The organism is Actinomadura barringtoniae (assembly GCF_017573505.1).
GTDB lineage: Bacteria > Actinomycetota > Actinomycetes > Streptosporangiales > Streptosporangiaceae > Spirillospora > Spirillospora barringtoniae.
In genome coordinates, this window is the sequence record NZ_JAGEOJ010000003.1 from 345,458 (window position 1) to 460,800 (window position 115,343).

Genomic DNA, 115,343 nt, shown 5'->3' on the forward strand with positions numbered 1-115,343 from the left:
GGGGCTCAGCGCCTGAACGACGCGTTCCAGCCGTGCGTCCGCGGCCGCGAGCATGTCGCCGAACGTGGCCATGTGCGGCTACCTGAGAGCGTCGTGGAGCCGGGCGCAGTGCAATGCGGCGGTGAGGCACGCGAGGACGTCGTCGGGGTGCGGGGCGATCTCGGCGGCCTTGATGAGGGCTCGTTCAGCATCGGTGGCGCCGGTTCGGAACGTCGTGGCTACGGCCTCGTTTGAGGTCGTAGTGCGGTGGGGTTCGACGCGTCGCGCGGGTGAATCCGGCCGGGTGCGGTCGGGATCTAGCGAAGGGGCCCGGACGAGCGCGTCTCGTGCGAGCAGCGCCTCGCATTGGGCGGTTCCCCAGCGCAGCAGGCCGCCATCGCGTTCGGTGAGTTCGCGCAGCGTCGCCGCGATGCGGGTGATGTCGTTGAGGGCCGTGTTGAGCAGGCTCGTGAGGGCGGGGCGGGCGAGCTTCGGGTCGGTCATCGGAACCTCCGTGGTGTTGGGTGCGGTCAGAGTGCGTGGCTGGGTTCAGGGCAGGGCCGGCTGTGGGATGTCTGTTTGGGTCCTGCGCTTCGCGGTGCCGGGCCGGAGACGCCATCGGATGGGACGCCATCCGCGATGTCGTTGGGGAAGTCGAGCGAGGCGAGGTGCGCGGCCTCGGCGTGCCGAACGGGCTGTGCCTGCGCGGCCGGATTCGGTTGATCTGGTTCTTGCCGGGTGCCGGATGTTCGTCGTGCGGGGCGACCTGTGATGCGTTCTGCGAGTCCGGTGCCGAGTTCATGCAGGAGTTCGCGTTGCGAGGTGCCGCTCCAAGTGCTCAAGGCATCTACGAGTCGAGTGCAGTCGGCACGGAGCGCGGCTTCGGCGGCTGGATCGAGGCCGCGGTTGCGGGCCACGAGCTTGATCAGGGTCTTTTCGGCTTGATCTGCGCGGGTCGCTTCGCCGAGCTGGGTGGTCACCCGCGGGAAGGGTGGTGCCGGTTCCAGTCGCAGCGCCGGTTCAGCCACCAGGTACGGAACGCCGGGGATCTCGACGAGGTAGGTCGGCTCCGAGCCGGGCTCTGCCTTCAATCCGGTGATGGTTCCGCACTCGCCACCCGTGCGGCGCAGTCGCACTTGGTCGCCGACCTGATAGCGCGCCTGTTCAGCCACCTCGTCGTCGTGAGCGGCCCGTCCGGTTGCCGAAGCTGCTGCGAAGTCGATCCCGTGAAGGTCGGCGTAGTGCTCCAGGTCGCACAGGAGCGCGCCGAGTACTGCGTTGATATAGGTCGGGTCTCCCGGTAGCAGGGAGGGAGCGTCAGGAAATGCGGCGCCCTCGTAGGCAGTGATGGCTCGATTGGCGTTGGCGATGCGCCGGGTCATCGCGTTGTGGTCGGTCACCAGCCGGCCCCTGAGGCTTCGCGGGACAGGGCGTCGCGGACGTGGGCCGAGTGCGCGATGGCTTGGAGGCATGCCGCGCGGTCTTCCGGCTCGGGCGTACGGTCGGCGACGTTCTGCAGCGCGTCGACGACGACCTGCACCAGAGCCTGGAGGGATTCGGCTAGGTCGCCGGGACCGCGATCGTCGTTGGCGGGCTCGTTCGCCCAGGCGAGCGCGGGTGCTTTCGAGAGCGACCACCAGGCGTCGCTCGCCTCGCCTAGCACGACCTGGTAGAGGTCGCGGGACGAGGCCGGGGCCGTCTCGGTGAGGAGCGTGGCGGCTCGTTCGATCAGCTCGAGTCCCATGAAGGCGGCGGCCAGGAGCGCCGTGGGGCGTTCGGCTGAACGAATCTGCCTGCTCACGTACAGGATGTAGTCGTGCATGGAGACCTCCGTGTATGGACGTCCTGCGATGACATGTCTCGAAGACGATCTAAATGGAACCCATCTACTAAAGTTGATGGCGTTTCGAGTGTGCCGCGCTGCGGGACGCCGGTCAATCACCAGCGTCAGTTCGACATGTCGTTGATGAAAATCAATGACCTTTGGATGGCCGGGAAGCGTCGCCGCGCAGCGCCACCAGTGCGCCGTGCAGGTCAGCGCCGCAGAGCGCGGAGCTGCGGCAGCAGATCTCGTCGGCCGGGTTGCGTGCCTGGGCGGCGCATTCAACGAGAGCGAGCACGAGTGCGTTGGACGTCTCGATGAGGGCTTCGATCACACTGGGCACGTCCCGTTCACGCAGCTCTGCTTCCGTACGGAAATGAGCTGATGGCGGTGGTTGTCGGTACGACGGAGCCCTGGCCAGGAGCGACCGGATCTTGGCGCAGTGGTCGTGCACTGCGGGCCAGTCAGGTGGTGGATCGAGCGGATCCAGGAACTCGAGCTCCTGAACCGCGGCATCGATCACGTTCAGGCCGGCGCGGATCGCCGCGAGGAGCTGGTTTGCGGACGTGGTCTGGGTGAGGTGCTTGGTGACCAGTTCGAGGGCATCGGTAAGGATCATGTCGGCGAGCCTCCTGACGAGTGCTGCGGGTGACGGATTGCCGTGGACGTCAGCGAGCCGGACCCGGCGGTGTCGTGGGTATCCGGGTAGTGGGTCGGGAAGGTCGCAGCTGGGAAGGGAGCGGCTGGTCGAGATTGCTGGGTCCGGTACGCCGCGGATCTTCACCGGGCGCCCGTGGGAAGTCCTGTGCCGCCAGTTGGGCGGAATCGGCTCGGGGGTTGGGCGGCTCCAGAGCCGTTGGGCTGCCGGATAGAGCTTCACCTGCGGACTCGACATCGAGTTGACGGAGCTTGGCGAAGATCTTGGGTCGGAGGAGCTCGGAGAATCGCCGTTCATCGAGGCCGGTCCAGGACGACAGTGAGGTGAGCAGCGTCCGGTGATCGCGAAGGTCCTCCATGCGAGGAGCCGAGCCCGGAGCGTCGGACTTCTCGATGCGCAGGATGGCTGCCACCAGCGCGGCTTCGGCGGCGAGCGGCGTCCCGACCACGCCGGTGGAGGTCACGGTCGGCGGAAATCTCGGCGCGGGGAGGAGGGTGGGCTCGGGGAACGGGTGACCGCTTGCCTCGCCGGGGAATTGGACGTAGAAGGTCGCCGATCCGCCCTGCGGTGAGAGGACGCCGGTGACCTGTCCTCGGGTCGTCAGGCCGGCGTGTTCGCGTCGACCGGCCTCAGGCCCGGTGAGTTGGACGGTCGCGCCGATCTCGTACGTGCCGGATTCTGCGCGTTCGACCGTGTGGTCCGTGCGGGCCTGAGCCAGCGCGTGGTCGAAGTCAACGCCGCGTTCATCGGCGTAGTGCATCAGGTCCGCCAGCAGGTCGCTCAGCAGCGAGAGACCTTCGCTGATGTTCGTACGGTGATCAAGGCCCTTGGGGTTTTCGAAGAGCTCCTGGTAGCCGTCCAGGGCGATGGCCCCGAACTCGGCGAAGTCTGTGTTGGTGATCTCGGACATGCATCCTCCGGCGGGCAGGCACAGGCGGGTGAGTGAGCCGCTGGCGTGCCGGCGAACGGCGGCGAACGGCAGGGGAGGGCGTGACTGTTCGCTAAGTGATGCCAAGGTCAGGGGCGGCCTTGGCATTCGGGTCGGCCTGGCATAGACCGCTGGTGACCGTACGAGCTCGTTCAAGAGCTGAGGCGACCGCAGCGAGCGCGATCTCGGCCTGGTGGAGCGCCATCGCGGCTGCCGTTACGGCCGGCATCGGTTCACCGCGGTCGCAGCCGACCCGGCCCTCGCGGAGGGTGTGAGCCAGGTAGCCGCGGATCTGTTTGATCGATCGCTGCAGCGCGAGTGAACCGGCGCCCAGCGGATGAAGAACCTCGCTCACCTGCTGAGGGCTCTGCAGGCCAGGCCATGCGTTCCACGGCGCGGTTGCATGGTTCAGGTCCCCCACGGCCCTTGCCATGCGGCGGGCATGCCTGCCCGCGTCGGGTACCGGGACGGAGTCGGCCACGCTCATCGCTTCACCTCGCCGGGCTCTGCGGTCTCGCCGGAGGCTGCGGAGAGACGGCTGACATCCGGTTCATCGACCTGCTGCCCACCTGCCGGTTCGAGGTCGGTGAACTCGGCGAGCTCGGTGGGCTGGTCGATGGCCGGCGAACTGCTAGCCCACCAATCCGGTGGAACGGGCTGGGTGATCGCTTGGTGAGGTTCGAGGTGCTGCTGCTCTGTGCATTGGTAGAACGGGCCGCGTGCGCCGAGCAGGACGGGCAGCTGGTGGTCAAGGTGGTCGCGGTACCACAGGCCGATTCCGGAGGCGCCCTGAAGGCGCATGGACTCCCACGCGTACCAGAGCGCTGTTAGCCGGGAGATTGCCTCGGCGTGCAGCCACCATTGGGCGCACCAGCGGTATTCGCCGCCGAGCGTACGGCGGTACATGGGGAGGAAGTGCTCGGTGACCCATGCTTCGACGGTCGGGTAGCACGGCTTGGGCTGCTGCTCGTCCACCTTTTCAGGGGTCGGAGCGGTGTCGACGGCAGAGGTCTCAGGGTGGGCCGGGCCGCTCGCCGCGTCGTCGCAGGTGAGGGTGGTGGGGTGGTCGTCGCGAGACTGAACGGTGTGAGTTTCGTTCGACATGGGACTGGGCCTCCGGAGGCATGGCGTTCATGGGCGGGTCTCCCTCTCTTCTCGGGCGTTCAGGCTGGTTGGTTGGCTGCATGTTGAGCTGCTGGTACGCGGCAGATGATCAGGTCACGGGTACTGCTTCCAGAACCCGTCTGGTGTCCCGCCATCCGGGGCATCGTCGTGCTGCCGACGGCGGTAGTGGCGGCGGGCGGCGTTTGCGATGGCGGTCTCGGCTGCCTTGGTGGCGGTGTTGATCTGGTCGGCGTATGGGCCCTGGTACCAGGGCTTGAGGCGGATGAGGGCGGGCTTGGTGCCGGTGGCGAGCAGGAGGGCGGTGCCGGTTGGTAGGGCGCGGATATCGGCGGCTTCGAGGATTTCTTGGCGGCGCAGGGAGATCTGTTCGCTCGTTCGGCCGTCGCCGTAGGTGAGGCTGCGGACGGGGACGTCGTGCTGGCCGATGAGCGTGGACAGGTCGCGGACAAGGCGGGGCGAGTCGATACCGGCCCCGATGATTTTGCGGGTGGCGGCGCCCCAGAGGGCGGCCATTCCGGGTTCGCCCCAGACGGTGACGCCTTGTTCGTAGGACTGCAGGATCGTCACCGGGACGATGCCGCGGGAGCCGAGGTGGGAGTAGAGCTGGGGAAGGTCGGCGATGCGGCAGATGTTGGCGGCCTCGTCGAGGGCGACGACCAGCGGTGGATCGAGGCGCCCGCCGGCTTGCTCGGCCCTGCGTTCGGCGGCGCGCATGGTGGTGTCGGTGAGTGCGGCGATGAGCGGCGCTGCCGCCGACAGGGACTTGGACAGCAGGTAGAGGGTGTCGCAGGAGGCGGCGAACGTGTCCGGGTCGAAGGTCGGCTGGTCGCGCTGCGGGGTGACCCAGGCGAGGATCTCCTCGTCACGTAGGCATTTGGCCGCCGTGCGAGCCGTTTGGTAGATCCCGTCGCGGGTCTCGACGGCGCCGTTCTGGGTGCCCTTGAGAGAGGAGGCCATGAGCCGGAAACCGGCCTCGGCTAGCAGCTCGATGGGGGTTGGGACGGCGGGTTCGTCCAGCCAGTGCGCGACGTGATGGAGAGTGCGGCCGGAGCCGGCAGCCGCCAAGAACAGCGCACACAGCAGGTCTTGGGCGGCCGGGCCCCACAAGTCCTTCTTCTGCCCGTCGTCGACGGTGAGGACGAAGTGCCCGGCGAGGCGGTGTGCGTCCTCGACTGTGGTCAGGTCGGCCAGCGGGTCCCACCACCATTCCTGGAGCTGGTAGGTGATGTGCTGCGGGTCGAACAGCCAGACCTTGCCGCCGGTGCGCTCCGCTCGGAGGGTGGCGATGGCAGCCCACAGGTCGGCCTTGTTGCTGGTGGCGATGACCGGCCCCGGCGCCGACAGGACGTGCGGGATGGATTGGGTGGTGGTCTTGCCTGAGCGGGGCGCCATGAAGGCGACCACGGTGTCCTCCCACGAGGTGAAGAGCGTCGGCCCGCTGGCGCCACCGCGCTCCAGGACGTCGCCGAGTACCAGGCCCACGTCCGCCTGCTCCATCTTCTGTGGGGTCGCACCGGCGAGCGAGCGGCGCAGTGCCACGGCCCTGGTTGCGGCGGGGCCGTGCCCGAGCGCCACGAGGGCCGGGTTGTCAGCGAGAGCCGCGATGGGATCCCCTGGCTGTGGACGAAGGGTTGCGACTCGCTGCCAGATCTTCCAGACGGACGCCACTACAACGCTGACCAGCGTGAAGAGCACGAGCAGTACAAGCAGCGTCGGCGTGCCCGGCCACAGCCGCTGGGGCTGGTGTCGTGCCGCTGCCACGGCGAAGCTGCCGCCGAATGCCATGACGTGACCGCCGGTGAACAGGGCTGCAAGGCGAGCAGCGGCCCAGAGCAGCCAGAGACATCCGATCGGCGCCCAGCACCCGACCAGCACCATCCATCCGGCGGCGGCGCCGGTGTGCCAGATCGATGCGCGCGGCCCTAGCGCGCGCGTCATCGATGCCCTCCCTTGGGTCCGGGGCGGTTCCCTTTGGAAGGTGCGGGTTGCGGCGAGTCGGCCTGCCAGGCGTCGCCGCGTTTGGCTGCCGTGATGGCGTCGCTAACGTCGTGGGGAAAGTCCTCGGCAGCCAGACTGTCGGTGTCCTTCGATGAGGTCCGAGAGGGCGAAGGGCTGGCGTCCATCCTGCTTGCGGCTCGCCCGATTCGGGTGCCGAGCGCGAACAGGACACGTTCGCCTGTACTCCCGGCCCATGCGCCGAGCGCTCCGGCAAGGTGGTCACGGTCGGCGATCGCCTCCGAGTCGGGGGGCTTGCCGAGCTGCCGATCGCGCAGGACTCGTGCCGCGGTCGTGACGAGAGTGGCCTCGGCGTCGGCCGCGTTGACCGCCGTCACGGTTTTCAGCCGAGTGGACGGGAACGGCTTGGCGGGCTCAAGGCTGCGAGCGGCGAAGGTGTAGTCACCGATACCTGGGAACCGCACGGTACACGTCGCATCGGGTTGCGCCCCTTCCGTACCTGGAGGTTGGCCACGCGCCGCAGACCTCTGCGGCAGGGACTCCCCAGAGGCAAGCGAATTGACCGCCGTGATGAAGCCTTGGGCACGCCAGCTTCGGGGGCTCGTCTCTCCTACGACGGCGGACGGCCGTACCCGTACCTCCGAGCCGACACGAAGCCAGTTTGGAGACGTGTGCGACGTGGCTTCGCCCGTAACGGCGCGTCCGACGGACGCGGCGGGCTGGCGTTCAAGCGCTTCGGCAAGCGCGGAACGGAGATCGACGCCATGCGCGGCGGCATATGACGTGAGGTCCTTGAGGAGGGATCGGATGAGGGTGTCGGCCAGCAGCGGACTATCGCGATGAGAGACCGTACTGGCAGCCAGGACCTGATCCGCGTAGACGTCCAAGGCGCGGGCGGCGTTTTCTCCGGCCGGGCGGGGACCTTCAGATGGCGCCTGTGGTGTCGGGGGCACCGTCACTGCCCCTTCGCGCGAGAGCCATGGCAGTTGACCCAGGAGACGCCGCGGCTGACCCAGGAGACGCCGCGACGCAGGTGCGTCTGAGTGCGTGCGGAGAGGCGTCCTCTACGTCGGCGTCCGCTGCATTGGCAGTGAACGCGATCGAGAGTGATCGAGAGGTCGTGGGTGTGCGAGCTGCCGAGTTCGGTGGGAGTCGATTCCGGGATCGCAGTGCTCGTCGTACAGGTAAGCATCGGTTCTCCTGATGAGCGTGTGGTGGTCCATTCGGTCGTCCTCTCTGTTGGTGGAACTGGTTAGTTGGGCTTGCTACAGGGGGTGAGCGTGGGTGCAGGGCGGTCGCCAGGAGGCGAGCGCGATGTACATGGCGTCGAGGTCATGGCGCTGGCCGAATGGCCTGGTCGGTGTCGTAGAGATCGGTTTCGGCTCCGACGAGGGAGAGCTCGACAGGGATGCCGAGGCGTTCACCGGTCTTGATCAGGTACTTGCCGCGTCCGGGATGGCGTGCGCCGGGTTGCCAGGAATCGGGCGCGGACCAGGAGGTGACGAGCCGTTGTTCGGGGCCGGTGAGCGGAGCGATCTCGCCGACACGTGCGAGTTCTCGTGGTGGCAAGCCAGCGAGCACGGTGATGGCGGAACGTTCGGCGAAGCCCCGGGCTTTGGCGCGGTCTTCCTCGGTGGCCAGGGCGTCCAGGTCGGCGAGTGAGTGGGTGATCATGATGGAGGCCATACCCTTGGCCCGGTTCAGCCGGGTGAGGGCGTCGGCGTGCTCGACCAGGCCGGGGGCGCCTCGCAGTGCGCGCCAGAGTTCGTCCATGACTCCCAGGTATGAGCGACGTGGTCCGTGCTCCAGGTCGGCGAGAGCGGTGGAGGCGTCGACTATGCCGAATGCGTAGGCCCAGGTGCAGAGCATCGCTGCGGTGAGGAGCTTGTCTCCGGCCGCGCGTACACGGGAGATGTCGACGCTGATGGCAGGCGCGCCGAGGTCGAGCGGTCGGGTGGTGGATGCGTCGAAGACACCGGCCAGCGAGCCGGAAAGCAGAAGGTCAAGGGTGAAGACCAGATCGCGGGTCTGTTGGCGGTAGGCGGCATCGGTGTCGGCGCGGGCTGCGGCACGGAGTTGATCCGGTCCGGTCTCCAGGACGTGGAGGACGTCGGGGATGGTCGGCTCTCCGGCGAGACGGTCATCGAGCAGATCGATGGCACGGCCGAGAACGACCTCCTCCGCATTGGTGATGCGCGCTTCTCGGATCAGAGTGGCCAGTGCCATCAGGAGTGAGAGCCTGCGCGACCGGGCTTCCCATCGCAGCGTGACAGCGTCGGCTCCGGTGAGATGTTGCAGTGCAGTGGCGAGAGGGCCGGCGTCGAGCGGGTTGATCCGATCCAAGCCCCGGCCGATGCGGATGACTTGGCCGCCCAGGTGCTCGACCAGCATCGTGTAGTCCGGTTTGGTGTCGCCGAGGATGATGGGCGTCGTGCCGGTGGCGACCGCGCCCGTCACGAGTCGTTTGACGAGCGTGGATTTGCCGGTGCCGGGTTGGCCAAGGACGAACATGCCGGGGTTGGTGACCAGCCCCGCCCGAAGCCAGGCCAGCGGGTCGAGGCAGACCACCTCGCCCCATAGCTGGTGGCGTCCGACCGGTGTCCCAATGGTCGGGGTGCCGGAGCCAGCGGTGAAGGGGTAGAGGCCGCAGACCTGGCTGGTGGTTGCCTGGAACTCGGGTGCCGGCTCTACGTGCGCCGCGCGTCCGGCGTCTCGAAGCCGCCATCCCCATGCAGGTGCCAGCGCTCTGCCCATGGCCTCCCTTTCTGCACGTTGGGGAGGGCTGGGGCGATGGTTCAGCTTTGTTGACGGGGTGGGCATCAGGGTCTCCTCAACGGAGGCTGCGACGAGAGAGGTCGGCCGGACAGATTCCGCACGGCAAGGTGGTGGCGAATCCGGCGGCTTGGCTTCCCCACAGGCGCCGTAGCCGGATCCGTGCGGCGTCGGCGGCGGCCTCGACATGGGCGAGCGCGCGTTTGAGCTGTTGCTCGTCAGTGACGGTGATCGTGGCGTACATCGACACGAGGCAGACGCCTGCGCCCATTGCCTCCTCAGCTGCGGCCTGGCGGGCGCGGGCGCTGTCCCAGGTGTCGCGTGCGGTCTCGTCCCGGCCCGTGCGGCGTCGGAACTGGGCCCGGAAGGCCGCCGCGTTCACCTCTTGCTGGAGCACTCGGCTTGCCGCGGCGGCGGGAAGCGCGCGGTATTGCAGGGTGATCCGCTTCGGGAACGGGCCTGGCGCGACCAGCCGGGACAGCACGTCGGCGTGGACGTTCTGGCGCGGCGGTTCGTGCCACGCCCACGAGACGCTGACACCACCGTCGTGCTCGTAGTGGTCGGTGTGCTCGATGGCATGGACGGGTCCGGCGTCGCTCCAGGCGAGCAGCTCGTCGGTGTCGGGCCTGGTGAGCAGCCGGTTGACCTCGCCCCGGGCATGGGGGTCGAAGGCTGTTCGTACGGCCCCGGCCACTTCGGACGCGGTGGCTCTGCCGAGCACGCTCACCCCGCAGCCACCTAGGGCCGACTCCAGACCGTTTAGCACTCGCCCGATGTCGGCGACCGCCTCGGTGAGATCGCGCGGCGCAGCCGGTGAGGCCTTGGGGTCGAAGGTGATCGACACGCGGGTGTCCACGTCGGCAGCTGCGGCCGGTGCGCGCTGCACGAGTTCGTTCAAGATGTCCTTGGCGGTGTCGGGCGCGTCGGGGGTGACCACGCGAGCCACCGAATCGGCCAGCGTGGAGCCCGGCTCGGGCGCGGTATCCACAGTCACCGTCACCCAGCGGACGGCCGGTAGGTGCCCGAGACCGGCCAGCCACTGGCCCCAGGATGCGACCCAGTTGTCGGCGTCGGAGCGGTCAGCGAGCCAGGTCGAGGCCGGCACGACCCGCAAGGTCGCGGTCAGCCGCCCGGTACGGCGATCCCACACGAGCCCGTACCGTCCACCCGCGCCATCTTCCGCGCTGATCAGCGTCAGCGGCGCGAGCACTCCCGGGAGCTGGAACGCCCGTGGGTGGTCGACGACGACCCCGGCGGAGTACCGGTTTCGGGCACGGAGGGTTCCCCACCACCAGCGCCAGCGCGCGAGGACGATGCGTCCTATTGGGACGCCGCCTATCCGTACCAGGCAAAGCAAGCCCGCAGCCAATATCGGTGGTGCGAGGTAGAGCAACGCGACCGGGACGAACGAGCCGAGCAGGAGCAGGGCAACTGCTCCGCCGAGTGCGGCGAAGGTCGCCGTGGTGTCCAAGCCGAGCAGACCGATGCCGTGCCGACGGCGCCATCCTCCGTAGGTGCGGATCTCATGCGCCACCGCCACCACCTCCTCCCGCTCCCGCGCCGGTGGGGCCGCCGGTATCGCCCGAGCCGGACGGCTCGCCCATCCAGCGGATTCGTTCTGTCGTCTGCCGACGCTCGTCGTCCCAGGCGCGGGCTGAGGTCGGGCCTATCGGCTCGTCGGCCGGAGAATCCGCCGCACCACCGCCATACGAGGTTCTGTCCTCTCCGGCATGCCCCGTGCCGTGAGCCGAGTGTCCGCTGCCGGTGGGGGAGGCTGGGTCGTGCGGCTGTGCGCCGGGGGCAGAGTTGTCTCTGGCCGGGGTGGATGCTTCTCCACCAGCGAACGCGTTTCCGGTTGGAGTCGCATCACCGGGCCGGGCGTTGCTGTCATCGTCCGTTTGATGGCGCTGACCAGGTTCCTGGTCGCCGAGCTGCTGACGCAGATAGCCAGCGTGCTCGTTGGCCGAGGAGTCACGGCTGTGCCGAGCGCCGCTGTTGGCGGTGTAGGACTGGAGCGCCCCGAGTGTCATCGCGCCGTTCAGGACGGTGCCGAGGATGCCGCCGCTGTTGCCAGCCTGCGTATCTCCGGTGGTCCAGCTGAAGAACTTCAGCAGCACAGGGAAGGCGATGAGGCTGACGGCCATCATCGTGAAGCCCATCAAGACCGCGTGGAGGCTGTGTCCGTTGCCGATCAGGATGAACGCCGTCATGTACGCGGCGCCTGCAGCGGGTTCGTAGAAGATCAGTGCCAGGCCCCAGCCTGCGACCTTCTTGAACCACGGCTGGGTGGCGGGGGTGATCATGCCTGCGGCGGCGAGCGGGAGGAGCCCGGCGAGGATGATGAGCGCCGCTCCGCGAAACAGCATCAGGAACGCCTGAATGATCCCGATGAACAGGGCAACGATGCTCAAGATGACGACGACGGCCGCGGGCGTACCGCTGGGGAAGGTCACGATCTTTGTCATCCGGGCAGCGAAGTCGCCGTGCGATGCATTGCTCAGAGCCCAGCCGGTCCATTCGTGCCCGTACTGCAGAAGCTTGTTGGGCAGCGTGGCGCCGATCGCGGTCACCGCCGTCAGGACGACCAGGCCGCGTCCCATGTCGACCAGCGGGTTGGCCTTGTGGGTCAGCATCATCTTTGCGGCGGCGATGAGCAGCGCCATCATCGCGACGGAGATCGTGATCGGCTGGGTCAGGTGCTGGAGAAGCCCGATCACGGGCTCCTTCTCCAGGTCAGGCGGGTCCGTCTGCACCCACCAGGAGGACGTCGAGGAGATGAACCAGCCGACGGCATCGCTGAAGGATCGAGCGAGGCTGTCCATCACGTTTCCGCCGACCTCGGTGAGGTCCGGCATCGGCGGCCCCCAGGGATGGCCGCCACCGCCATGGTCGTTGTCGACGGTCTGGACACAGCTGGGGTCAAGCACGGCCGAGCACGGCGGCGGACGCAGGAGAGCCAGACTCACGGAGAACGTCGTCATGGGCGCTCACCCGCCCTGCGGAAATCGGGTGTAACCGTCGGCGGACTCGATCGGGGCTGCCGACGCGGCCCAGTTCCCGTTCGGCGGCCCCACCACCCGCCAATCGCCGTCGCGCCATTCGAGCAGGACTCGCGTAACGGCTCGTACCGTGGCGTCGCTGTCACCAGGCCCGGCGGTGACCAGGTCCAGGTCGGCGAGGTCGGATGTGTAGCCGAGCCAGCGGAAGCCTTCGATGGTCACGTATGCGCGTCCCAATGGCCGCCCATCCGGCGTATGAGTGCTGCGTCGCTGCTGCTCGTACGCCTGCCGGGTCTCGTCGGCAAGCGCCGCCGCGTCTGGACCGGTCACCTGTTGAGCGATGGTGGGCTCGAAGATGCGGGGGCCCCACACGGCGTTCGCCCTAGCCGTGATGTGGATCGCTGCGAGCATTGCTCCACGCGGAGTCCGGGAGAATCCAGAGGCCAGGCTGTCCTTCGATGTCAGAGGTCCGTCTTTGGCCGACCAAGGAAGTCTGATCCCCTGGTAGTCCTGCCAGGTCAGGTCCGTGAGCGAGATAGGAGGAGCGGCCTGCACCGCCGGCACGCTTGTGCTCGGTAGTGAGAGGCGGGCCGCCCCTGTCTGCTGGGTCTGGGCCCTCTGTCCGGGAACCCGGGCATGCTCATCAGCCGGGAAGGCCAGGTACCCGAGCGTGCCGGTGAGGAGGAGGGCGATTGTCACGTTGCGGATATCGCGTTTGCGGCGGCCGAGGCGACTACGAAGGTCTGCCGCCCGCTGAGGATGCCGGCTCATTTGCTGAAGAACACCCCCACGACTGATGCCGCGGTGACGGCCAGGCTGAGGCCGCCCAGCACCCACGGCACACCCGTGGCGCCGTCGGCGGCGAAGGTCGAGCGGTTCTTGCGACCGATCGCCATCTGCCCGGCGCAGAGGAACAGACCGGCGAGCCCGCAGATCATCACTGCGTATTTGCCCCAGCTGAGAAGGAGCTCCATCTTCTTGTCCAGCCCGGGTGGAGCAGCCGGTGGTGGGTCAGGGACCTGGACTCCAGGGCTAGGCGTTTCGGTTGCGCGGACCTGCACGTCGCCTGGGCCAAGCCACACCGTTCGTCCCTCGTACAGGGGCAGAAGTCGGCCGGAGATATAGATGTGGGTCAGGATGATGGGATGGATCATGTCGCCTCCGGGGGCACGTGACGGACTGGATTGATCAGCGAACGGGCTGATTAGCGGGCCAGGTCTCGGATCGTGGCTAGGGCGGCTCGCGCCCGTGCCGAGAGTCGGACCGTGCCGGGGTCGTCGACCAGGCGCAGGGCCGCGACGAACGGCATGCGCACCACGCCGCCGACCCGGTCCTGCAACATCGCGAGCCGGGCGGCGGCATCCTTGGGCTCGGGCCCGCCGTCGCTGACGACGACCAGTGCCCTCACAGGCTGACCACGGTCGCGGAGCGCTGTGACCGCCAGCGTCGCCGCCCTGGTGGCCGCCGCGGTGTTCCTGCAGGTCACCACCAACGGACGTCCGCTCGCCAGGAGTTGCGCCCGCCTGGCATCCAGAGCATTGATCGAACCGAGATCCCAGCTAGCGCCCATTAGAGCCGCGAGCGTGGAGGTCCCGGCTCCACCGTGCGCGCCGGCAACAAGAAGCTCCCCTACAGTTCGCCCGGCACGCCCGGCGCCCGGCTCTGAAGTCCAATGACCGGGTGCGAGCAGGGCTTGTTCGAGATGCCGGTTTCGTCGTCGACTCACCCGATACCCCCAATTCACTTCGCTGGGTGGTGGTGCAGTCACCGTACGTGCCATACTTACAGAGCGCAAGCAGTGTCAAACAACTTCATCGAAGCTCATCAAGTGAAGAACGTGCTTCCGCAGCACACATCCACGAGACTGGAGAGGCGACATGACCCAGACCCCAGGAGCCACCGCCATGACCGACGAGCAGGCACCCGAGCAGCCCGGCCGCGACCCCGACGTGCTCACCACCGCCGAACTCGCCGCCAAGCTCGGACTGTCCGCTCAAACGGTCCGCCGGATGGCCAACGCGGGCCAGATCCCCGCGCTCAAGACCGGCAAAGACTTCCGGTACTCCTGGGAAGCGGTCCGCCAGGTGCTGCGGCAGCCCCACCGCGAACCAGGGGTAACCGCCGATGACCCACCCGTCTCCACCGACACCGACGAGCCCAAGAAGGGCGCCGGCTACCGCGCCCAACGCCGCGCCCGCACCGGCGCACAAGAAACCGACCAGCCCTAACTCCCGCGCGCCGTCCCGCCCGCGCACCCGGTGAAGCTCCTCATCGGGGCCTGCGGCGCCCTCGCGGCCCTCGTCCTGCTGCTACCCCTACTCGCCGTCACCGGTCGCCCCTCCGCCAGCGCCGACTCCACGCTTGCGGGCGCACCCACCGCCTACGCCCGAAACGACATCCCACCCGAGTACCTGCGCTGGTACATGGACGCCGCGCAGACCTGCCCCGGCCTGTCCTGGCCTGTGCTCGCCGCGATCGGCAAAGTCGAATCCGACCACGGACGCTCCACCGGCTCCGGCGTGCACTCGGGTGAGAACTCCGCCGGAGCAGGCGGCCCGATGCAGTTCATCGCCGCGACCTGGGCCGCCTACGGCGTCGACGGCGACCACGACGGCCGCAAGGACCGCTACAACCCAGCCGACGCGATCTACGGTGCCGCCAACTACCTCTGCGCCAACCATGCAGGCCAAGGCGGCAAACACCTCTACCGCGCGATCTGGCAGTACAACCACGCCGACTGGTACGTCCACAAGGTCCTCGCCCTCGCCGCCAAGTACGCCGCCCCTGCCCCCAGCAGCCGCGGCGTCATCGCTGTCCGAGCCGCCCTCCGCTGGCTCGGCACCCCCTACTCCTGGGGAGGCGGCGGCCCCTCAGGCCCCAGTTACGGCATCGCCCAGGGCTCTGGCATTAAAGGCTTCGACTGCTCCAGCCTCGCCCAATACGCCTGGGCCAAGGCCGGCGTCACCATCGACCGGGTCGCCGCAGACCAATACAACGACGGCCCTCATGTCCCCCGCGACGCCCTACAGCCCGGCGACCTGCTCTTCTTCGCCACCAACACCAGCGACCTGCGGACCATCCACCACGTCGGCATCTACCTGGGCCGCGGGCGCATGGTCCACGCACCTCAAACCGGCGACGTCGTCCGCATCTCCGACTTCGCCCACAACGCCTACCGCCAAAGCCAATACGTCGGAGCCACCCGCCCATCCCCAACCAACCACCACAACAGCCAGGTCTAGCCGTCCGGAGGCGTTCACATGCCCTCTAGCCGACTCTCAGGAGACACACCACCTCAAGCCCGCCATCAGAGCCATCGCGAGCACTCACCGCTGCCGAGACGCCATCCGGCACCTCGCAAGCTCGCCAAGACAAAGCCCCGCTGCGGCCCGATCCGAGCCTTCAGCTTCGGCGGCGGCTGGCAATCAACAGCTGCCCTAGTCCTGGCTGCCCAGGGGAAGCTCGACTTCGAGGTGTTCCTGTTCGCCAACGTCGGCGACGACTCCGAGAACCCCGGAACGCTCCGCTACATCCACGAGCACGCGGGCCCCTTCGCCCGAACGCACGGCATCGAGCTCCGCCACCTATCACGCATCCGCCGCGACGGCACAACCGAAACCCTCTACGGCCGCCTCATGCGCGAAGGCTCCCGATCCATCCCCATCCCCATCCGCATGAGCAACGGCGCCCCAGGCACCCGATCCTGCACATCCGACTTCAAGATCAAGGTGATCGGCCGCTGGCTCAAAGCCCACGGCGCCAGCCCGACCAACCCCGCCACCGTCGGAATCGGCATCAGCGTCGACGAGATCCACCGCGCCAACAACCGCCGCACCGAACCCTACGAACGAATCGTCTACCCACTCCTCGACCTCGGCATCCGCCGCACCGACTGTGCACGGATCATCCAATCGGCCGGCCTTCCCGTGCCGCCCAAGAGCGCGTGCTGGTTCTGCCCGTTCAAACGCCTGGAGGCCTGGAAGGCACTCCGCCGCGACGACCCCGACATGTTCACGCGGGCCTGCCACCTCGAGAACACCATCAATCAACGGCGCCGCACGCTCAACCGCGACCCGGTGTGGCTGACCAGATACGACGCCCCACTCTCCGAGGTGGTCCCCCTCGAAGACCAACTCCCGTTCGACGACTCCGACGCCACCTGCGACGGCGGCTGGTGCTTCACCTGACCTGAGCCGCCTGCTCCGACGCAACCGAACCAGCTCGGCCACCAGGGAGACCACCGATGGAGCCCATCAAGCACGCAGACCTCGCCGAACTTCCGACCGTCGTAGACATCGTCACCGCAGCCCGCGCACTCGGCCTGTCCCGTACATACGCCTACGACCTCGCCAAACGCGGCGAGTTCCCCTGCCGAATCATCCGCATCGGCACGTGTTACCGAGTCCCAACCGCTGCACTGCTCGCCCTCCTCGAAGCTAATACGCCAGGAGGCACAAACTAAGTCGACTCACGTGCAGTTGACCGATAGCGCGGCCATGCCGAGGTCACCGCACGCGAGGCGATCGTCGATCTCACCATCCCCCAACGCCGACCAAAGCCGCTACCCACGGCCCTCCTAGCACCAGCACTCCATGGTCACAGCGGCCAGCAGAATCTCAGCTGGCCGCTGTCACCAGTGTAAATGGCAGCCTTGTGCTTACTCAGGAAGTGCGAATTCAGCTTCTCGTCCCGGGTCCAAGAAGCACAGTTCATCTCACAGAGAGCTAAGCCACGCCCTCACCAGCGACGCGCCAGCGTTCAGAGTCGGCGTTGCGGACGAGCAGATAGCTCCAGGGTGTGTTCCCGTTGCGCATGCTGACTTCGTCCTTCTGGTGGAGGTCGAAGTTGACCCAAACACGCACGGCTTGCGAGTAACCGCCTCGCTCGTAATGGTCCGCTACTGGAGCGTCCACCTTCAGATTGGTCAGGCTCTTCCAGTTGCAGAAGGGACTGTCGGCCGCAGATTCTTGGGTCTCGTAGTACTTTGGCAGGGACAAGTCGCGCACTGTCCGGCGGTCGTGTGCCACTACCGCGTCTAGATAGCTCCGGACCACTTGGTCTGCGGAAGCGGACGGCGGGGGCGATGGCACGTCCCTGACCTTCTTGCCGCACGTGGCGGTGCCCGAAGTTGCTGCGTAGACCGCAACTGCACCCAGCAGGGTCGCCGCGCCTGCCGCGGCCCCTGTCCTCTTCGTCAGCCGCACGCTCGTCTCCTAATGTCGGCCGGGTCTGAAGCACCGCATACGGGGGCGCGCTGGTCACGCGCCCCCGTGCTCATCATTGTCTACTTGACGACTTGGAAGACATAGAGGCGGGCGTTGGGGTACTTCTTCCTGACCGATGGCCAGGACTCCGACAGGTAGCGGTACCTGTAGTCGTCGCTGTGCTGGGCGTACCAGACGTGGGTCCCTGACGAGGGATACCTTGCGATGGAACTGACGACCGCCACATGCCCAATGTCAGGTGATCCACCACTGAAGTCCCAGAGCATGATGTCGCCCTTCTGGACCTCGCCCCACCGCATCCGCCAGCGCACGCGGCGCTGGCTGTCAAAGTGGCGGTAGAAGTGATTGGAGGCGGACCAGGAGTAGGACCGCGAGACTAGCGAGCCTTTGTACTGGTACCAGAACTTCCTGTTGTTGGTGTAGTAGGGCCAGTAACCCCTGTAGCTGGCATGTCCACCCTTACGGAGAGCCTTGGACACGAAGTTTGTGCAGTCGTCGCCATAGCGCGCTGCCTTCTTGTAGACGTTGTTGATCGCCCAGCTCGCAGTGCCCGAATTGCTGACACTTTGAGTGGTGGCCTGTGGTTCGTCGTAGACCGGCCAACCTTGCTGATCCACCGGCAGCGCTGGTGGCGTGTCGACCTCAGCCGCCGCCATCTCGCTTCTCTGAGCGGCCGAGAAGGCGTTGATCTGCCCAGCTTGGTTGACGGTGTCATCCGCTCCACCTGCCGCGATGTCAACCAGTTGAGGCTGGCCGGCCACCGTCTGGAACTGAAAATCGGCGGTCTTGACTGAAGCGTCTTGGACTGTGTCGCTATCAGCGGCGGGTTTGAATTGGGTCGTGCCGCCGATTTCAGCGAACACCTTCACAGACCCGTCAGGCTGCGCCGATACAAGAGACTGGTTCAGTACAGCCTCACCACTGGATCGGGAGATCTTACGCCCAAGCGCTTGACTAGCCCAGTCGATGAGTTCGTTCGCGCGCGAATAGAGGATTGTTCGGATGAGATCCCGCTGCGCAGCCGAGGAAAGCGCTGCCTCTACGGCACTGGCAGAACCGTTGAGCAGAACTTCCTTAGCGTTGCTGTACTGCTTGATCGCGTCGGTGTACTTCTGCGTGCCGTTGGGCACCGCCTGCGGCGTCACGCTCCCGGTCGCGGTCCAGGGACCGGTGCCGAAGGCGGACTTGGCGCGGACCTGGAACCGGTATGCCGCACCGTTGGTCAGCCCCGTGATGATCTGGCTGAGACCTTCGGTCTCCACAGTGCGAATCTCAGCGCCACTGCTATCCAGTACCTGAACCTGGTAAGTGGGTTCCACAGCGGCCCCGAAGTCGTCAGGCATCCCCCAGGTGACGAGGGCTCCCTGATCCCCTTGCCGCGCCTTGACCTCGACCGAGCCCGGCGCTGTCGGCGGCACGTAGGTGATCGTAAGGGTGGGCTTGGGTGCTACCGAAGTACCGAAGGTGATCGGTTCGGTCGCTCCCTTGGCCTTGAGAACCAGCCCGTGATCATCGGTTTGGTCTTCGCGCCAAGCCGCGACCATTCCGCTGATGTCCAGTGACGTCTCCGGCACGGGCGCGCTGGATTCTCCCTCATCGGCCAAGCCGCTGTTGAGATCCGCACCAGTGGTCTCCGTGGTGGGATCCTTATCGTGCTGGTGGGCCTGGATCTGCATCCCGCCGGGGCAGGCAGCCTGCCCGCAGGTTGCCTGCCCGAGATCCAACGTCGCCGACTGGACCTGTGCACCAGCGGGCAATGTGCCGAGATCGAGCTTCAGCCACGCCAGGTCTTCCTGATCACCCGCCCCTCCGACGGTGACCTGCGCCGCGTCCTTCAACGGGCACGGTGCACCGCTGCAGGCTCCAGCGCCGATCCTGGCGGACTTGACGGTGACCTTGTCGCCCGAGATGGTCAGTGTCTGGGTCGGCGGGGCCGGCTTGGGCGCCGGAACCGTGAAGGAGACCGGAGCCGATTTCACAGTGCAGCCGTCGTTCACACAGGCCTCGAGCCTCCAGTTGTAGCTGGAGCCGGGATTCACCAGACCTTCGGGGAGTTGGAAGGCAACTTGCTGACCATCGCTGACGGAGCCCTCTCCGAGCGGACCCGATCCGACTGGAGCGCCCGCGGCGTCATAGAGATAGAAACGACCAGTGGTCGCTCCCCCCGAGGGACGGCTGACCGTTCCAGCCAGTACCGGCTGGGCGGGATCGTCAAGGTTGGTCGTCAGGCCGGTCGGTGTACGTGGGGCGTCAACAAGCAAGAACCGCCACGGCGTCTGAATGGCGTCCTGTCCATCGGCAGACGCCTTCACCCGGAACCGGTAAGCGCCAGGGTTAGTGAGAAAGCCGGATCCGATCTGCCATGAGGCGGTCTGGCCGGAGGGCTTCGACGAAACCGTTCCACTAGCGATCGGGGTGTCGGAGACCAGTGGCGCTACCTCGAACGCGTAGGAGACCGGGCCATTCTCAGGTGAGGTGGCAAGCGCTGTGAGGGTCGGACTGAGGCTGTTGGCTCGGACGCCCTCGGTCCATTCGTCGTCAACTGGCCCAACGGTGGCTTTGGTGAAGTCAAGGCCCTTGCGGAAGTAGCCGAACACATCGGCAGAAACGGTCACTGCCGCTGTGCCGGTATTGCGGATGACTAGCTTGCCGTCAGTTCCAAGCTTGGCGATCGTCGCGCCAGCGGCGGCGATATTGGAGTCGAAACCGACCGTCTGGGTGCTGGGGTTGATCGCACCGGAAGGGTAGGTGCTAAGAGCTCCGGCAACAGTGCTCTTTGCTGTGAGAGACAGAGACACCGCCTCGACACTCGAACTCGCAGGCAGACCGCCCTGACCGAGGGGGGCCAGCGTGTACTCAGCGCCAGGAGCGATGCTTACGTTGTTAGCCAGGCGCGCAGGCTGCAGCGTGCGCAGAGTGGGGCCTGCCGGCTGCCGTTTGGTGTAGTAGCCCGCCACATCGACCCAGATGGTCACTGCGCTGCCACCAAGATTGTGAATGTTGATCTTTCCGTCTGCGCCAACCTTGGTAATGGCAAAGTTCTGTGCTGCGTTCCCGCTGGCATAGTCGATCGTGGCGTCAGCGGGCAACGCGTCACCAGCTGCATAGGCGCGCAGCGTTCCCGTCGATGTCGCCTTGGCGCGCAGCGTGAACGCCACTGCCTCGACATCGGACGCCGGAACTCCGCCCTTGCCGAGCGGCGTCAGCTCGTAGTTGCCAAAGGCCGGCACGCTCAGACCGTTGACGATTCGCGCGGGAGTAAGTGGCGAGTAGGTGCTGCCGGCCGACGCCCCCGCGGCGTTGAGCGTGTAGCCGTGGATATCAAGGTAGACGCGGACCGGCCCGGCTCCCTTGTTGGCGATCTTCACGTTCCCGTCGGTGCCGACCTTGGCCGTCACCGTGTTCGCAGCGTAGAACTCCGTCCGGTAACTCAGCGCAGCGGCCGTCGGCTCGGTGGCGCCGGAGGGGTAGAGCACCAGGGCGCCCGAGCCTGAGGCGCCCTTCGCCGAAATGCTGACTGCTACCGAACCGACGTCGGACAAGGGCACTGCCCCCACTCCGACGACACGAACCGTCGTCGTCGCGTTTGCAGCAATCTCGACATTGTCGAGCGCCCGCCCCCGAGTGGGGAAGAACTGGCCGGAGGTAAGTGATGACGCCTCGGCCATCGCCAGGCCTCGGCCGAGGGAGCCAGACACCTCCAGTGAAGTAACAGCGAGGATTATAGTCATTACTATCAGTAGTGACCGATGGCGGCGACCAGGGAGTCGAAGAATGCTCATCGAATAAAGTTTCTCCACGCAGGGGTCAACCCGAAGGGGTTGACAGAACGATGTAGCCAGGGGATGGCACTCAACTGCAGATACACGATCAATGCCAGCCGGGGAAGAATACGGTCAGCATTTTCGTACAGTCAATATTGCTGCCGCAACAACTTGACCACGTGGAGTTAGTGAGCTTAGCTAATAGCCGCATGGAAGCCCTGCCAGCTTGCGGTTTCCTGGCTTACCACAAGCCCAGGGTCCACCCTCGAAGATTCTGAGTCCAGGCAGCCGGCCCGACAAGGGTTTCAAACCAGGTCGCCAAAAGAAGTCAACGGTTCCAGACGGACTGTAAACCTACCGGCTGCTTCGGGCGTCGCGCCTTGGCAGTAGCCACCCGATCCACGGCGCCCTGACAGGGGGGACATCACAGCAGTAAACGGCTTTGGGGTCGTGTGGCCATCTCGGCGCGCGATAAATCAGTTGCTGCGCGGCGAAGAGATCCACACGCGACGCGCTGGGCCGAGGTCACCATGACCCGCGGCACCTCCGGCCAGCCCCTGCCCACCGATCCTGAGTTCAGCCTCCGGACTGTCAACGAGGTCCACTTGAACCTGGCAAGCCGCCAGATCCAGTTGGACGACGTACAACGCCACGTCCTCTGAGACAGCGCCCGCCTCGCCGATACCAACTACGCATCTGCCCAGCCGGGCGACACTGTCCACCTGGTGCCAGGAGCATTCGCCGAGGCGACTATCGCCGGGGTGCCCACGGCTGGTCTCGACAGCTGAACGACTGAACTGGAGGGCTGCGCCGGCGAGCGTGGTTGCCACTTCGGGCCACTAAGCGATGGTCTTGTTTGCATGACCCCAGCTCCCCGCCAATTTCACATGGGGGCACCGCTTCCGCTGGGCCCCGAACCGCGAAGGGAGGAGCGCTGGAGGCGCTCCGGCCGAGTATGGCCACTCTCAGAAAGAGCACACGGGATACGTCAAGATACCAAGAGGAGGTAACTGACGTCAGCGAAGATTTGAGCCCTAATGGCACTAGACATATCAACGAGAGTTATTCGACCGATTAGAAACTACCACAGAGGCTCTATTCCAGAAGATGTAAAGTCCTTGATTCACGATACCGCAATGAATCAAGAAGTATCAGGGCCACTTATTGATAGCCTCACCTCTTCGATCAGAAAGACGCGCGTAGAATTCTCAAGGATGATGGCGATTGGAATTCTTGGCCCTCTAGTGCTGATCCAGGTACTGCGCCTTGCCGGAGCGGACAGCTTTCTTGCTTCAGACTCCCTCGCGGGGAGCGGATCCAAGAATTCCATTGCCATCTGGACATTTGGACTTACCTATATCCTGGCAAGTTATCCTTACTGGAGAATGAGGAACGGGAACGCCTACGTAGCGCACTATCTTATACGGGCAATCAGAAGAGGGCTCGACTATCAGGCGCAGTCAATTTCACAAGAACGCAGAGACGATTTTGCAGACGCCATCCAGATGGCAGCCACACGATACCGCGTGATCTACAGAAGAGTGAACAGCGTTCGCATATTCTCCAAGCAAGTCAAAGCTACGGCTCGACGCTGCCGGGACAACATCATGAGCATGATTCCTTGCATTGTCACGGCAGATGCCGACCAAGTAGCGGAAATCGTTACCGACCTCGCTCGCCTGCTCATCCGCTCCCAGACTGGGTATTGGCACCAGACAAACGATATTGCCAGATCTCCTGTGACTAGGCACTGGACGGATAGGGCCCGACAGCAGGTCACCGACTTCCTCTTGGACCGTTCAGTTCAGATAGCCATACTGGCTGCTATAGCATCTCTTATCGCTGCCTTGGTTGCACTATTGGGTAAGGGATATATTAAATAAAAAGGAGGAGCATAAGGGCGATTAAGACCCTCTCGAAGAGCGCCCTTATCTTGACGGCCATAAAGGGTGACTGGCGCCCCTCGAATTGCCTCGTCAAGGAGATGCTTTTCGAGTGGCTCATCGCACCCCTCTCTCGAGCCATCGATCTGACCATGAACCTCAGTTCTGGCCAAGCGTCCAGTGTGCCTTGGCCTCCTGCAGCACATCGTCCCGGGACAGACCCTGCGCGAGGACTTCGACGGCCGCTGCGGTCGCCTGAGCAACCCAGGCGTCGCCGGCCCGGGGGCCGGGCCGGGCATCACCAATAGGCACCAGCCGCAGGATGGCTTCGCCGAGCAACAGAATCGTTTTCTCACTCGGCGAGCCGAACCCAATCAAGACCGCGGCAGCGAGGTTACGGGGCCCACCTTCTGGCCACATTTTGGCGGCGTCGCCGACGAACCACCGCATGTTCGTCACCTCCCCGTAGTTGCCGCAGTCATCCGTGATGCTCTTCCAGAGCGGGTGATTGTGCTTAGGAAGAAGGATCATCAGCCGGACCAGTCGTTCAACCGCGGGGGTCATCTCGCGCACGGGGCATACCGCCTTTCGCGGGGGATGTGAGAGCGTCCACAGTAGGCGGCGCCTCTGACATTCCTCTCACGGTGGTGGCCCCACGGGAGGCGTGATTCATCCGGCGCGGATGACTCGGTAGATCTTGAGAGCGCGTTCGTGCTCCGAGATGCGGAAGTGGGTCATGCCGCAGCCCCAGAAGGCCGCATAGCGCATCTCCGGATCACCTGCCGGTTCATCAGGCCGGCTGTTCGCCCAGGGTCGCGGGAGACCGTACCCAGGCGGTCGATGAGGGCTTGAACGCGACGGCTGGCAACCCGAGCGTCTCGGCGTGCCACTCGACGCGGTAGGCGGTCACGAGGCTTACCGAGCGGCTATCACTTCATCCAAAGTCGTGCGCTCCCCTCGCCACGCTGCGCCTCTTCGCGGCGCTCGTAGAAGTCCGGGCGCTGTAGGAGACGGTCAGCAGGCTCCAGGTGTGGAGCAGCTCCCGGAATTGCCGGTAAGCGCCAGATCTCGTGAGCAGCGGCCTCAGCAGCCCCTGGTACTCCCTCACGAACCGGGGCACTCCCGCTCGGGCAGTCGGGCAGGGAGCCGCTCATCGAAACGCTGGATCGAATGGGGTGTTCGGGTCAGGTTCCTAACGGGAGTGCGGCTTACGGTGAGTCAGGCATGTCCGAAGAGTTGCCTACGGCGTCCAGGTCGGCGCGCAGCAGGTTTTCCTCATCGAACTTGTAGAGGGCGTCGGCCACCGCTCGTTCGCCGACGACACCGATACCCAGGATCTTGCCTGGGTCGGTGTTGCGTAGCTCGCCGATTGTGTCGATGCCCGCGCTGCTGAGTTTGCGTCGCAGGACCGTGCTCAAGTCGAGCTCAGAGATGTGGAGTAGGTCGGCAGGTGATTCCACTACCTCGTCTGGGTTGGCCATAGCGTGGTCGACCCGTCGTCGCCAGTTCTCCGACAGCGCCCAGTGGTGCTTCTCAGTGAAGTTTCGGATGCCGGCTGCGGCGCGGACTGAGGATGGGAGGTGCCGGGCGGCGTAGCGCAGACGGGCTTGCTCGCGTGTGAGGCTGTCGATGACGCGCTCGGCCTTCTCGATCTCCCCGCGATACTTCGCGGGTGCATCGGCGAGCTCGGCTTGGAGGCGCGTGTTCTCTGTGCGCGCTACCGCCGCGGGGCCGGAGTCGGTGGAGTCGAAGAGGATCTGGGCGCGTTCCTCGATGTGGCGATCAAGGTCGGCCATCGTGGCCCGGAGTGCTTCGGCAAGTGCATTGATGTCGATACCGTCTGCCATGTCGCCATCCTGGCCGGATGGCATGATCGACCTCAGAGGGTTTGAGGAGAACGGGTCTATCGTGCTTCGCCGCCGTGCCAGGAGCAGGTACCGCGGCCTGACGATCTCGACCAAGTCCCGTCCGCGCATGACGTCCCACCGGCGGGCGGCGTCATGGGTGGCAGGGCAGGGACGGGCGGGCTGCTGGCCATCTGCTTGCGGAACTGTCGAAGCAGTCGGTCGAGTGCCTCATCCTCGGGATCCGGGGACATGCACGTCTGGTTGCGGAGCATCAACATGGTGGGGTCGTCGCCCGGACCGCAGTTGATCACAGTAGGTGTCGGCTGCTCCCACCGAGTGGCTGAAGGCTTGGGCGACGCTGACGGTGACGGCTGAACCGGGCCGGTGGCGTGCCGTGACCTGGCCATGTTGAAGCCGACGAGCACCAGGACGACCAGCGTGGTCGCGATGAAGATGATCCCTGCCCGGGGCTTGAGGGGTTCCTCCACGTCCTGAGCGTAGGAGCGCGAAGGTCTCGGGGTTCTTCATCTCGTGGAGGTGGCCGACCACGGTCAGCACGTGTCGCCCGCCATATTGGAGCTCATGCGGCCGGACCTCCTAGAGAGGATTCGCCGCACTGCTAATGCGCTTACATGGCGCTTCTTGATCCGCGGAACCGATGCCGTCGCAACGGAGGTAGGCATCCCTGAGCGGGCCGCTCCCCCGCCGGGGCCACGGAGTCTTCTGGGCTGCTGCCGTCGCCCGCGCAGGGCGCCGAGTGCAGCTCTAGGTGCCGGACGGTGTCATCTGATGCCCGAGAACCCTGATGACAACCTGATGACAAACGATCAAGGCCTGATCGGGATGATCTCCGATCAGGCCTCTGACCTGCGATCCTGGGTGGAGCTGAGGGGATTTGAACCCCTGACCCCCTCGATGCGAACGAGGTGCGCTACCGGACTGCGCTACAGCCCCAAGGACTCCGCAAGGTTAGCAAACATCCGGGGTGGTTCGCGCATCGGGCGCGGTGGGTCAGAGGTCCGATGCGGGGCACCCGTTCCTCCGGCAAGGCCGGGCCGACCGCCCGAGGCGAGGCGCGGGATCTCCAAGGCGAGGCGGCCGCGGTGAGGTGGGCCAGGACGCCGCGGCGAGGTGGGCTGCTGCGGCTGCGGCGGGACGGGGTTAGACGGGACCGGGGCAGCCAAGCTCGCGTCGGCGGAACGGCCGCGAAGCGGGGGTCAGCCGCCTACGACCCGGCGGTCGTCGGCGTACTGGTCGAAGACCTCTTCTTCGGCGGGCTGGACGAGCTCGATGACCTCGGCGGTCTCCTGGGTCTCGGCGAGGCGGCGGGCCTCGGCGCGGGCCTGGGCTCGTTCCTCGGCCTCGGCGCGGTGGCGGGTGGCGTCCATCTCCACGGCGACGCGGAGGAGGGCCAGGTGGCCGACCAGGAGGAGGGTAGGCGGGATCGTCACCCACCACGGGGCCAGGCCCGTGGAGATCACGGCGATCGAGGTGGCCACGAGGAGGCCGAGCCCCGTCGTACGGCGGCGGCGGCGGGCGATCACGGCGGCGCGGCCCGGACGGCGGCGGGGCGCCGGGGTCGTGTCCTCGTCGAGGGTCTCTTCGGCCTCGCCGGTCTCCTCCTCGAGCGTGGGCTCGTCAAGGGACTCGTCGGGCTTCTTGTGGAGGAGGCGGGAGAAGGCGGTCGCCTCGGTGTCGCGGCGGAGCCACATGGGTACGAGAACGACGGCCCAGACCGCGACGATCGCCAGATACAGAACGGTGCTGCTCACAGGCCCACCGCCAGGGCACGCCGAAGAGGCGGGCCGACTTTCGGCGCGCGCACGTGCATTGGGAGCAGGGCCACGACCCGCACGGTACGAGCCGGTGTCAGAGGTTGACGAGCATTAGGGGCGGTGTGTCGCGAGATCGATCTTGCGGTTACTCTCTGTTTGCCAAGTCTTCTCGATCGCAGGATTCTTACGGCCGGTGCCGACACGAAAGTCAGCGCGGGCCCAAGTGTCACGGTGACGACGACGATCGAGGAAATGCCTGTTTGGTACTCGCGAGCCACCGGGAGCGAAGACCTCCCGGAACATCCTCGACCGTGAGCGCGTAGCAGATGTGATCTCTCCAGGCGCCGTCGATGTGAAGATGGCGCCGCCGAATGCCCTCTTCCCGGAATCCCAGTTTTTCGACCACTCGGCGGCTGGCGCTGTTCTCCGGCCGAATATTTGCCTCGACGCGGTGGAGTCCGACCGTGAAGAAGCAGTGATCTACCGCCAGCGCGACGGCGGTCGGGATGACCCCGCGGCCGGCGACCTGGCGGTCCACCCAGTACCCGATCTGGGCCGAACGCGCGGAACCCCACACGATGGCGCCGATCGTCAGCTGACCGGCGAAACGGCCCTCGTGAGTGACCACCCAGGGCAGCGCCAGCCCCTGCCGCGCCTCCCGGCGCATCGTGTGGACCATGCTGACGTACGGACCCAGACCGCTGCGGAACAACGGCGTCTCAGGGTTGGTCGGCTCCCAGGGCCGCAGCCACTCGGCGTTGCGGACCCGCAACTCCCGCCAGATGGCAGCGTCACGATGCCGCAGCGGGCGCAGCCCGACCGGGCCCTCGGTCAAGGTGACCGGCCATCCGCGCAGTCTCTCCACGGCTCCATGATTCCCTGGTGAAGTATCCGGACGCTATCAATTGTCGCCGACAACTGCTCCAGCCCGCAGACCCAGCCCGCCTTCAACCTGCTCAAAAGCCGTCCAGAACCCGCCTGACAGCTTCCCTCCCACCGGTCCAAGCCCTCCCCTCCACACCCGCTCGGGCCCCAGTCCCCTTGCCCGTACGCGCTTAGCCGCCCGCACCCGCCCGGTGCCCGCCAGCCAGACTCGTTCGGCGTCCGTCAGCCAGACCCGTTCGGCCTCCGCCGCCCGAATCCGCATGGGACAGACCGCCCTCGCCCGCACGGCCTTCGCCACCTGCGCTCCATGCGGCCGTCCGCCAACCGAAGCCGTACGAGACCCGCCGTACCGTTTTCCGGTCACCGCCCACACTCTTCAGGGTTCTCCAACACTGTGACTGCAGGGGCTGGCGTTCCTCCTGCGTCCGTAGAGATGCCCCTAGCGGGGCCCAGCCGCTCGTACGGCCCCACGCAACAGTTATCGGTCAAGGCGGGGAGCCCTGCCCGTCCAGGGCGTGTGGGGCCGTTCAGGGGGTTGCTTGCAGGACGGCCAGCAATCGGGTTACTTCAGTGGCCACCGCAGATCGGCCAGGGCCTACGTACTTTCGGGGGTCGACCAGGTCGGGATTGGCAGCGAGGGCCTCGCGCAGGGCGGCGGTGAAGACCTTGTTGAGCTGCGTGGCGATATTGATCTTCGTCATGCCGCGTTCCACCGCGGCGGTCAGCAGAGAATCGGGCACGCCGGACGAGCCGTGCAGGACGAGCGGCACGGGGACGGCGGCGTGGAGGTCGGCGATCAGCTCCAGATCCAGGACGGCGTCGCGCGTGAGCATCGCGTGCGAGCTGCCGACGGCGACGGCCAACGCGTCCACGCCGGTCGCGTTCACGTAGGCGGCCGCCTCATCGGGTTTCGTACGAGCGCCGGGCGCGTGCACGCCGTCCTTGCCGCCGACTTCGCCCAGCTCAGCCTCCACCCAGACGCCGCGCTCGTGGCACCAGCCGACAATGTCAGAGGTCGCGGTTACGTTGTCCGCGTACGCCAGCGTGGACGCGTCGAACATCACCGACCCCACGCCGATCTCGACCGCCCCACGCACGAGATCGGCCGAGGTCGCATGATCCAGATGAACGGCCACAGGGACGGTCGCAGCACGGGCGACGGCCAGCGAACCGCTGATGATCGGTGCGGCCGCGCCGTGGTAGCGCACGCAGTTCTCGCTGATCTGCAGTACGACCGGGGCACCGGCGGCCTCGGCTCCCGCCACGATCCCCGTGGCGTGTTCCAGCTGGATGACGTTGAACGCGCCGACCCCGCGGCGTCCAGTGGCGGCAGGGCCGACGATCTCGCCGGCGGCTACGAGGGGCATGGATCTCCTAAAGGGGGTGAACGACGATCTCAGACAGCAGCCGGGCGTAGGCAGGCCCGTCGAAATCACCGGCGACCGGGGCTCGTACAGCCGCGGCCGACAGGGCCACCGCGTGCCTCAGCAGCTCCGGCCATGAGGCGCGGTCGGCCAACCCGCTCGCGACGGCGGCCACGGCGGCGTCCCCCGCCCCCGTGGGGTTGCCCGTCTCAAGGCCAGGCGGTACGGCACGCCAGTTGCCGTCAGGGGTGATCGCGAGCATGCCCTCGTGCCCGAGCGAGACCAGCACGGCTCCGGCGCCCTGCGCTCGCAAAGCCAGCGCGCCCTCCACCGGCGAGGGCTCGCCCGTCGCACGAGCCAGTTCCTCCGCGTTGGGCTTGACCAGCGTCGGCCGTCCCGCCACGCCCAGCCCCAGCGCTGCCCCGTCCGCATCAAGGATCACCGGCATGTCCGACGCCTCAGCCAGCACGGCATAGGCATCAGGCGGCACGCCCGGCGGCATGCTGCCCGACAACACCACGACCGACGTTGCAGGAAGGAGCGATCGAAAATGAGCCAGGAAGCCTGCCCATTCCCCCGCGGCGACCTCGGGCCCGCCCTCGTTGAAGACCGTGGCCGCCCCGTGCTCCTCAACGACCGTGACCGTACGCCGCGACTCCGCCCGTACCCCATGGAACGAATGCCGCAGGCCTGCAGCGTCCAGGTCCGCGCGGATCAACTCCCCGGTGTCCCCACCGATGAGCCCGGTCGCCACGACCTCCCGCCCAAGCGCGGCCGCGACCCGGGCCACGTTCACGCCCTTCCCGCCCGCGCGCCGCCGCACAGCCCCGACCCGGTTGGACCCGCCCCACTCCACAACCGGCGTCTCGTACGTCACGTCCAACGCCACATTGAGCGTCACCGTAAGAATCATGCCCCACCCCGCACGGGCGGATACGCGCGAGCAGGACGACGCACCTGAACGTGCAGGCTGGACAGCGCGGTCTCGCCGCACAGCGTGCGTGAGCCGAGCTGCATGGGCGAGTTTCCGCACACGAACGAGATGGGCAGCCCGGACGGGCCGACCTGCAGATCGGAGCCGATCAGCACGAGCGGGTGATCAGCGTGAATGCGTGAGTGGTCCTGGACGGGCTGGCTGACCTGTACCCACGCGCTGCCTCGCAGGCGTGGGCCACTGCACTGGAGCGAACCAGCAGCCAGGCGGGACTTGCCCGGCATGCCTAGACCGAACTTCGGGCCTGAGCTGACCCGTGCCCCTGATCCGTTCCGCGTAGACGCGACGCTGGCCTGAGTGCACGAGGGGTCCGGAACGGGCTGGCGAGCCCGCAACCACGAGCTGTCTCGCGAACGTGAGTCCATCTGTGGCGGCGGAGCGGTCTGGGTCCCTGTGCTGGTCTGTGCGCCTGGTCCAAGCGGCAGGCCTGACCTGTCTTGTTCGGACGGGCCGGCGTGCGTACGTGAGTTGGCTCGCGTGCGTGAGGCGCCGTCCAGAGACAGGTCGACGTGCACGAACGGACCAGCGTGCATGGGCGAGCCCGGCTGCTTGGGCAAGTCGGCGTGCATGAGCGGGCCGGGGAACTGCACGGGCAGACCGGCGTGCACGGACGGACCGGGCTGCACGGACGGACCGGGCTGCATGCGCGAGCCGGGCTGCGTAGGCAGGCCGAGCCGCTTAAGCGAGCAGAGCTGCGTAGATGGGCCAGGGCGCGTAGGCGGGCCGAGCCGCGTAGGCGAGCCAGGCTGCATAGGCGGGCCGTGCTGCGTAGGCGGGCCGTGCTGCGTAGGCGAGCCGTGCCGCATAGGCGAGCCGTGCCGCATAGGCGAGCCGTGCCGCATAGGCGAGCCGTGCCGCATAGGCGAGCCGTGCCGCATAGGCGAGCCGTGCCGCATAGGCGAGCCAGGCTGCGTAGGCGAGCCGGGCTGCGCCAGCCGGCCAGCGTGCTTGGCTGGGCCGCGCTGCGCGGGTGGGCTGGCGTGCAAACGCGTGCTAGCGCGCATCGGTGGGCTGGGGCGTGAGCTGGGAGGCGTTGGCGGCGGGGTGGGCCGAGCGGAACGGGTGAGGTGGGCGGGTAGTGGGGGTTGCGGACGTAGGTGGTGAGGGTGGGCGGTCAGAGCCATTGGCCGGTCTTCATTACTTGGTGGACCGTCAGGTCGTCGTTCAGGACGACCAGGTCGGCGTCCTTGCCGGGGGCCAGGGAGCCGATGCGGTGGTCTAGGCCTAGAGCGCGTGCAGGCGTCAGGGATGCGGCGCGGGCGGCCTCTTCGATGGGGCGGCCTACTTCGGTGACGGCGCGGCGGAAGGCTTCGGCCATCGTGATCGTGCTGCCGGCGATGGACGAGCCGTCGGCGAGCATGGCTCGGCCGTCCTGGACGCGGACGTCCATCGTTCCCAGGCGGTAGTCGCCGTCGCCCATGCCTGTGGCGGCCATCGCGTCCGTAATCAGTGCGACGCGGTCGGGGCCTGCGGTGGTGAACGTGAGCCGGGCGACCTCGGTGTCGATGTGGACGCCGTCGTTGATCAGCTCGACGGTGATCCGGGGGTCGTTGAGGGCGGCTACGACCGGGCCGCCCTCGCGGTGGTGCACCGGCCGCATCGCGTTGAACAGGTGGGTGGCCACGCGTGCGCCTGCCTCAAAGGCGGCACGGACGTGTGCGGCTGTTCCGTCGGTGTGGCCGACTGCGGCGATCACGCCTTGGTCGACGGCTGAACGGATCAGGTCGAGTGCGCCGGGGAGTTCTGGTGCGAGCGTGATCATGCGGAGGTGTCCGCGGGAGGAGGAGGTGAGCCGCTCGAATTCAGCCAGGTCTGGGGCTTTGAGGAGGGAGGGTTCGTGGGCACCGCAGCGGTTCGTGGCCAGGTAGGGGCCTTCTAGGTGGATCCCAGCTACCAGGCCTTCGTCGGCGAGATCGGCTAGGCGGGCGACAGCTGCGAGGAGGGCGTCCGGGGCGTCGGTTACGAGGCTGGCCATCGCGGTCGTGGTGCCGTGCGCTCGATGGAACGCCACCACCCGGCGAACATCGTCGTGCAGGCCGTTCTGGTACGAAGCACCCGCGCCACCGTGCATATGCATGTCGACGAACCCGGGAACGACGTATCGGCCCTCTAGGTCGATCAGCTCACTGTGGGCCTGGGTGTGCAGAGTGCTGTCACCCCGGTCGGCCGATGCGGTGTGGCCCGGGGTGGGCGGGATGCTCTGGTCCCGGGGGGTCGAGGGGCTGTGGGGCGGGGTGCTGTGGGGCGGGGCGGTGGGGGGTGGGGAGGGCGAGAGGGTGGTGAGGGAGGTGATTTGGCCGTTTGCTACTTGGAGGGTGCCTTGGTGGACGCCTTCGGGGAGGACCAGGCGGGCGTTGGTGAGGGTGATCACGTGTCGGCGTCCAGGATGACCGAGCGGGTGAGGTTGCGGGGGGTGTCGGGGTCGAGGCCGCGGGCTCGGGCGTACTCGACGGCGAGGCGCTGGACGCGGATCAGGTCGGCGAGCGGGTCGAGGGTGGTGGTGACCATCGTTCCGCCGACGGCCGCGACCTGGTCGGGTAGGCCGGCCGGGGGTTCGCCGAACATCCAGGCGACGCGGCCCGGGCCGGTGATGCTGATGGGGCCGTGGCGGTACTCCATGGCGGGGTACGACTCGGTCCAGGCGCCGGAGGCCTCGCGCATCTTCAAGGCGGCCTCGTGCGCGAGCCCGACGGTCCAGTGGCGGCCGAGGAACGTGATCTGCTCGGCGTCTCGTACGGGCAGCGGTTCGGTCAGGGCGGTGCGGGCGTCCTCGATCGCGGGGGTGAGGTCCTCGCCGAGGCTCGCGCGCAGCAGGACGAGCTGGGTGGTCGCGAAGCGGGTCTGCACGACCGAGCTCTCGTCGGCGTAGTCGAGGACGGCGACCTCGTCCGCGAGGTCCATGACCGGGGTGGAGGGGTCGGCGGTGATCGCGACGGTGGGGATCGTTCCGCGGACGTGGTCGAGGACCTCCAGGACCTCGGTGGTCGTGCCGGAGCGGGTGAGCGCGAGCAACCGGTCGTACGGGCGGGTCGGCGTCTCGGAGGCGGCGAACGCGTCGGTCTCGCCCTGGCCGGCGACCTCGCGGAGTGCGGCGTACGACTGCGCCATGAACCACGACGTGCCGCAGCCGATGACCGCCACGCGTTCCCCGGGCCTGGGCAGGATCCCGGCGAATCCGGGGGCCGCCGTCGCGGCGCGGTGCCAGCAGTCGGGCTGGCTGGCGATCTCGGTCGCGGTGTGCACGTCCGCCACGTTCGGCCTCCTCGCGCAGTGAGCGCACAGATGCTTGTTGTTGATTGATTTATAGCAATATCATGCAGAAAAGAACAGATTCGTGCGCCGTTAGACTCTGCTCTGCGCGCGCACGCGCAGACGCTGGATGAGCGGCTCTGCGCGTACGCCGCGAAAGCTGCGCGGACGCTGGACCAGCGGCGGCGCGGGGATGGGGGAACGCTGCACGAGCGGGCCCCGTGCTCGTGCTGAGCAGGCCCTGTGTGCGTTGAGCGAGCCGTGTGCGCGTTGTGCACGCGGGTGCGCGGAGGCTGGCGGAGACTGCATGAGACGTTGCACGAAGGGAGACCGGAGTGGCCCGGCATGAGCGCTGGAACTCGCTGCTCGAGCTGCTCGCGGACGCGGGCCAGCTGAGCGTCGAGGAGGCCGCCGTCCGGATGGACGTCTCCGCGGCGACCATCCGCCGCGACTTCGACCAGCTGGCACAGCAGCAGATGCTCACCCGTACGCGCGGGGGCGCCGTCGCGCAGAGCGTGAGCTACGACCTGCCGCTGCGCTACAAGAGCGCCCGGCACGCGTCCGAGAAGCAGCGCATCGCGGCCGCCACCGCGGAGCTGGCCCGGCCCGGTTCGATCATCGGGCTGAACGGGGGGACCACCACCTCGGAGGTCGCCCGCGTCCTCGCCACCCGCGCCGATCTGCAGGCCGACGGGGCCGCGCCCGGCATCACGATCGTGACGAACGCGCTGAACATCGGCAACGAGCTCGCCGTACGCCCGCACGTCAAGATCGTGCTCACCGGCGGGGTGCCACGGCCGCAGTCCTACGAGCTCACCGGGCCGCTGGCCACGGGGATCTTCGACCACGTCACGCTCGACGTGGCGATCCTCGGCGTTAACGGCGTCGCCGTCGAGCACGGCGCCACCTGCCACAACGAGGGCGAGGCCGACGTGAACCGGCTGATGGCCGACTGCGCCGACCAGGTGGTCGTGGTCGCCGACGGCTCCAAGGTCGGCCGCCGCGCGTTCGCCAAGATCTGCGACACGTCCAAGATCGACATCCTGGTCACCGACAGCACCGTTCCGCAGTCCGCCGTCGACGACTTCACCGAGGCCGGCATCCAGGTCATCCGCACCTAGTGCACCGCGCTTAGGCAGACCCGCGCTTAGCCGGACCGGGCTCAGGCGGACCCGCGGCTTAAGCGGACTCTTCGGGGCGGGGGTGGTCGCCGCCGCCTATCTGGTCTACGGCGTGGAAGAGGACCGGGCCGAGGACCGCAATGCCGTCGCGGACGCCGCCCGTTGAGCCGGGGAGGTTGACGATGAGGGTGCGGCGGGCCACGCCCGCCAGGCCCCGGGACAGGATGGCGGTCGGGACGGCGTCGCGGTTCTGGCCACGGATGGCCTCGGCGATGCCGGGGACCTCGCGTTCGATGATGAGGCGCGTCATCTCCGGCGTCTGGTCCATGGGGGTCAGGCCTGTTCCGCCGGTGGTCACGACCAGGTCGTACTCGGCCTCCACGGCGTCGCGCAGCACCTCGGCGACGGGCTCGCCGTCGGGGATCACGACGGGGCCGTCCACCTGGCAGCCGAGGTCCTGGAGGAGCTCGACCAGCACGGGCCCGGACTTGTCGGCGTACACGCCCGCCGCTGCCCGGTTGGAGACCGTGACGGCCATCGCGCGGATCATGAACGCCGCCAGACGCCGGTCTTGCCGCCGGTCTTCTCCTCGACGCGGACGTCGGTGACGGTCGCGGCCGGGTCGATCGCCTTGACCATGTCGATCAGCGCCAGCGCGGCGACCGTGACGGAGGTGAGCGCCTCCATCTCCACGCCCGTACGGTCGGCCGTACGGACCCGGGCCTCGATCGCCACCCCGGTGTCCTGAACGGCGAGCTCGACGGCCACGCCGTGCAGCGCGATGGGGTGGCAGAGCGGGACCAGGTCGGGGGTGCGCTTGGCGCCCATGATCCCGGCGATCCGCGCCACCGACAGCGCGTCGCCCTTGGGCACGTCGCCCGCGCGCAGGGCCGCGACGCACTCCTCCGACAGCCGGACGAACCCGGTCGCCGTGGCGGTACGGGCCGACACGTTCTTGGCCGACACGTCCACCATCCGCGCCGCACCCGACTCGTCCAGGTGCGTGAAACCGGTGAACTCCGAACCCATGGCACTCATGACGCCAACCTCGCCTTTCCCCACACGATCCGCCCAGCGCTCAGCACGAGCGTTCAGCTTGAACGGTCTAGCTGAGCGTGCTCAGCGCGAGCGCTGGCGCTCAACGTTCAGGGGTCATGATGGCAGGCTCAGGACCTCGACCTGTGAACCGGCGGGCAGGGTTTCGACATCCTCGGGCACGATGATCAGCCCGTTGGCGGAGGCGAGCGCGGCCAATTGGTGGGAGCCCTGGCCCTCGGCGGGCGCGACGGTGTAGGTGCCCTGGGAGAACGACAGCTTCCCGCGCACGAACTGCCGTACGCCCGCTCCGGAGGTGACGTCGGCGGCCAGGACGGCCGTCACCACGGGCAGCGCCGCGGGCGGCAGGCCCTGCATGGCGAGCAGCGCGGGCCTCACGAACACCTGGAACGACACGTACGCGCTCACCGGGTTGCCCGGCAGCGTGAAGATCGGCGTGCCCTCCAGCAGGCCGAAACCCTGCGGCTTGCCGGGCCGCATCGCGACCTTGCTGAACTGAACGGTCCCGACGCCGGTGAGGACCTCCTTGACGACGTCGCGCGCGCCCATCGAGACGCCGCCCGACGTGATCAGCGCGTCGGCGCGCATGAGCTGGTCTTCCAGGGTCTCCAGGACCTTACGCGGATCGTCCTCGACCATGGTCTGCCGGTAGCCGACCCCACCCGCCTCGATCACGGCGGCGGTGAGCATGAAGCTGTTGGAGTCCCAGATCTGGCCGGGCGCGAGCGCCGTTCCCGGCTCGCGCAGCTCGCTGCCCGTGGACAGCACCACGACGCGCGGCTTCGGCCGTACGAGCACACGGGCCCGGCCGACCGCGGCGAGCATGCCGATCTGGGCGGCGCGCAGGCGGGTGCCCGGACCGGCGACGATCTGCCCGCCGACCACGTCCTCGCCCGCGCGGCGGATGTAATGCCCGGATGGCGCGGAACGGCTGATCCGTACGGACGCCGTTCCCCCGTCGGTCCACTCGACCGGGATGACCGCGTCGGACCCGGCGGGCATCGGCGCGCCCGTCATGATGCGGGCGGCCAGGCCCGGCCGGATCGCCGATACGCCCGAGTCGCCCGCCGCGATGTCGCCGATGACCGGCAGAACGGCCGGCTCCGCCTCCGACGCCGTCGCGACGTCGGAGGCCACGACCGCGTAGCCGTCCATGGCCGAGTTGTCGAAGGGCGGCAGCGGTACGGGGGCGGCGACCTGCTCGGCGAGCACCGCCCCTTCGGCCTCCATCAGCGCCAGGTCCAGCGGCGGCAGTACCGGGACGTTGCCCAGGATGTCCGCCAGATGCTCGTCGACCGTTCTCATCCCCGGGACCCCTCAGTCGTTCGCGTCATCACGGGACGGGCAGTCCCTATGTCGTACGGCAGGACGGCAATCCCCTGCGGGCTGCGCGAAACCGCATGCGCGCACTTATGCCGAGGCGCACGGATGCCGGAACGCGTAGCTCGCAGCCATCACGAGCCGGTGTACCTGCAGCCCGCGCAGGACGTGTCCCTGCGTACTGCGGCAGAGACCTGCGTACTGCAAGCAGAGACCTGCGTACTGCGGCAGAGAACGGCAGGACAGCAGTCCCGCGTTCTCTGCACTAACACCGTCCCTGCGCACCCACCTGGGCGGCAAGCCTCCGCGCCGCGTACGACGAGATGACGTCCATACGCCCCTCGCGCCGCTTCAGGCCCCTCGCGCTGCTTCAGCGCTGCTTCAGCGCTGCTTCAGGCCCCTCGCGCTGCTTCGCGTTGCGCTTCGGGACCCCGGCTCGCGCCGGTCGTCGTCAGGAGCTGGCGGAGGTGCCCTTGTCGTGCTGGGCCACGAAGTCGCGCAACCAGGTCATGAACTCGTCGCCGAGGTCCTGGCGTTCGGAGGCGAACTGCACCACCGTGCGCAGGTACTCCAGCTTGTTGCCCGTGTCGTAGCGCCGCCCGCGGAACTTCACGCCGTACACGCCGCCGCCCTCCGAGGCAGGGGTGTCGGCCAGCGTACGAAGGGCGTCGGTCAGCTGGATCTCGCCGCCGCGGCCGGGCGCGGTCTTCTCCAGGACGTCGAAGACCGCGGGGTCGCAGACGTACCGGCCGATGATGATCCAGTTGCTCGGCGCCTCGTCCACCGGGGGCTTCTCGACGAGGTCGGTGATCCGCACGACGTCCGCGTCGCCGGTGTCCTCGATCGCGACGCAGCCGTACGCGGAGACCTGGTCGGGCTCGACCTCCATCAGCGCCACGACGCTGCCGCCGTGCTGCTGCCGGACCTCGATCATCCGGGTGAGCAGGTTGTCGCGGGCGTCGATCATGTCGTCGCCGAGAAGCACGGCGAACGGCTCGTGGCCGACGTGCTGGCGGGCGCAGTGCACCGCGTGGCCGAGGCCGCGCGGCTCGCCCTGCCGGACGTAGTGCATGATCGCCAGGTCGCTGGACTCGCGGACGGCCGCCAGCCGTCCCTCGTCGCCCTTGGCGCGGAGCGCCTCCTCCAGCTCGTAGGCCCGGTCGAAGTGGTCCTCGATGGACCGCTTGCTCCGCCCGGTGATCATGAGTACGTCGGAGAGCCCGGCCGCGACCGCCTCCTCGACGACGTACTGGATCGCCGGCTTGTCGACGATGGGCAGCATTTCCTTGGGGGTCGCCTTGGTGGCGGGCAAGAATCGTGTACCGAGACCGGCCGCCGGGACGACCGCCTTGAGTACTGGTTCGATGTCGGCCATGCAGAGACCCTAGCCACAGAGAGCGAGCAAAACGTGCACCAGCCTAAGAGGGAGGCTGAAATCTCACTAAGAAACTCGACAAAGAGCGAGCAGCGGCGTTCCTTGATTGCGGCCCGTAATGGAATGAGCACTGAGGAGCGGTCCGCGGCAGCGCGCGCGCTACGCGACGCGGTGCTCGACGCCCCCGAGGTTCAGATGGGCGGCACGATCGCCGCGTACGCCTCGTTCGGCACCGAGCCCGACACCGCCGGCCTGCTGTTCGCGCTGTGGAAGCGCGGCACCTACGTCCTGCTGCCGCGGCTGCTGCCGGACGGAGATCTGGACTGGGCGTCGTACGAGGGTCCCGACTCGCTCGCGCCGGGCCCGCACGGCTTCCTGGAGCCGACCGAGACGCCGCGCGGCGCGGGGGCCGTGGCCAGCGCGGACGTGGTGCTGGTCCCGGCGCTGGCGGTCGACCGGAGCGGCATGCGCCTCGGTCGCGGCGGCGGATCGTACGACCGGGCGCTCGCCCGCGTCGGCCCGGCCATCCTCACGATCGGCCTGGTGTACGACGCCGAGCTCGTCGAGACCCTGCCCGCCGAGCCTCACGACCACCGCGTGCGCGCCGTGGCCACCCCCTCCGGAGGCCTGCACCGCTTCCCCTAGGCTGATGAATCCTTGATCGCGCCGCTTCGACCGAAGCGCCGGGCTCTGGAGGTACGACATGACGGCGCAGTGGCGGATCCTTTCCCTGCCTCCGCTGGACGAGGGCCTGGTCAGGGCCCTGTTCGCGCAGCTCGGCGACGCCGCGGAGATCACCTTCCCGGCGACCCGTGACCGCGCCGGGCTGCACGCCGCGCTGGCCGACGCCGACATCGTGATCGGGGACTTCACCGGCGAGCTGGCGCTCGACGCCGAGGCCGTGGCGGCCGCGCCCCGCCTGGCCTTCGTTCAGCAGCCGAGCGTCGGCACCGACAGCCTCGACCTGGACGCGCTCGCCGCCGCCGGGGTGCCGGTCGCCAACACCGCGGGCTTCAACTTCCGGGCGGTCGCCGAATGGGCGGTCGCCGGGGCGTTCGCGCTGTGCCGTCACCTCGCCTGGGGCGACCGGAAGGTACGCGAGGGCAAGTGGCCGCAGATGGAGCTGATCGCCGGCCGCGGCCCCCGGGAGATCCACACGCAGCGGATCGGCATCGTCGGGTACGGGGCGATCGGCGCCGAGACCGCGCGGATCTTCCAGGCGCTCGGATGCGACGTCTCGTACTGGTCGCGCAGCCGCCGTCCGGAGGCGTCCGCGACCTACTGCGAGCTCGACGATCTGCTCGCCCACTCGGACATCCTCGTGGTCGCGGTGCCGCTGACGCCCGAAACCCAGGGGCTGCTGGGCACCGAGAAGCTGGCGCTGCTGCCGGAGGGCGCGTTCCTGGTGAACGTGGCGCGCGGCGGAATCGCCCCTGATGACGCCGTCCTGGCCGCTCTGGAGTCGGGTCGTCTCGCCGGGGCCGCCCTGGACGTCTTCGACCAGGAACCGCCGCCCGTCGACAGCCCGCTCCGCACGCACGAGAACGTTCTGGCCTCCCCGCACACCGCCGGCGGCACGCGTACGTCGCAGATCGCCCTGGTGACCAAGGTCCAGGCCAACGTGACCGCCGCCGTCGAGGGCCGCCCGGTGATCGACGTGGTGAACGGCCTACCCCCCGAAATCAAGCGCCGCTAAACCCGCTAACCCCGCTTCCCGCTTCCCGCTTCCCGCTTCCCTCCTCTCTTCCTCCCCGCCCCCACCCAAACGGCCCGGCGTACGGCTCGACTCGGCTCGGGCGGCGGTTGTCATGGGTATTCAGGTGTGACCGGCGGGTCAGTGCTGCCTCGGCGCCGACCTCCGGGTTCGGTCACGAAAGCCGTGATCGGACAGTCACAAATATGTGATCTGTACGTGAATCTGTACGATCTCTTAACGATCAGTCCGTTACGACCCTGCGAAGGGTGGGATGTGCAGCTCGATCTCTGGCTACTCTTCGGGGCCTCGCTGGTACTCTGCGCCATCGTCGCGGTCCGGCTCTCTCATTGGGCGGGACTGCCGACGCTGCTCGCCTACATGGGGCTCGGCCTGCTCATCGGCGAGTCCGGCCCGTTCCACATCAACTTCGACAACGCCGAGCTCGCCGAGACGCTCGGGCTCGCGGCCCTGGTCCTGATCCTCGCCGAGGGCGGCATCACGACCAACTGGCGTTCCGTACGCCCATCGGCGCCCGCGGCGCTCGCCGTCTCGACGGTCGGAACGCTGATCAGCATCGTGGTGGTGGCCGTCGCCGCCAACTGGCTGATCGGGCTGAACTGGCAGCTGGCGTTCCTGCTGGCCGCCGTGCTCGCGCCGACCGACGCCGCCGCGGTGTTCTCGGTGCTGCGCCGATTGCCGCTGCCCTCCCGCCTCACCGGCCTCCTCGAAGCCGAATCGGGCTTCAACGACGCGCCTGTCGTGATCGTCGTCGTCACGCTGAGCACCGCCCACGCGACCATGCCGAACCTGGCCGAGCTGGCCGGGGTGATGGTGTACGAGCTGATCGCGGGCGGTCTGGTCGGCTTGGCGATCGGCTGGCTCGGCGCGTACGCCCTGCGCAGCGTGGCCCTGCCCGCCTCCGGCCTCTACCCGATCGCGGTGCTGTCGCTCGCGGTCGGCTCGTACGGCGCCGCCACGTTGCTGCACGCCAGCGGGTTCCTCGCGGTGTACGTGAGCGCGCTCGTTCTGGGGAACGCCAGGCTGCCGCACCGCCCCGCCACCCGCGGATTCGCCGAGGGCATCGCGTGGCTGGCCCAGATCGGGCTGTTCGTGATGCTGGGCTTGCTGGCCTCCCCCGCCGATCTGCCCGCCCAGGTGTGGCCCGCGCTGGTGATCGGCTTCATCCTGCTGCTGGTCGCGCGGCCTTTGTCGGTGATGCTGTCCACGATCGGCTTCAAGCTGTCGTTCGGCGAGAAGATCTTCGCCTCGTGGGCCGGGCTGCGGGGCGCGGTGCCGATCGTTCTCGCCACGATCCCGATGGTGAAGGAGGTCGAGGGCGCGGACCGGCTGTTCGCGATCGTCTTCAACATCGTCGTGGTCTTCACCCTGCTCCAGGGGCCGACGCTGCCGCTGGTGGCCCGCTGGTGCCGCCTCGAGAGCGACGAGCAGGCACGCGAGCTGGACGTCGAAGCCGCACCCCTCGAGGAGCTGCACGCCGATCTGCTGGAGGTCCGGGTACCGCCCGGCTCGCGGCTGAGCGGCGTGGAGATCTTCGAGCTGCGCCTCCCCCAGGGCGCGTCGATCACCCTGGTCGTACGGGATGGTGAGAGCTTCGTTCCGGAGTCGACCACCGCCCTGGAGGCCGGTGACACCCTGCTGGTCGTGACCACCGCCGCCGTACGCGAGGCCGCCGAACGGCGCCTCCGCGCGGTGAGCCGGCGAGGCAAGCTGGCAGGCTGGTTCGGCGAGAAGGGGATCTGAGAAAGATCCAAGGAAATACGCCCTGGGCGAATCGCGTTCCAGGTATCGGTACCATTAGCAGTCGTTCGAAGTGAGTGCCAGCCCCCGAGGCTGAGTCAGCGAGGAGGAACCGTGCCGACGTATCAGTACGTTTGCACCGAGTGCGGCGAGCCTCTGGAGGTCGTGCAGAAGTTCAGCGACGACGCGCTGACCGAGTGCCCGAACTGCAGCGGAAAGCTGCGCAAGGTCTTTTCGGCCGCGGGCATCATCTTCAAGGGCAGCGGCTTCTACCGGACCGACAGCCGGGGCTCCGGCAAGTCGTCGTCCACGGTGGGCGCCTCGTCCTCGTCGAACGGCAAGTCCGAGTCCTCGAGCGGCGGCTCCTCGGACTCCAGCTCCAGCTCGAGTTCGAGTTCGAGCTCCAGGAGCGACTCGTCCTCGTCGTCCTCCAGCTCGGGCGGTACGAGCAGCTCCGGCGGCTCAAGCGAAAAGGTCGCCTGACCCACACGTTCTTCAGGACCGTGGACGGCCCTCTGTGGTGCCGTCCATGGTCCCTTTGCCGCTCCAAGCCCGTTCGGCAAGGTCGTGAGGACCGCCTCAACAAGCACCGCGTAAGGCGCCCCGCGCCCCCGAAGAGCTGACCGGATCCGGCCGAGCGCCGCCCGATGCTCAATCAGCAACCAATCGTCCGCGCACAGCGCCGCGTACTCCAAAACCATCGGCAGATAGTCGGCCGGCTCATCCTCATCCACAGTCAGGCCCACCCCCCGATAAAGCTCCCCCAACCGAGCCAACATCGCCCGCCGCGCGCCCCACGCCGTTTCCCGCAGCGCCTCTCGCCCCGCGTCCTGCCACACGCTCGGCTCCGGCTCGCGCCGTGCGGGCCGTCCTGCCTCGCTCCCCGCGCCCCACGCCGTTCCCTCGGCCAACTCGCTGTAGTGCGTGAGATGGAGGGCCTCACCGCCGCATGCGTCCAGGTATTGGACGGCGAGACCTACAGGCGGCGTACGGTCGACGTGGTCGAGGAAGGCGTGCAGCAGGCCACGCGCATGCCCCTCGGGCAGCTCTGAAACCGCCGCACGCAGCATCGGCCGGCGATCGTAGAACCGCTGGTCAGGGTAGGTAAGTAGCAGCGAGGCAGCTCGCCACACCACGACGTCCACTTCTCCCCCCGTTCATGCCGAAGTGCCCGCGCCAGCGATCATTCCCGTCACGAAGCGCACCTAAGCGGACACGTATCGAACAGGTCCCGAACGGGGTTAGCGCCCGCCCGCAATCCGGCAGAACCCACCCGCACCCCGGGCCGCCTCCGCCCGCAGACCTGGCCACGTCACCGCCCGTACACCCATTGATGTATGGACACCCCGCTCTGCCCATCAAGAGATGTAGCCGCGTTGACTTCTCACGCCCGATGACTGGCCGCAAGGACACAAGTCACGATCAAGCCAGGTCGAATGAGGAGGCCGGGATGACGCAGGGGCAGGGCACAGAGGGCACGCGGGGCGGCAGGCCCCGGCGGCCGGTGGCAGTCCAGGGCGGCAGGCTCCGGCGGCCGGTGGTAGTCCAGGGCGCCCTGCGTGCAGTCCGGGGCACCCTCCGGCGGTCCACCGCAACCGGCGCCGGCGCACGACAACGAGCCCGCAACAGATCCACAGCAACCGGTGGCCCCGCCGAGGCCAGCAGTTGGTCAGCGCCGACCGGAGGCAGGCCCATCGACAAGCCGGCTGCAGCTGAGCGTGGGCTGTGGCGGGTGTGTCGGGGGGTCCTTGGGGGTTCCTCGGGGGGTAGGTCAGGGGTCTCTCAGGGGGGTTCCCGATACAAAAGCGCCCTTGCAGCAAGGATTCTCGACTGGAAGCTCGTTTTTAGAGAGAGTTCGCGATACTACTTGACAACTCTCTAGAAGCGAGACAATCTGGCCACATGTCGGGCTCACGACATATCTCGAAGTCCACTGTTGCAGGAGGGGAACGATGAGCGCACCCAGGCAGGCCGCCCCGGGGGGCTGGGCGCACCGCTTGGCCGGGCTGGTCTCGGGCAGGCGTACGAAATGGGCCGTGCTGGCCGTATGGGTCGTCCTGCTGGCGGCCCTCGGGCCGCTGGCGGGCAAGCTGAACGACGTCGAGAAGAACGACGCGGTCAACTGGCTGCCGAAGAGCGCGGAGTCCACCCAGGTCGTCAAGCTCCAGGACCAGTTCCGCAAGGACGAGACGATGCTCGCGGTGATCGTCTACGAGCGTTCCGGCGGCGTGACGGCGCAGGACCAGGCCAAGGCCAAGGCGGACGCCGTCGCGTTCGGCAAGGTGCAGGGCGCCGAGAAGGTCCAGGGGCCGTTCCCGTCCAAGGACGGCAAGGCGCTCCAGACCCTCGTACCGATCGGGCACGAGGAGGTGACCGACGCCGTCGACAGCGTGCGCGACATCGTTAAGCGCGGGCCTCCCGGGCTGAACGCGCACGTCACCGGCCCGGCCGGCAGCGGCGCGGACATGTTCAAGATCTTCCAGTCGCTGGACGGCTTCCTGCTGATCGCCGCCGGGCTCGTCGTGATCGTCCTCCTTCTGATCATCTACCGCAGCCCGCTGCTGTGGATCGTCCCCGTGCTGAGCGCCGTGTTCGCCCTCGGCCTCTCCCAATCGGTCGTCTACCTGCTGGCCAAGAGCGCCGGGCTCACCGTGAACGGCCAGAGCGCCGGAATCCTGACCGTCCTGGTCTTCGGCGTCGCCACCGACTACGCGCTGCTCCTCGTCGCCCGCTACCGCGAGGAACTGCACCGCCACCAGGACCGCCACGAGGCCATGGCGTACGCCCTGCACCGCGCGGGCCCCGCGATCATCGCCTCCGCCGCCACCGTCGCGATCGGCCTGCTCTGCCTGCTCGTCGCCGACATGAACTCCACCAAGGGCCTCGGCCCGGTCGCCGCCGTGGGCGTCATCACCGCCCTCGCCGCCATGACGACCCTGCTGCCCGCCCTCCTGGTCATCTTCGGCCGGTGGATGTTCTGGCCGCTGATCCCCCGGTACGACGCCAAGTACCTCGACGCCGAGGCGTACGAGGCCGAGCACGGAATCTGGAACCGCGTCGCCCGCCTCATCAGCGCCCACCCGCGCGTCATCTGGGCCGTGACCTCGATCGGCCTGATCGCCATGACGCTCGGCCTCGGCGCCCTGAAGACCGACGGGCTGTCGAACGCCGGTCAGTTCACCAACAAGCCCGACTCGGTCTCCGGTTCGGAGATGGTCGCGCGGCACTTCCCGGCCGGGTCCGGCAACCCCGCCGTCGTCATCGCCGACGCCCCCGCGTCCGCCCAGGTCGCCCGCGCCGTCACCGCCACCCGGGGCGTGGCCGAACTGAGCCGCCCGGTCGCCGCCAACGGCCGGGTCATGTACGAGGCGACCCTACGCGACCCCGCCGACAGTGCCGCCGCGATGAAGACCATCGACCGCCTCCGCGACGCCGTCCACGCCGTACCGTCCGCGAACGCCAAGGTCGGCGGCAACACCGCCATCGGCCTGGACACCAAGCGGGCCGCGGCGAGCGACAACAAGCTGATCATCCCGATCGTGCTGGGCGTCGTCCTGCTGATCCTCGTCCTGCTGCTCCGCGCCCTCGTCGCACCGCTGCTGATGATCGCGACCGTGGTCCTGTCGTTCCTCGCCTCGCTCGGCGCCAGCGCGCTGATCTTCAAGCACGGCTTCGGGTTCGAGGGCAGCGACGCGGGCTTCCCGCTGCTGGCGTTCATCTTCCTGGTGGCGCTCGGGGTCGACTACAACATCTTCCTCATGCACCGTGTCCGCGAAGAGTCGCAGGCCATCGGCACCCGCCGCGGCATCCTGCGCGGCGTGACCGTCACCGGCGGCGTCATCACCTCCGCCGGCCTGGTCCTCGCCGCGACGTTCGCCGCCCTGGCCACCCTGCCGCTGGTGAGCATGGCCGAACTCGGCTTCGTCGTCGCCTTCGGCGTCCTGGTCGACACGATCATCGTCCGTTCCCTGCTGCTGCCCGCCCTGTCGTACGACCTGGGCCGCCGCATCTGGGCCCCCAGCCGCCTGGCCAAGCCCCACGCGGCCGAGTCCACGGAGCCGAAGGTCCTCGACCCGGTCTCCTAAAAGCTCCCCGGGCCCACCACCCCACCCGCCGGGGGCCCGGAGAGAGAGGTCGGCCGGGTCCCATCCCAGGGGACCCGGCCACCTCGTCCACCCAGCCCCCTCCCCCCTCACGTCACCGAGCCTCCCCACCTACCTAACCTGACCGGGCCCGACCACCTCACGCGGCCGGGCTCTCTCACCTCCCGCGACCGCCTCTCGCCTCCCGCAGCCGACCGCCCCTCGCCTCCCGCGGCCGGCCCCCTCGCTTCCCGCGACCGGCTCGTCCGCCCCTGCCCTGCGACCGGCTCCCTCGTCTCCTCCCACCCGAGCCGTTCCGCCTGCCGCGACCAGCCCCTCCCGCTCCCTCCAGCCGTCCCAAGCTCACCGCCGACGGCCGCACCCTCTCGTTGCCTCCGGCCGTGTCCTTCCACCTCCTGCAACCGGACCCTTCCACCTCCTGCAACCGGACCCTTCCGCCTCCTCCGGCCAGCCCTTCCGTCGCCTCCGGCCGGGCACTTCTCTCCTCGCATGACCGGGGTCTTTCGGAGTTATCCACAATCCGAGCCGCCTCTCCCGTCCGTCCCGTTCGGGTGGCTAGTGTCGGCGCCATGACCACGCAGACAGCGGAGTTCGGAGTCATCGGTGGCTCCGGCTTCTACTCCTTCCTCGACGACATCGACGAGGTCCACGTCGACACCCCGTACGGCGCACCCAGCGACCGCATCGCGATCGGCACGCTGGGCGACCGCAGGGTGGCGTTCGTCCCCCGCCACGGCCGCGACCACCGGTATCCGCCGCACAAGATCCCCTACCGCGCCAACCTCTGGGCGCTGCGTTCCCTGGGCGTACGGCAGGTCCTGGCCCCGAGCGCGGTCGGCGCGCTGACCCCGACGTACGGCCCCGGCACGCTCGCGATCCCCGACCAGTTCGTCGACCGAACGAGCGGCCGGGCGCAGACCTACTACGACGAGGGCGCCGCGATCCACGTCTCGTTCGCCGACCCGTACTGCCCCACAGGCCGCGCCGCCGCCGTGAAGACCGCCGCCACCGCGGGCTGGGAGCCCGTCGACGGCGGCACCCTTGTCGTCATCGAGGGCCCGCGCTTCTCCACCCGCGCCGAGTCGCAGTGGTTCGCGGCGCAGGGCTGGACGCTGGTCGGCATGACCGGCCACCCGGAGGCCGTCCTCGCCCGCGAGCTCGCCCTCTGCTACACCCCCGTCTGCCTGGTCACCGACCTCGACGCCGGCATCGAGGAGGGCGAGGGCGTCACGATGGACGAGGTCTTCCGCGTCTTCGGCGAGAACATCGGCCGCCTCCGCACTCTGGTCACCGATCTGGTCCAGGCCCTCCCCGCCGAACGCACCTGCCCGTGCGGCCACGCCCTCGACGGCATGAAGCTCCCCCTGGAGCTCCCATGAACGCCCGCTTAGCCCGCTGGCGCCGGCCGCTGGCGGCCCTGTCCGCCGCGGCCGCCACCGGCTTCGCCCTCCTGGCCCTCCGCCCCGGCCCGCCCCCGACCGTCCAAGTCCTGGCCGCCGCCCACGACCTCCGCGCCGGCGCCACCCTCCGCCCCAGCGACCTCACCACCGTCGCGCTCCCATCCCCAGCAGTCCCCACCGGCGCCTACCGCCCGACCCCCACCCATGCAGCCGCGCCCCAGCACCCCCCGAACACAATCACCACCTCCAACCTGAACACCCCGGCCACCACCACCCTGAGCACGCCCGCCACCACCACCCTGACCACACCGGCCGTCGCCACCCCGAGAACCCCGACCATCGCCAGCGTGGACGCCCATGCAGCATGTGCGGACGCCCATGCAGCATGTGCGGAAGCCGACAGAACATGCGCCGCCGCCGAGACGCCACACACGGACGCCACACCATCTGGCACAGACGCCACGGCAACTGGCACGGAAGCTGCGTCAGCTGACATGGCCACGAAGGCAAACACGGATGCCGGCCTCGGCGCCAGCGCCTTGGACTGGGATGGCAGAAGCCCACTCAACCGCACCCAGAACACCCCCACCGCACGCATCAGCAAGGGGCGTCCGGGCGCCAAGAGCACCGGCAGCGCTGGTGGAGCCATCAACGTGCCGACCGCAGAGTCCCCACTTGCGGGAGCAGATTCAGCGCGCGCGGGCTTCGCGACTGGGGCCACAACCGTCGGCAGCCGGGTGTGGTTGGCGGAGAGCGAGGCGCCCGGTGCGGGCGGCGTCGTGGGGAGGGTGCTGGCGGGAGCCATGCGGCGTGGGGAGGTACTCACGGATGCGCGGCTCGTTGGCGCTGGACTGTTGCAGGGGTACGGCGCGGGCGTCACGGCGGTGCCCGTGCGGATGGCCGACGCAGGGGCCGTACGGCTGCTGCACCCCGGAGATCGGATCAACATCCTGGCCGCTGCGGACGCGGCTGATGACGCGACGGACGGGCTGCTCGGTGGCCTGCCTCCAAATGGAGACACACCTGGAGATGAGGGCACGCCTAGCGGTGGAGCTGCGCCTCGGAGCGGGCAGGCACCTCACGACGAGGACGCCCCTCAGAACGGGCATGGGCCTCAGGTCGGGGACGCGCCCCTGAGCGGGAGCGCACCCCAGGCTGGCAGCACCCCTTCGAGCTGGCACGCACCTCAAAGTGGGGGCGCACCCCTCCCGTACGGTCGCGCTCCTGCACGACACCGGCCAGCAGCACGACCTGCTCGCCGATCCGGCCCTCATAGAGAACGCGGTCCGGGAGGGCCTGCGCGTCTCGACGGGCGCGCGCTCCAAGATGGAGGCACGCTTTCGAGCGGGCACACATCTCGGGGCAGGCACGCCCCTCGGGGCGGGAGCGCAGCGCCGGACGGGAGCGCACCGCCGGACGGGAGCGCACCGCCGGACGGGAGCGCACCGCCGGACGGGAGCGCACGCCAGGTTGGCAGCGCGGCTTCGGGCTGGCCCGCGCCTCAGAGCAAGCACCCGCCTCGGGCCGGGGGCGCACCCTGGGACGGAAGCGCACCCTCGGGCAGGGACGCGTCTCAGAGCGAAGGCGTGCCTCCAGGCAGGAATGCACCTTGGGGTGGTGGCACCGCTCAGAGTCAGGACGCGGCTTCGGCTGGGAGCGTGTCTCAGGGCAGGGACGCGGCTTGGGGCGGGAGCGTTCCTCGGGGTACGGACGTCTCGGGGGTGGTGATGGTGGCTCGGGAGGTGCCGGTCATCGTGGTGCCGCGAGGAGCGAGTGGAGAGGACGGGGCGCTGGTGGTCGTGGCGGCGTCTGCGAGACAGGCGGCGGCTATCTCGGCAACCTCGGGCCGATCAAGATTGTCGTTTACTATCGTGGGTAGCTAACGGTAAGTAGCCGATCGGTCACGATTTAGGGGTCTGATGGAAGGCTTCAAGAAGTTCCTCCTGCGGGGAAACCTCATCGACCTGGCGGTCGCGGTCGTCATCGGCGCCGCGTTCAGTTCGCTGGTCAACGCGCTGGTGTCCTCGTTCATCACGCCGCTCATCGCGGCGATCGGCGGGAAGCCCGACTTCGCCCACATGTACTTCACGATCAACGGGGCGAAGTTCACCTACGGGGTGTTCATCAACGCGCTGATCTCGTTCATCATCATCGCGGCGGTCATCTACTTCCTCGTGGTGAAGCCGGCGAGCATGTTCGTCGAGCGGTTCACCAAGGCCGTCGAGGCCAGCGAACGCGACTGCCCCGAGTGCCTCAGCGAGATCCCGGACAAGGCCACCCGCTGCAAGTTCTGCGCCTCGGAGGTCACCCCGACCGCAGCCTGAATCGCCCCTAATTACCCCTTGTTGGGATTTCGGGCAGTAACCTTCCAGCTTTGTCGTGTCACAGAGCGGAAGGGCATCACCACGTGTCGGGCTTCAAGAAGTTTCTGATCAGGGGCAACCTCGTCGATCTGGCGGTCGCCGTGGTCGTCGGCGCCGCGTTCAACGGCCTGGTCAACGACTTCGTCAAATCGTTCATCGGGCCGCTGCTGGCGCTGGTCGGCGGCAAGCCCGACTTCACGAACCTGGCCGTGAAGATCAACGGGACGCCGTTCCCGTACGGCGTCTTCCTGACCTCGGCGATCTCGTTCCTCATCACCGCCGCGATCATCTACTTCCTGGTCGTGCTCCCGATCGCGAAGCTGCTCGAACGGATGGCCCGCAAGGAGGAGGCCACCGAACGCGAGTGCCCGCAGTGCCTCAGCGAGATCCCCATCAAGGCCTCCCGCTGCCGCTTCTGTACCTCGGTGCTGGACGACGCCGCCGTCCCCGCCGTCTGAACGTTCATGAGCCGCCGAACCGGGTAAGAGGCCGACCGGTAACCGACCCCTCACCCCCCGCAAGGAGCTTCTCTATGGGCGGCTTCAAGTCATTCCTGATCCGCGGCAATCTCGTCGACCTCGCAGTCGCGTTCGTGGTCGGAGCGGCATTCGCGACGCTGGTGAAGGACTTCTCGACGTCCTTCATCGCGCCGCTGATCGCCCTGCTGGGCGGCAAGCATGACTACACAAGCCTCGCGTTCACGATCCACGGCACGAAGTTCCCGTACGGCGTCTTCGTCACCTCGGCGATCTCGTTCTTCATCACCGCACTGATCGTCTACTTCCTGCTGGTGTCGCCAACGGCCAGGCTGCTCAAGCGCCTGGACCGCAACAAGGTGGCGGCCGAACGAGAGTGCCCGCAGTGCCTCGCCGACATCCCCGTCCGCGCCCGCCGCTGCCAGTTCTGCACCTCCGAAGTGGTCCCCGCCACCCACGCCCCATAGCCACTGCAATCCAAGCCTCAGACCCCGCATCCAGGCTCCTGCCCTACAGTCCCGTGGCCTCGACCGCCCAGTCGCCCGTGACCCGGCCGTCCCGCCCCCGAGGCCCCGGCCACCCAGTTCTGGGACAAAGCTCTGTGGTCCCGGTCGCACAGGCTCGGTTGCGGCCAGGGGTCCTTGCCTGCCGCACGTGGCCGCGTCCGCCGGGGCTACGGAGGAGACCTGCTGAAGCGCGCGGATCGCACCAAGAACTAGCGACAGCGCGGGCGCCCCGCCACCCGGGTTCCAGACACCTGGGCGCCATGGTCTCTTTGAGCAAGCCCACCAAAGAACGCCCTGCCGACCCACCGTCAGCCGGGACCTCGGGCCAATCGGTCGCAGGCCCCGAACCAGCCAGCCAAAGGCCCCAGGCCCACCCGTCATAGACGCCGGGCCGACCGGTCGTCGGATCCGGGCCAGCGAGTCGCAGGTCCCGGACCAGCCAGCCGTGGTCCGGAGAACGAGTCTCGGGCTAGGCAGCCGTGGGCCCAGGACAGCCGGCCGGAAGCACGGCGGGTCGGCCAGCCGTGGGTCCGGGGGCGAGCCGGGGGTTAGGTTGTCGGACCTGCCGGTCGTGGGCCAGATTGCCGTTGGGTTCAGGGCAGCCGGTCGGGGGCGTGGTGGGGCGACTGGTTGGGGGGCTTGGGTTAGCGGTTGGGGGGTTAGTCGCTGTTGGTGTCTTCGGTGCCGAATTCCCAGTGCCAGGGCTCGAAGGGGTTGCTGTAGGCCCAGGCGGGGTGACGCCAGCCGTAGGTCTTGGCGTGGGAGACCATCCAGTTGAACTGGACGGAGCCGGAGCTCTGGACGCCGCCGCAGAAGTCGACGGCTTGGCCCTTGCCGTGGTTGCTGGTGCCTGGGACCGCGGCGAAGCCTGGGCGCTGGACGTACACCCGCTGCTGGTCGGCCAGGCTGCGGTAGGAGGAGGTGACGCACATGTCGTGCCCGAAATGCTTCTTCCACGCGGAGTTCAGCTTGTAGAAGGCCAGCGCGGCGTCGGCTCGGAGTTCGTGGCCCTTCTGGGGCAAGGGGCACAGGTACTTGCTCGGGATCAGACCGTTCGGGTACTTCTTGGCGTCCGACGCGAGGTCCTTGTCGCAGCCCAGTTCGAGCCTTTTGTCGCGGTCCACGCCCATCTTGTTGAGCATCGCCGTCAGCTGCTTGGTCAGCTGGGCCGACTTGTTCTTGAGCCCGTCGATCTCCTGCTGCAGTTTGGTCTGCGCCACCGCGTTCTGCGACTGCAGGTCCTGCGCCGCCGACGACAGTTGCTGCTTGCGCCGCTGCAGGTCGTCGGCCTGCCGTACGAGCGCGTCCTGGCCGTTCGCCATGGCCGTCACGTCGGCCGTCGATCGGAGGGCGGCGTCCGGCGAACCGCCGCCGAAGATCGCCATGGACCCGGCCGAGCCCGGCTGCTGATACGAGGCGTTCGCCAGCGCTGCGAGCGGTCCGCGGATCTTGTTGAGGGCCGCCTCCGCCTTGCCGAGGTCCTGCAGGGTGGCGCGCAGCTTTCCCTGCGACTCGTTCAGCGCCTTCTTGCGGCCCTCCATGGACTTGGTGACCTTCTCCAGGTCCTTGCGGGCCTGGGAGGCCTGCCGCCGCAGAGCGTCGAGGGGGTTGCCCTCACGCGCCGCGGCTCTTCCCTGCGCCACGGGCGCACCGATCATCGTCATCACCAGGAAGACCGCGGCCAGCGAAGCCGACCGAGGGGTTGGCACGTGGGTTCCTCCCGATGCCTCAAAGCGTTTCAGCCGCAGGAACGCTACTACAGGTTCCTGAGTGACCTGTGTGTAACGGTCTCAGCGGAGTGAGTAACCGTGGTGCTGGCACCATCGGCGCAGCATAGGGATGTCCTCCCACCCTTGCGGGCACGGCTGCTTTGCTTTCGGCGGCGGCGACGGCCTGCGGGTGGGACTGGTCCGGGGTTTGGGCGTGGGTGGAGGCGGCGACGGCTTGGCGGCCGGCTTCGGCGGAACGTACTCACCGAACGTCGGATGGTTCTTCGGCACGACCGGTGAGGGCGCCACCAGAACGGCCGCACCCGCCGCATCGGGACGGTCCCCCGAGGAACCGGAGCCGCGAAGCCCCACGAAGAGCCCCACCGCCAGCACCGGAACGGCCACCCCGGCACCGACGAGGATCCGCCGGCGCACAGAAGTGCCGCCCGCTTCATCCTCCCGATGCCGACCCGTCACGGCACCGAAGCGTACCGATTGGAACCCCATCAGGCCTATAGCCCCCACCCAACACCCGGGCCACTCCCTAACTGAGGAGCGATCGGTCCACCCGTTCCCCTACTCTGTATGTGCCGTCCGCTACGCTCGTCCGGCGAGCGAACGACAGGCCTCCGTAGCTCAGGGGATAGAGCACCGCTCTCCTAAAGCGGGTGTCGCAGGTTCGAATCCTGCCGGGGGCGCTTCCTGACATCCCAGTCTTGATCATGACCCGTCTCAAAGGTTACGTCCCCTCTCCATCCGGAGATTCCTGGTTCGTCCCTGCGCTCATGCAGCGTTCCTGACCTCCAGCCAACGACCTGGAAGGCCTCCACGCCTGCCTTCCATATTGATCGGCTCGCCGAGGTGGCCGGCAGGGACCAGGCTGATTCGATGTCGTGGCCAGCAGGCTTCCCCGACCGTGGCGCCGCCAAGCTGCCTGCTCGCACACAAGCAGGCCAGCGTCCCGGTCGTCGGTGTTCTTGAGAGCCGTACGCGCCGTGCCCCACCGAAACCCGCACGAAGGCCGTCAAGATCGACCGAGATCCCACCGGAGCAGGCGACGGCCAGAGAGCTCTCGCGACCTGACCACGGAAACCACGGCAGGGTCCAACGCCGGGAGCAGCGCCGCCCGTCCTGGTGAGGACCTAGGGCCCGTATAAACCGCTACTTCAGCGGTGGATGTGGCGAGTACGGTGTGGCTATCGCCGGTGATCGCGTGCAGCGGCGGCTCACGGAGACAGACGCGGACGCGAAGGAGCGAATGGTGCCAGGCGCTGTGCTGCGAGGGGTGACGCTGGACTGTGCCGACCCGCAGACGCTGGCGGACTTCTACGGTGCACTGACCGGGATGCGCGAACTCTTCAGCGCGGACGAGTTCGTCGCTCTGACCGACGACTCCGGCTGTGATCTGGGATTCCAGAGGGTTGACGGATAACGGGCTCCGCAGTGGCCGGGTCAGGACGTGCCACAACAGCTCCACCTGGATTTCCGCGCTGACGACCTCGATGCGATGGAAGAGCTGGCCCTGGGACTCGGCGCGGCCAAACCGGACCATCAGCCCGGCGACGGACGCTGGCGGGTACTCCTGGATCCGGCCGGCCACCCCTTCTGCCTGACGTCTTCCTGACATCACCGGCAGTGCCAGGTATCCCCCGTCAGACGCCGTAGCGCCCAGGCTTGGGCGAGCGGTTCATCAGCTGCTGGCCGCCTCGGAGAGGCATAGCGTCAGATGTGCTGGTCACAGCCACTCGTTGATGGCCGCGGTCGAACTTCGGCGGAAGGCCGCTCCGGGAGCCGCGTTTCCTTCGGTTCCGGGCCTGGTCGGCCTTGACCGGGATGGCGCACACGGCGCTGGTGACACGCAGGTTGCTGCGGGTCACCCGGCCTTCCTTCCTCAGATCATCATTCCGGTAATGGCGCCTAGCGCCTTCGGGAGCGTGCTCCGCATTCGGGGTTTCTCGCGGACGACTGCTTTTAGCAGGGGAAATATGCCCTGCATTGCTAAGAGGGCCGGAACGGTCACAGATCCCGACTTCATGCATGAAGTGCTGGAGCCCTTGGGGTTTTGTGATCAGGGCTGGGCCAAAGGGCTGTCATTGAGCTAGCGGTGGGAGAGGGGTTTCGGTCCTGCCTTTGGGGCACGGAAAAGGGTTCGCGCGGGGTGGGCGGGGCGGGGCAGCATGGGGGCGGCGGCGATGTGGCGGGAGGGCGGTTGTCTGTGTTCGGGGTACGAGGTGGCGTCAAGGAGGATCCGTCGCCCCGGAGGCGGGCAGTCGTGCTGGCGCTGCGCTACTACTGTGGCATGCTGCGCCGCCTGTGGCGGATATCGGTTCTCGCGACGACGCTTCCGGCGCTCGGGAACACCTGCATTTACTACCTGTCGCCGCTTGTGGTGGCCGCGCTGGTGGGGCACCTGGCCGGTGGCGGGGAAAGCGATTTCGGGGCGCTTCTTCCGTATGTCGCGGCTTTCGGCGGGCTGATGCTGGCGGGCGAGACGTTGTGGCGGTTGGGGATTCATTTTCTCAACCGGACTGACGCCCGGGGCATCGAGTTGCTCGGCAACCTTGGTATGGACGAGTTGCTGGCCAAGGACGCCGCGTTCTTTCACGACAACTTCGCCGGGTCGCTGACCAAACGGATTCTGAACTTCTCCGGCGGGTTCGAGCAGTTCACCGACACCCTGACGTTCTCGATCATGGCGAACGTGATCCCGCTGGGGTTCGCTTCAGTGATCTTGTGGCGCTACCACCCGGTCCTGGTTCTGGTGCTGGTGGTGTTGATCTTCGTGACGGGTCTCCTCGTCGCGCCGTTCATCCGCCGGAGGCAGGCGCTCGTGGACGAACGGGAGGCGGCCAAGGTGCGGGTGTCGGGCCATGTCGCCGACGTGCTGACCAACATGGAGACGGTGCGGGCGTTCGCTGCGGAGGACCGGGAGGCCACCGAGTTCCGGCAGCGGGCCGCCGAGCAGGCTCGCCTGTCGCTGCGTTCCTGGGACTACGGCAACCTTCGCGTCGACACGATCGTCGCGCCGATGTCGATCCTGACCAGTGTCCTGGGGCTGCTCGCCGCGGCGGCGCTGCGCGGCGGCCTCGGGGTGGAGGTCATCGTGGTGACGTTCACCTACTACTCAGGCGCGACCCGGATCATGTTCGAGTTCAACCAGGTCTACCGGCGGATGGAGAGCACGCTGACGGAGGCCGCGCAGTTCACCGAGCTGATGCTGAGCCCGCCCGCCGTCGTGGATCCGCCGGACCCGCAGCCGCTCAGCCCGGCAGGCGCGGCCGTCCGTTTCGAACGGGTGCATTTCGCGCACGGGAGCGGTCCGCCGTTGTTCGAGGCACTGGACCTGGAGATTCCGAGCGGTGCCAAGATCGGCCTGGTGGGGCGGTCCGGCGGCGGCAAGACCACCCTCACCCGGCTGCTGCTGCGGCTCATGGACGTCAACGGCGGCCGGATCGTCATCGGCGGCCAGGACATCTCCCAGCTGAGCCAGGCCGACCTGCGCAGCCTGATCGCCTACGTGCCGCAGGAGCCCGCGATGTTCCACCGATCGGTGCACGACAACATCGCCTTCGCACGGCCGGGGGCGACGGAGGCCGAGGTCCTCGAAGCGGCGCGGGCGGCCCACGTCACCGAGTTCGCCGAGTCCCTTCCGGACGGCTTCGACACGCTGGTCGGCGAACGGGGCGTCAAGCTCTCCGGCGGCCAGCGGCAGCGGCTAGCGCTCGCCCGGGCTATCCTGCGCGACGCCCCGATCCTGCTGTTGGATGAGGCGACCAGCGCGCTGGACTCCGAGAGCGAGATCCTCGTTCAGGAGGCGTTGTGGCGCCTGATGAGCGACCGTACGGCCATCGTCGTCGCGCACCGTTTGAGCACGGTGGTACGCATGGACCGCCTGATCGTCCTCGACCGTGGCCGCGTCCTTGAGCAGGGCACCCATCAGGACCTCCTCCGCGCCGACGGCCCTTACGCCCGTCTCTGGCGCCACCAGTCCGGCGGATTCCTCACCGAGGAAGACACGGAGGAAGCCGCCCTGGACCACCTTGACCCCCGCCCGGCCTGACGCTGCGTTCGGGTCAGCGCACGGTGATGTAGACATACCGGCTGGTGACCGGAAGGTCATTCCCGTCGCCGGCGAAGTGGGCTTTCCACGTGCCGCTCCTCGCGGCCTTCGCACTGACCTTGAACGAGCCCGATCCACGCAGGACGACGGTCTTGACCTTTCTCCAGGACCGCGAGCCCCTAGGTCTGAAATAGACGGTGACAGGCCCGATGGCGCGCCCCTTTCCGATGCGTCCGAGCCCCTGCACCGTTCCGGTGATCGTGAGGGTTCGGCCCTTCCGGACCGAGGTGGGCGTTGCCTTGAACGCGATGAACCGGCTGGCCGTGGGCTTGCGGATCCCGACGAAGATGGAGGAGGTCCTTGCGGGGGTGTATCTGGCATCACCGTCGAAGCTCATACGCCAGTGGCCGGCGGCCCGGGTCTGCACCGCGATGTCGGCCATGCCCTCGCGATCGGTGGCACGGGAGAACCGGGTACGTGCCCAGGTCGTACCGTCAGCGGAGAACTCCAGCCATGCCCGGCGACCGGTCAGCGTCTGCTGGCTCCCAGGGTTCCAGCCCCACAGATCCGCCCCGAGATGGAACGTGTCGCCCGGCAGTACGTCATAGCCTCTGCCGTTCCAGTGAGCGTTCAGGCCGAAGTTGTTGAAGCCGCTCCTGTAGAGCAGATGGGCGGGATCCCGCACCGAGACGGTCACCTGCGCCGGAGCGAAGGCCAGCGCACCGGGAACGAACCCGAGCTTCCACGACGTGGCAGCACCGGCCCGGAACGTGGCGATGAAGCTACCGTCGGCTTTGGTACGCCAGGGAACCTGCGCCGGCTGACCGTCCGGTCGAAAGAAGCTGATCGGACGGTCACCCATGGGAACCCAGTCGCCACCCGTGGTCTGGCGCTCCAGCCGACCGGTGATCTGGGCGATGTCACCACCGGCGGGTTGGGCCGGCGAGAGCGTCCCGCTGAGCCGTGTGCGCGCGGTCGTCACGGTCACCGGAACGGCTGCGCTCTTGACTCCGGCAGCCGACTGGGCGAGCACCGTGCCGTCCTGGTCGACCGTCAGGTCACCGGCGAACCGCCCGGAGGAATCCGTGATCGCGTCTGCGTAACCGACCAACGTCGTGCCCGCGCGCTCCTGGACGTCGATGAACTCGTCCGGCAATGACCGCGGCGTTCCATCGTCGTCCACAGTCACCAGCCGGCCGCTGAAATGAACCCTGTGATCGGCATCGGCGTGGGAGGGCCAGACGGTGAAGTCATCGATGCGGGCCGCACCCGCGCTTCGCACCGCGACCGCTGTTGCCGCCACGGCCGAACTCGCCGCGAACGGCGGTACGACCGCGACGGCAACGACAATGACCGGACAGGCCAGAACCCGCATGACGACCTCCACCGGCCCGCCAAAGTGATGAGCCCGAATCGGGTGATGATCACTTATAGCAGCCCATACGTCACATGCGACTGTTACACCCGGTCGAGGCCACATCAGGACAATGCGGGGTCAATGTCAGATCCCGAGGCCATCATGCTACCGGCGTTCCGCGCTGAAGTCGGCGGCGCGGGCGTTGACGTCGCGAATGGACTCCGATCCCGCTTCTCCGGGTTATCCCAGTCGGCAATAACAATTCTCCCACTGCCGAGCCATGCTGCAGTTCGTCCGATACCGTGGCCATCATGTCAATGATCCGGCTTCGCCGTCACCAATTCTTCACTCGCGTGGACTCGGCTGGCGACCATTGGGTCGATCCAGCCATGAAAAGCGATCCAACAGTCGAAGTGGACGTAGACCTGCCTGCTCTCCTCAATGTTAACGCGCTTGTGGCATCAGCTAAGGGAGCTACAGGATTCTGGGCCCGGCACCACGAGTTGCGACTCATTCTTTGCTTGACAACCGACAGCGGCCCCCGCCAGGAACTGCGCCTACTTCAACCACAGTTCCAGTCCAGCTCTGGCCATGTTCGCAGGTTGATCTCGGAGAGCGTGGGGCTCGGGCTCCTCGCTGGGAGCGCATCCGAGCTCTATGGATGGCGACCACGGCAGACCATCGTCGCCAACTTCGATGTGTTGCCGACTCGCCTCAAGGGATACAAGACCAACGGCGTGCGCCCCGATCTCTTGTACTCCCTCCCTGGAGGATACATAGCAGGAGAGGCACGCGGACGTTCCTCAAAGGCTCCCGCCGCACCGCCTTCCCAACCTCAAATGAACCGCTTGAACGACCTGCTCGTTTGGTCTGATACCTTCGACAAGCACCCGTTCTTTATGAGCTGGTCATGCCTCACCGGAGACCAGACCATTGTTGATTTCTTCGACTACCGGCTGGAGGAGGGGCCGCGCGATGATCCGCGCCATCAACACTTGGTCGTCGTTCCTGAAGAAGGAGCGCTGGAGCACTACGCCGGATCCCTGGATGCGCTCGCAGATGAATCTGACGAAGACGAACTCTTGGTCGGACAAGGCCGATCTTCCTCCGGCCGGCATGAGCGGCCCGCACAGACGCGGTCCGCCAGACCTTCGGCAGACCCGCAACCTCCTGGCGGTCTCGCGCGGCACATGCGCACGCGCCTTTCCGATGATGAGCAACTGCTCTACGACACAGCGCCACCCCTGACCAACGGGCGTGACAGGCTGCTCGAGCGACAGGTCCGCGGCGCGTGGGCGCCTCTGGACCTGTTCGGACCAACCGGCTACCACTTCTTCCTTGGTGTCCTGGATCGTGGATTCACAGAAGCGGAGGCCGCGGAATGGTCTCGCCCCCGGGATCTGGACGTGTCCATCGAAGCCGGGGTGACAGGCCGTCTTGTATCAGCCGTGACCCGCATCGGCTCAACGGTGCCGCCGCCCTTCAGCGACCTGGTGGATGCAATCGCCCCTTACTCATGACTTTGGGCAGGTCGTGTCCGCCACAGTTCCAAGTGGCTCAATAGCCGGAGACCTTGTGCTTTCCCGTGGTGGCGCGCTCTGGGGTTAGAGGGGTTGGCCGGGGGTGTGGGTGGGGGTGCGCTCGGAGGCGGGGACCAGGGACTGCCAGTCCTTGAGGGTGGTGCCTTGCTTGCGTTCGCCGGGGTACATGTTCGGGAGCAGGTGGTATTGCTCTGTGTACGCCAGTTCGAGCATGCGGAGGCGTTTTCGTAGGCGCTTCTTAATGAAGGCGTCTGTGGTGCCGGTGTAGCGGCTCTCGGCTGCCTGGCGGAACTTCTGCTCTGTGCGCTCCCTGTCACGGAGGGGGAAGTGGTGCATGAGCAGGGACGCGGAGCTTTCGACGATGGGGCGGGCGGGGGACGCCTGGATTGTGTGGCGGCCGGGGGTGAAGGCCAGGTCGCCGGGGTTTCGCAGGAGGACCATCTGGTGCTTCCAGTGGGCCTCGGGGCAGAACGCGATGGTGTGGGGGCGGGCCATGCGGAGTTCGTCCAGCGGGTGGTGGCGGGGCAGGGGGGCTGAGGTGCGGCTCGGGTAGTGCTCCAGGACGCGGCTGCCGATGGTGTCCACCGAGGGTGGGAGGGTGCTGACGAGGTCGCGGATGGTGGTGCCGTCCGGGCCTCGGGGGAACTCGTCCGCGTCCACGACGATCCACCAGACCGGGCGGCCGGCCGTTGCCGTTTGGTCGTTCATGAACTCGGTGATGCGGCGGGTGCGGCGCTGTTCTTCGAACGTGCCCTCGCTGGCGTCCTGGATGAGGGTCGCCCCTGCGATTTTGGCTTCGGTGACGGTGTCGTCGTCGGACTCGTCGTCTACGACGAAGACCTCGTCCACGCCCTGGAGGAACAGGTTGCGGACGGTCGCGTAGATGACGTCGTCCTCGTTCCAGACCGTGGTCAGGCCGTAGATGAGGGGTTCGGTGGGGGTTTCCAGGCGGTCTGCTTCGAAGCGCTGCCAGGTGTTGATCTGGCGGCGGCGCCAGGCGGGGGGTGGCGGGTTTCTCTTGGTGGCGTGCGCGCGGAGCATCTTGAGCAGGTGGAACGGCACTTCGCGAGGGTTGACGGCGAAGGGCGGTTCGGGGTTCGTCATGCCGGTCCTCCCGTCGGCGGCTTGAACGATGGTGCGAGACCGGGGCCGGGAGGGGAATGGTCTTGTGGGCGGACGTTTGGGCGGGGCGCCCGAACGTGCGCCTGAACGTGGCTGGGGCGGGAAAGACGGCGGAGTTAGCGTCCGGCCATGAACATCACGCATCCCGACATCCGGGACTATCTGCTGGCGCACTGCGCGGAGCCCGATGAAGTGCTCGCCGAGCTCGCGGCCGAGACCCGGGCCAGCGCGCCCAACATGGACACCTCGCACTACGAGGCCGCCCTTCTGACGATGCTCGTCCGCATGATCGGGGCGCGGCGGGTCGTCGGGGTGGGGGTTTTCACGGGGTACACGTCGGTGTGCATCGCGCGGGGGCTGCCGGCGGACGGGCTGCTGGTGGCGTGCGAGATCAACGCCGATTGGGCCGCTGTGGCGCAGAAGCACTTCGCCAAGGCGGGGGTGGCCGACCGGATCGATCTTCGGGTGGCGCCGGCGCTGGAGACGCTCCAGAGCCTGCCGAAAGAGCCTGTGCTGGACCTCGGGTACATCGGGGCCGACAAGGTCAACCACCTTCGGTATTACGAGGAGGTTCTCGCCCGGCTGCGGCCTGGCGGCGTGATCCTGCTCGGGGACGCGCTGCGCGGCGGGCACGTGGTCGATCCGGAGTGCCAGACGGCCGACGTGGTGGCGTTGCGGGAGCTGAACGACGCCGTCGCGCGGGACGAGCGGGTCGAGTCGGTCATCGTCGCGACGGGTGACGGGGCCACGATCGTCCGGAAGCGGTGACCATCCGGGCAGGGGCGTTCGGGCGGTGATCGGGGGCTTATGAGGCCCGCGCCGGGCTCCTGATGATGAGGGTTCCGTACCCGCTCGAACAGGAGAACACGTGACAGGCACAGTGGAGACCCCTCAGGCAGGTCCGGGAACCGCTCAGGCAGGTCCGGGAACCGCTCAGGCAGGCTCGGGGGCCGCGACGGGCACCGTGCAGGACGGTCCGGAGACCACGGCACTGCCGGCCTACGCGGACATTCCGAAGATCAAGGTGACCCTGGCGCGGGACGGCGTCGCGCCCGGGTACCTGTTCCTTACGCCGCAGTCCATCTTCGAGCCCGAGGTGCCGCACGGGCCGCAGATCGTGGACGACCGGGGGCGGCTGGTGTGGTTCCGGCCCGTTCCCGAGGGCCAGTACGCCACCAACATCCGGGTGCAGGAGTACCAGGGCCAGCCCGTACTGACGTGGTGGCAGGGCACGGCGACCAGCACCGGCGTCGGGATCGGCAAGGCCTACATCGCCGACCGCAACTACAACGTCATCGCGACCATCGAGGCGGGCGGCGGCGAGCCGGTCGACCTGCACGACCTGGTGCTGACCGACCGCGGCACCGCGGTGCTGGTCAGCTACCAGCTCAAGCAGCACGACCTGTCCCCCATCGGCGGGGCCGCCGACGCCGTCGCGATCGACAGCGTGGTCGAGGAGATCGACATCGCGACGGGCGAGGTGCTGCTGCACTGGAGCGGGCTGGAGCGGGTGCCGCTGGAGGAGAGCGACATGCCCGCGATCATCGCGGGCGACGACCCGTACGACCACCTGCACGTGAACGCGCTCGGCATCGATACCGACGGCCACCTGATCATCACGGCGCGGAGCAACTCGGCGCTGTACAAGGTCGACCGGGACAGCGGAGAGATCCTCTGGAAGCTCGGCAGCGGGTACAGCACGTTCGTGCTGGACGTCGGGGTCCGCTGCAACTGGCAGCACGACGGGCAGCCGGTCGGCGACGGCGTCTACCGGATCTTCGACAACGGGGCGAACGACTACTTCATCGGCTACGAGTCGCGGATCACGTGGATCCACGCCGACGAGAAGACCGGCGTGGCGACGCACGTGAAGACGATCACGCACCCCGAGCACCTGTCGTCGATCGCCGAGGGCAACGCGCAGGAGCTGCCGAACGGGAACGTCGTCGTCGGGTGGGGCCGAGCCGGACGGATCTCGGAATTCGCTTCCGACGGTGAGCTGTTGTTCGATGCGAAGACCCCGGCCGGGAAGGGCTGGACCACCTACCGGGCGTACCGGTTCGAGTGGGACGGGCGGCCTGGCACCCCGCCCGAGGCGGTCGTCGAGGGCGGCCAGGTGCACGCCGTCTGGAACGGCGCGACCGGCGTCGCCCAGTGGCGTCTCCTCGCGGGCTCAGACCAGAGTGACCTGCGTCCCGTCGAGACCGTCGACTGGAACGGCCTGGACACCTCGATCGCGCGCCCGGACGGGGCGGCGGTGGTCCAGGTGGAGGCGCTCGACGCCGGTGGCCACGTTCTGGGGACCTCCCCCGTGACGCCCGTCACGCCTACGGAACGGTGAGCGTTCACGAGGTCCCGTTCGCCGGCTCACGGTCGGGCACGTTCCCCTGTACGTGGGGGCAGCTCGACATGTGGCGCGAGATACAGCGGGAGGGAGACCCGGCGCACGGCAACGTGGTCGGCGGCGGCTACCTCCCTCCCGGGCACTCGCCGGAACGCGTGATGGACGTGCTCCGCGCGCTGGTCGAACGGCACGACACGTTGCGCACGCGGTTCCGTCCGAGCGACGACGGGCGGCTCGTCCAGCATGTCGCCGGAACGGGCGTGCTGCCGATCGAGGTGCACGATCTCGGCGACGATCCCGAGGCGCTCGTGGGCCGCTGGGCCGCCGACTTCCAGAGCACGCCGTACGACCTGGCCGCCGACCTGCCGTTCCAGGTGCGCATCGGGACGGCGGGGCCGGACGCCCGGCTGCTGATGTTCGGGACGCCGCATCTGACGGTGGACATGCTCGGCAGCCGGGTCCTGTTCGACGAACTGCTGCACGGGCTGGACGGCATGCCGCCGCCCGGCCCGCCCGGCCTGCAGCCCGCCGAGGTGGCCGAGCTCGAACGGTCCACGACGGGCCGGCGGACGCTGCGGCGGGCCCTCGACCACTGGCGCGCCGTTCTCGATGACGCGCCGCCCGCGGGGTTCACGGGCCCCGAGCACGCGCCGGAGAGCACGCGCTACTGGCAGGGCGGCATCGTCTCGCGGGCGGTGCCGAGGGCGGTCGAGACCCTGGCCGCCCGGTACGGCGTGAGCACCTCGCACGTCCTGCTGGGGGCGATGGCGGCGCTGGTCGGCCGGCGTACGGGGGCGCAGCGCTGCCTGGTGCGGATGGTCGTCGGCAACCGGGGGCGGCCCGAGCTGCGGAACGCGGTGGGGTCGCTCAGCCAGGAGGTCGTCGCGTCCGTCGACCTGGTGGCCGACCGGTTCGAGGACCTCGTGCGCGCCGCCCGGGTGTCGGCGCTGCGGGCGATGCGGCACGGCCGGTACGACCCGGACCTGGCGGCGGCGATCGTCGCCGGGGCGGGCGCGGAGCTGGACGTCTACTTCAACGACATGTGGTCGGCGACGCGCGGCGGGCGCGGTGCTCCCGGCGGTGCGGCGCCCGCGACGGGCACGGAGGAGACGGTGTTCGCGTGGGAGGAACGCCTCGAGCGCGCGAGCGTCGCCTTCTTCTTCGAGGTCCACGACGTGATCAACGATCCGGCGGCCGTACGGCTGAGCCTGCTGACCGACACGGCGCACGTGCCGGCGTCCGAGCTGCGGGAGCTGCTGTTCGCGGTCGAACGGACGCTGGTGGCGCTCGTCGCCGACGACGCCGGCGGCCTCGACCGGCTCCCCCTCGACGCGAACGCCGCGGCGGGCACCTGATCAAAGGAAAGGAGCGGCGGCCGGGTCCCGGCCGCCGCTCCTTCACACATTCAGATCTTCGGCTTCAGATCTTCGGCCTTCAGCACGGCCGCGCGGCGTTCCTGCTCGTAATACAGCTCAAGCTCCGCGGGCACGTCCGCGTGCGGGGACAGGAACGAGGGCACCAGGTCCCGCCGGTACGTCTCCCATGCCGCACCGGGGTGGTGCCGCCGGGTCGAGGCGGGCAGCGTACGGCCGCCGGTGGCCCAGGTCTCGGCCGTGTCCATCGCCTCCAGCGCCTTGTCCAGGCCGAGGTGTGCGACTTCCAGCCAGGTCACCGCGCGGGTCGTGAACTCGGCGTTCGCGAGCGCCGGCGTACGTTCCGCCGTGAGGACGATCAGCAGCACCGCCCGCGCCGTCACCGCCTCGCAGGCCAGCATGTGCAGGACAGGCCCGGGCTCGGCGGGGTCATCGCGGAACGGCGGGGACCACGCCCGCCGCTGCCCGCCCGGACCCAACGGGCCGCGCGGGCCGCACTCCGGACACGGAACGAACTGGACGAGGACGGTCGTGCCGCGTTCGCCGAACTCCACGCGGGGCGCGGTGAGCAGCCCGGCGGCGGCCTCGCGGCGCGCCATCCGGGCCACCACGGCCGTGGTCTCAGGACGCATGAACGGACCTCCGATCCCGTATGCCCTGCTTCAGCGCGGCCGTCGCGAGTGAAACGCAGTCGCCGGACGCCGCCCGGTCCTCGGCGGCGAGCCCCTGGTCGATCCACGAGCTGAGGGCCGCGTGGACCAGCGGGCCGTCGCCCGTGGCGTCCGGGGCGAGACCGGCGACGTCGGCGCCGAGCAGGTAACCGGCCGCCCAGACCTCGGACATCACCGCGACCAGCCCGGCAGGCAACCCCGCCAGATGCGGCGCACCCGCATCCAGAACGGCGTCGGGATCGAGCCCTGTCAAAGGGCAGGCGTCATACCAATACCAAGGGAACTTGTGCTCGACCGGATCTCCGTGGACGCGCCGGATCGAGCAGATCGAGCCGTGCAGCTCCACCCCGTACGACCCCGGCGGCAACTCAACATCAGCATCCGGAGAACCGGACCAAGCCAGGTCCGGGGCGTAGACGGCGGCGCGGAGACCGTCGTGGTGTCCCTCGACCAGCGACTGGTCGTGCCCGGAGTCCAGCAGGTGCGGGACGGTCGCCACCACGGGGATGCCGCGCTCCCGGCAGAAGATGACGATCATCTCGTCGTCGTCCTGGACCTCGTCCGGGATCCCCGCCAGGTACTCGGCGAGGGCCCGTGCCTCCGCGACGGGCAGCACGAATCCCTGCGTGGGCGTCCACTCGTACGGCGACAGCGGCGCGTAGGCGGCGCCCGCGACCGCCGCGCGCCGCACCAGGTAGGAGTTGTGCGGCGTGTGCCAGAGGCAGAACAGCGAGACGCCGTGCTCGGGCCGCAGCCCGACCGCCGCGTTCAGCTGCTCGGCGAAGCCGGGCGCGGGCTTCACGTCGTCCTGCAGAACGAGGTGGTGCGTCGCGCCCGGCTCGATCGCCGCCCAGGCCCGTTTGGCCGTACGGAGCGGGCTCGGCCGGCCGCCGGGGTCGGGGTCGCTGACGACCTTCGGCTCCAGCGGCGCGCACGCCCGGACCAGCGCGGGGATCCGGTCGGCCCGGCGCGGATGGTGCATGATGGCCGCGCTGATCTTGATCATCCGGCGATGGTCTTCCCATGGGCTCGTGCCGCCTCGTACAGCCGGTTCAGCGTCTCGACGTCGAGCGCGGCGTCGGCGGCGGTGCTGACGCAGGGCACGCCCTCGGTCAGCACGGCGAAGAAGTGTTCCAGCTCGGCCTTGAACGGGTCGACGAACGAGCCGAGCGTCGACGAGCTCACCAGCGTCCCGTCCTGCACGGTCGACCGGGACAGCTTCGCGGGCCAGCTCTTGAGGTAGATCGACGGGTACTCCAGAAGGTAGGTCGACGCTCCCGTCACGGCCCTGAACTCCTCGACGTACCCGCCCGCGACGGTGTCGAGCGTCAGCACGCTCATGCTCGCGTGCACGCCTTCACCGTCGAGGCCGCCCGCGCCGCCGCCGGACCACGTCGCCTCGATGCCGCGCCGGTCCAGGACGTCCGACACGGTACGGATCTCGGGCCGGTCGATGCCGGTGAGCACGCGCAGGCAGTAGACCTCGTGGATCGCCAGGTTGAACAGGAGCTCCTCGCGGAAGAACTCCCAGGACCCGCCCCAGCTGGGCGCGCGGTCCTCCACGACCGTCGCCGGGGGCGCCCAGTCGAGCGGCCGGACGATGTCGTGGTGCGCGCGGTAGTAGTAGTCCCACGGCAGCGAGGCCTCGGCGCGCAGGTAGATCGGCCCCTGCTCCCGGCCGAGCGCGGCCTTCAGGTCGTCGAAGGCGGTGTCGAACAGGCGGCTGTAGCCGACCATGACGGTCCGCCCGGCCTCCTCCGCCCGCCGCGCGATGGCCCACGCGTCCTCGGTGGAGTAGCACAGCGGCTTCTCCACGAAGACGTCCATGCCGGCGTCGATCGCGTCGTTGATGAGGGTCACGTGGTCGCCCGAGGTCAGCACGACCAGGACGTCCGCGGGGCTCTGCGCCAGCATCTCCCGGTGGTCGGTGAACGCTCCCTCGATCCCGAACCGGTCCGCGACCGTCTTCAGGACGTGCGGGTCGCGTTCGCAGATCGCGCGGACCTCGCACGCGTCGGAGAGTTCGAGCAGGTGCGGCAGGTGCATGAGCTGCGCGATCTCGCCGCAGCCGACAACGTCGACGGTGAGCCGTCGTCCCATCGTGTTCGCCTTCCGTTCGTGGAGCCTCAGGGGCAGAGCGTCAGAGCCTCAAAGCGTCAGAGCGTCAGAGCGGCTAGAGCAGGTGGGCGGCGGCGATCTTGCGCAGCGCGTCGCTGATGACCTCGACGTCGCGCTGCCCGCCGAGCAGCAGGAAGTGCGGCAGGGTGAGGTGCTGTTCGCGGGCCGCGAGCGACGCCGGCAGGTCGAACTTGCGGGGGTCCAGCCGCCCGAGCAGTTCGGGGTCGTACTTCTGCGGCGATCCGAACGGGTTGTAGAGCGTGCAGTCGTTCAGCGGATCGTGCAGCGGCTCGCACGTCACCGCGAGCTCGGCGCACAGCTCCGTGCGCATCGTCTCGACCTCTTCGGGGCTGACGCGGTCGTCCACCCGGATGCAGTAGCGGTAGTACGTCCGCTTGGTGCAGCCGTCCTGGAGCGGGATGGGCGAGAACGCGTCGATCTCGCCGAGAAAGGTGTCCAGCCGCGCGGCGGTCCAGCGGCGGCGCTCGTTCTCGGCGTCCAGCTGCCGGAGGCGGCCGAGCAGCACCGCGGCCTGGATCTCCGACAGGCACAGGTTGCGGCCCTGGACGTGCCCGAGGTCGCGCAGGTTGGGGTCGCCGATCGCGGGGTCGTCGGTGTAGACGCGGCCGTCGGCGCGGTACTGCTCCATCAGCCCGGCGAGCGCCGGGTCGGCGGTGACGGCCGCGCCGCCCTCGCCGCAGGTCAGCACCTTCGACTCCTGCATGCTGTACGTGCCGACCGCGCCGTACGTCCCGACCGGCCGGCCGCGGTACTCGGCGCCGTGCGCCTGCGCGCAGTCCTCGATGAGGGCGAGGCCGTGCCGCCGCGACAGCTCCATGAACGCGTCCAGGTCGGCGGTGTTGGCCGCGTAGTGAACGAGGAGGATCGCCTCGGTCCGCGGGGTCACCGCGGCTGCGGCCGCCTCCGGCGACATGCAGAGCGTGCCGGGGTCCACGTCCACCAGGATCGGCACGAGCCCGGCGCCCGCGACGGCCGAGGCGCAGGCCACCCAGGTGAGCCCGGGGACGAGCACCTCCGCGCCGCGGCTGAGGCCGAGGCCCTCGAACGCGATCGTCAGCGCGCTCGTGCCGCTGGTCGTCGGGATGCAGTGCCCCACGCCGTGGTAGTCGGCGAACGCGCGGGCGAAGCGCCGCTCGTACAGCTCCTCGCCGGTGTGCATCTCGCTGATCGCCCAGCGGCCGCTCCGCAGCGCGCCGAGCACGATGCGCTCGGTCTCGTCGTCGAGCGCCGGCCACGCGGGCCACGGAGTGGTGCGCGCCGGGACGCCTCCGTGCAGCGCGAGTTCACCGGTCCGTTCGTTCAGCGTTTCGCTCATGCGGAATCACCTGACCTCTGGGGAAATTCGAGAACGGTGGAAGAGAAGGCGGGAAGTGAAGGCGGGAAGTGAAGGCGGGAAGAGAACGGTGGAGATCGCAGTGACGCTCAGCCGTGTCCGGTGAGCATTCCTGCGCCGACGGTGTTGTTGGTGGCCTCGTCGATGAGGATGAAGCCGCCGGTGAGGCGGTTGCGGCCGTAGTCGTCGACGAACAGCGGCTGGGTGACGCGCAGGCTGATGCGGCCGATCTCGTTCAGGCCGAGCGCGGTGGCCCGCTCGTCGCGGTGCAGCGTGTTGACGTCGAGCCGGTAGTTGAGGTCCTTGACCATCGCCCGCGCGGTCCGCGTCGTGTGCTTGATGATCAGCTTCATCCGCGGCGCCAGCCGGAGGTCGGGCGTCATCCAGCAGACCATCGCGTCCAGGTCCTGGGCGGTCTCGGGCCGGTTGTTGGGCCGGGCGATCATGTCGCCGCGCGAGATGTCGAGCTCGTCGGCCAGCCGCAGCGTGACCGACATCGGCGCGTACGCCTCGTCCAGCGGCCCGGCCAGACCGTCGATGTGCGTGATCGTCGTGGTCAGCCCGGACGGCAGGTGAACGACCTCGTCACCCGGCTTCAGCACGCCGCCCGCGACCTGGCCCGCGTAGCCCCGGTAGTCGTGCAGCTCGAGGTCGGTCGAGGCGTGCGGGCGGATGACGTACTGCACGGGAAACCGCACGTCGATCAGGTTGCGATCGGAGGCGATGTGCACATGCTCCAGGTGATGAAGGAGAGACGGCCCCTCGTACCAGGGCATGTTCATGCTGCGCTCCACCACGTTGTCGCCGTACAGCGCCGACAGCGGGATGAACGTCAGATCCCCGATCTCCAGCTTCGAGGCGAACGCGGTGAACTCCTCGACGGCCTTGTCGAAGACGCCCTTGTCGTAATCGACGAGGTCCATCTTGTTGACGGCGACGACGAGATGCGGAACGCGCAGCAACGTGGCGATCAGAGCGTGCCGCCGGGACTGCTCCAGAATCCCCTTGCGCGCGTCCACCAGAACGACCGCCAGGTCCGCCGTGGACGCGCCGGTCACCATGTTCCGCGTGTACTGCATGTGCCCTGGGGTGTCGGCGATGATGAACTTGCGCCGGGGCGTCGCGAAATAGCGGTAGGCGACGTCGATCGTGATGCCCTGCTCCCGTTCGGCCCGCAGGCCATCGGTCAGCAGCGCGAGGTTGGTGAGCTCCTCGCCCCGGTCGGCGCTCGCACGCTCCACCGCCTCCAGCTGGTCCTCGAAGATCGACTTGGAGTCGAACAGCAGCCGGCCGATCAGCGTGGACTTGCCGTCGTCCACCGATCCGGCCGTGGCGAACCGCAGGATGTCCATCAGAAGTAGCCCTCCTTCTTGCGGTCCTCCATCGCGGCCTCGCCGGTCCGGTCGTCGGCGCGCGTCTGCCCGCGTTCGGTGATCCGGGTGGCCGCGATCTCCTCGATCACGTCTTCCAGGCCGGTGGCGTTGGACTTCACCGCGCCCGTGCAGGACGCGTCCCCGACCGTGCGGTAGCGGACCATCGCCTCGAAGGCGGGCTCGTCCTCGGCCCGGTTGGCGTACTCGATGTCGGCCAGCAGCATCCCGTCGCGCTCGAACACCATCCGGGTGTGCGCGAAGTAGATCGACGGGAGCTCCAGCCCCTCGCGCCGGGCGTAGTCCCAGATGTCCAGCTCGGTCCAGTCCGACAGCGGGAACACGCGGACGTGCTCGCCCTGCCGGACGCGGGTGTTGTACAGATTCCACAGCTCGGGACGCTGGTTCTTGGGGTCCCACTGGCCGAACTCGTCGCGGAAGGACACCACGCGTTCCTTCGCGCGGGCCTTCTCCTCGTCCCGCCGCGCCCCGCCGAACGCCGCGTCGAAGCGGTGCTCCTCGATCGCGTCCAGCAGCGTCGTCGTCTGCAGCCGGTTGCGGGACGCGCGGCGGCCGGTCGGCTCCACGACACGGCCCGCGTCGATCGAGTCCTGAACGGAGGCGACGACCAACTGGACCCCGACCCGCGCGACGCAGCGGTCGCGGTACTCGATCACCTCGGGGAAGTTGTGGCCGGTGTCCACGTGCATCACCGGGAACGGGACCGGCGCGGGCCGGAACGCCTTCTCCGCCAGGCGCAGCAGCACGATGCTGTCCTTGCCGCCCGAGAACAGCAGCACCGGGCGTTCGAACTCGGCCGCCACCTCCCGGATGATGTGGACGGCCTCGGCTTCCAGTACGTCGAGTTGGGTCGGCATCAGGGTGTCCCGGAGGGTGTGCGGGCCAGCCCGCCGAGAACGATCTCGGCGACCTGGCTCCGGTAGTCGTCAAGGAAGAAGTGGCCGCCGGCGAAGATGTGCGAGCCGCCGTCGCCGGTCGCGTGCGCGCGCCAGGCGAGCGCGTCCTCGACCGGGGTGAGCGGGTCGTCGTCCCCGGCGAGGACCACGACGCGGCCGTCCAGCGGCGGGCCCGGCGCGTACGAGTAGGTGTCGATCGCCTCGTAGTCGCCGCGCAGCACCGGCAGGATCATCCGGAGGAACGACCGGCTGCTCAGGAGCCTGGCCTCGGTGCCGCCGAGCAGCCGCAGGTCGGACAGGATGTGGTCGTCGCTCATCGGATGGTCGCGTTCCTGCTTGGAGGCCGACGGCGCGCGGCGGCCCGCCGCGAACAGCACGGGCGGCGGCACGGTCAGCCTCCGCGCCACCTCGAACGCCACGATCGCGCCCATGCTGTGCCCGAAGAACGCCGCCGGCGCCGCCACGTCCGGTGCCGTCGCCAGCGCGTTCGCGATCCGTGCGCTCAGCTCGACCAGATCGGTGTGAACGGGCTCGGCGCGGCGGTCCTGCCTGCCGGGATACTGAACGGCGACGACGTCGACGTGCGGGCTGAGCAGTTCCGACAGCGGCTGGTAGGCGTTCGCCGCGCCGCCCGCGTGCGGGAAGCACAGCAACCGGGGCGCGCCCTCGGCGGCCGGATGGAACCGCCGGAACCACCCGCCGCCCGCGCTCGCCGCGCCCATCAGGCAGCCGGGCTCGGGGCCTCGCCGGTGGCGTGCTCGCGCAGCCGGGCGTCGAAGTCCCCCTGGTCGTTGCTGCGGGGGAACGGCTCGGCGGGCACCGGGACGCCGAGGAACGAGCAGAGCGGCTCCCACCCCTCGGTGACCTCGAAGACCAGCAGCCGGTCCTCGGAGAAGTGGTCCCGGACCGCCGCGATGTGCTCGTCGAAGACGCGCAGCGCATGCGCCCGGTCGGGGAAGCGCCCGTCGAAGACGCCGTCCCACACCACGTCGCGCGACATCGCGCGCATCTCGGTGAGGACGGGCGAGGCGGGCGAGTCGTCGATCGCGGCGCGGTGGATGGTGCTGTGCGCGCTGTCGTACCAGCGCTCTGGGTCGCGAACGGTGAGGATGAACTTCGCCTCGGGATAGTGGTCGGCGAGCTCGCGCCAGAAGCGCGCGCCCGGCCAGTCCACCGACGACCGGTAGCCCTCGTACATGGCGTCCCAGTCCACGGGCTTGCCGAGCGCGGCGTCCTGCCAGAGCGAGATCTCCTCGGGCCGGTCGAACAGGCCGAGCATGTGGTGGCAGGGGCCGAACCCGAGCCGTTCCAGCGCGGCCTTCAGCGACAGCGTGCCGGTGCGGCCGAATCCGGCACCGATGACTTCGAGCATGGTTCTCTCCTTCGGTGAACGGTCCTTCTGGTCGTTGAAGAGCCGGTCAGGCGCCGCGCAGCAGGACGGCCCAGATGGTGGCGCCCGGCCCGAACGCCAGGGCCGCGGCGTACTCGCCGGGGCCGAGCGGGCGTGCGTCCTGGAGGCGGCCGAGCACGGCGAGGACGGCCGGTGCGGCGGTGTTGCCGTACTCGCGCATGACGCCGCGCGAGGCCGCGACCGAGTCGTCCGGCAGCTCCAGCTCCTCCGCGACGCGGTCGATGATGCGGCGGCCGCCCGGGTGCAGCGCCCACCAGCGCATGTCGTCGCGGCCGAGGCCGTGCCGGCCGAGCAGCCGGTCGACCGGGCCCGCGACCGCGGACGCGGTCACGTCGGGCATGGTCGGGGCGAGGCGGATCTTCATGCCGTGGTCGCCGACGTGCACCTGGAGGTCGTCGGCGAACTCGGGGACGTAGAGCATCTCCCGGTCCACGACGTCCAGGCCGCGGACGCCCTCCTCCCCCGGGCGGATGACGACCGCGGCGGCGCCGTCGCCGAACAGCGTCAGCACCACCGCCTGTTCCTTGTCGTACGGCCCGGGCTGCAGGTGCGGCGAGAACAGGTCCACGCAGAGCAGCACCGCCGGGCGGCCGTGCAGCGCGACCCAGTCGCGGACGACCGACAGGGCGGGCAGCGCGGCGTAACAGCCCATCGGGCCGAGCGACTGGAACTCGGTGCCGGGCACCATGCCCGTCTCGTCGACGAGCGAGTCCAGCCCGGGCGCGGAGTGCGTCGTGGTGGTGGCGGTCGCCAGCATGCCGATGTCGGCGGGGCGCAGGCCGGCGCGCTGCAACGCGCCCGCGATGGTCTCGCGGCCGAGGACGCGGGCCTCGGCGAGGCTCACTTCCATCCGGCGGGCGGTCCCCCAGGGCCTGGGGTCCTGCACGAACGGGTTGACGGCCATGCCCTTGGCGTCGATGGCCGAGTTGCGCACGACCTCCGTGACGTGCGCGCCACCGGGCCCGTCCGCGAAGAACTCGGCGAACTCCTCCATCTTGACCTGTGGTGGCGAGGCGAAGGCGATGCTGGTGATGCGTGCGGCGGCGGACATGAGGGCCTCCCGGGAACTCGGAGACGGGAACGGGTCGTCCGGGCGGACGTTCCGTCTCCCGGGACTCATGTCATGGTCACGGGGAGGTGCGGTGCGCCGTCAGTCTCCGATGGACGCGCGAGCGGCCGGAGGGATGTGCATGTCCAGATGGCGCGCCCATCGGAGAAACGGGCCTCGTCCGCCGGCGGGGGATCACGCCGGTGCCTGGCGTGGATCGGCGGACGAGAGAAGGAGCGAACGTGAGAAGGGGCGGGAGGCTGGTCAGGCTGTTGGGGGCTGTCAGCCTGGTCAGGCGGGTCGACCTGGTCAGAGGATCAGGCCGTTCAGACGAACTGGCGGGTCATGCGGGTGGAGCGGGTCATGCGAGTCGGGCAGGTCATGCGAGTCGGGCAGGTCGGGCTGAACGGACTGGTCAGGCGGCGGCGATCAGGCCCTGCTTGATGGCGATCACGACGGCCGCGGTGCGGTTGGGCGCGCCGAGCTTGAGCATGACGCTGGTGACCAGGCGCTTGGCGCCGTGGTCGGAGATGGACAGGCGGCGGGCGATCTGCTTGTTGCTGAACCCCTCGGCGAGCAGCGCGAGCGTCTCGTGCTCGCGCGGGGTCAGCATCGCCGAACGGGTCGGGGCGCTCGGCACGGGCGAGCCCGCGCGGGCGAGCAGTTCCCGTCCGACCTGGGCGGGCATCGGCATCTCGCCCGCCATCATCCGTTCGAGCGTCTCGCCCAGGTCGGGCGCCGTCAGGTTCTGCTGGATCACGAACCCGTCGGCGGTCATCACGCCGGTGAAGCCGGTACCGGAGGTCTCGAACTCCTCCATGAGCAGGAGCACCCGCGTACCCGGCCGGGACGCGGTGATCTCGGTGGCCGCCGCGTTCTCGGCGCTGGTCACGACCAGCACGTCGGCGCTGCCGTCGGCGACGGCGCGTTCGGCCTCGGCACGCGAGGTGCAGTGCCTGATGTTCCGGACGTGGGGAAGCATCCGGAGGATGGCCTCCAGGCCGCGTCCGACCACGACGTTCTTCATGTAGATCACGACGCTTACGCTTTGGGTCATAGCGTCTTCGGGCATGTCGTTCACGACCTCCTGGCACGGATGGGGCCGAGCTGGGCGCCCGTCCGTCCGGCTGGACGAGCGCGTGGTCCGTCTCCCGGCACCGGATGGGTGTCGACGGTCGGACCATCCAAACCCGACGGCGCGCCGAACCGCTAGGGACATGTCCTCTTCCCGACATTGCCGAACGAAGCGACATTGACGACAGATCGGCCTAACCGTTCGGCCACCCTTTCAAGGCCCTGACGGTCACCCTGCCGAGCTCGTCCAGGCCGGGCCGCCACGCCGCGAACGCGCCGGGCCGGACCGTCGAGGGCGGGTCCGGCAGGGCCGCGAAAGCGCCCCCACCTGCGGTGACGAGGACCCGCCCGGCCGCCATGTCCCATGCGAACGCGTCGGGGGTCACGGCCATGTCGGCGTGGCCGGCGGCGACGTAGGCGAGCGCGAGCGCGGCCGACCCGATGCGGCGTACGTCCGCCGCCACCATGAGGTCGGCCAAGAGCGCCAGCTCGGCAGGGTGAGGTACGCCACCCGGCCGGGGCACATCGGTCAGCACCATCGGGACAGGGCGGGGCGGCGACGCGGGCACGACCTCCCCGTTACAGCGCAGTACCCCTCCGGTGCGGGCGGCGTACAACCGGTCCCTGACCGGTTCGTACACGCAGCCGCCGGCCGGGGCTCCCCGGATGGTCAGCCCGATCGAGACGCACCACAGCGGAATGCCGCGCGAGAAGTTGTGCGTGCCGTCGATCGGATCGACGTACCAGCACACCTCGCCGGCATGACCACCGTCCCCGCCGCGTTCCTCGCCGCCCTCGCCGCCCTCGCCGCCGCCGCGCTCCTCGCCGATGACGGTCGAGCCGGGCGCCGCGGCGGTCAGCTCCGCCGCGATGAGATCCTCGGCGGCGAGATCGGCGGCGGTGACCACGTCGTGCTCGTGCGCGCCCGGCTTCGACCGCGCGGCGGTGCCCTGCGCGAACTCCTCCAGCAGCAGGCGGCCCGCGCGGACCGCCGCGCGTTCGGCCGCCCGCGTCAAGGGCTCGGTATCGATGTCCATGCGAGATCTCCAGACCTGGTGAAAAGACTTTCGGGCCTGCCCGGACGGGCAGGCCCGAATGGGGCGCGGCACAGGTAAGAGGGAGCGGCCTAGAGGAGGCCGTGCCTGCCGAGGCGGATGCCCAGCTCAAGGCGGCTGCGCGCGCCGAGGTGCTCCATCGCCTGCCGAACGTGCCGCTTCACGGTCCGCGTGGAGATCCCGAGGGTCCTCGCCACCGCGGCATCGGTCATGCCCGAACACAGCAGGGCGAGGATTTCGCGTTGCACTCCGGTCAGCGCCTCGCGGTCGGGGGATTCGGGACGGCCGGTCGTTTCCACGGCTTCTCTCCTGGTCAACGTAACCTCCTGGGCGTGACGACGGCGCCGCCCCGGCATCGTCACCGTTACCAGCCTTACAGACGGTTCCGACAACCGCCGCCCGTTCGCCGCACCGGCTGACCTGGGCCTGCCCGTTCGGGCATGACCGAACGGGCAGGGCGGGCATGCAGGGGGAAGCTCCGGCCGGGTGAGACTGGCCCGCCTACCACCGGGCGCACGAGCCTCCGACCATGGAAGAACCCCGGCACAACCCGCCGAACGCGGCCGCCGCCCGGGAGGCGGGTGCGACCACGCGGCAGCGGATCGTCGCGCTGGCCGTCCCGATGTCGGTGGCCCAGCTCTTCGCCGTCGTGATCCCGGTCGTGATCGTCGGGATGATGGGCTGGATGGGCGACCAGGCCCTCCACGTCCGGTCCCTCTACATGCCGCTCGCCTCGCTGTTCTTCGCGGTGCAGCTCGCGTTCGACATCACCAACCAGTCGATCACCGCGCGGCGTACCGGCGCCGGCGAACGCGCCATGGGCGCCGCGATGATGAGCATGGCGGCGGCGTGGGTGGTCGCCGGGCTGCTGCTCGCGGCGGCGGTGAGCCTGTCCGCGCCCGGCCTCGCCGACCTCATGGGCGCCAAGGGCGACAGCCGCGGCGCGTTCATCACGTTCCTGCGGCTGATGTCGCTCGCCAACCTGACGCTGGCGTGGCCGGTGCTGTGCGCGTCCACCCTGCGCGGCGCGGGCCGCGCCAGATCCGCAGCGGTGATCATGCTCGTCGGCAACGTCGTGGAGGTCGTCGCGCTCGGCTCACTGGGCTTCGGAACGGACCTCGGCACGGTCGCGATGCCGGTCGGCACGGCCCTCAACGGGATCATCACCGGCGCGTTCGGCATGGTCATGGTGCGGCGCGCGGGCCTGCTCAAGGGGTACGGCTGGCGGCCCGGGACGCTGACGGCGCTGCTGCGCACGGGCGTGCCGGTGAGCCTCACCAACACCGCGATGTTCGGCATGAGCTTCGCGTTCGTGACGATGCTGAAGCCGTACGGGCCGGACGTCGTCTCGGGGTTCGCGACGGCCTCCACCATGCAGAGCCTGATCATCATGCCCGGGGTGGTGCTCGGCTCGGCCTCCGCGATCGTCATGAACCAGCGGCTCGGCGCGAACCCGGGCAGCCAGCTCGCACCCGTGCTGGCCGCCGCGCTGCGGGTGACGCTGACGGCCTACGCCGTCCTCGTCCCGATCCTGTGGCTGCTGCGCGTCCCGATCGGCCATCTGACGACCGGCAACCCACGGATCGCCGCGCAGACCGCGCACTACTTCGAGATCGTCGGGCCGAGCTACCTGGTGCTCGGCCTCGTGCTGACCTCGCTCATGGCGTTGCAGCAGGTCGGCGGCGGCCTCGTCTCGGTGACCGCGACGGTCGTGTACGTCGGCGGCTCCATCGGGGCCGGGTCGTACGTCAACCACGCCGCGACCGGGCCGACGCCGCTCTACACGGCGATCTGCGCGGTGAACGCCGCCGGCGTGCTGGTCGTCGCCGTGGCGCTGACCTACCTGAGCGGCCGCGACCGCCGGCGCAGGTATGCCCATCCAGGCAGTGCACAAGGGCGGCAGCTCTGGGGTGCCGCGCCGCAGACCGCGCGAACAGACTGAATTCGCTGATCACGCAAGTACCAGCACCAGTACCAGTACTCGGACTCAGAACCCGGCAAGGAGGCACGGATGTCAGGATCCCTGACCGGTTCCCCGACGGAACTGCGCACGTGGCTGACCGAGCGGATCGCCGCTCACCTCGGCAAGGAACCGTCCGCGATCGACGCGACGGCGACCTTCGAAGAGCAGGGCCTGGACTCGATGGCCGCGCTGACCCTCTGCGACGACATCGAGGACGAGCTGGGTCTGGTGGTCGAGCCCACCCTGACCTGGGACCACCCGACCCTCGGCGAGCTCACCGAGTTCATCGCCGGGGTCGCGGCGGCCAAGGCCGGTGCGGCCAAGTGACCGCCCCCCTCGCCGGAGTCACCTCGCGCGGCGGCCGGTGAACGATGGACCTGTCGTCCCGGCGCTGGCCGCCCGAACCCGACGCGCGTGAGCTCGGGCTGCTCACCGACGTGGCCCGCTCGCGCGTGTGGACCGACGGTCCCTGGACGGCCGAGGTCGAACGGCGGATGAGCAAGCTCACCGGCGCCCCGCACACCGTGGCGTTCAACAGCTGCACCTCCGCGCTCCACGCGGCGCTGCACGCGATGGGCTGCGGCCGGGGCACCCTCGTCGCGGCCCCCGCGTTCACGTTCGCGGGCACGGTGACCGGCGCCGCGCACATCGGCGCGGAGCTGCTCTTCGCCGACGTCGACCCGGACACGCTCACGATCGCGGACCCGACGGCAGCGGCGGAGATCGTCATCGCCGTGGATCTGCACGGCGTGCCGCACGGTCTCGATCGGGTGCGGGCGGCGGGCAGGCCGGTCCTCACCGACGCCTGCCAGTCGCTGGGCAGCCTGCTCGGCGGCGCGCACGTCGGCGCGACCGGCACGCACGCGTGGTCGTTCTCCTCGGCGAAGATGGTCGCCGCGCCCGACGGCGGCGCGGTCACGACCGACGACGCGGGCATCGCGGAACGCCTCCGCGAACTGCGTGACTACGGCGTCCCGGCCGGTGAGAGCCGGTCGAACGGCGCCGTTCAATGGCCTGGCGGCCACAACTGGCGGCCCTCCGAGCTGTCCATGGCGATGGTCGCGCACCGGCTGGACGGACTGGACCGCTGGACGGCCAGGACCCGCGAGGTCACCGCGCGGCTGCACGCGGCCATGGACCGGCTCGGGCTCTGGCGGCAGCGGACGCCGGAGCCGGGCGGCACGGCCTGGCACAAGGTGCGTTTCGGCCCACCCGACCGGGCGGCCGTACGGACCGCGGAGATGGAACGGGCGCTGGCCGCCGCCGGCGTTCCGACCCACCGCTGGGGCGGGGTGCCGCTGAACCGGCATCCCGCGTTCAACGGTTCCGGCCACCCGGTCGGGACCCCGGTGGCGGAGGCCGTCGCGGCGAGCACCCTGTGCTTGGGAACCGAGGCGACTCCGCCGATGACCTGGACCGACGACGAGGTCGATCGGGTCTGCCACATTTTGGAAACCAGCATAGGAAGCTGACACATGGAGACTCCTCTCGTTCGGGTCGGCATCATCGGAGTGGGCAACTGCGCCCGCGCCCTCCTCGAGGGCACGGCGCACTACCGCTCCGTCACCGACCTGTCCGCCGGACTGATGTTCCCGAAGGTCGGTCCCTACGGCGCCGGGGCCCTTGAGCCCGTCGCCGCCTGGGACGTCGACGTCGAGAAGGTCGGAAAGGACCTGTGGACCGCACGTGCCGCCGGGCAGAACCTCGACGTGGGCATTCCCCAGGCCGACCTGCTCCCGATCGGCCAGGACGTGCGGGTGCTGCGCGCCCCACGGCTGGACGGCGCCGGCGTCAAGTACCAGGAACGCGTCACGGTCGTCGACGATCACGAGGCGGGACCGGCGGCCGACGAACGCCTCAAGACCATCGAGCAGATCAAGGCGGCGAAGGTCGACGTCCTGCTCAACTACCTGCCGGTCGGGTCGCAGGAGGCGACCGAATGGTGGGCGGGCGTCGCGCTCGAGGCCGGGACCGCGTTCGTGAACAACATCCCGGTGTTCATCGCGCGCCGCGACGAGTGGCGGGAGAAGTTCCGCGCCGCGGGCCTGCCGCTGATCGGCGACGACATCAAGTCGCAGCTCGGCGCGACCTATCTGCACCGGGTGCTGGTGCGGGCGTTCTCCGACCGGGGCATCGGCCTGGAGCGGACGTACCAGCTGAACGTCGGCGGCAACATGGACTTCTACAACATGCTGGAGCAGGACCGCCTGTCGTCCAAGCGCGAGTCCAAGACCTCCGCCGTCACCGACGCCTACTCCGGGAAGCTGAACGACGAGGACGTGCACATCGGCCCGTCCGACTACGTGCAGTTCCTCGGCGACACCAAGAAGGCGTTCATCCGCTGCGAGGGCAAGGGCTTCGGCGGCGCGCCCATCGAAATGGACATGCAGCTCACCGTGCCGGACTCGCCGAACTCGGCGGGCGTCGTCATCGACGCGGCCCGCATCGCCAAGCTCGCGATGGACCGCGGCGACACCGCCGTGGACGAGTGGGTGTCGGCGTGGCTGTTCAAGGCGCCGCCGCGCGCGGTGTCGCAGGAGTCCGACCAGGTCGCCCGGGAGCGCCTGACGACGTGGATGTCGGGCGCCACGACTCGCTGACCCAGCAGCAGGAACCACGGCCGGGGCGCTCAGCGCGGCCCGGCCGTGGCCCATGCCCACGGTTTGTCCAGACGGCGACGAACAGGAGCAGGCGATGACCGAGACAGAGGTGGCGACCCGAGGCGTTCCCCGGGTCGCCGGCCAGATGGACGCGGACGGTGGTCCCGTACGGCTGGTGTTCGTGTTCCCCGGCCAGGGCGCCCAGTGGGTCGGGATGGGCCGGGAGCTGGCCGCGTTCAACCCGGTGTTCGAGCGGGCCATGCGCGAGTGCGCGGACGCCGTCGAGGCGGAGCTCGGCTGGTCGCCGCTGCGGCGGCTGTACGACGACGCACCGCTCACCGCGGTGGACGAGATCCAGCCGACGCTGTGGGCGTTCCAGGTGGCGCTCGCCGCGGTCTGGCGCGCGTGGGGCGTCGAGCCCGACCTGATCATCGGGCACAGCATGGGCGAGATCGCGGGCGCCACCGTCGCCGGGGCGCTCACGCTCGGCGACGCGGCGGCGGTCGTGTGCCGGCGCGGCGTGCTGCTGCGCGAACTCGGCGGCAAGGGCGAGATGTGGGCGGTCGGGCTCAGCGAGGCCGCGGCGCAGGAGGCCATCGGCGAGCACACGGACCTGGTGGCGGCCGGGGTGCTGAACAGCGACCGGTTCACGGTGCTGTCGGGCGACCCGGACGCGCTCGCCGCGATCATCGAGCCGCTGCGCGAACGCGGGGTGTTCGCCCGCCGGGTGAACGTCGGGTACGCCTCGCACGGGCCGCAGGTCGAGCCGGTCCGCGACGGCCTGCTCGCGGCCCTCGCCGGGATCGCGCCGCGCGCCGTCGCCACGCCCGTTCACTCGACGGTCCGGGACGCGCGGGTCGAGGGGCCCGAGTTCGACGGCGCCTACTGGATGGAGAACGTCCGGCAGCCCGTACGGTTCGCCTCGGCGGTCCGGGCCACGCTCGCGGACGGCGAGCCGACGCTGTTCGTCGAGCTCAGCCCGCATCCGCTGCTCATCCCGGCGCTGCATGACGGCCTGGAGGCCGCGGGTACGGCGGGCACGGCCGTCCCGTCGCTGGTGCGGCGGCAGCCCGACCGGGGAACGCTGCTCACCGCGCTCGGCACCGTCTACGCGGCCGGACACGACCCGGACTGGTCGCAGGTGGACACCGGCGGCGAACGCGTGCCGCTCCCCGTTCAGCCGTGGCAGCGCCGGCGGCTCTGGCTGGACCTCGACGACTGACCTCGTGCATGCGAGAGCCCCCGGCGATCGCCGGGGGCTCTGCTTGTTGGGTCAACCGGCGTCAACCGGCGTTCAACCGGCGTCGACCGCGCGGCGCAGTTCGCCGGAACGGACGGCCTCCCGCACCCGCTGGATGTCGTCCTGGAGCGGCCGGTCGCCGTCCAGGAACGGCGACAGCTTCCGTACGAGGGTGTGCGCGGCGGCCGTGGCCGGGCTCAGGTGCTCCAGCCCGCGCAGGTCGGCGGCCTGGCAGAGCGCGATGAGATGGATCGCGGTGACCTCCTGGACGAGGGCCGCGATCGAGCGGGCGTCGCGCGCGGCGATGGTGCCCATGCTGACCTTGTCCTGGTTGTGCGCCTCGGTGGAACGCGAGAACGAGGTCGCCGGGGTCGTCCAGCGCAGCGCCTCGGCGACCAGCGACGACGCGCTGATCTGCATGCCCTTGAAGCCGTGGTGCAGGCCCGCGTCCCAGCTCTCCTCCTCGAACCGCGGGATGAGGTTCGGGGTGAGGCCGTTGTTGAACTTCTCGTCCACGATCAGCTCGAGCTGCCGGTCGAGGAGGTCGCCCACGCTCGCCAGGGCGATCTTCAGCGAGTCCATCGTCTGGCCGACGTGCCCGCCGTAGAAGTTGCCGCCGTTCATGACCTCGCCGGACGGGTCGAACAGCGGGTTGTCGTTGGAGGAGTTGACCTCGATCTCCAGCATCTGCTCGACCCAGATGAGGGTGTCGCGCAGGGCGCCGACGACGTGCGGGGCGCAGCGGATCGAGTAGCGGTCCTGGATGGGGCGGGCGAGCTGCCGGTAGCCCTCGCCGGTCCACTCCTGGTCGGCGCCCTGCCCGTCGCCGGCCCCGGACGTCCCGAGCATCTCGCGGACGTGGCGGGCGCTGGCGATCACGCCCTCGTGCGGCTTCTGCTGGAACAGGAAGTCGGCGAAGTGCGCCGGGTTGCCCGCCAGCACCTGGCTCGCCATCGCCGTGCACAGCTCCGCCGCGTACGCCAGCTCGGCCGCGTCGTGGGCGGCGAGGACCGCGAAGCCCGACATGAAGGACGTGCCGTTGACCAGCGCGAGGCCCTCCTTGGCCTCCAGCGAGACCGGCGTGAGGCCCGCGGCGGCGAGCGCGTCGGCGGCGCTGCGGCGCACCCCGTTCTGCCGGACGTCGCCCTCGCCCGTCAGCATCCGCGCGACGTAGCTGAGCGGGACCAGGTCGCCGCTCGCACCGACCGACCCGCGTTCGGGGATGATCGGCAGGATGTCGTGGTTCAGGCAGTCCAGCAGCAGCCGGACGACCTCGGGCCGGATCGCCGAGTAGCCGCGCGCCAGGCAGTTGGCGCGGACGAGCAGGGTCGCGCGGGTCACGTCGTCGGGGGCGGTCTCCCCCGTTCCGCAGTTCAGGAAGCTCAGCAGGTTCTCCTGCAGGGCCGCGCCCTTGCTCGGATGCACCTGCCGGGTGTTGCTGTCACCGAACCCGGCGGTGACGCCGTAGATCGGCAGGCCCGCCGACATCAGGTCGTGCTTGATGCCCAGCGTGACGTTCATCCGTTCCACGGCCTCGGCGGCGACGCCGACGTTCGGCCGGTCCAGGTCGCGGGCCACGGCGACGGTGTCGGTGAGGGTCAGCCGGTGGCCGTCGAGCAGCACCGGCGCGCGTTCGCCGGGCTGCGGCCGGGTGAGCAGGGAGGACCGCTGGTCAGTCATGGACAAACCCCAATTCACTGTTCCGCTGGACGTGGATGATCGCTTCCACGCGACTGCCGACCCCGAGCTTGCGGAAGATGCGGGTCAGGTGGAATTCGACGGTGCGCCGGGAGATCCGCATGCGGCGCGCGATCTGCTCGTTGCCGAGGCCCGCGCACAGCGCACGGAGCAGCTCGGCCTCGCGGTCGGTGAGGCCCTGGCCGCCGACGGGCGGGCCGCCGGTGATCGCGATGCCCTCCTGGGCGAGGCGCAGGGCGGCGACGACGTCGGCGGCGCCGGCGGTGTCGGGGACGCGGACCTCGCAGTCCCGCGCGTCGTGCCACCGTCCCGCCGGAACGACGCGGGCGACACGCAGCGCCGGGGACGTCACGCGCAGCTCGGCCGCCACCCGGGCCGCCGAACGGGCCGTCATGGCCGGGCCCACCAGGAGCCAGTCCACGGCCGCGGCGTCCTCGACGGGAACGACGTCGTAGTGCTCGGCGAGCTCACCGGCGATTCCCGTCCGGCTCCAGTCCCCGGCGAGCGCTACGCGCCGCCGGGCAGGCCCGGCACCTGACGCTTCGCACGACGTGGCGCGTGACGCGGCTCGGGGCGATTCGGGGGCCGATACCGCAGCTGACACGGCGTCTCCTTCCGACGATCGGTACTGAAAGTCTCGATCACCGGGCCGTGACGCGTAGTCCCTGAGCCGCCGCGCTCACGTGCTGCCTGGATGGGCATGCCTGGCATGCCGGGCCATCTGATCCGTGGGGAGAATCGCTTCAGGCGGCGGCGGATCGCCGTAGAGCCTGTCCACGAAGTCGGCGCGGTGCGCGAGGACGCCGAGCTGGCTGACCGAGCCCTTGTCGGTCAGCTCACCGGCGGCGTGGTCGGGCGGCTCGGTGAGCAGCGCGATCCGTTCGATCCGGCGGGACGCCCGGCGGCCCTCGTTGAACGTGGCGAGGAACGCCGCGAGACGTTCGGGCGAGACGTCCGCGCCGCGCCGGGGCCAGGCCAGTGCGACCGGGCCGGGACGGCCGGAGCCCGCGACGACGACCTCGGTGAACGCGTCGGTCGCCGCGAGCAGGTCCGCGCGCAGCTCACCCGCCCGTACCCAGGTCCCGGTGGTCAGCTTGAAGTCCTCGGTGAGCCGGCCCTCGAACACCAGGCCCTGCCCGGGGTCGTCGGGGGCCGCGAGCCGCACGGCATCGCCGGTGCGGAAGTAGCCCTCCTCGTCGAACGCGGCCTCGTTCATCGGAGCGACGAGGTAGCCGGGCATGACGCCGGGTCCGGCGACGCGGAGCTCCAGCCGGCCCGAGACCGGGGCGAGCTTCACCTTCATGCCCGGGAGCGGGACGCCGATCGCGCCGGGCTCGGTCGTGTCGTGGTGCGCCGACGTCACGGCCGACGAGGTCTCGGTCATCCCCCACGAGGTGGTGAAGCGGACCTCGTGCCGGGCGTGCTCGTCGGCGAGCGCGAGCATCCGCACCCGGAGCCGCTCCGGCAGCGGCGCGCCCGCGCTGAACAGCAGCCGCACGGTCGAGAAGAACTTGCGGGCGCAGTGGGGCTCGCGTTCGAGGGCGTCGGCGAGCAGCGCGAACCCGGCGGGCACGTTGAAGTACACGTTCGGCGCCGTCTCGGAGAGGTTGCGCAGGCTGTGCTGGAACAGCGCCGGGGTCGGGCCGCCGTCGTCGATGAGCAGCCGCCCGCCGTTCACCAGGACCATGTTCAGGTTGTGGTTGCCGCCGAAGGTGTGGCTCCATGGCAGCCAGTCGAGCAGGGTCAGCTGCGTGCCGGACAGGAACGGCCACGCCTGCCGCATCGTCTGCTGGACGGCCAGCAGCATGCGGTGCGTGTTCGGAACGGCCTTGGGCCGCCCGGTCGAGCCGCTGGTGAAGAAGATCCGGGCGATGGAGTCGGGGCGTACCGCCTCCCGCGCGGCGGCGAGCCGGGGACCGGGCGCCTTCCGCATCAGGTCGGCCAGCGGGACGGCGTCGTCCGGGCCGGGGCCCGCCGGGCCGAGTGCCGCCGGGCCGACGATCAGCGTCGGAACGAGGTCGCGCAACGCCTCCAGCGCCGGGCCGAACCGCACGCCGTCCTCGGCGTACACCGCGCCCGGCCGCGCCACCTCGGCCGCCGAACGCAGCCGCCCGTAAGTCCCGTTCAGCGAGTTACCCGTGCTGAGCGAGACGACGGGGATGCCGGCGACGTGCCCGGCGAGGATCAGCAGCAGGTGCCGCAGCGAGTTGCCCGACAGCACCAGCAGCGGCCGTTCGGGACCCAGCCCGAGGTCCAGCAGCGCCTCGCCGATCGACTCGGCGTGCGCGAGGCCCTGCGCGTAGGTCAGCTCGTCCCAGCCGCCCTTCCGGCGCTCGGCGGCCAGCACCGCATCGGGCCTGTCGCGCGCCCAGCGGTACAGCGGGCGCGCGAGGTCGGCCTCGTGCGGCTCCAGAGGAACGGCGGAGGCGAGCAGGACGGTTCCGTCCGGGCGCCGCCGCATCTCGATCTTCGGCTCCGCGAATATCCGGTTCACCTTCGGCACGGTAAGCCGGGTCCCCGCCGCGCTTGAACCAGGGATTTCAACAGTTGTCCGCCCGCCGGGCCGCGTGACAGCTTCCGAACAGGACCTTCCCCTTCGACCCCCTTCGACCTTCTTCCGCTTCAGGAAAGAACCCTCCCCCGCCGGCGAACGTGGAGCGAACCTTGGCGAGCAGCGATCGGCCCGAGCCGGACGACCGGATCGTCGTCACCGGCTTCGGCGTCATCTCCAGCATCGGAATCGGGCGCGCGGACTTCCTGGCCGGGCTCCGCGCCGGAAAGTGCGGCTCCTCCCCCATCTCCCTGTGGGACGCGAGCGGCTTCGCGCACCGGGAGGCCTACGAGGCCCCCGCGTTCGACCCGGCCGACCACCTGCGCAACGTCGAGCCGGGCCGTTATGGCCGGGTCGGCGCGCAGGCCGCGGCGGCCGCGCGGATGGCGGTGGCGGACGCGGGCCTGGACCTGGACGCGGCGCGCGCCGAACGCGGCGTGATCGCGGTCGGGACCACCTGCGGCGAGTCCCTGGACATGGACGCGCTGGCCGCGGCCGAGGTGGCGGGCGGTCTCGGGCAGCTCCCCTCTGAGCAGGCGCGGCGCGTTCATCCCGGACGCCTGCCCATCGCGGTGGCCGCCGAGCTCGGCCTGACCAACGTCGAGCCGGTGACGATCCCCACGGTGTGCGCGGCCGGGAACTACGCGATCGGGCACGGGCTCGACGCGCTGCGGTTCGGCGAGGCGGACTACGCGCTGTGCGGTGGGGCCGACTCGGTGAACCGGATGGGGTTCGCCGGGTTCTACCGGCTGCGGGCGCTGGCGAAGGAGAAGTGCCGGCCGTTCGACCTGGACCGCGACGGCTTCATGTTCGGCGAGGGCGCCGGGATCCTGGTCCTGGAGACGCTGGCCCACGCGCGTGAACGCGGCGCGACCGTCCTGGCGGAGATCGCCGGATACTCGCTGAACTGCGACGCCGACCATCCCACCCGGCCGAAGCGCGAACGGGTGGTCGAGTGCCTGCGCGGCGCGCTGCGCGACGCGTCGGCCGACCCGGCCGAGGTGGACGTCTTCTTCGCGCACGGCAGCGGCACCAAGCTGAACGACGAGATGGAGTCGGCGGCGCTGCGCGAGGTCTTCGGCGCCGCGCCGCCGCCCGTCACCGGCCTCAAGTCGATGATCGGGCACACCCAGGGCGCGGCCGGGGCGCACGGCTGCATCGCCGCGATGCTCGGGATGAACCACGGCTTCATCCCGCCCACGGTCAACTTCGCGACGCCCGACCCCGTCTGTCCCGTCGACTGCGTGCCGAACGAGGCGCGGCCCGCCTCGATCGGGACCGCCGTCGTCAACTCGCTGGGCGTCGGCGGCAACAACGCCGCGGTCGTCCTGCGGAGCTTCGAGAAGTTCGGGGAGGCAGCGTGAGCACCGTCATCTCGCTGATGTCGCTGATGTCGCCCGCCGGTGTCGGCGAGGCCGCGTTCACCAAGGCGCTGCGTGCGGGGCCGCCAGGCCCGCCGGACGCGCCGGGTGGGCCCGTCGCTGGCTTCGAGGCGGCGACGCCGGCGGACGCGGCCGCGTCGTCCACGCAGCTGGTCAACCGGCCGTCCGCGATCGCCGTCGCGGCCGTCGCCGACGTGCTGGAACGCGCCGGTCTCGACGACTGGGACCCGGCGCGGCGCTCGGTCGTCCTCGGCAGCGGCGGGGCCGGCATCGACGAGTCGATCACGATGACCCGCGACTCGCTGACCAGGGCGCGGCCCGACAAGATCAACCCCGCGCTGGTGCCCGCCTGCGTGATGAACTACGCCCCCGCGCTGGCCGCGATGCGCTTCGACCTGCGCGGCCCGAACGTGACCGTGACGGCGGGCCGGGTCACCGGTCTCGCCGCGCTCGGCTACGCGCGGCGGCTGCTCGCGCGCGGCCGCGCCGACGCGGTGGTCTGCGGCGCGTTCGAGGACGTCGGCGAACGGCGCGCCGCGATCGCCGAGGCGGCGGGCATCAAGGGCCCGGCCGCCGCCGGTTGTGGTGTGTTCCTCGTGGAGTCCGCCGAACGGGCGCGCGCCGCCGGGCGGACCGTTCTGGCGGAGATCCTCGCGCTGGACACCGGCGCGTTCGCCGAGCCCGCCGACGCCGAACCGGTGCTGGCGCAGACCGTGGACCGCGCGCTGCGCCGCGCGGGGGTGAACGCTGCCGACATCGAACTGTTCGTCCCAGCGGGCGAGGAGCCCGCGCCGCACGCCGGGATCCCTCGCGTCGTACGGCCCGCCGAGGTGTTCGGCGACGCGTTCGGCGCAGCCGCGGCCCTCCAGGTCGCCGCCGCCGTCACCGAGGGATCGCCTGGCGGGCTCGCGCTGGTGACCGCGGCCGACCCCGACGGGCAGACCGGGGCCTGCCTGCTCCGCACGCCTTGACCGAGGTCACCGCCCTGACCGAGGGCGCGCCCTGACCGAAGGCACCGCCTGACCGAGGCACGCCCGACGTGGTGAGGCTCTGACGACGAGGAGCACGAACGCATGACGGACATCGCGATCGTCGGCATGGACTGCCGCTTCCCGGCGGCGCCGGACCCGGCCGCGCTGTGGGACCTGCTGATGCGCGGCGAGGAGAGCGTGACCGAGATCCCGCGCTCCCGGTGGGACGCGGACGCGTACTACGACCCGGAGGGCGGGCCGGGGCGCAGCAACACCCGGCACGCGGGGTTCATCGAGGACGCCGACGCGTTCGACCATGAGTTCTTCGAGTTCTCCGAGGCGGAGGCGGCCGCCTCGGACCCGCAGGTGCGGCTGCTCCTGCAGACGGCGTGGCGGGCGCTGGAGGACGCGACGCTGGACCCGCGCGCGCAGGCCGGATCACGGACCGGCGTGTACATGGGCGTCATGTGGTCGCACTGGGCGAGCCTCATGGTCAACCACGTGGACGCGGTCACCGCGCACTCGGGCGCGGGCAGCGGTCACACGATGGCCGCCAACCGGATCTCGCACTTCCTCGACCTGACCGGACCCAGCATGGCCATCGACACGGCCTGCTCGTCGTCGCTGGTCGCGGTCGAGCAGGCGTGCGCGGCGCTCCGTTCGGGGCAGTGCGACCAGGCGCTCGCGGGCGGGGTGAACGTGTTCGTCACGCCCGCGTCGAACGTTCACAACACCCAGGCGAAGGTGTCCGCGCCCGATGGGCGGAGCAAGCCGTTCAGCGCGCACGCCGACGGGTTCGGGTCGGCGGAGGGCGTCGGGGTGCTCGTGCTGCGGCGGCTGGGCGACGCGCTCGAGGCCGGGCTGCCCGTCTACGCGGTCATCAAGGGCGGCTCGATCAACCACGGCGGGCGCAGCTCGACCGTCACCGCGCCCAACCCGGCCGCGCACCAGGCGGTCATGGGCGAGGCGTACGAACGGTCCGGGGTGACGGCCGCCGATGTGGCGTTCGTGGAGGCGCACGGCACCGGCACGCCGCTCGGCGACCGGCTGGAGGTCCGCGCGCTCGGCCGCGTGCACGGCGTGCCCCGCGACGAGCCGTGTGCGCTCGGCTCCATCAAGGGCAACATCGGGCACGCCGAGGGCGCGGCGGGCATCGCCGGCTTGATCAAGGTCGCGCTCGCGCTCCACCATCGCGTCCTGCCCGCGAGCCGGTACGCGGCGGACGAGAGCCCGCGCCTGAGGCTGGCGAAGAACGGACTGCGCCTCGCCGTCGAGCCGCTGCCACTGCACGCCGGGACGGTGAACGGCGCGGTCAGCGCGTTCGGCTGGGGCGGCACCAACGCCCACCTCGTCCTCGCCACCGCACCCGAAGCTGCTCCGGCGCGCGAGGGCGGTGTCGGGGATGGCGGCGGGGTGCTGACCGTGTCCGCACCCGATGCCGCGGGCCTGCGTCGTGCCGTCTCGTTGCTGGCCGCCGACGTCGCGGCCCGTTCTGACGTGCCGCTGGACGAGCTGGCCTGGTCGTCCAACCAGGTGAAGGCGTCGGGTCCGGCGCGGTTCGCGCTCGCCGTTCGCGACCGGGACGTGGCGCTGGCGGAGCTGGAGAAGGCGGCGGACGCGGTGAACGCGGCGGACGCGGCGGACGCGGCGGACGCGCCTCAGCCGGAGCGGCTCGCGGTGGGCTGGCTGTTCCCGGGCGCGGACGCGTGGTCTCCGGGGATGTCGCGGGAACTGCACTCACGTTCCCCCCTCTACCGGCGCGCGCTCGCCGAGACCGACCACGCGCTCCAGCCGCATCTGGGCTGGTCGGTCCGGGACGCGCTGTTCGTCGCGGGCTCCGAGGAGACGGCCGGGCCGGTCGTGTTCGCGGTCGCGCACGCGCTCGGCCGGACACTCGCCGACCTCGGCGTCGTTCCGGACTGGACGGCCGGGCACGGCGTCGGGCAGTACGCCGCCGCGGTGCTCGCCGGGGAACTCGACCTCACCGACGCCGCGCGGCTCGTCGCGGCGACCCCGGACGCGAGCGGGCGTGCGGACGCCGAGATCGAGAAGGGGTTGGACGGCGGGCCCACCCATCTGGTCGAGATCGCCGGGGCCCTGGCCGCGCCGCTCGCCGCGCCGCATCGTTCCTCGCGCCTCCTGCCCCCCGGGGCCGACGGCGACGAGCTCCTCCGCCTCGTCGCCGACCTCTACCAGGCCGGGCTCGACCCCACCTGGGACCAGCTGTACGAGCCGGACCGCCAGGTCAGGCACCGGCTCAGCCCGTACACCTTCGCCACCACCGGCCGCTTCTGGTGGCCGCCGCTTCCCCCCACGGAGGAGATCGCCCGATGAACCGTTCCGTCCTCGTCACCGGAGGCAACCGCGGCCTCGGGCTCACCATCGCCCGGACGTTCGCCGACGCCGGTGACCGCGTCGCGGTGACGCACCGCGGGTCCGGCGCCCCGGCCGGGCTGCTCGGCGTCAAGTGCGACGTCACCGACGGCGAGCAGGTGCGCACCGCGATCGCCGAGGTGAAGGACGCGCACGGCCCGGTGGAGGTGCTGGTCTCCAACGCCGGGATCACCGACGACGCGCTGCTGATGCGGATGCGGGAGGACCAGTTCACCCGGGTCATCGACACCAACCTCACCGGCGCCTACCGGGTGGCGCGGGCGACGGTCACCGACATGGTGCGGCTGCGCCGCGGCCGGATGATCTTCGTGTCGTCCGCGTCGGGCGTGAAGGGCCTGGCGGGTCAGGCGAACTACGCGGCCAGCAAGGCGGGGCTCATCGGGCTCGCGCGGTCGCTGGCGCACGAACTGGCGTCCCGCGAGATCACCGCGAACGTCATCGCGCCCGGCCTGCTGGACACCGAACTGACCGGCGCACTTAACGATGACCAGCGGGAAAAACTGCTGGCCGATGTTCCGATCGGCCGGACCGCGCGGCTCGAAGAGGTCGCGGCGACCGCGCTCTGGCTCGCGTCCGCCCGGGCCGCGGTCGTAACGGGCCAGGTCATCAGCGTGGACGGCGGCGGCAGCCTCGGCCATTGACCGGCGGCACCGGCCACCGGGCCACACCGACTCCGGCCATTGAAAGGTCAAGCATTAGGCAAAGAAAAGGCAAAGAAGAACTGCCTCTCGGTGCGCGAGATGCGCAGGCCTGAATTTCCCGGTTGCGACTTAGTTTTACTGTGCTATATTCCCAAATGCGCACAGGTGGTCACAGCTTGTTGATCGGCGGCCGCAGATCCCGTCGATAACGCCGCGAGCACACGGGGGCAGCACGGCTTGGACATCTCGCTTCTCCCTGAGGACGTCTCCGCCCATTCCGAACCCGCAAACCCCGTATCGCATCGGTGGACGCTGGCCTATTTCCTGGGAAGTCTGGGAATGTGGATCGGGCTGCTGTCCTCACTGCAAATACTCCTCCCCCGTCAAGTCGAGCGGATCGACCCGCACGACAAGATCGGCGACCTCGGCCTGGTGACCGGCGTCGCGGCCGTCGCCGCGCTGGTCGCGGCGCCCGTCGTCGGCGCGCTGTCCGACCGCACCACCTCCCGGTTCGGGCGGCGCAGGCCCTGGGTGGCGGGCTGCTCAGTGCTCTGCTCGGCCGCGCTGTTCGCGCTGCCCTGGCAGACGACGCTGACCGGCGTCACGGTGTGCTGGGTCCTCGTCCACGCCAGCGTGAACGGTATGCACACCGCACTGTGCGCGGCGATGTCCGACCGCGTTCCGGTGAACCAGCGCGGCGTCGTGGCCGCCGTGGCCGGGCTGACCATGCCGCTCGGGCTCGTCGCCGGAACGCTGCTGGTCTCGGGCCTGGACACCACGCCCGGCTACTCGCTGGTCGCCGTGCTCGTCCTGGTGATGGCCCTGCCGTACGCGCTCCTGACAGGGGATCTGCACGTCCCGTCAGGCCCTGGCCCATCGGGGATTGACGCGTCAGAGGTCGGCACATCAGGGGTCCGCGGGCCGGGGGTCGGCCCGTCGGGGATCGGCGCGCGTCGCCGACCGTTCAGGGAGTTCCTCGCCGGGCTGTACGTGAGCCCCAAGGAGAACCCCGGTCTGGCGTGGGCATGGGGCGGGCGTTTCGCCGCTCAGCTCTCGACGTCGCTCGCCACGCTCTACCTTTTCTATTTCCTCCGCGACGGCGTTCGAGTGGCCGATCCCGCCCGGGACGTCGCCCTGCTCAGCGTCCTCTACACGGCCGGCGCGATCGGCGCGAGCGTGGTGGCGGGACGGATCTCCGACCGCGTCGGGCGCCGCCGGGTGTTCGTGGTCGCCTCGTCGCTGTTCATGGCGGCGGCGCTCACGGTCATGGCGATGTTCCCCATCCGAGCTGCGGCGATGCCGGCCGCGCTCGTGCTCGGCGCCGGGTACGGCATCTACCTCGCGATCGACCAGGCGCTGGTCACCCAGCTCCTCCCCCGCGCCCGTGACAGGGCAAAAGATCTTGGAGTCATGAACATGGCCGGAAGCTGCGCCGTCGCGATCTGTCCCGCCGTCGCGGCAACGGCCGTCGCGGCCGGCGGCTTTTCCGGTCTATTCGCGTTCGCGGCGGTCCTCGCCGTCGCGGGCGGCCTCGTCATGCGCCCGATCACATCAATTCCATGAATTGCAGATAAACATCCCCAGAACAAAGGCAGCTCGCTGAATTCCGTTCCCGGCAGGAGTGATAGCGACCAATGTCCGCAGAAGGTATTCGCTTCCAAATATTGGGACGGCCGGCGATCACCGCCGGCGGGATCCCGGTCGCGCCGCCCAGATCGCCCGTGCTCCAGGGGCTGTTCGGCGCGTTCCTGCTCGCCGGCGGCGAGCCGCTGACCACCGAACGGCTCACCCGGCTGGTGTGGGTCGACCGCGCGGGCAAGACGAGCCGCGCCTCGGTCCACGTGGGCGTCTCCCGGCTGCGCAAATGGCTGGTGGAGCTGGGGGTCGACGAGGTTCCCGGCGCCGCCGGCCTCTCGATCGACTACGCCGACGGCTACCTGCTGCGCGGCCTCGGGGACAACGTCGACCTGTGCCGGTTCCGCGACCTCGCCGTGAAGGCGCACGCGCTGGCCGACCCGGACGCGCGGTGCCGCGCGCTCGCCGAGGCCCTGGAGCTGCGCCGGGGCCCGATCCTCGCGGGCACGGCGTACCTCGACCGGAGCGACCAGCTGGTGCGCGCGGCCGAGCAGGACATCCGTACGGCCGTCATGGACCTGGCCGACAGCGCCCTGCACACCGGCACCCCCGGCGACGCGATCGTCGCGGTGACCGGGCTGGCCGACGAGCTCCCGTTCGACGAACCGCTGCACGCCGCGCTGATCGACCTGCTGGCGGCGAGCGACCGGCCCGCCGAGGCGCTGCAGGCCTACCGGCGGCTCCGCGACCGGATCGAGAACGAGCTCGGCGTCGAGCCGAGCGGCCAGGTCCAGGAGTCGCACCTGCGCGTGCTGGCCGCCGACCAGCCGCTCGCCGCCGATCTGGAGAGCGGCGCGGAGACCCGCGCGCCTCAGGTCCCGGTGCCCGCGCAGCTCCCGCCCGACATCCCCGACTTCACGGGCCGGGTCGACGAGATCGCGTTCCTCCTCGAAAGCCTCGCCGGTGACGGCCTCGCCGGGCCGGACGGCGCCAGGCGGACGCAGGCACCGGCGGTCGCGGCGGTCCCCGGCATGGGCGGGATCGGCAAGTCCACGCTCGCCGTGCACGTCGCGCACCTGCTGAAGAACAGCTTCCCCGACGGGCAGCTCTACGCGGACCTGCACGGCGACTCCGAGGCCCCGGCCGACCCCGCCGAGGTGCTCGACCGGTTCCTGCGCACGCTCGGCACGAGCGGCTCGGGCGTACCGGCGACGCTGGAGGAACGGACCGCGCTCTTCCGCAGCCGGCTCGCGGGCCGCCGGATCCTCGTTCTGCTCGACAACGCCGCCGCCGAGGACCAGGTGCGCCCGCTGCTGCCGGGCACGCCGGACGCGGCGGTGCTGATCACCAGCCGCACGCTCCTCACCGGGCTGGAGGGCGCGACGCTCCTGAACCTCGGCGTGCTACCTCCCGCGCACGCCGTCGCGCTGCTCAGCCGGGTCATCGGCGAGCGGCGGGTCGCGGCGGAGCCCACCAGCGCGATGGAGATCGTACGGCTGTGCGGGCACATCCCCCTCGCGGTGCGCATCGCGGCGGCGCGGCTGCTCGGGCGGCCGCACTGGACGCTGGCGTTCCTCGCCGACATGCTCCGGCAGGAGCGGCGGCGGCTGGACGAGCTGGCGGTCGGCGACATGGAGGTACGGGCCGGGTTCGCGATGAGCTACCGGCTGCTGCCCGAGCCGACGCGGCGCGCGTTCCGGTCGATCGGGCTGCTCGAGGCGCCCGACTTCGCGTCCTGGGCCGTGATGGCGCTCCTGGACGTGTCGCTGGCCGAGGCGCAGCGGCACCTGGAGCTGCTGATCGACGCGCATCTGGTGAACGTCGTCGGCATCGACGGGACGGGCCAGCTCCGCTACCGCGTGCACGATCTCATCCGGTTGTACGCGCGGGAACGTTCTGAGGAGGAGGACGACCCGGCGGACACCTCGGCCGCGCTCGAACGCGCCCTCGGGGCGTGGTTGTGGCTGGCCGAGCAGGCGGCGGACCGCGTGCCGGGCCCCTGTTACGCGGCGATGCACGGGAAGGCGCCGCGCTGGACGTTCGCGCAGCCCGTCGCGGGCCGGCTGCTCGGCGACTCGGTGCGCTGGTTCACCGCCGAACGCGCCGCGCTGCTGGCCGCGGTTCACCAGGCGTGCGAGCTGCGGCTCGACGAGCTGGCCTGGGACCTGGCGGCGTCCCTGGAGAAGTACTTCGACATCCGTGGCATGTACGACGACTGGCGCTTCGCGCACGAGTCCGCGCTGCGGCTGTGCCAGGAGACCGGCAACCAGCGCGGCGAGGCGGTCCTGATGCGCGGGCTGATGGAGGTGACGACGTGGGCGTCGCCCAGCTGTTCCGGCGCGGCGATGGACTCCATGCGCGAGTCCGGGGAGGAACTGCTGCGGCACTTCACCGAGCTCGGCGACCGGTGCGGGATGGCCGACGCGCTGGTCGCGATCACCTGGGGCCTGGTGGCGCAGGGCGCGCAGTCGGAGGCCCTCACGTCCGCGGAACGCGCACTGCACCTGTCCGAAACGGCCGCATACCCAGCGGGCGAAGCGCGAGCTCTCCACGTGATGGCCATCGCGTACGGCGAGGAGAACGTGGACCGCGCCCTCCCCTGCCTGGAACGCGCGCTGCCGCTCGCGAGAACCCTCGGCAATCCCCGTTTCGTGGCCACGGTCCTGCAGTTCCTCGGCGCGGGCCATGCGCTCTCGGGCCACGTCGACACCGGCCGCGACCTGCTGAACACCTCGATCGCGATGGCACGCGAACTCGACGACCGCTACCTGGAGACGTTCTCGCTGATCTATCTCGCCAAGCTGCTCGCCGCGCTCGGCGACGGCCAGGCCATGCCCACCGCCGAACTGGCGCTGGCCTACAGCGAGGCGGGCAACTTCCAGCACCATCTCGCCGAGTCCCTGGCCGTGCTCGGCGAGCTGCACCTGGCGGCGGGCGACCACGTGAGGGCGATCGCGCTCCTGGAACGATCCGTACGGACCTGGCGTACGCGCGGCTGGCTCCCGTTCCTCGCCAAGACCCTGCGAACGCTCGGCGAGGCGCACGCCGCCGCCGGCGACGAAGCGGCCGCCCAGCGGGCCTGGCGCGAGGCCGGTGAGGTCTACCCCCAGGCCGACGAATATTGCCGATAAACCCAGTAGAAAATAGCTGTTGAATCCCGCCACTCCTCGTTAGCCAGAGGTAAGGGCGGACTCGCTAGCGTCAGCCGAGCCGGCATTCCGCTACCTCATCGGGGGATGACCCACAATGCAGGCCCGGACGACCAGCTCCCGTACCCGCCTGACCGACCCGACGAACCGCTACGAACTGCTCGCGGCCCACCTCGCCGCCGCCCGCCACGAGATCCTCGCCGTGATCCCCGCCTGGCCCGCCCCGCTGCGCCGCGCCTGCCTCCGCCCCCGCGCCTCCCGGGGCCCGCACGGCCGCATCATCGTCTCCCGTTCCTGCCTCCTCCAGGTCCCGCGTCCCGAGGACGGCCCCGAGATCCGCCTGGCCGACGACCACCGCACCCTCCTCCTGGTGATCGACCGCCGCAGCGCCGTCCACTGGGACCCCGCCAACCGCAACGGCACCGGCCCCACGATCCGCCCCATCGCCGACGTGGCCCCCCTCGTCAACCTCTTCGAAGACCACTGGTCCCGCGCAGCGCCGCTGGGCGCCGCCCCCTCCTGGCCCGTCAGCGACCTGGAACAGCGCATCGTCCGCCACCTGGCCTCAGGCATGACCGACGAGGCCGCCGCGAACGCCCTCCGCATCTCCACCCGCACCGTCCAACGCCACGTCCGCACCATGATGGAACGCCACGGCGCCCGCAGCCGCCTGGAACTAGGCGTCCACCTGGCCAACGCCGACCTCGTCTAACCCCTCCTCCGGCTCAGGGCGAGGGCGGTCAGGGTCAGGGCCGCGGCCAGGGTCCACCAGCCGAATCGGTAGGTGTGCGTCAGGTCGTGGGCGAGGCCTATCAATGGGGGCAGGCTGATGATGGCCACCTGATTGGCCGCCATGGCCGCTCCCAGAGCGCGGCCTGTCGCATGGCCGGGGGCCGCATCGGCGATGTGGGCTACCCAAGGGCCGTACCAGCCAAGGCTCCAGAATCCCGCGAAGGCCGTTGCCGCTGCTAGGGCGAGGGCCGGGGTCGTCGGTGGGAGCACGGGGAGGAACAGCAGGGCTGCGGCGGAGGCGGCCATGCAGTAGCGGACTATCTGGAGACGTGAGGCTTGCGTGCGGTCGCTCCAGGCGGCCAGGAGAATGCGGCCTGCGACTCCTGCGGTTTGCATAACGGTCAGCAGGAGGGCGCTTTCGGAGAGGGAACGGTGGAAGTGCTCCCGGGTGAAGAGCATGAGGTGGGCCGTTAAGGCGAACTGCGTTCCGACCAGCGGGACGCCTGAGATGAGAATGGGCCTCAGCCAGGGTTCCCGCAGGGTCTCGATGAGGCGCGCTAGTAGGGACGTGCGCGTGCGGTTTTGTGTTTTCGGGGCTCGGTAAATCAGGGTGAACGTGGCGCCGCCCGCCAGGGCTACGCAGGCGGCCAGGGTGAAGGCCGTACGCCAGCCGAGGGCGGGCAGAACGGCCGCCGCCACTGCGCCGCCAATGGGCAGGCCCGCTTGGCGGATGCCCATGGCCACCCCGCGATGGTCGGGAAACCACACGGAGATGGACTTGCTGCCGCCGGGCTGGACCGTGCTGTAGCCGGCACCGGCGAGCACCAGGCAGGCGAGGACGACGGCGTAGTTCGGCGCGGCCGCCGCCCCGCTCAGGCCCAGGGCCATGATGAGCGAGCCGGCGGCCAGCACCCAGCGTTCACCGTGCCGGTCGACCAGGTCGCCGACGACGAACAGCGACACGACCGGCGCCGCGCCGACGGCCGAGACCAGCAGGCCGGTCGCGGCGCCGGACAGGCCGAACGCGTCGTGCATCGCGCCGGTGAGCGCGGCCAGCCCCTGGGTGGCGAACGCCGCCGTCACCTGGACGGTCGTCACCAGCGCCAGTACGGTCCACCGCGTCAGTCGCGGCTCGGCCATGACCAGGACAGATCGTCCCGATGGACCCTCTTCGGTGCCGAAAGACCGCTCTCGGACGCGGTCCCGAGGTAGACGAAGCCCACGATGTCGTCGCCCTCACCGAACCCCAGCGCCTGCTTGACCTCCACATCCCGTGCCGGCCAGCCCGTACGCCAGATGGAGCCGTAGCCGAGCGCGGTGGCCGCCAGCAGCAGGTTCTGCGTGGCGGCCGAGGTGGCCGCGAGCCGCTCCTGGCGCGGCACCGGATCGCTCTCGCCCGCCACGCACACCGTGACGATGACCAGCGGCGCCCGGTCCAGACGCGCACGTTCACGCGCGGGGTCCGAGCCGCCGGCCCTGAGCCGGTGCGCCTTCTCCAGAACGTCCCGGAAGGCGTCTTTGCCCGCCCCTTCAAGCGTCACGAACCGCCAGGGCACCCGGAGCCCGTGATCGGGCGCCGCACACGCCGCCGCGATCATCTCCGCGATCTCCAAGGGCGCCGGCGCGGGCTCGACCAGGACCGGATGGGACCGGCGCCGATGGATCGCCTCCAGCACGTCCATCATGCGTCGACACGCTCGCGCGACACCTCGGCGTAGACGTCGTCCCAGAACGCGACGTGCTCGCGGATCTCCCGCCGCGCCGCCTCGACGAGCTCGCCCTCGTCCGCCGAGTAGCCGCTGACCACGGCGTTCCACAGCGACGCGAAGTGCTCGACCTCCAGTTCCTCGTGCAGGCCGAAGAACTCCAGCCCCGCCTTCACCCCGTAGTGCCCGGCGAGCGCGTCGATCGTGATGCGGTTCCGTGCCGGCGCCACGATCTCGCGCCCCGCCAGCGCCGACAGCGCCTCCTCGCCGCTGCGGTCCGGGTCCAGGTACCGCAGCAGGAACGACTCCGAGTAGGCCACCGTCACCGGCAGCGCCTCGATGTCCCCCGGCCGCTCGACACCGAGCGCCGCCAGGAACGTCACCGCCATCCCGTGATGGTCGCCGCTGATCTCCTCGTCGATGTGCTCGGTGAGCTCCGACAGCACGAACGAGGTGTCGAACCGCGTCCCGAACGACGGGCTCTTGACGACGCAGACCCCGAACCACCGGTGGAACTGGTTGCGCCACAGGTAGTACTGCCCGAAGACCTCCCGTACGGCCTCCACCCCCGCCCTGCCATCGCGGAGATCTGAGAAGAACGAGCTCTCCGCCAGGACCTCCTTCACATACGTCTCCAACCCCGCGGAAACGTCCGACCCGACTTGACCACGCATGAATCCCCCTGAAGATGCGCGTCGAATGCCTTCACCCACAAGGCGTTCCAAGAGGTTCCGAAGCGGTTCCGCGGCGTTCCGAACAGGGACACGTTCAGCCCCCAGAAATCACCGACCGCCTCATGAGTTAGCGGGCCCATTTGGGGGTCCAGGTGTTGGGGGCGTCCAGGGGGGTGGCGGAGTTGGTGAGGTGGGTTTGCAGGGCGGCCAGGGCTGGGTGGGGGTTGTCGGCGTGCCAGATGAGGGAGTGGGGGTAGACGGGGGTGGGGTCGTGGACGGCTATGCGGCGTAGGTCGTAGTCGGCGGGCCAGACGATGTGGGTGCGTTCGCCTACGAAGGTGGCGAGGGTGGGGGTGTCGGCGATGGTGTCCAGGAGGGGTTCGATGCCGAAGTCGGGGCCGATGGTGTCGATGACGAAGCCGAACTTGGCGGCGAACTCGTCGTAGAAGGAGCCCCACTCGGTGCCGGGGACGATGCTGGGCATCCAGATGCGGTAGCCGGCGAGTTCGGTGGGGGTGATGTCGCGGACGGCGGCGAACGCGTGGGCGGGGCCGGTGAGCAGCTGGATGGGCTCGTCGTCGACGCGGACGGACTCGATGCCCTCGGGGAGCCGGGGTGCGGTGACGGCGCGGAACGAGGCGTCGATGGTGCCCGACTGGAGGGCGGCGATGGCCGCGTCGGCGTCGAAGAGGGTGACGACGTCGAGTTCGATGTCGGGGTGGGCTCGGTGGAAGCCTCGGAGGAGGCCCGCGGGGGCCAGGCGGCGGCCGATGACGTCGACGCGGAGGGCGCGTTGGCCTGGGCGTACGGAGGCTATGGCGCGGGCCTCGGCCCGGAGGAGGTCGCGGGCGTGGGGCAGGAACGCCTGGCCGTCGATGGTGAGCTCGGATCCGCGTGCGGTGCGGGTGAACAGGCGTACGCCGAGGTCGTTCTCGAGGGCGGCGATGCGCTTGGAGACCGCTTGCTGGGTGAGCGACAGCTCGGCGGCGGCCTCGCGGAACTGGCCCGCTTCGGCGGCTGCGACGAAGGTGCGCACGGCCTCGAGATCCATGGCTGCTCAGGCTAGAGGTACAACCGCTGGTTGTTACGGGAGTGAAGAGGTTTTGTTTGATCGCCTGGTCTTCTGGTCGGTTGTATGTCTGCGGACAACCGAAGGTTGTCGGTGGGGCGACGGGGGGCATGGGGATGTGGCGGCGGTCGCTGGGGCGGCAGTTCGAGTGGCTGTGGGGGGCGTTCGCGGTCAGCGCGGTCGGGACGTGGCTGGCGTTCGACGCGTTCCCCCTCATCGCGATCACGGTGCTGCACAGCGGGCCGGCGCAGGTGTCGCTGCTGGCCGCGGCCGGGCTCGCGGTGGGCGCGGCGGTGGCGGTGCCGCTCGGGCCGTGGATGGAGTTCCGGCGCAAGCGGCCGGTGATGATCGCGATGGACCTGGCCCGGTTCGGGGCGATCATGACGGTGCCCGCCGCGTACGCGCTGGGATGGCTCACCTTCGCGCAGCTGCTGGCGGTCTCGGTCGTGGTCTCGGCGGCCGATCTCACGTTCACCGCGGCGAGCGGCGCGTTCCTGAAGTCGCTCGTGCCGCGCGAGGACCTGCTCGTCGCGAACGGGCGGTTCGAGTCGACCAACTGGACCGCCAGCATGCTCGGGCCGCCGCTCGGCGGGGCGGCGATCGGGATCTTCGGCCCGGTGACGACGGTGACGGCGAACGCGGTCAGCTTCCTGCTGTCGGCGATCGGCGTCCGCGCGATCGGCGGTCATGAGGCGCCGCCCGTCAGGAAGAGCGAGACGAGCGCGGGGGACGACGGCGGGCTGCTCGAAGGGTGGCGCTACCTGCTGACCAGCCCGGTGCTGCGGCCGCTGCTGCTCAACAACGTCGTGGTGAACGGGCTGATCATGGCGAGCGCGCCGCTGCTCGCCGTGCTGATGCTCGGCCACCTCGGGTTCGCGCCGTGGCAGTACGCCCTGGCCTTCGCCGTGCCCTGCACCGGCGGCCTGATCGGCTCGCGGGTGTCGCGGCCGCTGGTCGCGCGGTTCGGGCAGTACAGGATCCTCGTCGTCTTCGGGTCGCTGCGCGCGGTCTGGCCGGTCGGGCTGGCGTTCGTCCAGCCCGGCGTCCCCGGGCTCGCCGTCGTCATGCTGGTCGAGGGCGGCCTCATCTTCTGCTCGGGGGTGTTCAATCCGGTGAGCGCGACCTACCGGCTGAACCACGCGCCGCCCGGCCGGGTGGCCCGCGTGCTGTCGGCGTGGTCGGTCACCAGCAAGACCACGATCGCGACGATGACCGGGCTGTGGGGCGTGCTGGCGAGCCTCACCAGCGCGCGGATCGCGATCGGCGCCGCCGGGGTGCTGCTGCTCGCGACCCCGCTCATGATCCCCCGCCACGACCGGGCGCCGGAGCCCGAACGTGAGCTCGCCCCGGCCCGCGGCTGAGGACCCTCCACTCCCGAACGGTGTACGCATTTGCGCACACAGGACCTCATGAGTACAGTGTGCGCATAGCGAGTACGACGTACGCATCACGAGGTCATAGAAGGAGCAGGGACATGACGAAGGACGCGAGTTTCGAAGCCCGCTGGCAGGCCCGTCTGGACGAGCTGCGCGCGGCCCACCACGTTCCGGGCGCCGTGCTCGCGTTCCTGGTGAACGGCGAGATCCACGAGCTGGCCAGCGGCGTGCTGAACCGCGGCACCGGCGTGGAGACGACCACCGACTCGGTGTTCCTGCTCGGCTCGGTCGCCAAGATCTACACCGCCACGATGATGATGCAGCTCGTCGAGGAGGGCCGCCTGGACCTCGACACCCCCGTCGTGGACGTGCTCCCCGAGTTCGCCACTCCCGACCCCGAGGCCACCGCCGTGATCACCGTTCGGCAGCTGCTGAGCCACACCGGCGGCCTGACCAACGACTTCACCCACGACACCGGCCGCGGCGACGACTGCCTCGCCAAGTACGTGGAGGCGGCGCGGAACGTGGCGCTGGACTGCCCGCCCGGCACGGCGGTCTCCTACAGCGGCCTCGGCTACGTGACGATGGGCCGGATCATCGAGGTGCTGGACGGCAAGACCTGGGACCAGGCCGTCCAGGACAGGATCGTCGCGCCGCTCGGCCTCACCCGCACCATGACGCTGCCCGAGGAGGCGCTGCGCTTCCGGGTCGCGATGAGCCACCTCGGCGAGCCCGGCGAGGACCCGGACCCGGCGCCGGTCTGGGACCTGATGCCGCGCTCGGCCGGGCCGTACGGGCGCGTCATCTCCTCGGCGGGCGACGTCGTCCGGCTCGCGCGGATGCACCTGAACGGCGGGATCGCCGCCGACGGCACCCGCGTGATGAGCTCCGAGATCGTCTCCGAGATGCAGCGGCGCCACGTCAACGTGCCCGACAAATGGACGGTGTCCGCGGACGGCTGGGCGCTCGGCTGGACGCTGTACGACTGGGACGGCGTCGCCGGCTACGGACACGACGGCGCCGCGATCGGCCAGTACTCCTACCTGCGCGTCGTCCCCGGATCGAACGTCGCGGTGGCGCTGGTCACCAACGGCGGCGGGGCCCGCCAGCTCTACGCCGACCTGTTCCGCGAGCTCCTGTACGAGCTGGCCGGTGTCCGGATGCCCGGCGCGTTCGCCCCGCCCGAGCCGCTGCCCGCGATCGGCATCGCCCCGTTCGCCGGCACCTACAAGCGCGAGGGCGTCGTCATCACCGTCGGCGAGCGCGACGGCGAGCCGCGCATGCTGTACGAGTTCGTCGACGGGATGAAGGACATGTCCCCGCCCCTCGACATGAGCCTCACGCCGGTGTCGGTCACCGAGGACGGAACGGTCTTTGCCGCGGCGGGAGCCGGTCCCTCGTTCAGTGAGGACTACATGCCGGTCGTATTCTCCACGCTGACCAATGGCACCGACTGCGTCTACGTCGGTATGCGCGCGACCCCGAAGACGAATTGACCCTAAATGGGGGCGGCCGCAGGGGAAGCGGTCACAACTGAATAAGTGACCGGCGGGTTAATTAGGGGTGGCCGGGCAAGTGGCCTATCACTTGCCCGGCCGGGACGCAGGCGACGGCCGCCGCACCGGTCGTACACGGCCCCGCATTCCGTGCACATCCGCATTGTCGACCGCACCCCCGTGACATTCACGTTAGAGGGGACAAGCGAGGACGAGGAGGGGCTTAAGTCCCGGCGCGAGCGGGACTTTTGCCGTGCGCTACCCCATCGCCCCGCGGACGGCTAAGTTGTGGCGGAGCAGCGAAGATCGTGGAGATCGGCGGCAATCCGCCCGCACGGAGGAGTTGGTTCGATGGCCCACGATTCTGACGGTCCGACACCAGATATGCCTCCGTCGCCCGATATCGACACCGGGGTGCCGCATTCGGCGCGGATCTGGAACTACTGGCTCGGCGGCAAGGACAACTATCCGGTGGACCGCGAGGTCGGCGAGGAGTTCTTGTCGATCTTTCCCGGGCAGGTCGACATCGCCCGGGCACAGCGCCATTTCCTCGCCCGCGTCGTGCGTTTCCTGGGCACCGAGGCCGGGATCCGGCAGTTCCTGGACGTCGGAACGGGACTGCCGACGGTCGACAACACCCACGAGGTGGCGCAGCGCGTCGCGCCCGAATCCCGCATCGTCTACGTCGACAACGACCCGCTCGTCCTGGCGCACGCCCGCGCCCTGCTGACGAGCACCTCCGAGGGCGCCACCGACTACATCGACGCCGACCTGCACGAGCCGGAGTCGATCCTGGAGGCCGCGAGCGCCACGCTCGACTTCTCCCGGCCGGTCGCGCTGATGCTCCTCGGCATCCTCGGCCACGTCCCGGGCGAGGACGACCCGCACGGCCTGCTCCGGCGCCTGCTGGAGCAGCTGGCCCCGGGCAGCTACCTCGTCCTGGCCGACGGCACGAACGTGGTCAACGCCGAACGCCAGAACACCGACGAGACGGCGCGCGCCCGCGCGATCCAGCTGTACGCGGCCTCCGGCGGCATCCCGTACCACCTGCGCGGCCCCGAGGAGATCACCGCTTTCTTCGACGGCCTGGAGCTGGTCGAGCCCGGCGTGCTGTCGGTGTCATGGTGGCGTCCCGAGCCCTCACCGTTCGGCAAGCCGCGCGAGGTCGACTCCTACGGCGGCGTCGCCCGCAAGCCCTAGCGCCCGAAGTCCAGCGCGCCGGGGTCAGCTCTCGGCGAGAGCGCGCCGGGGTCAGCTCTCGGCGAGGAGGCGCTTCACGAAGGCGATGCTGTCGCCGGGCTGGTCGGCCTGGACGGCCAGGCTGTTCATGATGTGCTGGAAGACGATGGCCTCGTGCTTCTCCGGGTACGAGGCCCCGCTCAGGTGCTCCAGGTAGACCGTGTCGGGCAGGTGGTCCTCGGTGAACCGCAGGACCGTGATCGGCCCGCCCAGCGCCGGGTGGCCGCCCGCCGCGAACGGCAGGACCTGGATGTTGACGTTGGGCCGCTCCGACAGCTCGACGAGCCGCTCCAGCTGGTCGTGCATGACCGCCCGGCCGCCGAGGGGACGGCGCAGCGCCGCCTCGTCGATGATCGCCCACAGGGTGGCCGCGCCCACCTCGCGCCGCAGCACGTCCTGCCTGGCCATCCGCAGCTCGATGCGGCGCTCGATGTCCTCGGAGGTCGCGTCCTGCGCGGCGTGCGGCTCCAGCCGTACGGCGGCGCGCGCGTAGTCGGGGGTCTGCAGCAGCGCCGGGATCACCTGCGACTCGTAGGACCGGATGACCGTCGCGGACTGCTCCAGCCCGAGGTACTGCCCGAACCACGACGGGATGACGTCGCTGTAGGCCTGCCACCAGGCGGGTTCCTTGGCCTGCTGGGCGAGCGCGAGCAGCGTCTCGCGGTCCTCCTCGTCGGCGACGTACAGCTCCAGCAGGTCGACCACGTCGCGCGTCTTGAAGCTGTGGCGGCCGCGTTCGAGCCGGCTCATCTTGGAGTTGGACGCGCGGATCCGCTCGCCCGCCTCCTCGCGCGAGATCCCGCGGGCCTCGCGCAGCTCGCGGAGCCGCGACCCCACCTGCATGCGCAGCGCCGTCGGGCCGGGCTCGGGCTGCCGGTTGTCCATCACAGGTCCCTCACAGGTCCCATCGTCATCGTGATCGATCCGCCGTGCACAGCGAGGCAGCCTTTCACATCGGCGAGCGCGACAGCACACCACCGATCGTCAGACATCTGTCACCCGCGCCCGACCGCCCCTTGCGCCGCAGGTCAGGAGTCGCTGGAACGGTGCCAGATGTTGATCCCCGACTCGACCGCGTCGCGGTCGATCTCCTCCAGCTCCTTGGCGGCGAACTCCAGGTTGCCGACCGCGGCGAGGCTGTCCTCCAGCTGCGCCACGCTGCTCGCGCCGATCAGGACGGAGGTGACCCGGTCGTCGCGCAGCGCCCAGGCCAGCGCCATCTGCGCGAGCGACTGGCCGCGCGACGCCGCCAGATCGTTCAGCCGCCGGATGTGCCCGAGCGTCTCGCCCGTGAGCAGGTCGGTCGACAGGGACCGGTTCAGGCTGGCCCGCGACCCCTCCGGCACGCCGTTCAGGTACTTGTCGGTGAGCATGCCCTGCGCCAGCGGCGAGAACGCGATGCAGCCGACGCCCTCGTCCTCCAGCGTGTCCAGCAGGCCCTCCTCGATCCAGCGGTTGAGCATCGAGTAGGAGGGCTGGTGGATGAGCATCGGCGTGCCCATCTGGCGCAGGATCGCGGCCGCCTCGGCGGTGCGCTCCGGCGAGTAGGAGGAGATGCCCGCGTAGGTCGCCTTGCCGGACCGTACGGCGTGGTCGAGCGCGCCCATCGTCTCTTCGAGGGGCGTCTCGGGGTCGAAGCGGTGGCTGTAGAAGATGTCGACGTGGTCCAGGCCCATCCGCTTGAGCGACTGGTCGAGGCTGGCGAGCACGTACTTGCGCGAGCCCCATTCGCCGTACGGGCCGGGCCACATGTCGTAACCGGCCTTCGTCGAGATGACCAGTTCGTCCCGGTAGGGCGCGAGGTCCTCGCGGAACAGCCGACCGAAGTTGATCTCGGCGGAACCGTACGGCGGGCCGTAGTTGTTGGCGAGGTCGAAGTGGGTCACGCCGAGGTCGAACGCGCGCCGCAGGATGGCCCGCTGGGTGTCGATCGGGCGGTCGTCGCCGAAGTTGTGCCACAGCCCCAGCGACACCGCCGGGAGCTTCAGGCCGCTGCGTCCGCAGCGCCTGTAGGGCATCAGGTCGTCGTAGCGGTCGGCGGTAGCGGCGTAGGTCATGCTCGCGAGTCTGCCACGGTCACCGTCCCGGCAACATGATCACCACTCGGACAGCGCGATCACCACTCGGACAGGACGAGCGCCTGCACGACCAGGGCCGTGACCACCTGCGCCGCGAGCCAGCCGCGCCCCGGATCGCGGCGCAGGGCCACCAGCGGAACGATCCACGCCGCGTACGGCACCCAGATCCGCTCGACCTCGCCGCGCGTCACCCCGGACACGTCCAGCGCGAGCGTGCCGAGCAGCGCAGCCGCCGCGAGCAGGGCGACCGGCATGCCGGTCCTGATCCGCAGGGACGGCAGCGCGTACGCCACGGCGGGCCCGACGAGCAGCCCCAGTACCGCAAGGTCGGCGACGAGGAAGTACGGATAGGACCGCTGCGCCGACCCCCGGCTGATCGCGTAGGTGTCCTGGGTGGCGGCCACGCCGTCCGGCCACCAGAAGCCCGCGACCGTGAACAGCAGCGGCACGACGACCAGCCCGCACACCCCGGCCGCGATCACCCACCGGTTCGGCCTGATCAGCAGCAGCACGGCGAACGGCACCGCGTACAGCGGCAGCAGCCCGTAGCTCAGGTACGGCAAGGCCCCGAGCAGCAGCCCTCCCCCGAAGGCCGCCGGCCACCACCACCTCTGCGCGCCCACCGCCAGCAGCGCGACGCCCCACGCGCCCACGCCCAGGAAGAACGCGTCCATCGCCGTGGCGATCCACAGCGCCAGCGGGGCGAGCGCCAGGAACGGCACCGCCCGCCGCGCCGCCTGCTCGCCCGCCACGCACCGGACCGTGATCGCGATCGCCGCCACCGCCGACGCCCCCACGGCGATGATCAGCGCCGCCGCCCAGCCGGTCCCCCGCAGACCCACGGAGTCCAGCCCCCAGAACACCAGCGTCGGCAGCGGCGGATGCCCGCGCACGTGCGTCGGGTAGCCGCCGAGCCGTTCGGTGAACGTCCTGAGCCACCCCAGCGGATCGTCGCCGATCGCCGCGAGCCCGGCCGGGTACTCGGTCGGCGCGTTCAGCGGCCGGGCCAGTGCGCCCAGGCCGTCCGTCAGGGCCAGCGCGACGGCCCAGACCGCCCCCGCGGCCCAGCCCACACCCAGCACGGCCGCCCACGACAGCCTCCGTACGAGCCACGGCAGCCCGGCCACCAGCAGCACGCCGATCCCCGCCACCGGCAGGATCTGCCAGGTGAGCAGGCGGGACTCGGCGTGCAGCGGCGGCAGTTCGTCCTCGGTGGCCAGGCCGTTCCGCCGCAGGACCTCCCCCACGGCGAACGATCCCGCGATGAGCAGCGCCCACGCGCCCACCGCCAACCAGCCGGCCCACCGGGCCCACCAGGCCCGCCCGGTCCGCTCAATCCGCTCGGCCCGTCCGGTCGGCTCGGTCGGCTCGATCCGCTCCTTGAGCAACACCCAAGCGACGCTACCGACGGTGACCGCCGTCAACTCTTACGAACTTCTGACGGCTGTCGCCCCCGCTCACCAGGTCTTTCCGGCCGGTTCCTTGATCGTGCGGTTGATCCGGTTGAAGAAGTTGGTCAGCGCGATCTCCAGGATGATCGCGGACAGCTGCTTGCCCTCGAAGTGGGCGGCGGCCGCGTCCCAGATCTCGTCGGTCACGCCCGGCGACCCGTCCTGGATCCGGGTGGCGGCCTCGGCCAGCGCCAGCGCAGCGCGTTCCGCATCGGTGAAGAACGGCGTCTCGCGCCAGGCGGCCACCGCGTGCAGGCGCTCGTCGGTCTCCCCCTGCTTCTTGGCCGAGGCGATCCCGGCGTAGACGCACGGGCTGCACCCGTTGATCTGGCTGGCGCGCAGATGGACCAGCTCCAGGACCAGCGGATCGACCCCGCCGGAGTGGATCTCCTTGTTGAGCTGCTGGATCGCGTTCATGAGGTCGGGAGTGGCCGAGCTCTTCAGGCGTGCTTCCATCGTTCTTGCTCCTCATCGGTCGAGCGGTCGTTACCTGTGTCCGTTCAGGCACGTCATGACCGATGACGGAGCGGATTCGAGAAAGGTAACAAGATGCCCGACAGGGAGCCCCTGGCCGAGGCGTTCGAGGCGCAGCGGGGCCGGCTCGGCGCGGTCGCCTACCGGATGCTCGGATCGCACGCCGACGCCGAGGACGTCGTCCAGGAGGCCTGGCTGCGGCTCAGCCGCCAGGACGCGACGACGATCGACAACCTCGGCGGCTGGCTCACGACCGTGGTCGGCCGGATCAGCCTGGACACGCTGCGGTCGCGCCGCCGCCGCGACGAGGCCTCCTACGACGACCCGCCGGCGGGCCTCGTCGTGACGGCCGCCGACAGGCCCACGCCGGACGAGGAGGCGGCGCTCGCCGACTCGGTCGGGCTGGCGCTCATGGTCGTACTGGAGTCGCTGCGGCCGAACGAGCGGCTCGCGTTCGTGCTGCACGACCTGTTCGCGGTGCCGTTCGAGGAGATCGGGCAGATCCTCGGCAAGTCCGCGGGCGCCACCAAGATGCTCGCCAGCCGCGCCCGCGCGAAGGTGCGCGCGACCGAGCGCGACACGGTCGGGGGACGGGATCGGTGGCGGGTCGTGGACGCCTTCCAGACCGCGGTGAGCACCGGCGATTTCGAAGGGCTGCTACGCGTGCTCGACCCCGAGGTGAAGCTGGCCGTCGACACCCCCGGCGGCGTGGTCGTCACCATCGGCGCCACCAAGGTCGCCTCGGGCGCGACGGCGTTCTCCGGGGCGACACTGCGCTACCGGGAGGTCCTCGTCGACGGGCTGCCCGGCTTCGTCTCCTGGCGCGAGGACGGGACGCCGATCTCGATCCTGGCGTTCGAGGTGACCGGCGACCGGATCACCAAGATCACGGCGATCGTGGATCCGGCCAAGCTCGCGTCCGCCGCCCCGCCCGACCCGCCCGCCCCGCCCGGCCCGCCCGGCCTGCCTGGCCCGCCCGACCCGGCGTACCAGGAGGCCGAGGAGGTACTGGCACGCCAGGGCGAGCGGAGCCAGGAGGTAGGCGCCGCAGGAGAGCAGGACGGCGGCGGTGAACACGGCCGCCACGAGGGCGAAGGTGCGTGAACGACCGGTGAGGATGCGCACGGCGGCGGCCATGGCCAGGGCCGTGACCGACGCCAGGCATGCGGCCGTGATGCGCATCAGGGGGTCGAGGCCCAGGCCGCTGACGACGACGAACGTCGTGAAGACGACGGTCATGGCGCCCAGGAGGCCGAGGCTGCGGCGGGGCACGGCCCCTGGCTCGGCGCCCGGCGCGAACCAGGTGGGCAGGACCCCGTCACGGGCCAGCGCCGCACCCAGGCGGGCGCTCCCGGCGACATAGGTGTTGATGGCGGTGAAGCTGAGGACCAGGGCGATGACGGCGGTCACGGGCCGCGCGATCGCACCGAAGCCCTCCTGCAGGAGCAGGGCCAGCGGAACGGGTGAGGACTCGGCCCTGGCCCCGAGGACGCCGGTCACGGTGATCGTCAGGCCCAGGTAGAGGGTGCCGACGATCAGCAGGGTCAGGGCCGTCGCGCGGGGCAGGAGGCGGGCGTCGGTGAACTCGGCCGACAGGTGGCTGACGGCCTCCCAGCCGACGAACGCGAAGAACAGCACACCGGCGGCGTGCGCGACGCCGAGGCCGCCGTGCGGGGCGAACGGGGTGAAGTTCGCGGAGTCGAGCTTGGGCGAGGCGACGACGATCGCGGTCACCAGAAGAGCGGCCAGGCCCATCATGAGGATCAGCTGGATGCGGCCGGAGAAGTGCAGGCCCACCCGGTTGGCGGCGAACGCGGCCGCCATCAGGGCGACGGCGACGGTGACCGAGGCCGGGCGGCCGCCGCCGATGGTCGCCGCCACGTAGTCGCCGCCGATCAGCGCCCCGGCCAGCGTTCCGACGGGCAGCACGGCGAAGAACCACCAGCCGACGACCGCGCCCGTACGGGGCCCGAAGGCGCGGGTGACGAACGCGGCGGCACCGCCGCCGTCGGGATGGCGGGCGCCCAGTGTCGCGAACGTCATCGCCACCGGAACGCTGAGCGCCAGCAGGCCCGCCCAGGCCAGGATCGAGGCCGGGCCGGCGGCCGCGGAGGCCAGATGGGGCAACGCCAGCACCCCGGGCCCGAGGACCGAACCGACCAGCATCGCGGTGCCCGCGCCGAGCTTCATACATCCCCCGTTTGTTCGCCTCAGTGCCGGAAACATAGCCATGTGAGGCAACAGGAAGACGCTCAGATGAACGTATGGTCGGAATCAGAGCGATAATCCGGTCATGGACGAACTTGATTCGGAGATCGTGCGGCTCCTCCAAACGGATGCGCGGCAGTCCAACCGGGAGCTGGCGCGGCAGCTCGGCATCGCGCCGTCCACCTGCCTGGAGCGGGTGCGGGCGCTGACCCGGCGCGGGGTGATCCGCGGCTACCACGCCGACATCGACCTCGCGGCGCTCAACCGGGGCGTTCAGGCGCTGGTGTCGATCCAGGTGCGGCCGCTCAGCCGGTCGGTGCTCGACACGTTCAAGGAGTTCGCCGCCGGGCTGCCCGAGGTGATCAGCATCTTCGTGCTGTCCGGGGGCGACGACTTCCAGCTGCACGTGGGGGTGCAGGACCTGGACCACCTGCACGCGTTCCTGCTCGACCGGCTCAGCAAGCGCAAGGAGATCGCCGGCTTCCGCACCTCGGTGATCTTCCAGGAGATGAGCAAGCCGACGCTGAGCCGCCTGGAGAGCTGACGCCTAACGGCCAGGGGCGAGGGCGCACACCGGGCAGCCGGGGTCGCGGGTGAACGGCTGCCGCTCGGGCACCAGCCCGGTCTTCAGGTCCAGAACGATGTTGGCTCCGGCGGCGCGCGGCTCCTCGAAGCGGGTGAGGTAGCGGAGCGCCTCGTACGCCACGAGCGAGCCGAACTGCATGGTGAGCGGGCCGATGAGGGCGTTGGTGAACGGCCGTTCCCGGACCATCCGCTGGGCGGGCGTCGGCTCCGGCTCGTTGCAGCGCAGGCACGGGCTGCGTCCCGGATCGACCGAGCAGTAGATGAGCTGGGTCCGCATCATGCCGCCGGTGACCAGCGGGACGCCCGCGCGCACGGCCACCTCGTTCACCCACAGATGCGAGCCGGCCTCGCCGTCGAGTCCGCCGACGATGACGTCGACGTCGTCGGTCAGATCGGTGAGATCGTCGACGCCCTTGATCCAGCGGTCCACCACCCGGACCTCGATCGCCGGGTCGAAGTCGCGGACCCATGCGGCGGCCCGTTCGACCTTCGACCGGCCGACGTCGGCGTGCCGGTACAGGAACTGGCGGCTGAAGTTGCGCGGGCGCACCTCGTCGGAGTCGACCAGCGTGAGCGCGCCGACGCCGAGACCCGCAAGGCACGGCACGATCTGGGAGCCTCCGCCGCCGACTCCCAGCACCAGGACGCGCGACTCCCGGAGCTTGCGCACATAGCCCGCGCGCGACCGTTCCAGATCGGCGAACGAGCCGAAGAACGACAGGTTGGACGCGTGCCGTTCGTCCAGTTCGGGATCGCCGAGACTCCGTTCGTCGGCACGCTCCAGGAGGCCGAGCGAGGCCAGCCCGTCGAGTCCCTCCTGAACGTCCTCTTCCGCTTCACCCAGCGCCGCCGCGAGATCGGCGGCCGTCCCGGGCTCGCGACGCAGCCGAGCCAGGAGCGCGGCGACGCGCCCGTCGGGATCGGCCAGGGTGATCGCCTCGCGCGGGTCGGCGACGAGCACCAGCTCGCCGCCGACCGGCTCCCAGACGCATTCCTTCAGCGCGACGCGCATGGGATGGGAGGGACTACTGGTTGGCCGCGCCGCTCGTGGCCTTGATCGGCTCGACCTTCTTGACTTCGATCTTCATGGCGATCTCCTCTCGAAAGCGGTGCCGGTACGCAAACGATCATGCCTCAGGAGATCAAGGGACGCCAGGGCCAGCACAAAGACCCAGGGGCCGAAGAAGACCAGCGAGCCACCGAGCGCCGACCAGAACGTCCAGCCGCCCGGCGAGCCCGACAGCCCGTCCACGGCCCAGTGGAAGACGGGCGGGATCGTCGGCAGCGGGAAGGCCACGACCCACGCCGCGACGACCAGGAACCCTGCCACCCACAGCCAGCGGAACCACCGGCCCACGCGCAGATCGGCGGCAGCGGCGGCGTTCAGCTCCTCGGTCTCCGCCGCGTTCAGCCGCCCGAACGTGCTCCGCAGCATCAGCGTCTTGACCCGCCACAGGTTGCGGCAGCCGGTGAGGGTGACGAGCACCGCGTAGAGGTCGGTGCGCAGGAAGACCATGCACTGCCACGCCAGCTGCGACACCAGGAAGAACGCCCACGCCGCCATCAGCGCGTCCAGTTCCCCGCCGCCCGCGTTCTGCCGTACGACCAGCACGCAGCACAGCACTACCGAATCGATCGCCATCCCCGCCAGCAGCGGCCCGAGACGCCTCCGGCGCGGCAGCGTCCACAGCTGCGAGAGGTCGGTCTCGAAGACCAGGAAGACCACGCGCCGATCGACTCCGAAACGCGCGGGCACTCCCGCCGCCCGTGCCGCCAGCCAGTGCCAGCACTCGTGCACGGCCATGACGGCGAGCGCGAACGGGTAGAGCGCCAGGATGCTGAGGCCGATGTCGTCGAAGACGAACGCGTCCCGGCCGGGCCGCGGCCACAACGACGGCGACCAGGCGATCATCACCACGTCGACGACCACGCACAGCGCGTAGAACGTCCACGCCACCCGCCCGAACAGCGGCCGGGCCAGCTCAGGCCGCACGCCTCGCAGCCACCCCCGTGCCTGGATCGGCGCGCTCCGGCGAGCCTCGGCCTCCCGCTCGACCACCTCGGTCTCCAGGAAGCCGAGCTCGCGGAGCGTCTCGACGAACTCGGGGATGTCGACCGGCTCGCCCGCGAAGTCCTCGGCCTCGCGTGCCGCCTCCGCCGCCGAGGCGCCGCGCCGCAAGGCCTCGATCACGACGCCGCCGACCTCGGGCATCGCGACGAACGTGCCGGTGGCGGGGTCGCCGACCAGGATCTCGTCGCCTTCCTTGACCAGGCTCAGCGGCCGGAGCCGTACCGCGTCGTCCATCGTCAGTCAGTCGGGGAAGGCAGGTGCGCACGAGCGCGGGCGATGAGCGCACGAGCGGCCGGGCTGATCGGGCCTTCCGCACGCCAGGCCAGTGCGATGCGTCCGCGCAGCCGGGCCCCGGCGATGGCCAGCGGGTGAACGCGGCTGTCGGGGTGGCGGGCGGCGACCTCGGGGAGGATGGCGACGCCGAGACCGCGTTCGGCGAGGCGCGCGAGCGTGGGCGGATCGCTGGCCTCGAACGCGACGCGCGGCTTCACGCGTGCCGCCGCACAGGCCTCGTCGAACACCATCCGCAGGCCCGTGCCGCGCGGCAGGCAGATGAGCGCCCGCTCCTCCAGCTCCGCGAGCGTGATCTCGTCTCGTCCGGCGAACGGGTCGTCCCGCGCGACGGCCGCGACGACCGGGGTATCGATCACGACCTGGATGTCGAGCCCGGGCGGGTCCTCCGAGCCGAGGCTGACGATCGCGAGGTCGAGCCCACCGGCCCGCAGCCCGTCCATCAGCTCGGTCGTGAGCCCTTCCTCGGTCAGCGTGATCTCCACGTCCGGATGGTCCCGATGGAATCCGGCGAGCAGCCCGGGCATGTCCAGGACCGTCATCGAGTCGACGGCCCCGATCGTGACGTGACCGCGCAACAGCCCCGCGAACTCATCGACGGCACCACGTACGGCGGCCACCGACGCGAGCGCGGCCCGCGCGTGCGGCAGGACGGCGGCGCCCACCTCGGTGAGCTTGACGCCGCGGCCCGAACGGTCCAGCAGCGGCTGGCCGAGCTCGCGTTCCAGCTGGCGGATCTGCGCGCTCACGCCGGGCTGGGCCACGTGCAGCCGGTCGGCGGCCCGGGTGAAGCTCGCCTCCTCGGTCACCGTCACGAAGTACTCAAGCTGCCGCAGCTCCATGGGCGATCACGCTAGCCCGTCCTCACCACCGTGCGCAGTGCCGACAGATCGGCGCCGCGCAGGCGCGCGGCCAGCAGCGGGTCCAGGCAGGCGGCCGTCACGCCGTGCCGCGCGATCAGGCGCCCGGCCTCGCCGGCGGCGTACGAGCGCATCGTCACGACGGTGGCGCCCGCACGAAAGCCCTGCATCGCCCACCACAGCCCCGGAACGCGCAGCCCCGGGGTGCCGAGAAGACTCACGTCTCCGGGCCTCAGCCCAAGGTCGTCGGGTGCGCTGAGCAGGCCGCCGTGCGTGAGCACCGAGACCGCACCGTCCTGCCACACCCCCACCAGCGGCCCGTCCGAACGCACGGGCAGGTCGCTGTCGAGGATGCTCTTCCAGGACGCGAAGTCCGCGAGCGGAACGACCCGTCCCCCGCATCCGGCCTCCTCGACGACGTCCATCAGCTCCTCGTCGGCGAGGACCACGATCGGCTCGGCCGCCGCGAGACCGCGGACCGCCTCCTCCGGAGAGGTCCGCCGATCGATCGGCACCAGGACCGCGCCGGTCTTGGCGCAGCCGAACAGCACCTCGTAGAAGTGCTCGGTCTCCCGGCCGAGGTAGGCGACCCGCGTGCCGGGACCGGCGCCGGCCGCGCGCAGCGAACGCGCGGCGCGGTTGCTCTCCCGGTGCAGTTCGCCGTAGCCGACCGGCCAGCCGTCGCAGATCAGCGCGGCCTGGGTGGGCGGTCCGCCGGCATGATCGGCGAGCACCGCGTGGATCGTCGTCTGGTCCGCCGCTATTGGCGGGTGGCCAATGAGCATTTAGTGTCCCGTTCATGGGCCGGTCAGCGGATGGTGCATCGCCAACGCTATGAACGGGCGGCAGGGTCGGGACATGCGAGAAGCGGACGGGTTCGTGGGAGTTGCGGCCAGAGGTGCGGCCAACGTCGCCGCCAACGCCGCCGCAGGCGTCGCGGCAGGCGTCGCGGCCGGCGGGCCGCGCGGGGTGGCGAGCGCGGCGCTGCTGACGCGGCTGGCCGCCGAGCACGGCATGCCCGCCGAACGCTGCCTGCACGGCACCGGCCTGGCCCCGGCCACGCTGAACGATCCGGAGGCCGAGATCACCGCCGACCAGGAGCTGACCCTGATCGCCAACCTCGTCGCCGGGCTCGGCCACGTTCCGGCGCTCGGCCTGGAGGCGGGGCGGCGCTACCACCCGACGACGTTCGGGCTCCTGGGGCTGGCCGCGATCAGCAGCCAGACCCTCGGGCAGGCGGTCACGATCGGGGTGCGCCACTTCGACCTGACGTTCGGCTTCTCGCCGTTCGTGCCCGAACGCGTCCCGGGCGCCCTCCGCGCGATGATCGACGACCATGCCGTCCGCGAGACGCACGGCGAGGAGGTCGCGAGGTTCCTGGCCGAACGGGACCTGGCCGCCGTCGTCACGTTCATCCGCGACCTCGCCGGGCCGGACGCGGCGCTGGATCAGGTGGCCTTCCGGCACGCCGAGCCGCCCTACGCCGACCGCTACGTGGAGGTCCTCGGCGTGCGCCCGGCGTTCGGGCAGCCCGCCACGTTCGGCGTCGTCGGCACCCGCACGCTGAGCGCGCCGCTCCCCCAGGCCGACCCGGCCACGGCGGCGCTGAGCCTGCGTCACTGCGAACGCCAGTCATTGGACCGTGCCCGGCAGCGCAGCCTGTCCGACCGGATCCGTCTCGACCTGGGCCGCCGCCTCGAATCGGGACGCGGCCTCGCCACGCAGGCGGAGACGGCCGCGCGGCTGAACATGAGCGAACGGTCGCTGAGGCGGCACCTGCAGGCCGAGGGCCACTCCTACAGCGACCTCATCGACGAGTCCGCCGAGCGGGCGGCCCGCAGGCTGCTCGCGACCGGCCGCACGGTCGAGTCGGTCGCGGCCATGCTCGGCTACTCAGGGACGTCCAGCTTCACCTACGCGTTCAAGCGCTGGACCGGCACCACACC

99 protein-coding genes, 2 tRNA genes and 3 pseudogenes (1 of these 104 cut by a window edge) are annotated in these 115,343 nt (G+C 69.8%); 41 read left to right on the top strand and 63 right to left on the bottom strand.

Annotated elements, in window-relative coordinates:
• The 16 genes from J4573_RS08560 to J4573_RS08635 form a co-directional block, all read right to left on the bottom strand.
• A protein-coding gene (locus J4573_RS08560; RefSeq protein ID WP_208254737.1) for a hypothetical protein crosses the window boundary here: on the bottom strand, positions 1 to 72 show its 5' end (the start). 1,488 nt of this gene lie to the left of the window's left edge; 72 of the gene's 1,560 nt are visible here — the first part of the coding sequence; its start codon is at positions 70 to 72; its stop codon lies off the left edge, out of view.
• A 6-nt stretch (positions 73 to 78) separates the two neighbouring features.
• Positions 79 to 483 carry a hypothetical protein gene (locus J4573_RS08565; RefSeq protein WP_208254738.1) on the bottom strand — a complete coding sequence of 135 codons (405 nt, stop codon included), beginning with the start codon at positions 481 to 483 and terminating at the stop codon, positions 79 to 81.
• 26 nt (positions 484 to 509) lie between these two features.
• Entirely contained in the window at positions 510 to 1,379 is an 870-nt protein-coding gene (locus J4573_RS08570; RefSeq protein ID WP_208254739.1) for a hypothetical protein, read from the bottom strand.
• Positions 1,376 to 1,801 carry a hypothetical protein gene (locus J4573_RS08575; protein ID WP_208254740.1) on the bottom strand — a complete coding sequence of 142 codons (426 nt, stop codon included), beginning with the start codon at positions 1,799 to 1,801 and terminating at the stop codon, positions 1,376 to 1,378. The genes J4573_RS08570 and J4573_RS08575 overlap by 4 nt, the downstream gene beginning before the upstream one ends.
• A 151-nt stretch (positions 1,802 to 1,952) precedes the next feature.
• Complete coding sequence (locus J4573_RS08580; protein WP_208254741.1) at positions 1,953 to 2,420, bottom strand: hypothetical protein; 468 nt, start codon at positions 2,418 to 2,420, stop codon at positions 1,953 to 1,955.
• Positions 2,421 to 2,469: 49 nt separating this feature from the next.
• Positions 2,470 to 3,369 carry a hypothetical protein gene (locus J4573_RS08585; RefSeq protein WP_208254742.1) on the bottom strand — a complete coding sequence of 300 codons (900 nt, stop codon included), beginning with the start codon at positions 3,367 to 3,369 and terminating at the stop codon, positions 2,470 to 2,472.
• A 91-nt stretch (positions 3,370 to 3,460) separates the two neighbouring features.
• On the bottom strand, positions 3,461 to 3,874 hold the full coding sequence (locus J4573_RS08590; RefSeq protein WP_208254743.1) for a hypothetical protein: 414 nt from the start codon (positions 3,872 to 3,874) through the stop codon (positions 3,461 to 3,463).
• Positions 3,871 to 4,491, bottom strand: a complete 621-nt coding sequence (locus tag J4573_RS08595) for a DUF4913 domain-containing protein (RefSeq protein WP_208254744.1) — start codon at positions 4,489 to 4,491, stop codon at positions 3,871 to 3,873. Before J4573_RS08595 ends, J4573_RS08590 begins: the two co-directional genes overlap by 4 nt.
• 114 nt (positions 4,492 to 4,605) lie before the next feature.
• Positions 4,606 to 6,450, bottom strand: a complete 1,845-nt coding sequence (locus J4573_RS08600) for a type IV secretory system conjugative DNA transfer family protein (RefSeq protein ID WP_208254745.1) — start codon at positions 6,448 to 6,450, stop codon at positions 4,606 to 4,608.
• Entirely contained in the window at positions 6,447 to 6,845 is a 399-nt protein-coding gene (locus tag J4573_RS08605; RefSeq protein WP_208254746.1) for a hypothetical protein, read from the bottom strand. The genes J4573_RS08600 and J4573_RS08605 overlap by 4 nt, the downstream gene beginning before the upstream one ends.
• Before the next feature lie 955 nt (positions 6,846 to 7,800).
• Positions 7,801 to 9,222, bottom strand: coding sequence for a putative type IV secretion/conjugal transfer ATPase (locus J4573_RS08610; RefSeq protein WP_243772661.1), 1,422 nt, complete (start codon positions 9,220 to 9,222; stop codon positions 7,801 to 7,803).
• Positions 9,223 to 9,298: 76 nt separating this feature from the next.
• Positions 9,299 to 10,783, bottom strand: coding sequence for an SCO6880 family protein (locus tag J4573_RS08615; RefSeq protein WP_208254748.1), 1,485 nt, complete (start codon positions 10,781 to 10,783; stop codon positions 9,299 to 9,301).
• Positions 10,764 to 12,221 carry a TrbL/VirB6 family protein gene (locus J4573_RS08620; RefSeq protein WP_208254749.1) on the bottom strand — a complete coding sequence of 486 codons (1,458 nt, stop codon included), beginning with the start codon at positions 12,219 to 12,221 and terminating at the stop codon, positions 10,764 to 10,766. The genes J4573_RS08615 and J4573_RS08620 overlap by 20 nt, the downstream gene beginning before the upstream one ends.
• Positions 12,222 to 12,227: 6 nt before the next feature.
• Positions 12,228 to 13,010 carry a DUF8175 domain-containg protein gene (locus J4573_RS56935; RefSeq protein WP_504740194.1) on the bottom strand — a complete coding sequence of 261 codons (783 nt, stop codon included), beginning with the start codon at positions 13,008 to 13,010 and terminating at the stop codon, positions 12,228 to 12,230.
• Entirely contained in the window at positions 13,007 to 13,393 is a 387-nt protein-coding gene (locus J4573_RS08630) for a hypothetical protein (RefSeq protein WP_208254751.1), read from the bottom strand. The genes J4573_RS56935 and J4573_RS08630 overlap by 4 nt, the downstream gene beginning before the upstream one ends.
• A 50-nt stretch (positions 13,394 to 13,443) precedes the next feature.
• Complete coding sequence (locus J4573_RS08635) at positions 13,444 to 13,728, bottom strand: hypothetical protein (protein ID WP_208254752.1); 285 nt, start codon at positions 13,726 to 13,728, stop codon at positions 13,444 to 13,446.
• A gap of 388 nt (positions 13,729 to 14,116) precedes the next feature.
• Between J4573_RS08635 and J4573_RS08640 the strand changes: the two genes are divergently transcribed.
• The 4 genes from J4573_RS08640 (at position 14,117) to J4573_RS08655 (ending at position 16,701) form a co-directional block, all read left to right on the top strand.
• The gene (locus tag J4573_RS08640) at positions 14,117 to 14,467 is read left to right on the top strand and encodes a helix-turn-helix domain-containing protein (RefSeq protein WP_208254753.1); all 351 of its coding nucleotides are present in this window, start codon (positions 14,117 to 14,119) and stop codon (positions 14,465 to 14,467) included.
• A 30-nt stretch (positions 14,468 to 14,497) separates the two neighbouring features.
• Positions 14,498 to 15,481, top strand: coding sequence for a C40 family peptidase (locus J4573_RS53790; RefSeq protein ID WP_307796554.1), 984 nt, complete (start codon positions 14,498 to 14,500; stop codon positions 15,479 to 15,481).
• Between the two features lie 231 nt (positions 15,482 to 15,712).
• On the top strand, positions 15,713 to 16,426 hold the full coding sequence (locus J4573_RS08650) for a phosphoadenosine phosphosulfate reductase (RefSeq protein ID WP_208254754.1): 714 nt from the start codon (positions 15,713 to 15,715) through the stop codon (positions 16,424 to 16,426).
• Positions 16,427 to 16,482: 56 nt separating this feature from the next.
• Positions 16,483 to 16,701: a helix-turn-helix transcriptional regulator gene (locus tag J4573_RS08655; protein WP_208254755.1), complete on the top strand. Its 219-nt coding sequence runs from the start codon at positions 16,483 to 16,485 to the stop codon at positions 16,699 to 16,701.
• 262 nt (positions 16,702 to 16,963) lie between these two features.
• On the opposite strand, the gene J4573_RS08660 is transcribed toward J4573_RS08655, so the two are convergent.
• Together J4573_RS08660 and J4573_RS08665 are read right to left on the bottom strand one after the other, a co-directional pair.
• Complete coding sequence (locus tag J4573_RS08660) at positions 16,964 to 17,443, bottom strand: DUF4829 domain-containing protein (RefSeq protein ID WP_208254756.1); 480 nt, start codon at positions 17,441 to 17,443, stop codon at positions 16,964 to 16,966.
• 80 nt (positions 17,444 to 17,523) lie between these two features.
• Entirely contained in the window at positions 17,524 to 21,132 is a 3,609-nt protein-coding gene (locus tag J4573_RS08665) for an amidase domain-containing protein (protein ID WP_208254757.1), read from the bottom strand.
• Between the two features lie 1,232 nt (positions 21,133 to 22,364).
• On the opposite strand from J4573_RS08665, the gene J4573_RS08670 reads away from it, so the two are divergent.
• Positions 22,365 to 23,111: a hypothetical protein gene (locus J4573_RS08670; RefSeq protein ID WP_208254758.1), complete on the top strand. Its 747-nt coding sequence runs from the start codon at positions 22,365 to 22,367 to the stop codon at positions 23,109 to 23,111.
• 159 nt (positions 23,112 to 23,270) lie between these two features.
• Here J4573_RS08670 and J4573_RS08675 read toward each other — a convergent pair whose 3' ends face one another.
• From J4573_RS08675 to J4573_RS08720, 10 genes are all read right to left on the bottom strand, one after another.
• On the bottom strand, positions 23,271 to 23,684 hold the full coding sequence (locus J4573_RS08675) for a hypothetical protein (protein WP_208254759.1): 414 nt from the start codon (positions 23,682 to 23,684) through the stop codon (positions 23,271 to 23,273).
• 635 nt (positions 23,685 to 24,319) lie between these two features.
• Positions 24,320 to 25,072: a hypothetical protein gene (locus J4573_RS08680; protein WP_208254760.1), complete on the bottom strand. Its 753-nt coding sequence runs from the start codon at positions 25,070 to 25,072 to the stop codon at positions 24,320 to 24,322.
• Positions 25,073 to 25,838: 766 nt separating this feature from the next.
• Positions 25,839 to 25,912 (bottom strand) — tRNA-Ala (locus J4573_RS08685).
• A gap of 263 nt (positions 25,913 to 26,175) precedes the next feature.
• Positions 26,176 to 26,730 carry a divisome protein SepX/GlpR gene (gene sepX, locus J4573_RS08690; protein ID WP_208254761.1) on the bottom strand — a complete coding sequence of 185 codons (555 nt, stop codon included), beginning with the start codon at positions 26,728 to 26,730 and terminating at the stop codon, positions 26,176 to 26,178.
• Between the two features lie 229 nt (positions 26,731 to 26,959).
• Complete coding sequence (locus tag J4573_RS08695; RefSeq protein WP_208255021.1) at positions 26,960 to 27,589, bottom strand: GNAT family N-acetyltransferase; 630 nt, start codon at positions 27,587 to 27,589, stop codon at positions 26,960 to 26,962.
• A 556-nt stretch (positions 27,590 to 28,145) separates the two neighbouring features.
• Complete coding sequence (locus J4573_RS08700; protein ID WP_208254762.1) at positions 28,146 to 28,985, bottom strand: class II fructose-bisphosphate aldolase; 840 nt, start codon at positions 28,983 to 28,985, stop codon at positions 28,146 to 28,148.
• Positions 28,986 to 28,992: 7 nt separating this feature from the next.
• Positions 28,993 to 29,883 carry a 1-phosphofructokinase family hexose kinase gene (locus tag J4573_RS08705; protein ID WP_307796555.1) on the bottom strand — a complete coding sequence of 297 codons (891 nt, stop codon included), beginning with the start codon at positions 29,881 to 29,883 and terminating at the stop codon, positions 28,993 to 28,995.
• Positions 29,884 to 29,891: 8 nt separating this feature from the next.
• Entirely contained in the window at positions 29,892 to 30,071 is a 180-nt protein-coding gene (locus J4573_RS08710) for a hypothetical protein (RefSeq protein ID WP_208254764.1), read from the bottom strand.
• Between the two features lie 1,019 nt (positions 30,072 to 31,090).
• Positions 31,091 to 32,347 carry an N-acetylglucosamine-6-phosphate deacetylase gene (gene nagA, locus J4573_RS08715; protein WP_307796556.1) on the bottom strand — a complete coding sequence of 419 codons (1,257 nt, stop codon included), beginning with the start codon at positions 32,345 to 32,347 and terminating at the stop codon, positions 31,091 to 31,093.
• Complete coding sequence (locus J4573_RS08720) at positions 32,344 to 33,228, bottom strand: SIS domain-containing protein (RefSeq protein ID WP_307796557.1); 885 nt, start codon at positions 33,226 to 33,228, stop codon at positions 32,344 to 32,346. The genes nagA and J4573_RS08720 overlap by 4 nt, the downstream gene beginning before the upstream one ends.
• A 332-nt stretch (positions 33,229 to 33,560) precedes the next feature.
• On the opposite strand from J4573_RS08720, the gene J4573_RS08725 reads away from it, so the two are divergent.
• Positions 33,561 to 34,346: a DeoR/GlpR family DNA-binding transcription regulator gene (locus J4573_RS08725; protein WP_208254765.1), complete on the top strand. Its 786-nt coding sequence runs from the start codon at positions 33,561 to 33,563 to the stop codon at positions 34,344 to 34,346.
• A gap of 58 nt (positions 34,347 to 34,404) precedes the next feature.
• Here the strand turns inward: J4573_RS08725 and J4573_RS08730 are convergent, their stop codons facing one another.
• The 4 genes from J4573_RS08730 to galU all read right to left on the bottom strand — a co-directional run bounded on the left by J4573_RS08730 (position 34,405) and on the right by galU (position 38,097).
• Complete coding sequence (locus J4573_RS08730) at positions 34,405 to 34,896, bottom strand: MogA/MoaB family molybdenum cofactor biosynthesis protein (protein WP_208254766.1); 492 nt, start codon at positions 34,894 to 34,896, stop codon at positions 34,405 to 34,407.
• Positions 34,893 to 35,375 (bottom strand): cyclic pyranopterin monophosphate synthase MoaC, encoded by a 483-nt coding sequence (moaC, locus tag J4573_RS08735; RefSeq protein ID WP_208255026.1) that lies wholly within the window; start codon positions 35,373 to 35,375, stop codon positions 34,893 to 34,895. The genes J4573_RS08730 and moaC overlap by 4 nt, the downstream gene beginning before the upstream one ends.
• Before the next feature lie 123 nt (positions 35,376 to 35,498).
• Positions 35,499 to 36,707 (bottom strand): molybdotransferase-like divisome protein Glp, encoded by a 1,209-nt coding sequence (glp, locus tag J4573_RS08740; RefSeq protein ID WP_208254767.1) that lies wholly within the window; start codon positions 36,705 to 36,707, stop codon positions 35,499 to 35,501.
• 466 nt (positions 36,708 to 37,173) lie between these two features.
• Entirely contained in the window at positions 37,174 to 38,097 is a 924-nt protein-coding gene (gene galU / locus J4573_RS08745; protein WP_208254768.1) for a UTP--glucose-1-phosphate uridylyltransferase GalU, read from the bottom strand.
• Between the two features lie 60 nt (positions 38,098 to 38,157).
• On the opposite strand from galU, the gene J4573_RS08750 reads away from it, so the two are divergent.
• The 10 genes from J4573_RS08750 (at position 38,158) to J4573_RS08790 (ending at position 50,360) form a co-directional block, all read left to right on the top strand.
• The gene (locus tag J4573_RS08750; RefSeq protein WP_307796579.1) at positions 38,158 to 38,742 is read left to right on the top strand and encodes a 5-formyltetrahydrofolate cyclo-ligase; all 585 of its coding nucleotides are present in this window, start codon (positions 38,158 to 38,160) and stop codon (positions 38,740 to 38,742) included.
• A 58-nt stretch (positions 38,743 to 38,800) separates the two neighbouring features.
• A complete protein-coding gene (locus J4573_RS08755; RefSeq protein WP_208254770.1) occupies positions 38,801 to 39,793 on the top strand; it encodes a 2-hydroxyacid dehydrogenase in 993 nt (330 codons plus the stop codon).
• Between the two features lie 273 nt (positions 39,794 to 40,066).
• Positions 40,067 to 41,554, top strand: a complete 1,488-nt coding sequence (locus J4573_RS08760) for a potassium/proton antiporter (RefSeq protein ID WP_208254771.1) — start codon at positions 40,067 to 40,069, stop codon at positions 41,552 to 41,554.
• A 111-nt stretch (positions 41,555 to 41,665) separates the two neighbouring features.
• Positions 41,666 to 42,034, top strand: a complete 369-nt coding sequence (locus J4573_RS08765; RefSeq protein ID WP_208254772.1) for an FmdB family zinc ribbon protein — start codon at positions 41,666 to 41,668, stop codon at positions 42,032 to 42,034.
• A gap of 437 nt (positions 42,035 to 42,471) precedes the next feature.
• A complete protein-coding gene (locus J4573_RS55990) occupies positions 42,472 to 42,603 on the top strand; it encodes a hypothetical protein (protein WP_307796558.1) in 132 nt (43 codons plus the stop codon).
• Between the two features lie 900 nt (positions 42,604 to 43,503).
• Complete coding sequence (locus J4573_RS08770; RefSeq protein WP_208254773.1) at positions 43,504 to 45,636, top strand: MMPL family transporter; 2,133 nt, start codon at positions 43,504 to 43,506, stop codon at positions 45,634 to 45,636.
• 587 nt (positions 45,637 to 46,223) lie between these two features.
• A complete protein-coding gene (locus J4573_RS08775; protein ID WP_208254774.1) occupies positions 46,224 to 47,033 on the top strand; it encodes an S-methyl-5'-thioadenosine phosphorylase in 810 nt (269 codons plus the stop codon).
• Positions 47,034 to 48,973: 1,940 nt separating this feature from the next.
• On the top strand, positions 48,974 to 49,378 hold the full coding sequence (gene mscL, locus J4573_RS08780; protein WP_208254775.1) for a large conductance mechanosensitive channel protein MscL: 405 nt from the start codon (positions 48,974 to 48,976) through the stop codon (positions 49,376 to 49,378).
• 83 nt (positions 49,379 to 49,461) lie between these two features.
• Positions 49,462 to 49,875, top strand: a complete 414-nt coding sequence (gene mscL / locus J4573_RS08785; RefSeq protein WP_208254776.1) for a large conductance mechanosensitive channel protein MscL — start codon at positions 49,462 to 49,464, stop codon at positions 49,873 to 49,875.
• 74 nt (positions 49,876 to 49,949) lie between these two features.
• Complete coding sequence (locus tag J4573_RS08790) at positions 49,950 to 50,360, top strand: MscL family protein (protein ID WP_208254777.1); 411 nt, start codon at positions 49,950 to 49,952, stop codon at positions 50,358 to 50,360.
• 698 nt (positions 50,361 to 51,058) lie between these two features.
• Here the strand turns inward: J4573_RS08790 and J4573_RS08795 are convergent.
• Positions 51,059 to 52,108 (bottom strand): D-alanyl-D-alanine carboxypeptidase family protein, encoded by a 1,050-nt coding sequence (locus J4573_RS08795; RefSeq protein WP_208254778.1) that lies wholly within the window; start codon positions 52,106 to 52,108, stop codon positions 51,059 to 51,061.
• 625 nt (positions 52,109 to 52,733) lie between these two features.
• On the opposite strand from J4573_RS08795, the gene J4573_RS08800 reads away from it, so the two are divergent.
• The 3 genes and pseudogenes from J4573_RS08800 (at position 52,734) to J4573_RS08810 (ending at position 56,168) form a co-directional block, all read left to right on the top strand.
• Positions 52,734 to 52,806, top strand: a tRNA-Arg gene (locus tag J4573_RS08800).
• A gap of 560 nt (positions 52,807 to 53,366) precedes the next feature.
• A pseudogene (locus J4573_RS56640) lies at positions 53,367 to 53,732 on the top strand (VOC family protein).
• Positions 53,733 to 54,380: 648 nt separating this feature from the next.
• Positions 54,381 to 56,168, top strand: a complete 1,788-nt coding sequence (locus tag J4573_RS08810) for an ABC transporter ATP-binding protein (protein ID WP_307796560.1) — start codon at positions 54,381 to 54,383, stop codon at positions 56,166 to 56,168.
• 13 nt (positions 56,169 to 56,181) lie between these two features.
• On the opposite strand, the gene J4573_RS08815 is transcribed toward J4573_RS08810, so the two are convergent.
• Positions 56,182 to 57,543: a hypothetical protein gene (locus tag J4573_RS08815; RefSeq protein ID WP_208254779.1), complete on the bottom strand. Its 1,362-nt coding sequence runs from the start codon at positions 57,541 to 57,543 to the stop codon at positions 56,182 to 56,184.
• Between the two features lie 830 nt (positions 57,544 to 58,373).
• Here J4573_RS08815 and J4573_RS08820 point away from each other — a divergent pair.
• Entirely contained in the window at positions 58,374 to 59,045 is a 672-nt protein-coding gene (locus tag J4573_RS08820; protein WP_208254780.1) for a hypothetical protein, read from the top strand.
• Between the two features lie 84 nt (positions 59,046 to 59,129).
• On the opposite strand, the gene J4573_RS08825 is transcribed toward J4573_RS08820, so the two are convergent.
• Positions 59,130 to 60,170 carry a glycosyltransferase family 2 protein gene (locus J4573_RS08825; protein WP_208254781.1) on the bottom strand — a complete coding sequence of 347 codons (1,041 nt, stop codon included), beginning with the start codon at positions 60,168 to 60,170 and terminating at the stop codon, positions 59,130 to 59,132.
• Between the two features lie 147 nt (positions 60,171 to 60,317).
• Between J4573_RS08825 and J4573_RS08830 the strand changes: the two genes are divergently transcribed.
• The 3 genes from J4573_RS08830 (at position 60,318) to J4573_RS08840 (ending at position 63,887) form a co-directional block, all read left to right on the top strand.
• Positions 60,318 to 60,956, top strand: a complete 639-nt coding sequence (locus tag J4573_RS08830) for an O-methyltransferase (RefSeq protein WP_208254782.1) — start codon at positions 60,318 to 60,320, stop codon at positions 60,954 to 60,956.
• 100 nt (positions 60,957 to 61,056) lie between these two features.
• The gene (locus J4573_RS08835; protein WP_208254783.1) at positions 61,057 to 62,529 is read left to right on the top strand and encodes an arylsulfotransferase family protein; all 1,473 of its coding nucleotides are present in this window, start codon (positions 61,057 to 61,059) and stop codon (positions 62,527 to 62,529) included.
• Positions 62,526 to 63,887: a condensation domain-containing protein gene (locus J4573_RS08840; RefSeq protein WP_208254784.1), complete on the top strand. Its 1,362-nt coding sequence runs from the start codon at positions 62,526 to 62,528 to the stop codon at positions 63,885 to 63,887. The genes J4573_RS08835 and J4573_RS08840 overlap by 4 nt, the downstream gene beginning before the upstream one ends.
• 50 nt (positions 63,888 to 63,937) lie before the next feature.
• Here the strand turns inward: J4573_RS08840 and J4573_RS08845 are convergent, their stop codons facing one another.
• The 12 genes from J4573_RS08845 to J4573_RS08900 form a co-directional block, all read right to left on the bottom strand.
• Positions 63,938 to 64,537, bottom strand: coding sequence for a hypothetical protein (locus J4573_RS08845; RefSeq protein ID WP_208254785.1), 600 nt, complete (start codon positions 64,535 to 64,537; stop codon positions 63,938 to 63,940).
• Positions 64,527 to 65,582 carry a hypothetical protein gene (locus J4573_RS08850; RefSeq protein ID WP_208254786.1) on the bottom strand — a complete coding sequence of 352 codons (1,056 nt, stop codon included), beginning with the start codon at positions 65,580 to 65,582 and terminating at the stop codon, positions 64,527 to 64,529. Before J4573_RS08850 ends, J4573_RS08845 begins: the two co-directional genes overlap by 11 nt.
• On the bottom strand, positions 65,579 to 66,676 hold the full coding sequence (locus tag J4573_RS08855; RefSeq protein ID WP_208254787.1) for a Gfo/Idh/MocA family protein: 1,098 nt from the start codon (positions 66,674 to 66,676) through the stop codon (positions 65,579 to 65,581). The genes J4573_RS08850 and J4573_RS08855 overlap by 4 nt, the downstream gene beginning before the upstream one ends.
• Positions 66,677 to 66,749: 73 nt before the next feature.
• The gene (locus J4573_RS08860; RefSeq protein WP_208254788.1) at positions 66,750 to 68,030 is read right to left on the bottom strand and encodes a DegT/DnrJ/EryC1/StrS family aminotransferase; all 1,281 of its coding nucleotides are present in this window, start codon (positions 68,028 to 68,030) and stop codon (positions 66,750 to 66,752) included.
• 107 nt (positions 68,031 to 68,137) lie between these two features.
• Positions 68,138 to 69,400 carry a sulfate adenylyltransferase subunit 1 gene (locus J4573_RS08865; RefSeq protein WP_208254789.1) on the bottom strand — a complete coding sequence of 421 codons (1,263 nt, stop codon included), beginning with the start codon at positions 69,398 to 69,400 and terminating at the stop codon, positions 68,138 to 68,140.
• Complete coding sequence (cysD, locus tag J4573_RS08870) at positions 69,400 to 70,296, bottom strand: sulfate adenylyltransferase subunit CysD (RefSeq protein ID WP_208254790.1); 897 nt, start codon at positions 70,294 to 70,296, stop codon at positions 69,400 to 69,402. The genes J4573_RS08865 and cysD overlap by 1 nt, the downstream gene beginning before the upstream one ends.
• On the bottom strand, positions 70,296 to 71,057 hold the full coding sequence (locus J4573_RS08875) for a thioesterase II family protein (protein ID WP_208254791.1): 762 nt from the start codon (positions 71,055 to 71,057) through the stop codon (positions 70,296 to 70,298). The genes cysD and J4573_RS08875 overlap by 1 nt, the downstream gene beginning before the upstream one ends.
• A complete protein-coding gene (locus J4573_RS08880; RefSeq protein ID WP_208254792.1) occupies positions 71,057 to 71,707 on the bottom strand; it encodes a sulfotransferase family protein in 651 nt (216 codons plus the stop codon). The genes J4573_RS08875 and J4573_RS08880 overlap by 1 nt, the downstream gene beginning before the upstream one ends.
• 46 nt (positions 71,708 to 71,753) lie before the next feature.
• Complete coding sequence (locus tag J4573_RS08885) at positions 71,754 to 72,797, bottom strand: type III polyketide synthase (protein ID WP_208254793.1); 1,044 nt, start codon at positions 72,795 to 72,797, stop codon at positions 71,754 to 71,756.
• A gap of 412 nt (positions 72,798 to 73,209) precedes the next feature.
• Complete coding sequence (locus J4573_RS08890; protein WP_243772755.1) at positions 73,210 to 73,821, bottom strand: helix-turn-helix transcriptional regulator; 612 nt, start codon at positions 73,819 to 73,821, stop codon at positions 73,210 to 73,212.
• A 241-nt stretch (positions 73,822 to 74,062) separates the two neighbouring features.
• Positions 74,063 to 74,905, bottom strand: coding sequence for an inositol monophosphatase family protein (locus tag J4573_RS08895; protein WP_208254795.1), 843 nt, complete (start codon positions 74,903 to 74,905; stop codon positions 74,063 to 74,065).
• Positions 74,906 to 74,994: 89 nt separating this feature from the next.
• Positions 74,995 to 75,240 carry a response regulator transcription factor gene (locus tag J4573_RS08900; RefSeq protein ID WP_208254796.1) on the bottom strand — a complete coding sequence of 82 codons (246 nt, stop codon included), beginning with the start codon at positions 75,238 to 75,240 and terminating at the stop codon, positions 74,995 to 74,997.
• 212 nt (positions 75,241 to 75,452) lie between these two features.
• Between J4573_RS08900 and J4573_RS08905 the strand changes: the two genes are divergently transcribed.
• The 5 genes from J4573_RS08905 (at position 75,453) to J4573_RS08925 (ending at position 80,708) form a co-directional block, all read left to right on the top strand.
• On the top strand, positions 75,453 to 76,865 hold the full coding sequence (locus J4573_RS08905; RefSeq protein ID WP_208254797.1) for an MATE family efflux transporter: 1,413 nt from the start codon (positions 75,453 to 75,455) through the stop codon (positions 76,863 to 76,865).
• A 69-nt stretch (positions 76,866 to 76,934) separates the two neighbouring features.
• A complete protein-coding gene (locus tag J4573_RS08910; RefSeq protein ID WP_208254798.1) occupies positions 76,935 to 77,213 on the top strand; it encodes an acyl carrier protein in 279 nt (92 codons plus the stop codon).
• 44 nt (positions 77,214 to 77,257) lie between these two features.
• Positions 77,258 to 78,358: a DegT/DnrJ/EryC1/StrS family aminotransferase gene (locus J4573_RS08915; RefSeq protein ID WP_208254799.1), complete on the top strand. Its 1,101-nt coding sequence runs from the start codon at positions 77,258 to 77,260 to the stop codon at positions 78,356 to 78,358.
• A 3-nt stretch (positions 78,359 to 78,361) separates the two neighbouring features.
• Positions 78,362 to 79,486, top strand: a complete 1,125-nt coding sequence (locus J4573_RS08920) for an inositol-3-phosphate synthase (RefSeq protein ID WP_208254800.1) — start codon at positions 78,362 to 78,364, stop codon at positions 79,484 to 79,486.
• A 94-nt stretch (positions 79,487 to 79,580) separates the two neighbouring features.
• Positions 79,581 to 80,708 carry an acyltransferase domain-containing protein gene (locus J4573_RS08925; protein WP_208254801.1) on the top strand — a complete coding sequence of 376 codons (1,128 nt, stop codon included), beginning with the start codon at positions 79,581 to 79,583 and terminating at the stop codon, positions 80,706 to 80,708.
• Between the two features lie 72 nt (positions 80,709 to 80,780).
• On the opposite strand, the gene J4573_RS08930 is transcribed toward J4573_RS08925, so the two are convergent.
• The 3 genes from J4573_RS08930 to J4573_RS08940 all read right to left on the bottom strand — a co-directional run bounded on the left by J4573_RS08930 (position 80,781) and on the right by J4573_RS08940 (position 84,918).
• Positions 80,781 to 82,406 (bottom strand): HAL/PAL/TAL family ammonia-lyase, encoded by a 1,626-nt coding sequence (locus J4573_RS08930; protein WP_208254802.1) that lies wholly within the window; start codon positions 82,404 to 82,406, stop codon positions 80,781 to 80,783.
• The gene (locus J4573_RS08935) at positions 82,399 to 83,028 is read right to left on the bottom strand and encodes a helix-turn-helix transcriptional regulator (RefSeq protein WP_208254803.1); all 630 of its coding nucleotides are present in this window, start codon (positions 83,026 to 83,028) and stop codon (positions 82,399 to 82,401) included. Before J4573_RS08935 ends, J4573_RS08930 begins: the two co-directional genes overlap by 8 nt.
• A gap of 75 nt (positions 83,029 to 83,103) precedes the next feature.
• A complete protein-coding gene (locus tag J4573_RS08940; protein ID WP_208254804.1) occupies positions 83,104 to 84,918 on the bottom strand; it encodes an AMP-binding protein in 1,815 nt (604 codons plus the stop codon).
• 170 nt (positions 84,919 to 85,088) lie between these two features.
• Between J4573_RS08940 and J4573_RS08945 the strand changes: the two genes are divergently transcribed.
• The 7 genes from J4573_RS08945 to J4573_RS55200 all read left to right on the top strand — a co-directional run bounded on the left by J4573_RS08945 (position 85,089) and on the right by J4573_RS55200 (position 95,799).
• Positions 85,089 to 86,339 (top strand): beta-ketoacyl-[acyl-carrier-protein] synthase family protein, encoded by a 1,251-nt coding sequence (locus J4573_RS08945; RefSeq protein ID WP_243772665.1) that lies wholly within the window; start codon positions 85,089 to 85,091, stop codon positions 86,337 to 86,339.
• Positions 86,336 to 87,328: a beta-ketoacyl synthase N-terminal-like domain-containing protein gene (locus J4573_RS08950; RefSeq protein WP_208254805.1), complete on the top strand. Its 993-nt coding sequence runs from the start codon at positions 86,336 to 86,338 to the stop codon at positions 87,326 to 87,328. Before J4573_RS08945 ends, J4573_RS08950 begins: the two co-directional genes overlap by 4 nt.
• 102 nt (positions 87,329 to 87,430) lie before the next feature.
• Positions 87,431 to 89,662, top strand: coding sequence for a type I polyketide synthase (locus J4573_RS08955; RefSeq protein ID WP_208254806.1), 2,232 nt, complete (start codon positions 87,431 to 87,433; stop codon positions 89,660 to 89,662).
• Complete coding sequence (gene fabG, locus J4573_RS08960; protein WP_208254807.1) at positions 89,659 to 90,363, top strand: 3-oxoacyl-ACP reductase FabG; 705 nt, start codon at positions 89,659 to 89,661, stop codon at positions 90,361 to 90,363. The genes J4573_RS08955 and fabG overlap by 4 nt, the downstream gene beginning before the upstream one ends.
• 339 nt (positions 90,364 to 90,702) lie before the next feature.
• On the top strand, positions 90,703 to 91,926 hold the full coding sequence (locus tag J4573_RS08965; RefSeq protein ID WP_208254808.1) for an MFS transporter: 1,224 nt from the start codon (positions 90,703 to 90,705) through the stop codon (positions 91,924 to 91,926).
• Positions 91,927 to 91,997: 71 nt separating this feature from the next.
• Positions 91,998 to 95,069 (top strand): AfsR/SARP family transcriptional regulator, encoded by a 3,072-nt coding sequence (locus tag J4573_RS08970; RefSeq protein ID WP_208254809.1) that lies wholly within the window; start codon positions 91,998 to 92,000, stop codon positions 95,067 to 95,069.
• Between the two features lie 115 nt (positions 95,070 to 95,184).
• Positions 95,185 to 95,799, top strand: a complete 615-nt coding sequence (locus tag J4573_RS55200; RefSeq protein ID WP_208254810.1) for a helix-turn-helix transcriptional regulator — start codon at positions 95,185 to 95,187, stop codon at positions 95,797 to 95,799.
• Here the strand turns inward: J4573_RS55200 and J4573_RS08980 are convergent.
• The 4 genes from J4573_RS08980 to J4573_RS08995 all read right to left on the bottom strand — a co-directional run bounded on the left by J4573_RS08980 (position 95,796) and on the right by J4573_RS08995 (position 99,250).
• The gene (locus J4573_RS08980) at positions 95,796 to 96,959 is read right to left on the bottom strand and encodes an MFS transporter (protein WP_208254811.1); all 1,164 of its coding nucleotides are present in this window, start codon (positions 96,957 to 96,959) and stop codon (positions 95,796 to 95,798) included. The two genes, J4573_RS55200 and J4573_RS08980, sit on opposite strands and share 4 nt — an antisense overlap.
• The gene (locus J4573_RS08985; protein WP_208254812.1) at positions 96,941 to 97,504 is read right to left on the bottom strand and encodes a nitroreductase family protein; all 564 of its coding nucleotides are present in this window, start codon (positions 97,502 to 97,504) and stop codon (positions 96,941 to 96,943) included. Before J4573_RS08985 ends, J4573_RS08980 begins: the two co-directional genes overlap by 19 nt.
• Positions 97,501 to 98,151: an iron-containing redox enzyme family protein gene (locus J4573_RS08990; protein ID WP_208254813.1), complete on the bottom strand. Its 651-nt coding sequence runs from the start codon at positions 98,149 to 98,151 to the stop codon at positions 97,501 to 97,503. The genes J4573_RS08985 and J4573_RS08990 overlap by 4 nt, the downstream gene beginning before the upstream one ends.
• A 175-nt stretch (positions 98,152 to 98,326) precedes the next feature.
• A complete protein-coding gene (locus J4573_RS08995) occupies positions 98,327 to 99,250 on the bottom strand; it encodes a LysR family transcriptional regulator (protein WP_208254814.1) in 924 nt (307 codons plus the stop codon).
• A 134-nt stretch (positions 99,251 to 99,384) separates the two neighbouring features.
• Between J4573_RS08995 and J4573_RS09000 the strand changes: the two genes are divergently transcribed.
• From J4573_RS09000 to J4573_RS09010, 3 genes are all read left to right on the top strand, one after another.
• Positions 99,385 to 100,629: an MFS transporter gene (locus J4573_RS09000; RefSeq protein WP_243772667.1), complete on the top strand. Its 1,245-nt coding sequence runs from the start codon at positions 99,385 to 99,387 to the stop codon at positions 100,627 to 100,629.
• A gap of 113 nt (positions 100,630 to 100,742) precedes the next feature.
• The gene (locus tag J4573_RS09005) at positions 100,743 to 102,140 is read left to right on the top strand and encodes a serine hydrolase domain-containing protein (RefSeq protein WP_208254816.1); all 1,398 of its coding nucleotides are present in this window, start codon (positions 100,743 to 100,745) and stop codon (positions 102,138 to 102,140) included.
• A 351-nt stretch (positions 102,141 to 102,491) separates the two neighbouring features.
• Positions 102,492 to 103,340: an SAM-dependent methyltransferase gene (locus tag J4573_RS09010; protein ID WP_243772668.1), complete on the top strand. Its 849-nt coding sequence runs from the start codon at positions 102,492 to 102,494 to the stop codon at positions 103,338 to 103,340.
• 51 nt (positions 103,341 to 103,391) lie between these two features.
• On the opposite strand, the gene J4573_RS09015 is transcribed toward J4573_RS09010, so the two are convergent.
• From J4573_RS09015 to J4573_RS09030, 4 genes are all read right to left on the bottom strand, one after another.
• Positions 103,392 to 104,264, bottom strand: coding sequence for a helix-turn-helix domain-containing protein (locus J4573_RS09015; RefSeq protein ID WP_208254817.1), 873 nt, complete (start codon positions 104,262 to 104,264; stop codon positions 103,392 to 103,394).
• A 143-nt stretch (positions 104,265 to 104,407) separates the two neighbouring features.
• Positions 104,408 to 105,436, bottom strand: coding sequence for an L-glyceraldehyde 3-phosphate reductase (gene mgrA / locus J4573_RS09020; protein WP_208254818.1), 1,029 nt, complete (start codon positions 105,434 to 105,436; stop codon positions 104,408 to 104,410).
• Between the two features lie 59 nt (positions 105,437 to 105,495).
• Positions 105,496 to 106,848 (bottom strand): hypothetical protein, encoded by a 1,353-nt coding sequence (locus tag J4573_RS09025; protein WP_208254819.1) that lies wholly within the window; start codon positions 106,846 to 106,848, stop codon positions 105,496 to 105,498.
• Positions 106,849 to 106,914: 66 nt separating this feature from the next.
• A complete protein-coding gene (locus J4573_RS09030) occupies positions 106,915 to 107,364 on the bottom strand; it encodes a carboxymuconolactone decarboxylase family protein (protein ID WP_208254820.1) in 450 nt (149 codons plus the stop codon).
• A 93-nt stretch (positions 107,365 to 107,457) separates the two neighbouring features.
• Here J4573_RS09030 and J4573_RS09035 point away from each other — a divergent pair, with 93 nt between their 5' ends.
• Positions 107,458 to 108,486, top strand: coding sequence for a sigma-70 family RNA polymerase sigma factor (locus J4573_RS09035; RefSeq protein ID WP_208254821.1), 1,029 nt, complete (start codon positions 107,458 to 107,460; stop codon positions 108,484 to 108,486).
• A gap of 9 nt (positions 108,487 to 108,495) precedes the next feature.
• On the opposite strand, the pseudogene J4573_RS53815 reads toward J4573_RS09035, so the two are convergent.
• Positions 108,496 to 109,614, bottom strand: a pseudogene (locus J4573_RS53815) (APC family permease); the annotation flags it as partial.
• A 61-nt stretch (positions 109,615 to 109,675) separates the two neighbouring features.
• Here J4573_RS53815 and J4573_RS09040 point away from each other — a divergent pair.
• Positions 109,676 to 110,134 carry an Lrp/AsnC family transcriptional regulator gene (locus tag J4573_RS09040; protein WP_208254822.1) on the top strand — a complete coding sequence of 153 codons (459 nt, stop codon included), beginning with the start codon at positions 109,676 to 109,678 and terminating at the stop codon, positions 110,132 to 110,134.
• Between the two features lie 3 nt (positions 110,135 to 110,137).
• On the opposite strand, the gene J4573_RS09045 is transcribed toward J4573_RS09040, so the two are convergent.
• The 4 genes from J4573_RS09045 to J4573_RS09060 all read right to left on the bottom strand — a co-directional run bounded on the left by J4573_RS09045 (position 110,138) and on the right by J4573_RS09060 (position 114,182).
• Positions 110,138 to 111,187 (bottom strand): ThiF family adenylyltransferase, encoded by a 1,050-nt coding sequence (locus J4573_RS09045; protein ID WP_208254823.1) that lies wholly within the window; start codon positions 111,185 to 111,187, stop codon positions 110,138 to 110,140.
• Between the two features lie 72 nt (positions 111,188 to 111,259).
• A complete protein-coding gene (locus tag J4573_RS09050) occupies positions 111,260 to 112,480 on the bottom strand; it encodes a hypothetical protein (protein ID WP_208254824.1) in 1,221 nt (406 codons plus the stop codon).
• A gap of 2 nt (positions 112,481 to 112,482) precedes the next feature.
• Complete coding sequence (locus J4573_RS09055) at positions 112,483 to 113,379, bottom strand: LysR family transcriptional regulator (protein ID WP_208254825.1); 897 nt, start codon at positions 113,377 to 113,379, stop codon at positions 112,483 to 112,485.
• An 11-nt stretch (positions 113,380 to 113,390) separates the two neighbouring features.
• Positions 113,391 to 114,182: an AMP-binding protein gene (locus J4573_RS09060; protein WP_208254826.1), complete on the bottom strand. Its 792-nt coding sequence runs from the start codon at positions 114,180 to 114,182 to the stop codon at positions 113,391 to 113,393.
• A gap of 229 nt (positions 114,183 to 114,411) precedes the next feature.
• Here J4573_RS09060 and J4573_RS09065 point away from each other — a divergent pair.
• A pseudogene (locus J4573_RS09065) lies at positions 114,412 to 115,305 on the top strand (AraC family transcriptional regulator); the annotation flags it as partial.
• Between the last annotated feature and the right edge of the window lie 38 nt (positions 115,306 to 115,343).

Bases quoted from the DNA above. Each gene is read 5' to 3' on its own strand.
- J4573_RS08580 (WP_208254741.1), bottom strand. From the start codon at position 2,420: ATGATCCTTACCGATGCCCTCGAACTGGTCACCAAGCACCTCACCCAG.
- J4573_RS08895 (WP_208254795.1), bottom strand. From the start codon at position 74,905: ATGGACATCGATACCGAGCCCTTGACGCGGGCGGCCGAACGCGCGGCG.
- J4573_RS08930 (WP_208254802.1), bottom strand. From the start codon at position 82,406: ATGACTGACCAGCGGTCCTCCCTGCTCACCCGGCCGCAGCCCGGCGAA.
- J4573_RS08630 (WP_208254751.1), bottom strand. From the start codon at position 13,393: ATGATCCATCCCATCATCCTGACCCACATCTATATCTCCGGCCGACTT.
- J4573_RS08830 (WP_208254782.1), top strand. From the start codon at position 60,318: ATGAACATCACGCATCCCGACATCCGGGACTATCTGCTGGCGCACTGC.
- J4573_RS08905 (WP_208254797.1), top strand. From the start codon at position 75,453: ATGGAAGAACCCCGGCACAACCCGCCGAACGCGGCCGCCGCCCGGGAG.
- J4573_RS08855 (WP_208254787.1), bottom strand. From the start codon at position 66,676: ATGGGACGACGGCTCACCGTCGACGTTGTCGGCTGCGGCGAGATCGCG.
- moaC (WP_208255026.1), bottom strand. From the start codon at position 35,375: ATGGGTTCGGAGTTCACCGGTTTCACGCACCTGGACGAGTCGGGTGCG.
- mgrA (WP_208254818.1), bottom strand. From the start codon at position 105,436: ATGACCTACGCCGCTACCGCCGACCGCTACGACGACCTGATGCCCTAC.
- J4573_RS08670 (WP_208254758.1), top strand. From the start codon at position 22,365: ATGAATCAAGAAGTATCAGGGCCACTTATTGATAGCCTCACCTCTTCG.
- J4573_RS08915 (WP_208254799.1), top strand. From the start codon at position 77,258: ATGGACCTGTCGTCCCGGCGCTGGCCGCCCGAACCCGACGCGCGTGAG.
- J4573_RS09040 (WP_208254822.1), top strand. From the start codon at position 109,676: ATGGACGAACTTGATTCGGAGATCGTGCGGCTCCTCCAAACGGATGCG.
- J4573_RS08770 (WP_208254773.1), top strand. From the start codon at position 43,504: ATGAGCGCACCCAGGCAGGCCGCCCCGGGGGGCTGGGCGCACCGCTTG.
- J4573_RS08815 (WP_208254779.1), bottom strand. From the start codon at position 57,543: ATGCGGGTTCTGGCCTGTCCGGTCATTGTCGTTGCCGTCGCGGTCGTA.
- J4573_RS09055 (WP_208254825.1), bottom strand. From the start codon at position 113,379: ATGGAGCTGCGGCAGCTTGAGTACTTCGTGACGGTGACCGAGGAGGCG.
- J4573_RS08655 (WP_208254755.1), top strand. From the start codon at position 16,483: ATGGAGCCCATCAAGCACGCAGACCTCGCCGAACTTCCGACCGTCGTA.
- J4573_RS08860 (WP_208254788.1), bottom strand. From the start codon at position 68,030: ATGAGCGAAACGCTGAACGAACGGACCGGTGAACTCGCGCTGCACGGA.
- J4573_RS56935 (WP_504740194.1), bottom strand. From the start codon at position 13,010: ATGAGCCGGCATCCTCAGCGGGCGGCAGACCTTCGTAGTCGCCTCGGC.
- J4573_RS08775 (WP_208254774.1), top strand. From the start codon at position 46,224: ATGACCACGCAGACAGCGGAGTTCGGAGTCATCGGTGGCTCCGGCTTC.
- J4573_RS08980 (WP_208254811.1), bottom strand. From the start codon at position 96,959: ATGGCCGAGCCGCGACTGACGCGGTGGACCGTACTGGCGCTGGTGACG.
- J4573_RS09000 (WP_243772667.1), top strand. From the start codon at position 99,385: ATGTGGCGGCGGTCGCTGGGGCGGCAGTTCGAGTGGCTGTGGGGGGCG.
- J4573_RS09035 (WP_208254821.1), top strand. From the start codon at position 107,458: ATGCCCGACAGGGAGCCCCTGGCCGAGGCGTTCGAGGCGCAGCGGGGC.
- J4573_RS08845 (WP_208254785.1), bottom strand. From the start codon at position 64,537: ATGCGTCCTGAGACCACGGCCGTGGTGGCCCGGATGGCGCGCCGCGAG.
- J4573_RS08880 (WP_208254792.1), bottom strand. From the start codon at position 71,707: ATGCTCGAAGTCATCGGTGCCGGATTCGGCCGCACCGGCACGCTGTCG.
- J4573_RS08790 (WP_208254777.1), top strand. From the start codon at position 49,950: ATGGGCGGCTTCAAGTCATTCCTGATCCGCGGCAATCTCGTCGACCTC.
- J4573_RS09050 (WP_208254824.1), bottom strand. From the start codon at position 112,480: ATGGACGACGCGGTACGGCTCCGGCCGCTGAGCCTGGTCAAGGAAGGC.
- J4573_RS08920 (WP_208254800.1), top strand. From the start codon at position 78,362: ATGGAGACTCCTCTCGTTCGGGTCGGCATCATCGGAGTGGGCAACTGC.
- J4573_RS08970 (WP_208254809.1), top strand. From the start codon at position 91,998: ATGTCCGCAGAAGGTATTCGCTTCCAAATATTGGGACGGCCGGCGATC.
- J4573_RS08600 (WP_208254745.1), bottom strand. From the start codon at position 6,450: ATGACGCGCGCGCTAGGGCCGCGCGCATCGATCTGGCACACCGGCGCC.
- J4573_RS55200 (WP_208254810.1), top strand. From the start codon at position 95,185: ATGCAGGCCCGGACGACCAGCTCCCGTACCCGCCTGACCGACCCGACG.
- J4573_RS08755 (WP_208254770.1), top strand. From the start codon at position 38,801: ATGACGGCGCAGTGGCGGATCCTTTCCCTGCCTCCGCTGGACGAGGGC.
- J4573_RS08965 (WP_208254808.1), top strand. From the start codon at position 90,703: ATGTGGATCGGGCTGCTGTCCTCACTGCAAATACTCCTCCCCCGTCAA.
- J4573_RS08700 (WP_208254762.1), bottom strand. From the start codon at position 28,985: ATGCCCCTCGTAGCCGCCGGCGAGATCGTCGGCCCTGCCGCCACTGGA.
- J4573_RS08575 (WP_208254740.1), bottom strand. From the start codon at position 1,801: ATGCACGACTACATCCTGTACGTGAGCAGGCAGATTCGTTCAGCCGAA.
- J4573_RS08885 (WP_208254793.1), bottom strand. From the start codon at position 72,797: ATGTCCGCCGCCGCACGCATCACCAGCATCGCCTTCGCCTCGCCACCA.
- J4573_RS08955 (WP_208254806.1), top strand. From the start codon at position 87,431: ATGACGGACATCGCGATCGTCGGCATGGACTGCCGCTTCCCGGCGGCG.
- J4573_RS08865 (WP_208254789.1), bottom strand. From the start codon at position 69,400: ATGGACATCCTGCGGTTCGCCACGGCCGGATCGGTGGACGACGGCAAG.
- cysD (WP_208254790.1), bottom strand. From the start codon at position 70,296: ATGCCGACCCAACTCGACGTACTGGAAGCCGAGGCCGTCCACATCATC.
- mscL (WP_208254775.1), top strand. From the start codon at position 48,974: ATGGAAGGCTTCAAGAAGTTCCTCCTGCGGGGAAACCTCATCGACCTG.
- J4573_RS08730 (WP_208254766.1), bottom strand. From the start codon at position 34,896: ATGATCCGCGCGATGGCCGTCACGGTCTCCAACCGGGCAGCGGCGGGC.
- J4573_RS08640 (WP_208254753.1), top strand. From the start codon at position 14,117: ATGACCCAGACCCCAGGAGCCACCGCCATGACCGACGAGCAGGCACCC.
- J4573_RS08590 (WP_208254743.1), bottom strand. From the start codon at position 3,874: ATGAGCGTGGCCGACTCCGTCCCGGTACCCGACGCGGGCAGGCATGCC.
- J4573_RS09015 (WP_208254817.1), bottom strand. From the start codon at position 104,264: ATGGACAACCGGCAGCCCGAGCCCGGCCCGACGGCGCTGCGCATGCAG.
- J4573_RS08565 (WP_208254738.1), bottom strand. From the start codon at position 483: ATGACCGACCCGAAGCTCGCCCGCCCCGCCCTCACGAGCCTGCTCAAC.
- J4573_RS08665 (WP_208254757.1), bottom strand. From the start codon at position 21,132: ATGGCCGAGGCGTCATCACTTACCTCCGGCCAGTTCTTCCCCACTCGG.
- J4573_RS08825 (WP_208254781.1), bottom strand. From the start codon at position 60,170: ATGACGAACCCCGAACCGCCCTTCGCCGTCAACCCTCGCGAAGTGCCG.
- J4573_RS08890 (WP_243772755.1), bottom strand. From the start codon at position 73,821: ATGAAGAACGTCGTGGTCGGACGCGGCCTGGAGGCCATCCTCCGGATG.
- J4573_RS08610 (WP_243772661.1), bottom strand. From the start codon at position 9,222: ATGGGCAGAGCGCTGGCACCTGCATGGGGATGGCGGCTTCGAGACGCC.
- J4573_RS08595 (WP_208254744.1), bottom strand. From the start codon at position 4,491: ATGTCGAACGAAACTCACACCGTTCAGTCTCGCGACGACCACCCCACC.
- J4573_RS08985 (WP_208254812.1), bottom strand. From the start codon at position 97,504: ATGATGGACGTGCTGGAGGCGATCCATCGGCGCCGGTCCCATCCGGTC.
- J4573_RS09030 (WP_208254820.1), bottom strand. From the start codon at position 107,364: ATGGAAGCACGCCTGAAGAGCTCGGCCACTCCCGACCTCATGAACGCG.
- fabG (WP_208254807.1), top strand. From the start codon at position 89,659: ATGAACCGTTCCGTCCTCGTCACCGGAGGCAACCGCGGCCTCGGGCTC.
- J4573_RS09005 (WP_208254816.1), top strand. From the start codon at position 100,743: ATGACGAAGGACGCGAGTTTCGAAGCCCGCTGGCAGGCCCGTCTGGAC.
- J4573_RS08620 (WP_208254749.1), bottom strand. From the start codon at position 12,221: ATGACGACGTTCTCCGTGAGTCTGGCTCTCCTGCGTCCGCCGCCGTGC.
- J4573_RS09010 (WP_243772668.1), top strand. From the start codon at position 102,492: ATGGCCCACGATTCTGACGGTCCGACACCAGATATGCCTCCGTCGCCC.
- J4573_RS08925 (WP_208254801.1), top strand. From the start codon at position 79,581: ATGACCGAGACAGAGGTGGCGACCCGAGGCGTTCCCCGGGTCGCCGGC.
- J4573_RS08850 (WP_208254786.1), bottom strand. From the start codon at position 65,582: ATGATCAAGATCAGCGCGGCCATCATGCACCATCCGCGCCGGGCCGAC.
- J4573_RS08875 (WP_208254791.1), bottom strand. From the start codon at position 71,057: ATGGGCGCGGCGAGCGCGGGCGGCGGGTGGTTCCGGCGGTTCCATCCG.
- J4573_RS08910 (WP_208254798.1), top strand. From the start codon at position 76,935: ATGTCAGGATCCCTGACCGGTTCCCCGACGGAACTGCGCACGTGGCTG.
- J4573_RS09045 (WP_208254823.1), bottom strand. From the start codon at position 111,187: ATGCGCGTCGCGCTGAAGGAATGCGTCTGGGAGCCGGTCGGCGGCGAG.
- J4573_RS08585 (WP_208254742.1), bottom strand. From the start codon at position 3,369: ATGTCCGAGATCACCAACACAGACTTCGCCGAGTTCGGGGCCATCGCC.
- glp (WP_208254767.1), bottom strand. From the start codon at position 36,707: ATGAGAACGGTCGACGAGCATCTGGCGGACATCCTGGGCAACGTCCCG.
- J4573_RS09060 (WP_208254826.1), bottom strand. From the start codon at position 114,182: ATGCTCATTGGCCACCCGCCAATAGCGGCGGACCAGACGACGATCCAC.
- J4573_RS08995 (WP_208254814.1), bottom strand. From the start codon at position 99,250: ATGGATCTCGAGGCCGTGCGCACCTTCGTCGCAGCCGCCGAAGCGGGC.
- galU (WP_208254768.1), bottom strand. From the start codon at position 38,097: ATGGCCGACATCGAACCAGTACTCAAGGCGGTCGTCCCGGCGGCCGGT.